Origin of the sequence: Rhizobium sp. BK312, from assembly GCF_014193605.1 — a bacterium.
Lineage (GTDB): Bacteria > Pseudomonadota > Alphaproteobacteria > Rhizobiales > Rhizobiaceae > Rhizobium.
Genome location: NZ_JACHZP010000001.1, coordinates 283,445 through 396,761, shown reverse-complemented (window position 1 = coordinate 396,761; position 113,317 = coordinate 283,445). Strand labels below are relative to the sequence as shown.

The 113,317-nt window shown below is 59.5% G+C and carries 109 protein-coding genes, 1 tRNA gene, 1 other RNA gene, 1 pseudogene and 1 riboswitch (2 of these 113 cut by a window edge); of the genes and pseudogenes, 69 read left to right on the top strand and 43 right to left on the bottom strand.

Annotated features, from left to right (window positions below; genetic code table 11):
• Positions 1-2,137: the 3' portion of an AsmA family protein gene (locus FHT85_RS01920; protein ID WP_112411713.1), read on the top strand. 1,571 nt of this gene lie to the left of the window's left edge; 2,137 of the gene's 3,708 nt are visible here — the last part of the coding sequence; its start codon lies beyond the left edge, outside the window; it ends in the stop codon at positions 2,135-2,137.
• A gap of 78 nt (positions 2,138-2,215) precedes the next feature.
• Here the strand turns inward: FHT85_RS01920 and FHT85_RS01915 are convergent, their stop codons facing one another.
• The 4 genes from FHT85_RS01915 to ssrA form a co-directional block, all read right to left on the bottom strand.
• Positions 2,216-2,428, bottom strand: a complete 213-nt coding sequence (locus FHT85_RS01915; protein WP_041677915.1) for a ribbon-helix-helix domain-containing protein — start codon at positions 2,426-2,428, stop codon at positions 2,216-2,218.
• Positions 2,429-2,532: 104 nt separating this feature from the next.
• A complete protein-coding gene (locus tag FHT85_RS01910; RefSeq protein ID WP_112398957.1) occupies positions 2,533-2,727 on the bottom strand; it encodes a DUF4169 family protein in 195 nt (64 codons plus the stop codon).
• Between the two features lie 55 nt (positions 2,728-2,782).
• Positions 2,783-3,295 (bottom strand): SspB family protein, encoded by a 513-nt coding sequence (locus FHT85_RS01905; RefSeq protein ID WP_041677914.1) that lies wholly within the window; start codon positions 3,293-3,295, stop codon positions 2,783-2,785.
• A gap of 118 nt (positions 3,296-3,413) precedes the next feature.
• Positions 3,414-3,784: a transfer-messenger RNA gene (gene ssrA / locus FHT85_RS01900) on the bottom strand.
• Between the two features lie 183 nt (positions 3,785-3,967).
• On the opposite strand from ssrA, the gene FHT85_RS01895 reads away from it, so the two are divergent.
• Positions 3,968-4,888, top strand: a complete 921-nt coding sequence (locus FHT85_RS01895) for a thymidylate synthase (RefSeq protein ID WP_112411714.1) — start codon at positions 3,968-3,970, stop codon at positions 4,886-4,888.
• Here the strand turns inward: FHT85_RS01895 and FHT85_RS01890 are convergent.
• Positions 4,885-5,412, bottom strand: coding sequence for a GNAT family N-acetyltransferase (locus FHT85_RS01890; RefSeq protein WP_112334535.1), 528 nt, complete (start codon positions 5,410-5,412; stop codon positions 4,885-4,887). The two genes, FHT85_RS01895 and FHT85_RS01890, sit on opposite strands and share 4 nt — an antisense overlap.
• Before the next feature lie 199 nt (positions 5,413-5,611).
• On the opposite strand from FHT85_RS01890, the gene FHT85_RS01885 reads away from it, so the two are divergent.
• The 6 genes from FHT85_RS01885 to FHT85_RS01860 all read left to right on the top strand — a co-directional run bounded on the left by FHT85_RS01885 (position 5,612) and on the right by FHT85_RS01860 (position 11,869).
• A complete protein-coding gene (locus FHT85_RS01885) occupies positions 5,612-6,178 on the top strand; it encodes a helix-turn-helix domain-containing protein (protein WP_112398956.1) in 567 nt (188 codons plus the stop codon).
• 102 nt (positions 6,179-6,280) lie between these two features.
• Positions 6,281-7,117 carry an NAD(P)-dependent oxidoreductase gene (locus FHT85_RS01880; RefSeq protein ID WP_112334537.1) on the top strand — a complete coding sequence of 279 codons (837 nt, stop codon included), beginning with the start codon at positions 6,281-6,283 and terminating at the stop codon, positions 7,115-7,117.
• 105 nt (positions 7,118-7,222) lie between these two features.
• Complete coding sequence (locus tag FHT85_RS01875) at positions 7,223-7,741, top strand: dihydrofolate reductase (protein ID WP_112334538.1); 519 nt, start codon at positions 7,223-7,225, stop codon at positions 7,739-7,741.
• A gap of 163 nt (positions 7,742-7,904) precedes the next feature.
• Entirely contained in the window at positions 7,905-9,029 is a 1,125-nt protein-coding gene (gene hflK / locus FHT85_RS01870; RefSeq protein WP_112411715.1) for an FtsH protease activity modulator HflK, read from the top strand.
• Entirely contained in the window at positions 9,029-9,967 is a 939-nt protein-coding gene (gene hflC / locus FHT85_RS01865) for a protease modulator HflC (RefSeq protein ID WP_112334540.1), read from the top strand. The genes hflK and hflC overlap by 1 nt, the downstream gene beginning before the upstream one ends.
• Before the next feature lie 192 nt (positions 9,968-10,159).
• Entirely contained in the window at positions 10,160-11,869 is a 1,710-nt protein-coding gene (locus tag FHT85_RS01860) for a Do family serine endopeptidase (protein WP_112334541.1), read from the top strand.
• Positions 11,870-11,872: 3 nt separating this feature from the next.
• Here FHT85_RS01860 and FHT85_RS01855 read toward each other — a convergent pair whose 3' ends face one another.
• On the bottom strand, positions 11,873-12,454 hold the full coding sequence (locus FHT85_RS01855) for a GNAT family N-acetyltransferase (RefSeq protein WP_112411716.1): 582 nt from the start codon (positions 12,452-12,454) through the stop codon (positions 11,873-11,875).
• Between the two features lie 33 nt (positions 12,455-12,487).
• Positions 12,488-13,378: a phosphoserine phosphatase SerB gene (gene serB / locus FHT85_RS01850; protein ID WP_112334543.1), complete on the bottom strand. Its 891-nt coding sequence runs from the start codon at positions 13,376-13,378 to the stop codon at positions 12,488-12,490.
• 13 nt (positions 13,379-13,391) lie between these two features.
• On the opposite strand from serB, the gene miaA reads away from it, so the two are divergent.
• Positions 13,392-14,273, top strand: a complete 882-nt coding sequence (gene miaA, locus FHT85_RS01845; RefSeq protein WP_409527314.1) for a tRNA (adenosine(37)-N6)-dimethylallyltransferase MiaA — start codon at positions 13,392-13,394, stop codon at positions 14,271-14,273.
• A gap of 7 nt (positions 14,274-14,280) precedes the next feature.
• On the opposite strand, the gene FHT85_RS01840 is transcribed toward miaA, so the two are convergent.
• A complete protein-coding gene (locus FHT85_RS01840) occupies positions 14,281-16,299 on the bottom strand; it encodes an ATP-binding protein (RefSeq protein ID WP_112411717.1) in 2,019 nt (672 codons plus the stop codon).
• Positions 16,300-16,626: 327 nt separating this feature from the next.
• On the opposite strand from FHT85_RS01840, the gene FHT85_RS01835 reads away from it, so the two are divergent.
• The 3 genes from FHT85_RS01835 to FHT85_RS01825 all read left to right on the top strand — a co-directional run bounded on the left by FHT85_RS01835 (position 16,627) and on the right by FHT85_RS01825 (position 20,199).
• The gene (locus FHT85_RS01835) at positions 16,627-18,420 is read left to right on the top strand and encodes an acetolactate synthase 3 large subunit (protein WP_112411718.1); all 1,794 of its coding nucleotides are present in this window, start codon (positions 16,627-16,629) and stop codon (positions 18,418-18,420) included.
• Between the two features lie 83 nt (positions 18,421-18,503).
• The gene (ilvN, locus tag FHT85_RS01830; protein WP_112334546.1) at positions 18,504-19,076 is read left to right on the top strand and encodes an acetolactate synthase small subunit; all 573 of its coding nucleotides are present in this window, start codon (positions 18,504-18,506) and stop codon (positions 19,074-19,076) included.
• A gap of 91 nt (positions 19,077-19,167) precedes the next feature.
• Positions 19,168-20,199 carry a capsular biosynthesis protein gene (locus tag FHT85_RS01825; protein ID WP_112411719.1) on the top strand — a complete coding sequence of 344 codons (1,032 nt, stop codon included), beginning with the start codon at positions 19,168-19,170 and terminating at the stop codon, positions 20,197-20,199.
• A 2-nt stretch (positions 20,200-20,201) separates the two neighbouring features.
• Here FHT85_RS01825 and FHT85_RS01820 read toward each other — a convergent pair whose 3' ends face one another.
• Positions 20,202-21,047, bottom strand: a complete 846-nt coding sequence (locus FHT85_RS01820; protein ID WP_112411720.1) for an aldo/keto reductase — start codon at positions 21,045-21,047, stop codon at positions 20,202-20,204.
• A gap of 205 nt (positions 21,048-21,252) precedes the next feature.
• Here FHT85_RS01820 and FHT85_RS01815 point away from each other — a divergent pair, with 205 nt between their 5' ends.
• The 6 genes from FHT85_RS01815 to FHT85_RS01790 all read left to right on the top strand — a co-directional run bounded on the left by FHT85_RS01815 (position 21,253) and on the right by FHT85_RS01790 (position 25,670).
• Positions 21,253-21,846: a LysE family translocator gene (locus tag FHT85_RS01815; RefSeq protein WP_112411721.1), complete on the top strand. Its 594-nt coding sequence runs from the start codon at positions 21,253-21,255 to the stop codon at positions 21,844-21,846.
• 23 nt (positions 21,847-21,869) lie between these two features.
• Positions 21,870-22,517 carry a nitrile hydratase subunit alpha gene (gene nthA / locus FHT85_RS01810; protein ID WP_112411722.1) on the top strand — a complete coding sequence of 216 codons (648 nt, stop codon included), beginning with the start codon at positions 21,870-21,872 and terminating at the stop codon, positions 22,515-22,517.
• On the top strand, positions 22,514-23,173 hold the full coding sequence (gene nthB, locus FHT85_RS01805; protein WP_112411723.1) for a nitrile hydratase subunit beta: 660 nt from the start codon (positions 22,514-22,516) through the stop codon (positions 23,171-23,173). The genes nthA and nthB overlap by 4 nt, the downstream gene beginning before the upstream one ends.
• The gene (locus FHT85_RS01800; protein WP_112411724.1) at positions 23,160-23,537 is read left to right on the top strand and encodes a nitrile hydratase accessory protein; all 378 of its coding nucleotides are present in this window, start codon (positions 23,160-23,162) and stop codon (positions 23,535-23,537) included. The genes nthB and FHT85_RS01800 overlap by 14 nt, the downstream gene beginning before the upstream one ends.
• 66 nt (positions 23,538-23,603) lie before the next feature.
• A complete protein-coding gene (locus FHT85_RS01795) occupies positions 23,604-24,731 on the top strand; it encodes an ATP-dependent RecD-like DNA helicase (protein ID WP_112398953.1) in 1,128 nt (375 codons plus the stop codon).
• 186 nt (positions 24,732-24,917) lie between these two features.
• Complete coding sequence (locus FHT85_RS01790) at positions 24,918-25,670, top strand: pyridoxine 5'-phosphate synthase (RefSeq protein WP_112411725.1); 753 nt, start codon at positions 24,918-24,920, stop codon at positions 25,668-25,670.
• Between the two features lie 158 nt (positions 25,671-25,828).
• Here the strand turns inward: FHT85_RS01790 and FHT85_RS01785 are convergent, their stop codons facing one another.
• Positions 25,829-26,716: an SDR family oxidoreductase gene (locus FHT85_RS01785; RefSeq protein ID WP_112411806.1), complete on the bottom strand. Its 888-nt coding sequence runs from the start codon at positions 26,714-26,716 to the stop codon at positions 25,829-25,831.
• 138 nt (positions 26,717-26,854) lie between these two features.
• On the opposite strand from FHT85_RS01785, the gene FHT85_RS01780 reads away from it, so the two are divergent.
• Positions 26,855-27,274 (top strand): winged helix-turn-helix transcriptional regulator, encoded by a 420-nt coding sequence (locus FHT85_RS01780; RefSeq protein WP_112334569.1) that lies wholly within the window; start codon positions 26,855-26,857, stop codon positions 27,272-27,274.
• Positions 27,275-27,283: 9 nt separating this feature from the next.
• Complete coding sequence (locus FHT85_RS01775; RefSeq protein WP_112411807.1) at positions 27,284-28,531, top strand: FAD-dependent oxidoreductase; 1,248 nt, start codon at positions 27,284-27,286, stop codon at positions 28,529-28,531.
• Here the strand turns inward: FHT85_RS01775 and FHT85_RS01770 are convergent, their stop codons facing one another.
• From FHT85_RS01770 to FHT85_RS01750, 5 genes are all read right to left on the bottom strand, one after another.
• Positions 28,532-29,746, bottom strand: a complete 1,215-nt coding sequence (locus FHT85_RS01770; protein ID WP_112411808.1) for an MFS transporter — start codon at positions 29,744-29,746, stop codon at positions 28,532-28,534. It lies immediately after the preceding gene.
• A gap of 52 nt (positions 29,747-29,798) precedes the next feature.
• A complete protein-coding gene (locus FHT85_RS01765; protein ID WP_112334572.1) occupies positions 29,799-30,416 on the bottom strand; it encodes a TetR/AcrR family transcriptional regulator in 618 nt (205 codons plus the stop codon).
• Between the two features lie 90 nt (positions 30,417-30,506).
• Positions 30,507-31,013 (bottom strand): GNAT family N-acetyltransferase, encoded by a 507-nt coding sequence (locus FHT85_RS01760; protein WP_112411809.1) that lies wholly within the window; start codon positions 31,011-31,013, stop codon positions 30,507-30,509.
• An 86-nt stretch (positions 31,014-31,099) separates the two neighbouring features.
• Positions 31,100-32,029, bottom strand: a complete 930-nt coding sequence (locus FHT85_RS01755; protein ID WP_112411810.1) for a helix-turn-helix domain-containing GNAT family N-acetyltransferase — start codon at positions 32,027-32,029, stop codon at positions 31,100-31,102.
• 70 nt (positions 32,030-32,099) lie between these two features.
• On the bottom strand, positions 32,100-32,819 hold the full coding sequence (locus FHT85_RS01750; protein WP_112411811.1) for an aspartate/glutamate racemase family protein: 720 nt from the start codon (positions 32,817-32,819) through the stop codon (positions 32,100-32,102).
• Between the two features lie 162 nt (positions 32,820-32,981).
• On the opposite strand from FHT85_RS01750, the gene FHT85_RS01745 reads away from it, so the two are divergent.
• The 3 genes from FHT85_RS01745 (at position 32,982) to FHT85_RS01735 (ending at position 35,494) form a co-directional block, all read left to right on the top strand.
• On the top strand, positions 32,982-33,446 hold the full coding sequence (locus FHT85_RS01745) for an Lrp/AsnC family transcriptional regulator (RefSeq protein WP_112334576.1): 465 nt from the start codon (positions 32,982-32,984) through the stop codon (positions 33,444-33,446).
• A gap of 114 nt (positions 33,447-33,560) precedes the next feature.
• Positions 33,561-34,124 (top strand): PH domain-containing protein, encoded by a 564-nt coding sequence (locus FHT85_RS01740; RefSeq protein WP_112411812.1) that lies wholly within the window; start codon positions 33,561-33,563, stop codon positions 34,122-34,124.
• Positions 34,125-34,231: 107 nt separating this feature from the next.
• A complete protein-coding gene (locus FHT85_RS01735) occupies positions 34,232-35,494 on the top strand; it encodes an NAD(P)/FAD-dependent oxidoreductase (RefSeq protein WP_112411813.1) in 1,263 nt (420 codons plus the stop codon).
• 54 nt (positions 35,495-35,548) lie between these two features.
• Here the strand turns inward: FHT85_RS01735 and FHT85_RS01730 are convergent, their stop codons facing one another.
• Complete coding sequence (locus FHT85_RS01730) at positions 35,549-36,592, bottom strand: NAD(P)-dependent alcohol dehydrogenase (protein WP_112411814.1); 1,044 nt, start codon at positions 36,590-36,592, stop codon at positions 35,549-35,551.
• 201 nt (positions 36,593-36,793) lie between these two features.
• Between FHT85_RS01730 and FHT85_RS01725 the strand changes: the two genes are divergently transcribed.
• A complete protein-coding gene (locus FHT85_RS01725; protein ID WP_112334580.1) occupies positions 36,794-37,702 on the top strand; it encodes an AraC family transcriptional regulator in 909 nt (302 codons plus the stop codon).
• A gap of 18 nt (positions 37,703-37,720) precedes the next feature.
• Here the strand turns inward: FHT85_RS01725 and FHT85_RS01720 are convergent, their stop codons facing one another.
• On the bottom strand, positions 37,721-38,155 hold the full coding sequence (locus FHT85_RS01720; protein WP_112411949.1) for a hypothetical protein: 435 nt from the start codon (positions 38,153-38,155) through the stop codon (positions 37,721-37,723).
• A gap of 234 nt (positions 38,156-38,389) precedes the next feature.
• Between FHT85_RS01720 and FHT85_RS01715 the strand changes: the two genes are divergently transcribed.
• Together FHT85_RS01715 and ilvC are read left to right on the top strand one after the other, a co-directional pair.
• Positions 38,390-39,040: a TetR/AcrR family transcriptional regulator C-terminal domain-containing protein gene (locus FHT85_RS01715; protein ID WP_112411815.1), complete on the top strand. Its 651-nt coding sequence runs from the start codon at positions 38,390-38,392 to the stop codon at positions 39,038-39,040.
• Between the two features lie 44 nt (positions 39,041-39,084).
• Positions 39,085-40,104: a ketol-acid reductoisomerase gene (gene ilvC, locus FHT85_RS01710; protein ID WP_112334582.1), complete on the top strand. Its 1,020-nt coding sequence runs from the start codon at positions 39,085-39,087 to the stop codon at positions 40,102-40,104.
• A 50-nt stretch (positions 40,105-40,154) separates the two neighbouring features.
• Here the strand turns inward: ilvC and FHT85_RS01705 are convergent, their stop codons facing one another.
• On the bottom strand, positions 40,155-40,742 hold the full coding sequence (locus tag FHT85_RS01705; protein ID WP_112411816.1) for a class I SAM-dependent methyltransferase: 588 nt from the start codon (positions 40,740-40,742) through the stop codon (positions 40,155-40,157).
• A 158-nt stretch (positions 40,743-40,900) separates the two neighbouring features.
• Between FHT85_RS01705 and FHT85_RS01700 the strand changes: the two genes are divergently transcribed.
• On the top strand, positions 40,901-42,130 hold the full coding sequence (locus tag FHT85_RS01700) for a PLP-dependent aminotransferase family protein (protein WP_112411817.1): 1,230 nt from the start codon (positions 40,901-40,903) through the stop codon (positions 42,128-42,130).
• A 34-nt stretch (positions 42,131-42,164) separates the two neighbouring features.
• Here FHT85_RS01700 and FHT85_RS01695 read toward each other — a convergent pair whose 3' ends face one another.
• Positions 42,165-43,223: an aldo/keto reductase gene (locus FHT85_RS01695; protein WP_112411818.1), complete on the bottom strand. Its 1,059-nt coding sequence runs from the start codon at positions 43,221-43,223 to the stop codon at positions 42,165-42,167.
• A gap of 172 nt (positions 43,224-43,395) precedes the next feature.
• Here FHT85_RS01695 and FHT85_RS01690 point away from each other — a divergent pair, with 172 nt between their 5' ends.
• The 8 genes from FHT85_RS01690 to FHT85_RS01655 all read left to right on the top strand — a co-directional run bounded on the left by FHT85_RS01690 (position 43,396) and on the right by FHT85_RS01655 (position 51,266).
• Complete coding sequence (locus FHT85_RS01690; RefSeq protein WP_112411819.1) at positions 43,396-44,376, top strand: ABC transporter substrate-binding protein; 981 nt, start codon at positions 43,396-43,398, stop codon at positions 44,374-44,376.
• Positions 44,377-44,393: 17 nt separating this feature from the next.
• On the top strand, positions 44,394-46,088 hold the full coding sequence (locus FHT85_RS01685; RefSeq protein ID WP_112411820.1) for an ABC transporter permease: 1,695 nt from the start codon (positions 44,394-44,396) through the stop codon (positions 46,086-46,088).
• The gene (locus FHT85_RS01680) at positions 46,076-47,107 is read left to right on the top strand and encodes an ABC transporter ATP-binding protein (RefSeq protein WP_112411821.1); all 1,032 of its coding nucleotides are present in this window, start codon (positions 46,076-46,078) and stop codon (positions 47,105-47,107) included. Before FHT85_RS01685 ends, FHT85_RS01680 begins: the two co-directional genes overlap by 13 nt.
• 76 nt (positions 47,108-47,183) lie before the next feature.
• Positions 47,184-48,179 (top strand): isopenicillin N synthase family dioxygenase, encoded by a 996-nt coding sequence (locus tag FHT85_RS01675; RefSeq protein WP_112411822.1) that lies wholly within the window; start codon positions 47,184-47,186, stop codon positions 48,177-48,179.
• Positions 48,180-48,227: 48 nt separating this feature from the next.
• Complete coding sequence (locus FHT85_RS01670; protein ID WP_112334590.1) at positions 48,228-49,343, top strand: endonuclease/exonuclease/phosphatase family protein; 1,116 nt, start codon at positions 48,228-48,230, stop codon at positions 49,341-49,343.
• Positions 49,340-50,080 carry an NUDIX hydrolase gene (locus FHT85_RS01665; RefSeq protein ID WP_112411823.1) on the top strand — a complete coding sequence of 247 codons (741 nt, stop codon included), beginning with the start codon at positions 49,340-49,342 and terminating at the stop codon, positions 50,078-50,080. Before FHT85_RS01670 ends, FHT85_RS01665 begins: the two co-directional genes overlap by 4 nt.
• Positions 50,081-50,148: 68 nt before the next feature.
• A complete protein-coding gene (locus FHT85_RS01660) occupies positions 50,149-51,066 on the top strand; it encodes a PhzF family phenazine biosynthesis protein (RefSeq protein WP_181476117.1) in 918 nt (305 codons plus the stop codon).
• A gap of 124 nt (positions 51,067-51,190) precedes the next feature.
• Positions 51,191-51,266: transfer RNA gene (locus FHT85_RS01655), tRNA-Lys, on the top strand.
• A gap of 274 nt (positions 51,267-51,540) precedes the next feature.
• On the opposite strand, the gene FHT85_RS01650 is transcribed toward FHT85_RS01655, so the two are convergent.
• Positions 51,541-51,837, bottom strand: a complete 297-nt coding sequence (locus FHT85_RS01650; RefSeq protein ID WP_112411824.1) for a hypothetical protein — start codon at positions 51,835-51,837, stop codon at positions 51,541-51,543.
• Positions 51,838-52,935: 1,098 nt separating this feature from the next.
• On the opposite strand from FHT85_RS01650, the gene FHT85_RS01645 reads away from it, so the two are divergent.
• Both FHT85_RS01645 and FHT85_RS01640 read left to right on the top strand, forming a co-directional pair.
• Positions 52,936-54,399: an FAD/NAD(P)-binding protein gene (locus FHT85_RS01645; protein ID WP_112411825.1), complete on the top strand. Its 1,464-nt coding sequence runs from the start codon at positions 52,936-52,938 to the stop codon at positions 54,397-54,399.
• Between the two features lie 208 nt (positions 54,400-54,607).
• Complete coding sequence (locus tag FHT85_RS01640; RefSeq protein ID WP_015340239.1) at positions 54,608-55,075, top strand: RrF2 family transcriptional regulator; 468 nt, start codon at positions 54,608-54,610, stop codon at positions 55,073-55,075.
• Between the two features lie 20 nt (positions 55,076-55,095).
• On the opposite strand, the gene FHT85_RS01635 is transcribed toward FHT85_RS01640, so the two are convergent.
• The gene (locus tag FHT85_RS01635) at positions 55,096-56,313 is read right to left on the bottom strand and encodes an SfnB family sulfur acquisition oxidoreductase (protein ID WP_112411826.1); all 1,218 of its coding nucleotides are present in this window, start codon (positions 56,311-56,313) and stop codon (positions 55,096-55,098) included.
• Between the two features lie 643 nt (positions 56,314-56,956).
• Between FHT85_RS01635 and FHT85_RS01630 the strand changes: the two genes are divergently transcribed.
• The 4 genes from FHT85_RS01630 (at position 56,957) to FHT85_RS01615 (ending at position 63,958) form a co-directional block, all read left to right on the top strand.
• A complete protein-coding gene (locus tag FHT85_RS01630; RefSeq protein WP_112411827.1) occupies positions 56,957-58,372 on the top strand; it encodes an FAD/NAD(P)-binding protein in 1,416 nt (471 codons plus the stop codon).
• Positions 58,373-58,768: 396 nt separating this feature from the next.
• Complete coding sequence (locus FHT85_RS01625; RefSeq protein WP_409527313.1) at positions 58,769-61,384, top strand: mechanosensitive ion channel family protein; 2,616 nt, start codon at positions 58,769-58,771, stop codon at positions 61,382-61,384.
• A gap of 227 nt (positions 61,385-61,611) precedes the next feature.
• Entirely contained in the window at positions 61,612-62,451 is an 840-nt protein-coding gene (locus FHT85_RS01620) for a response regulator (protein WP_112411828.1), read from the top strand.
• 175 nt (positions 62,452-62,626) lie between these two features.
• A complete protein-coding gene (locus FHT85_RS01615; protein ID WP_112411829.1) occupies positions 62,627-63,958 on the top strand; it encodes a diguanylate cyclase in 1,332 nt (443 codons plus the stop codon).
• Between the two features lie 40 nt (positions 63,959-63,998).
• On the opposite strand, the gene FHT85_RS01610 is transcribed toward FHT85_RS01615, so the two are convergent.
• The 3 genes from FHT85_RS01610 to FHT85_RS01605 form a co-directional block, all read right to left on the bottom strand.
• Positions 63,999-65,018: a GlxA family transcriptional regulator gene (locus FHT85_RS01610; RefSeq protein ID WP_348627044.1), complete on the bottom strand. Its 1,020-nt coding sequence runs from the start codon at positions 65,016-65,018 to the stop codon at positions 63,999-64,001.
• A gap of 303 nt (positions 65,019-65,321) precedes the next feature.
• Positions 65,322-65,462, bottom strand: coding sequence for a DUF1127 domain-containing protein (locus FHT85_RS30375; protein ID WP_233789767.1), 141 nt, complete (start codon positions 65,460-65,462; stop codon positions 65,322-65,324).
• A 129-nt stretch (positions 65,463-65,591) separates the two neighbouring features.
• Positions 65,592-65,837, bottom strand: a complete 246-nt coding sequence (locus FHT85_RS01605) for a hypothetical protein (protein WP_015340230.1) — start codon at positions 65,835-65,837, stop codon at positions 65,592-65,594.
• Positions 65,838-65,956: 119 nt separating this feature from the next.
• Here FHT85_RS01605 and FHT85_RS01600 point away from each other — a divergent pair, with 119 nt between their 5' ends.
• Positions 65,957-66,856 (top strand): LysR family transcriptional regulator, encoded by a 900-nt coding sequence (locus FHT85_RS01600; RefSeq protein ID WP_015340229.1) that lies wholly within the window; start codon positions 65,957-65,959, stop codon positions 66,854-66,856.
• A 34-nt stretch (positions 66,857-66,890) separates the two neighbouring features.
• On the opposite strand, the gene FHT85_RS01595 is transcribed toward FHT85_RS01600, so the two are convergent.
• The 7 genes from FHT85_RS01595 to FHT85_RS01565 form a co-directional block, all read right to left on the bottom strand.
• Complete coding sequence (locus tag FHT85_RS01595) at positions 66,891-68,891, bottom strand: ASKHA domain-containing protein (protein WP_112334820.1); 2,001 nt, start codon at positions 68,889-68,891, stop codon at positions 66,891-66,893.
• Between the two features lie 54 nt (positions 68,892-68,945).
• Positions 68,946-69,275, bottom strand: coding sequence for a hypothetical protein (locus FHT85_RS01590; RefSeq protein ID WP_112334602.1), 330 nt, complete (start codon positions 69,273-69,275; stop codon positions 68,946-68,948).
• Between the two features lies 1 nt (position 69,276).
• Positions 69,277-70,245, bottom strand: coding sequence for a methyltetrahydrofolate cobalamin methyltransferase (locus FHT85_RS01585; protein ID WP_015340226.1), 969 nt, complete (start codon positions 70,243-70,245; stop codon positions 69,277-69,279).
• 102 nt (positions 70,246-70,347) lie between these two features.
• Positions 70,348-71,454, bottom strand: a complete 1,107-nt coding sequence (locus FHT85_RS01580; protein ID WP_112334603.1) for a methylenetetrahydrofolate reductase — start codon at positions 71,452-71,454, stop codon at positions 70,348-70,350.
• A gap of 3 nt (positions 71,455-71,457) precedes the next feature.
• Complete coding sequence (locus FHT85_RS01575; RefSeq protein WP_112334604.1) at positions 71,458-72,036, bottom strand: methylenetetrahydrofolate reductase C-terminal domain-containing protein; 579 nt, start codon at positions 72,034-72,036, stop codon at positions 71,458-71,460.
• Positions 72,029-72,331, bottom strand: a complete 303-nt coding sequence (locus FHT85_RS01570; protein ID WP_112334605.1) for a virulence factor — start codon at positions 72,329-72,331, stop codon at positions 72,029-72,031. Before FHT85_RS01570 ends, FHT85_RS01575 begins: the two co-directional genes overlap by 8 nt.
• A gap of 236 nt (positions 72,332-72,567) precedes the next feature.
• Positions 72,568-73,206 carry a DUF1638 domain-containing protein gene (locus FHT85_RS01565; protein ID WP_162709708.1) on the bottom strand — a complete coding sequence of 213 codons (639 nt, stop codon included), beginning with the start codon at positions 73,204-73,206 and terminating at the stop codon, positions 72,568-72,570.
• 19 nt (positions 73,207-73,225) lie between these two features.
• Between FHT85_RS01565 and FHT85_RS30370 the strand changes: the two genes are divergently transcribed.
• Positions 73,226-73,384, top strand: a complete 159-nt coding sequence (locus tag FHT85_RS30370; protein WP_112334606.1) for an entericidin A/B family lipoprotein — start codon at positions 73,226-73,228, stop codon at positions 73,382-73,384.
• Between the two features lie 66 nt (positions 73,385-73,450).
• Here FHT85_RS30370 and FHT85_RS01560 read toward each other — a convergent pair whose 3' ends face one another.
• On the bottom strand, positions 73,451-74,152 hold the full coding sequence (locus FHT85_RS01560) for a corrinoid protein (protein ID WP_112411952.1): 702 nt from the start codon (positions 74,150-74,152) through the stop codon (positions 73,451-73,453).
• A gap of 259 nt (positions 74,153-74,411) precedes the next feature.
• Here FHT85_RS01560 and FHT85_RS01555 point away from each other — a divergent pair, with 259 nt between their 5' ends.
• The 6 genes from FHT85_RS01555 (at position 74,412) to glf (ending at position 80,933) form a co-directional block, all read left to right on the top strand.
• Positions 74,412-75,992 carry a trimethylamine methyltransferase family protein gene (locus tag FHT85_RS01555; RefSeq protein ID WP_112411831.1) on the top strand — a complete coding sequence of 527 codons (1,581 nt, stop codon included), beginning with the start codon at positions 74,412-74,414 and terminating at the stop codon, positions 75,990-75,992.
• 101 nt (positions 75,993-76,093) lie between these two features.
• Positions 76,094-76,786 carry a 4Fe-4S dicluster domain-containing protein gene (locus FHT85_RS01550; protein WP_112411832.1) on the top strand — a complete coding sequence of 231 codons (693 nt, stop codon included), beginning with the start codon at positions 76,094-76,096 and terminating at the stop codon, positions 76,784-76,786.
• 67 nt (positions 76,787-76,853) lie between these two features.
• Complete coding sequence (locus FHT85_RS01545; RefSeq protein ID WP_409527312.1) at positions 76,854-77,600, top strand: phosphodiester glycosidase family protein; 747 nt, start codon at positions 76,854-76,856, stop codon at positions 77,598-77,600.
• Between the two features lie 132 nt (positions 77,601-77,732).
• Positions 77,733-78,665: a hypothetical protein gene (locus tag FHT85_RS01540; RefSeq protein ID WP_112411833.1), complete on the top strand. Its 933-nt coding sequence runs from the start codon at positions 77,733-77,735 to the stop codon at positions 78,663-78,665.
• A gap of 255 nt (positions 78,666-78,920) precedes the next feature.
• Positions 78,921-79,721 (top strand): hypothetical protein, encoded by an 801-nt coding sequence (locus FHT85_RS01535; protein ID WP_162709710.1) that lies wholly within the window; start codon positions 78,921-78,923, stop codon positions 79,719-79,721.
• Positions 79,722-79,757: 36 nt separating this feature from the next.
• Positions 79,758-80,933: a UDP-galactopyranose mutase gene (glf, locus tag FHT85_RS01530; protein ID WP_183773942.1), complete on the top strand. Its 1,176-nt coding sequence runs from the start codon at positions 79,758-79,760 to the stop codon at positions 80,931-80,933.
• A 120-nt stretch (positions 80,934-81,053) separates the two neighbouring features.
• On the opposite strand, the gene bmt is transcribed toward glf, so the two are convergent.
• From bmt to FHT85_RS01505, 5 genes are all read right to left on the bottom strand, one after another.
• Positions 81,054-82,067, bottom strand: a complete 1,014-nt coding sequence (gene bmt, locus FHT85_RS01525; protein ID WP_112334611.1) for a betaine--homocysteine S-methyltransferase — start codon at positions 82,065-82,067, stop codon at positions 81,054-81,056.
• A 166-nt stretch (positions 82,068-82,233) separates the two neighbouring features.
• On the bottom strand, positions 82,234-83,286 hold the full coding sequence (locus tag FHT85_RS01520) for a glycine betaine/L-proline ABC transporter ATP-binding protein (RefSeq protein WP_112411835.1): 1,053 nt from the start codon (positions 83,284-83,286) through the stop codon (positions 82,234-82,236).
• Complete coding sequence (locus FHT85_RS01515; RefSeq protein WP_112334613.1) at positions 83,279-84,190, bottom strand: ABC transporter permease; 912 nt, start codon at positions 84,188-84,190, stop codon at positions 83,279-83,281. Before FHT85_RS01515 ends, FHT85_RS01520 begins: the two co-directional genes overlap by 8 nt.
• 247 nt (positions 84,191-84,437) lie before the next feature.
• Positions 84,438-85,436 (bottom strand): ABC transporter substrate-binding protein, encoded by a 999-nt coding sequence (locus tag FHT85_RS01510; protein WP_112334614.1) that lies wholly within the window; start codon positions 85,434-85,436, stop codon positions 84,438-84,440.
• Positions 85,437-86,248: 812 nt separating this feature from the next.
• A complete protein-coding gene (locus FHT85_RS01505; RefSeq protein ID WP_183773939.1) occupies positions 86,249-86,392 on the bottom strand; it encodes a hypothetical protein in 144 nt (47 codons plus the stop codon).
• Between the two features lie 235 nt (positions 86,393-86,627).
• Here FHT85_RS01505 and FHT85_RS01500 point away from each other — a divergent pair, with 235 nt between their 5' ends.
• Complete coding sequence (locus FHT85_RS01500; protein WP_112411836.1) at positions 86,628-88,082, top strand: cobyric acid synthase; 1,455 nt, start codon at positions 86,628-86,630, stop codon at positions 88,080-88,082.
• Here the strand turns inward: FHT85_RS01500 and FHT85_RS01495 are convergent.
• Entirely contained in the window at positions 88,079-89,875 is a 1,797-nt protein-coding gene (locus tag FHT85_RS01495; protein ID WP_112411837.1) for a chloride channel protein, read from the bottom strand. The two genes, FHT85_RS01500 and FHT85_RS01495, sit on opposite strands and share 4 nt — an antisense overlap.
• A gap of 180 nt (positions 89,876-90,055) precedes the next feature.
• Positions 90,056-90,455, top strand: a riboswitch (cobalamin riboswitch).
• 140 nt (positions 90,456-90,595) lie between these two features.
• Between FHT85_RS01495 and cobU the strand changes: the two genes are divergently transcribed.
• The 5 genes from cobU to cobO are packed head-to-tail and all read left to right on the top strand — an operon-like array spanning position 90,596 to position 97,387.
• Positions 90,596-91,120 (top strand): bifunctional adenosylcobinamide kinase/adenosylcobinamide-phosphate guanylyltransferase, encoded by a 525-nt coding sequence (cobU, locus tag FHT85_RS01490; RefSeq protein WP_112411838.1) that lies wholly within the window; start codon positions 90,596-90,598, stop codon positions 91,118-91,120.
• Between the two features lie 5 nt (positions 91,121-91,125).
• On the top strand, positions 91,126-92,175 hold the full coding sequence (gene cobW, locus FHT85_RS01485; RefSeq protein WP_112411955.1) for a cobalamin biosynthesis protein CobW: 1,050 nt from the start codon (positions 91,126-91,128) through the stop codon (positions 92,173-92,175).
• 9 nt (positions 92,176-92,184) lie between these two features.
• A complete protein-coding gene (gene cobN, locus FHT85_RS01480; RefSeq protein WP_112411839.1) occupies positions 92,185-96,150 on the top strand; it encodes a cobaltochelatase subunit CobN in 3,966 nt (1,321 codons plus the stop codon).
• Positions 96,147-96,746 carry a dimethylsulfonioproprionate lyase family protein gene (locus FHT85_RS01475; protein WP_112411840.1) on the top strand — a complete coding sequence of 200 codons (600 nt, stop codon included), beginning with the start codon at positions 96,147-96,149 and terminating at the stop codon, positions 96,744-96,746. Before cobN ends, FHT85_RS01475 begins: the two co-directional genes overlap by 4 nt.
• Positions 96,743-97,387, top strand: a complete 645-nt coding sequence (gene cobO, locus FHT85_RS01470) for a cob(I)yrinic acid a,c-diamide adenosyltransferase (RefSeq protein ID WP_112411841.1) — start codon at positions 96,743-96,745, stop codon at positions 97,385-97,387. The genes FHT85_RS01475 and cobO overlap by 4 nt, the downstream gene beginning before the upstream one ends.
• A 15-nt stretch (positions 97,388-97,402) precedes the next feature.
• On the opposite strand, the gene FHT85_RS01465 is transcribed toward cobO, so the two are convergent.
• The 3 genes from FHT85_RS01465 to FHT85_RS01455 all read right to left on the bottom strand — a co-directional run bounded on the left by FHT85_RS01465 (position 97,403) and on the right by FHT85_RS01455 (position 99,453).
• The gene (locus tag FHT85_RS01465; protein ID WP_183773935.1) at positions 97,403-98,206 is read right to left on the bottom strand and encodes a helix-turn-helix domain-containing protein; all 804 of its coding nucleotides are present in this window, start codon (positions 98,204-98,206) and stop codon (positions 97,403-97,405) included.
• Positions 98,203-98,568, bottom strand: coding sequence for a nuclear transport factor 2 family protein (locus tag FHT85_RS01460; RefSeq protein WP_112334622.1), 366 nt, complete (start codon positions 98,566-98,568; stop codon positions 98,203-98,205). The genes FHT85_RS01465 and FHT85_RS01460 overlap by 4 nt, the downstream gene beginning before the upstream one ends.
• Positions 98,569-98,667: 99 nt before the next feature.
• A complete protein-coding gene (locus FHT85_RS01455) occupies positions 98,668-99,453 on the bottom strand; it encodes a TSUP family transporter (RefSeq protein ID WP_041677500.1) in 786 nt (261 codons plus the stop codon).
• A gap of 147 nt (positions 99,454-99,600) precedes the next feature.
• Here FHT85_RS01455 and FHT85_RS01450 point away from each other — a divergent pair, with 147 nt between their 5' ends.
• From FHT85_RS01450 to FHT85_RS01385, 14 genes are all read left to right on the top strand, one after another.
• A complete protein-coding gene (locus tag FHT85_RS01450) occupies positions 99,601-100,005 on the top strand; it encodes a cobalamin biosynthesis protein (protein WP_112411843.1) in 405 nt (134 codons plus the stop codon).
• A gap of 162 nt (positions 100,006-100,167) precedes the next feature.
• On the top strand, positions 100,168-101,127 hold the full coding sequence (locus FHT85_RS01445; protein WP_112334623.1) for a nucleoside hydrolase: 960 nt from the start codon (positions 100,168-100,170) through the stop codon (positions 101,125-101,127).
• A gap of 286 nt (positions 101,128-101,413) precedes the next feature.
• Positions 101,414-102,262, top strand: coding sequence for a uroporphyrinogen-III C-methyltransferase (cobA, locus tag FHT85_RS01440; protein ID WP_112334624.1), 849 nt, complete (start codon positions 101,414-101,416; stop codon positions 102,260-102,262).
• The gene (locus tag FHT85_RS01435) at positions 102,259-103,566 is read left to right on the top strand and encodes a cobyrinate a,c-diamide synthase (RefSeq protein WP_112411844.1); all 1,308 of its coding nucleotides are present in this window, start codon (positions 102,259-102,261) and stop codon (positions 103,564-103,566) included. The genes cobA and FHT85_RS01435 overlap by 4 nt, the downstream gene beginning before the upstream one ends.
• Positions 103,563-104,561 (top strand): threonine-phosphate decarboxylase CobD, encoded by a 999-nt coding sequence (gene cobD / locus FHT85_RS01430; protein WP_112411845.1) that lies wholly within the window; start codon positions 103,563-103,565, stop codon positions 104,559-104,561. The genes FHT85_RS01435 and cobD overlap by 4 nt, the downstream gene beginning before the upstream one ends.
• Positions 104,558-105,538, top strand: a complete 981-nt coding sequence (gene cbiB / locus FHT85_RS01425) for an adenosylcobinamide-phosphate synthase CbiB (protein WP_015340193.1) — start codon at positions 104,558-104,560, stop codon at positions 105,536-105,538. The genes cobD and cbiB overlap by 4 nt, the downstream gene beginning before the upstream one ends.
• A 118-nt stretch (positions 105,539-105,656) precedes the next feature.
• Complete coding sequence (locus FHT85_RS01420) at positions 105,657-106,085, top strand: L,D-transpeptidase (RefSeq protein ID WP_112334627.1); 429 nt, start codon at positions 105,657-105,659, stop codon at positions 106,083-106,085.
• 222 nt (positions 106,086-106,307) lie between these two features.
• A complete protein-coding gene (locus tag FHT85_RS01415) occupies positions 106,308-106,586 on the top strand; it encodes an acyl carrier protein (protein WP_041677496.1) in 279 nt (92 codons plus the stop codon).
• A gap of 123 nt (positions 106,587-106,709) precedes the next feature.
• Positions 106,710-107,183: a 3-hydroxyacyl-ACP dehydratase FabZ family protein gene (locus FHT85_RS01410; protein ID WP_015340190.1), complete on the top strand. Its 474-nt coding sequence runs from the start codon at positions 106,710-106,712 to the stop codon at positions 107,181-107,183.
• Between the two features lie 43 nt (positions 107,184-107,226).
• Entirely contained in the window at positions 107,227-108,432 is a 1,206-nt protein-coding gene (locus FHT85_RS01405; protein ID WP_112334628.1) for a beta-ketoacyl-ACP synthase, read from the top strand.
• A 10-nt stretch (positions 108,433-108,442) separates the two neighbouring features.
• Positions 108,443-109,723, top strand: a complete 1,281-nt coding sequence (locus FHT85_RS01400) for a beta-ketoacyl-ACP synthase (protein ID WP_112334629.1) — start codon at positions 108,443-108,445, stop codon at positions 109,721-109,723.
• Positions 109,724-109,777: 54 nt separating this feature from the next.
• On the top strand, positions 109,778-110,806 hold the full coding sequence (locus FHT85_RS01395; protein ID WP_112334630.1) for a zinc-binding dehydrogenase: 1,029 nt from the start codon (positions 109,778-109,780) through the stop codon (positions 110,804-110,806).
• A 5-nt stretch (positions 110,807-110,811) separates the two neighbouring features.
• Positions 110,812-111,744, top strand: a complete 933-nt coding sequence (locus tag FHT85_RS01390; protein WP_112411846.1) for a lipid A biosynthesis lauroyl acyltransferase — start codon at positions 110,812-110,814, stop codon at positions 111,742-111,744.
• A gap of 259 nt (positions 111,745-112,003) precedes the next feature.
• A complete protein-coding gene (locus tag FHT85_RS01385; RefSeq protein ID WP_112411847.1) occupies positions 112,004-112,726 on the top strand; it encodes a PAS domain-containing protein in 723 nt (240 codons plus the stop codon).
• Between the two features lie 9 nt (positions 112,727-112,735).
• Here FHT85_RS01385 and FHT85_RS01380 read toward each other — a convergent pair whose 3' ends face one another.
• Complete coding sequence (locus tag FHT85_RS01380) at positions 112,736-112,918, bottom strand: hypothetical protein (RefSeq protein WP_112334633.1); 183 nt, start codon at positions 112,916-112,918, stop codon at positions 112,736-112,738.
• Positions 112,915-113,317 (bottom strand): annotated as a pseudogene (locus FHT85_RS01375) (GTP-binding protein) (it continues 804 nt past the right edge of the window). Before FHT85_RS01375 ends, FHT85_RS01380 begins: the two are co-directional and overlap by 4 nt.

Below are 113,317 nucleotides of genomic sequence, written 5' to 3'. Positions count from 1 at the left end.
TCATCGGATCACGGCGCATCTGCAGGCCGGCAAATTCATGGCCTTCGGTGTGCCGGCCGATAATCTCGATACGTCCTTCTCTGTTGCCGACGGCGCTCTGACGATCGACAAGCTTTCGGTACACAATGTCGCCGGCGCCGAAATCACTGCAACTGGCCGCGCCGACGGCACGCCATCCGACTACAAGGGATCGGGCGAGATCACCTTCAAGGCCGCCGATCCCGGGCCGTTTTTCGAAATGTTGCGCCAGCATTTACCGCACCATCCCGTCATGGACCGTTTGGTGCGCAATGCAGCCTGGTATGGAAACACGGCTCTTCGCGGGGCGGTGACGCTTGGCGGCGATCAGGACAACGCGCTGACGGTGACGCTTGCCGGTGTTTCCAACGGCAGCCGCGTCAATTTCGATTATCGCATGTCCGATCTTTCGGCGTTCAAGGGCAAGGGCACCACGACGCTCGAGGGAACGCTGGAAAATTCGGTGACGTCGATCCTGTTCGGCCAGGCGGGTCTCGATCCGTTGCCTGTTGAAGCCGATGCCAATGGTCGTCTGACGCTGAAAGTGTCGGCAAGCGGCACCGATCCGGCGGATGCCGCGCTCACTTTTGCGACCGACAAGACATCGTTTACCGCAAACGGCAAGGTGGATGTCCGTCCAGCTACCTTCCTCAACGGCAACATAGCGCTATCGTTCGAAAGCGCTGACATCGATCCTTATTTCGTGATGAACGGCATCGGTATTCCGCAGATGGGCGCCGGTTTGCCGGTGAAGTTCCAGACTAATGCCGCATTGAACCCGGACAAGATCGTATTTTCCGATATGAAGGGGCTGTTTGCCGACAACAACATGTCCGGCATGCTGACCGTCGATCGGAAGGCGCCGAATCTAAAGGCCTCGGGTGAATTGTTGCTCGACAAGATGGATCTCGACTGGCTGGCGGAAGCCATCTACGGGCCGATGAGCGATCCGAAAACAGGCGCGCTCAACAAGGATAAGCTCGGCCTTCCAGCCTTCAGCGGCATGGACATCGGCGTCAAACTCTCCGCAAAGCAGGTATGGCCTGGTCTGTTCGGTCCTATTTCGAATTTCACCGCCAATGCAGCTTACAGGGGCGAGGAGTTGCGGCTGAATGATCTGACGGGTGGCTGGAATGGCGGTACGCTGACCGGGAGCGCGATGTTCGCCAATTCGGATGGCACCGGCCTGCTGCAGACGAAGCTCAGCCTCGCCAATGGCGATCTTACGGCTGTTGCCTGGCAGCGCGATGGAGCGCCGCTTGCGACCGGCCGCTTCGGCCTTGCGATGAATGCCGAAGCGAGCGGCAAGAGCATTGCCGACCTTGCCGCGAATGCAAGCGGTTCGGGTGAAATGAAGCTCGGCGAGACGCATGTGCGTGGCCTCAATCTCTCCGTCATGCCGCCGCTCCTCTCGGCGACGGATCAGATTCAGGGCGATATCACTGCCGCCAAGGTGCTGCCGATCGTGCAGACGCTGCTGAACAATGGCGAAGCGGTCCTGCCGGCGACCAGCATCCCTTTCAACATTTCCGCCGGTGTAGTGCGAGCGACCAATATTGTCGCCAGCAATGATCTGGCAAAGCTTTTGGGCAACGCCGAAATCAGCCTGCCGGACGAGCGCATGCGCGGCTCACTCGGTATCGCCTTCAAGGCGGGTGCCGAAGCGCAGAGCGGGGCGGAGCCGGCCCTACGCCTCGATTTCGCCGGACCGCTCTCCGCACCTGGCCGAACGATGGATATCACGGACGTCACCAGCTTCCTGTCGGTCCGGGCATTCGAGCGCGAGCGCCGTCGGGTGGAGCGCTTGCAGGCCAATGTGCTTGAAAAGCAGCGGCTGCGGCGTGAGGTGGCGCTGTACAAGTATGTTGCAGGCGTGCGCGAGGCTCAGCGCCAGCGCGATGCCGCCATCGAGCAGCAGCGCCGCGCGGAAGAGGAACGGTTACGCAATCTGGCTCAGCAGGCGGCCGCTCAGAAGCAGGCGGAGGAAGAGGCGCGCGCCAAGCAGGCAGCGGAGGAGGCGGCCAAGGCCAAGGCAGCGGCCGACGCGCGAGCCAAGGCCGAAACTCAGCATCCGACGGCACCTTTGAATTTCAATGAGCTGCCGGGAGTTGCCCAGTAAACCGGAAGGTCGTGGATTGATCCACATCTGGTAGGTAAAGCGCGCTCACGGCATCGTCGTGAACTCCTCTGCAACCACTCAGTTGCGATCTTTCAGCCATTTAAGGACATAGAGGCGGAGCGCCGAAGAGAGATTGCTGCCGGCTTCGCGGCCGTCGTCGATCTCAGAGATCAATGCTGCGAGCGACGTGCCGCGCGCGTTGGCGATCGCCTTCAGTTCTGTCCAGAAGGCATCCTCGAGGGAAAAGCTCGTGCGATGGCCATGCAGCGTCGCGGAATGTTTACGGATCATCGGCGGATCGATCAAAAATCGGAAATGGCGGGATATTTCTGAAAGTGATTCAAAATGCGGAAGTAAGCAACTGATTTCTGAAGTTTTTTGTCTCAGGGCCTAAATTAGTCTTCGGTCTTCTTGGTTTCGATTCGGCCGGCCTCGTGCGCCTTTGCGGCCTTTTCGTTAAGCGTTGTCGTCAGCTTCTTCTCAGCCTTGGTCCTTCCGAAGGCGATGCGGTTGTGCTCAGCCTGCGTTTCCTTATCCGAGCGGGCCTGCTTCTTGCGAAACTGGCGCAGATTGACGATTTCGGCGCTCATTAATTTCTTCCGTTACCGACATGAAAAAGGGAAGCGGATGCTTCCCCTGCAATGGCTACTGCTTCTTGCGGAACGCGTCGAGAGAGACAACCGATCCCGGCTTCTTTTCCTCACCTTCCTTGGCTGCAGCCGCAGGCGCTTCCTCGCCTTCGACCGGCACCGGATAGGCCGTGATTTCGCCGGAGGAGGTCTCTTCTTCTTCGTCGGCCAGCGGCACGTCGAATTCCAGTTCGAAATTGACGGAGGGGTCGTAGAAGCCGCGGATTGCATTGAAGGGGACGACCAGCTTTTCCGGAACGTCGGAGAAGGAGAGGCCGATCTCGAATTGGCTTTCCGTGATCTTCAGATCCCAGAACTGGTGCTGGATGACGATGGTCATCTGTTCGGGATATTTCGCCTTCAGGTGCTGTGAAATGCGCACGCCCGGGGCGCCGGTCAGAAAGGTGATGAAGAAATGGTGGTCACCGGGCAGGCGGCCTGTAGCGCCGACCTCGGTCAGCACCTTGCGGATTACTCCCCGCAGGGCGTCCTGTGCCAAAATGTCGTAGCGGATATGATCCTGCCCCATGCTTTCCTGTCTTTCGTTGGCCATGCTTTTTATAGGCTTATGCCACGCTGAGCGCCGCCGGAAAAGCCCTATGCGCGAGTCACCGCGTGTCGATCCATAATATAGCACTGGAGAAGAAGGTGAAGGCTTCTGTTGCCAGGTGCCTTCGAACCCCGCCTAAGAGTGCGACCCCTTAGGACTTTATTTGAAGTGTCACACCGCGATTAAGCAGCGAGACGAGCTTCCGCATAGTTGTCGTTTGCAACTACAATTTTAGCCCGATAACGGCGGTACAATGCCGAGCGAAAAGTCGATCTTTACACCCTTGTCGATCCTGTTTCGCCCCCATCAAAAGCCGGTCTGTCGCAAGTTCTGCTGGCCGGTTTTTGGTGGAGGCGCCGGGTACCGCCCCCGGGTCCAATAGGTTTATTACACCGCTCATTTATCGCCATAGCCGGCCCGAAGACCGGCAAGGGTGATATAGTGTTTTCCGCGAGCGAAGGGAAGGGCAATTGTCACAAATGCTTCGTGGAAACATCGGTTTGCCTGCAAGGTCGCGAGATTTACCTGAATTACGCTTCGCCGCGGTTGGTTTCGCGTGGGCTTGTCATTAAAATTGCGAAAAAGGAATCGGCAGGCGGCTGTTCAGGCAGGCCTTACGGCCGGAAATTTCAAGCGATTTCGGAGCAGAAGATGGCTCGTCACCCAGAGTACCAATATCTCGACCTGATGGCGCATCTGCTCGAGCACGGCGATCGCCGTATCGATCGCACCGGCGTCGGCACCTTGAGTGGTCTCGGCGCGATGATGCGCTTCGATCTCTCAAGGGGACAGATCCCGATCTTCACGACGAAGCGGGTTTATTGGAAACTCGCCGTCAAGGAGATGCTCTGGTTCCTGACGGGCGACACCAACATCCGCAATCTCCTGAGGGAAAATGTGCGGATCTGGACCGACTGGCCGCTGGCGAAATATCGCAAGGCGACGGGCGAAGAGATCGATCAGGTCGCTTTTGAAAAGCGCATTCTGGAGGACGAGGCCTTTGCTCTGCAATGGGGTGATCTCGGCCCGGTTTATGGTAAGCAGTGGCGGCAATGGCGCGATGCCGAAGGCCGCGTGCATGACCAGCTCGCCGCGGTCATCAAGGATCTCAAGACCAATCCCAGCAGCCGCCGGATGATCTTCCACGCCTGGAATGTCGGCGAGCTTGCCGATATGGCGCTGCATCCCTGCCACATGGTCTATCAGTTTCATGTATCGAACATCTCGGCCGAAGGCGGCAAGCGCCCGCGTCTCAGCCTGATGGTTTTCCAGCGCTCATGCGACTTGTTCCTTGGCAATCCATTCAACATCTGCCAGCAGGCGGTTTTGCTGGCTATGGTCGCGCAGCAGGTCGATATGGATATGGGCGAACTGGTCTGGTCGGGTGGTGACGTCCACCTCTATCTCAACCATCTGGATGCCATCCGCGAGCAGCTCAGCCGGGAGCCGAAGCCGTTCCCGACCTTGCGTCTGCTACGCCGACCCGACAGCATCGACAATTATCGTATCGAGGATATCGAGGTTCTCGGATATGAGCCGCACGCGGCGATCGCGGCCGAAGTCGCGGTTTAGGTCGTCGGCTTGGCGTCGGGATCGGTGCGCTGATCGAGGAGTAGTTGCAGGAAGGCGAGATCGAGCCAACGTCCGAACTTCGTGCCGACCTGTGGAAGAAGTCCGACCTGCTGGAAGCCGAGCTTTTCATGCAGCCGGATCGAAGCCTCGTTGCCTGCCTCGATGCCTGCGACCATCGCATGCTTGCCGATCGCTCGGGCGCGCTCGATGAGCTCGATCATCAGCGCCTTACCGATGCCGCCGCGATACTGATCGTTGCGGACATAGACGGAGTGCTCGACTGTGTGCCGATAGCCGTCGAAGGCGCGCCAGTCACCGAACGAGGCGTAGCCGACCACGTCACCGTGATCGTCGGTCGCGACGAGGACCGGATAGCCGAGCTTGTGCCGATCCTGCAGCCATTGCTTGCGATTGGCGATATCGACCTGCGCCTCGTTCCAGATCGCGGCGGTATTGGCGACGGCGTCGTTATAGATCGCGGTTATTCCCGCGAGATCCTCGTCTCTCGCATCGCGAATTTGCATCGGTCGCTCCGTAGACACTATCCATCAGATTGGATGATCGTATCGTTTGTTCTTCATGCTGTCATACACTGATTTCGACGCCTGTCTACTATGTTATTACATGGCTGCATCAGAGATCAAACTCAGCTGCGTAAGAGTTAAGCTTTTTCAGTGATTCGCCTCGATTGTCACTCCCGTGAAAGTCCACTATAGTAAACGCATGTATCAGCTTGATGATATCGACAAGCGCATCGGCGCACGCATTCGCATCGAACGGGAAAGTCGCGGCTGGTCGCTGACGGAGTTGGCCGAACGCTCGGCCGTTTCCCGGGCCATGATCCACAAGATCGAGCGTGGCGAAAGCAGCCCGACGGCGACGCTGCTCGGTAAGCTTTCCGGTGCTTTCAGCCTAAGCATGTCGGCCTTGATGGCACGTGCGGAGATGCAGCAGGGCCGGCTTCTCCGGAAGGAAGAGCAGCCCGTCTGGGTCGATCCGCAGACGGGCTATGAGCGCCGGCACGTTTCCCCGAAGTCGGACCTGCCGCTCGATCTCGTCCGCATCGAATTGCCTGCCGGGGCGGAGGTTCCGATGCCCGCATCGGCTTATGCCTTCGTGCGGCAGCTTATCTGGGTGCTCGAGGGACAGCTGACCTTTATCGAGGGAGATACGAAGCACTCGATGTCGGCGGGCGATTGCCTCGAGCTCGGTCCGCCGACGGATTGCGTTTTCAAGAATGAAAGCGGAGAGCCCTGTATCTATGCCGTCCTCGTGCTTCGCGACGCTTGACGGCCCCCGTTAAACTTAGTGTTACCGCAAGGCATTGCGCTCGTCCGGCCGGACGATAGGCGATATGCTGCCGTCTTCCTCGATCGGAAAAGGAGACTGGCCGTGGAGATCGCAGTCATCGGAGCCGGTGCCATGGGAAGCGCCATTGGCCGGCGTTTGATCGAAAATGGGGCGAGGGTGCTCACTTATCTCGACGGACGCTCGGCTTCGACCATCGAACGAGCGAAAGCAGCCGGCATGGAGCCGGTTGGATTGGACGCTATCGCCACGTCGCGTCTCATTCTTTCCATCGTTCCGCCGGCGGAGGCTGTTGCCGTCGCTGAGCAGATTGCCGCTGAACTGCGTCGGATGGGCGCGAAAACGACCTTCATGGACTGCAATGCGATTTCGCCGAGGACCATGACCGAGGTTGCGGCGATTTTCGGCCGCGACTGCGGCGTGGTTCTCGACGGCTCCATTATCGGCGGTCCGCCAAAGCCCGGCCAGAAGGGGCCGAAACTCTATGTGAGCGCCGATGCCGCGAACGACAGCGGCGTGCTGGTCGAATACGGACTGCAGGTTCGCCACATCGATGGGGCAATCGGCGCGGCCTCGGCATTGAAGATGTGCTATGCCGGCATCAACAAGGGCGTGACCGGCCTCGGCGCCGCCATGCTGCTTGCGGCGATCCGTTCAGGTGCCGATGCCGCCCTGAAGCGCGAACTTCAGGAAAGCCTGCCGGGTCTCGATGCGAAATTCGTCCACGGCATTCCGGACATGTATCCGAAAGCCTACCGATGGGTCGCGGAGATGGAGGAGATTTCCGAGTTCCTCGGTGAGGATGATCCGGCCGCCTTGATCTTCAAAGGCATGGCCGGGTTCTATCGGAAGATGGCTAGGGATCGGGAAGAGCGAGGTCTATTGGCCGGCCAGCTCGATAAATTGAATAGCGGTGGCTGATATTAGGCCGAGATAGTTGCGTTCCATCTGCCGCCGCCGCCTTGATGATGTAAAGTCGCCTCGCCGACTCGTATTGGCGTCGGCGAGGCAGATTGAGGGAGACGTATGACCCAGCCGATCAAGACCATCGTCGTTGCCGTATCGCGCAACGGCATCATCGGACGCGAAGGCGACATGCCCTGGCGATTGTCATCCGACCTCAAGCGTTTCAAGGCGATGACGCTCGGCAAGCCGGTGATCATGGGACGTAAGACGTTCCAGGCGATCGGCAGGCCACTGCCGGGCCGGCCGAATGTCGTCATTACCCGCGACACCGATTTTACCGCCGAGGGGATAACGGTCGTGCACTCGCTCGACGAAGCGATTTCGGTTGCATCCCGTCTGGCCAAGGAGAGCAATGTCGACGAAATCTGCATCCTCGGCGGTGGCGAAATCTATCGGCAGGCGATTGATCTCTCAGACCGGCTACTGATCACCCACGTCGAGGCGGACGTGGACGGCGACACGTCCTTTCCAAAGATCGATCCCGGCATCTGGCAGGCAGATAGCGAGCTTGCCGTGCCGGCTGGAGAAAAGGACACGTATCCGACGCGTTTCGTTCGCTATTTCAGGCGAAAGGCATAAGAGCTGGCCCTAAAAAGCAAATATTTTCCAATGAATCCGACGAACTTCCTGAAGTCGCGTTGAAAGCAGGTGCTTCGATACCTATAACGGGAAACAATCGCTGCCACCCACGGATTTCGTGGGCTTGGCGCGATATCGGGAGTCAACAAACAAAGAGGTTTTGATGCCTTGGAGCAATCAGAATGGCGGCGGCGGTGGCCCATGGGGCGGCGGTGGCGGCGGAAATAATCAGGGACCTTGGGGACAGGGACCGAACCGGCCGCGGGGCAGCGGCAATGGTGGGCCTCCGGACCTGGAGGATATCATTCGCCGCGGTCAGGACCGATTGAAAGGTTTCGTGCCCGGTGGCTTCAATGCAGGCGTCGTTCTCATCATCATTGCAGTGATTGCCGTTTTCTGGCTGATCCAGTGCATCTATACGGTGCAGCCGGACGAGCGCGGCGTTGAGCTGCGCTTCGGCAAGCCACGTGAAGAAGTCTCCATGCCTGGCCTGCATTTCCATATCTGGCCGATGGACCGCATCGAATTCGTGAAGGTCACAGAGCAGCAGCGCAATATCGGCGGCCGCTCCTCGGCCGGTTCGAATGCTGGCCTGATGCTGACGGGCGATCAGAACATCGTCAACGTGCAGTTCTCTATCCTCTATACCGTGACCAACCCGCAATCCTATCTGTTCAATCTCGAGACCCCCGACGAGACTTTGCAGCAGGTTGCGGAGAGCGCCATGCGTGAAGTGGTCGGTCGCCGTCCGGCTCAGGACATCTATCGCGACAAGCGTCAGGAAATCGCAACCGAAGTCAGAAGCATCATCCAGGATACGATGGATCGCTACGGCTCCGGTATCTCCATCAATGCCGTCCCGATCGAGGATGTCTCGCCGCCGCGCGAAGTGGCCGACGCATTCGAAGAAGTACAGCGTGCGGAGCAGAACGAAGACCAGCAGGTGGAAGAGGCCAATCAATACGCCAACCAGAAGCTCGGTCAGGCCCGCGGCCGCGCGGCTCAGATCCGCGAAGAAGCGGCTGCCTACAAGGATCGTATCGTGAAAGAAGCTCAGGGTGAGGCGCAGCGCTTCATCTCGATCTACGACGAATACATCAAGGCGCCCGAGGTCACGCGCAAGCGCCTGTTCCTGGAAACCATGGAGTCCGTCATCGGCAATTCCAACAGCATCATCATCGACGACAAGCAGGGCGTCGTGCCTTATCTGCCGCTGAATGAAGTCGGCAAGCAGTCCACGACCCAGGCGGGCAAGCCCGCTGCTGCAACTCAGCCGGAGGCCAAATAATGACATCCAGCCGTTTGCCAGCCATTCTTATCGCGCTCGCGGTAGTACTGCTGCTTATTTATTCGTCGGTTTTCGTGGTCAACGCCCGTGAACAGGCGATTGTCCTGCGCTTCGGCCAGATTCGCGCCGTGAAGACGGAGCCGGGCATCTACTTCAAGCTGCCTTTTGCGTTCATGGATGCCGATCGCGTCCAGTATGTGCAGCTGCAGGAACTTCGCTTCGATCTGGACAATATCCGTGTCCAGGTCTCGGGCGGCAAGTTCTACGAAGTCGATGCCTTCGTCGTCTACAAGATCATGGATGCGCGCAAGTTCCGCGAGACCGTCTCCGGCGATCGCGATGCGGCTGAATCGCGTCTCAGGACGCGCCTCGACGCTGCTCTGCGTCGCGTCTATGGTCTACGCGGCTTCGAGGCGGCGCTTTCCAACGAGCGTGCCGCGATGATGACGGACGTGCGCAACGATCTCCATCGCGATGCGGAAACACTCGGCCTCAACATTGAGGACGTCCGCATCCGCCGCACGGACCTGTCTCAGGAAGTGTCGCAGAACACTTACGACCGCATGAAGGCCGAGCGTCTGGCGGAAGCCGAGCTGATCCGCGCGCGCGGTAACGAAGAAGGTCAGCGCCGCCGGGCGGTCGCGGACCGTCAGGTCGTCGAGATCGTTGCCGATGCGCAGAAGGATTCGGAAGTGCTGCGTGGTGAAGGCGAAGCCGAACGCAACGGCATCTTCGCGGATGCCTCGAAGCGCGACCCGAACTTCTATGAGTTCTATCGTTCGATGGCTGCCTATAACAAGGCGCTTGGCTCGGGTGGCAAGACGCTTGTCCTGCCGCCAAACCAGTCGGACTTTTTCAAGTTCTTCGACAGTCCGGCAGGTGCTGCGCCCAATTCCGGGGCGCCGGCGCTTGCCAATCCGACGGCGCCCGCGAACTAAGCTGGCGGCGCAAGAAATGAAAGGGCTGCCTTTGGGCAGCCCTTTTCTTTACGGCAGATTGCATCACCTTCGCCATCTCCACATCGGCGGGACGGAGGTCCGAGGATTTCGCAAAAAGGTGATTTCACGCTTCATCATTCCGCCTTATGTTGATGCTTATACAAGTTTTCCCTTTCTTTATGAGGATGCCTGATGGCTTCGACCAATCGCCTGCCTTTCAGCCGTTCGTTTGCCTTGCTCGCAAGCATTGCACTGATTGCCGGTCCCGTCGCGGGCGTTACCGAACAGGCTTATGCGCAGACGCAGAACAGCGGTGCGGCCGCGGGCGCCCAGCCGCCAGCAACGCCGAACAATCAGCCGCCGGCCGCATCTCCCACGATCACTACGAATCCAGTGATGAATGCAGGGCCGGCCTCGGTTGCGGATCTCGCTTCCGGCCTACTCGACGCGGTCGTCAATATTTCCACATCGCAGAAGGTCAAGGATGAGGGGAATGGGCCGGCGACCCCGAAGGTGCCGGACAATTCGCCCTACCAGGATGAATTCAAGGATTTCTTCAACAACAAGAAAGACGACGACAGCAACCGCAAGGTGAGCTCGCTCGGCTCCGGATTCGTCATCGATCCAGCAGGCTATATCGTCACCAACAATCACGTCATTGAAGGAGCCGACGATATCGAGGCGATCTTCCCGAACGGCACGAAGCTGAAGGCCAAGCTGATCGGAACGGATACGAAGACCGATCTTTCGGTTCTCAAGGTCGAGCCCAAGCATCCGCTGACCTCAGTCAAATTCGGCGATTCCTCGAAGATGCGAATCGGCGACTGGGTGATGGCGATCGGCAACCCATTCGGCCTCGGCGGCTCGGTGACCATCGGCATCGTCTCGGCGCGCGGCCGTAACATCAATGCCGGCCCCTACGACAATTTCATCCAGACCGATGCGGCGATCAACAAGGGTAATTCCGGCGGTCCGCTCTTCAACATGAAGGGTGAGGTGATCGGCATCAACACGGCCATCATCTCCCCGAGCGGCGGCTCGATCGGCATCGGCTTTGCAGTGCCGTCCGAACTAGCGGAAGGCGTCGTCAATCAGCTCCGTGACTTCGGCGAGACACGTCGCGGCTGGCTCGGTGTGCGCATTCAGCCGGTCACGGACGATGTCGCTAATAGCCTCGGCCTATCCGAAGCCAAGGGCGCGCTCGTGGCCGGTGTCATCAAGGGCGGCCCTGTCGATAACGGCTCGATCAAGGCGGGCGATGTCATCCTCAAATTTGACGGCAAGGATGTGGAAGAGATGCGCGACTTGCCGCGCGTCGTTGCCGAAAGCACTGTCGGCAAGGAAGTCGACGTGGTCATCTACCGCGATGGCAAGCAGCAGACCGTCAAGGTGACACTCGGTCGTCTGGAGGACAGCGATCAGGCGGCAGCCGCAAGCGCCGACAAGAACAAGAAGCCGCAGCTCGCGCCCGACGATAAGGGCAATGGCGATGGTGTCATCAATCCCGACCAGGGAGACGAGGGTGACGACGACGGCATGGATGGGCAGGATCAGGGAGGCGATCCGCAGCAATCGCCGCAGGCCCAGCCGCCGGTCCAGGCAACCTCGAGCATTCTCGGAATGAAGCTCTCGACGCTGACCGCCGAAAACCGCAAGAGCTTCGGCATTGCGGACAGTGTCGATGGCGTTGTCATCACCGAAGTGGCACCAGGCTCGGCGGCGGCGGAAAAGGGGCTGAAGCCCGGCGATGTCGTCGTTGAGGTTGCGCAGGAATTCGTCCAGACTCCGAGTGCTGCCTCGGAGAAAGTGGCTTCGCTGAAGCGGGAAGGCCGCCGCAATGCGCAGATGATGATCGCGTCTCCGAACGGTGACTTGCGTTTCATCGCCGTCGCGCTTGAGTAGAAGTCAGCTCCCGGCTTGCTCCGTCTGTTGCGCCTGCCACTCGGCGACGCCCAGACGATAGAGGACGTGGCGCTTTAGGTGCGGATGAGTGTCGGGAACATTGGGGTGACGGAAATCGCCGTCTTCGACGCGATGCATGCCGATCCGCTCCATCACGGTGGTCGATCTGACATTGTTGTGCACGGCGAAGGAAACAATTTGATTGAGGCCGAGCTTTCCGAAGCCATAGGCTAGCAATGCCCGCGCCGCTTCGGTGACCAGTCCCTTGCCCCATTGTCGTGCTACGAGCCGCCAGCCGATCTCGATCGTTCCGACTGGGACGAATGGCTCAAGGTGATTCGTCCGCATCAGCCCGCAATAGCCGATTGCCTCGCCGCTTTCCTTCAGCTCCAGTACATAGAGGCCAAGCCCGGTTTCCGCGACCATGGACTGGACGCGATCGAAGAAGGCGTCCGCTTCCGCGCGATTGCGGCGAAACGGAAAGAACTCCATGACGGCCTCGTCGGAATTGATCTCGTAGGCCAGATCGCGATCCGTCTCGCGCCAATTGCGGATGATGAGGCGTTCGGTTTCGGTGATGATCATCTGCGGCCCCTGACTTCAGCGATTTGGACTGCTCTATGGTTTGACAAAGTCCGTCTTGCGGTAGCCCTGGATATAGAGCAGGGCAGTCAGGTCACCGTGGTCGATGCGCATTCTGGCCTGTGCCGAAACGGTTGGCTTGGCATGGAGCGCGACGCCGGAACCGGCAAGCTGCAACATTCCAAGGTCGTTGGCGCCGTCGCCGACAGCCAGCGCGTCATCGGTGGAAATGCCGAGCCTCTCGGCGATTTCATTCAGCGCATCCACCTTGGCCTGCTTGCCGAGGATGGGTTCCTCGACGAGGCCCGTCAGGATGCCATTTTCTTCCAGCAGGACATTTGCCCGGTTCTCGTCGAAGCCGAGCGTGGCGCCGATGCGGCTGGTGAAGACAGTGAAGCCGCCGGAAACGAGGGCGGTGTAATAGCCCTTCGCTTTCATGGTGGCGATGAGCTCGAGGCCGCCTGACGTGAGCGTGATGCGCTTGGCAATGACCTCATCGACCACGGAAAGCGGCAATCCTTTGAGGAGAGCGACGCGCTCGCGCAGGGCTGGTTCGAAAGCGATCTCACCATTCATGGCGCGTGCCGTGATATCGGCAACCTTCTCCTTGAGGCCGACTTCGGCCGCAAGCTCGTCGATGCATTCCTGGCCGATCATCGTGGAATCCATATCGGCGATCAGCAATTTCTTGCGACGGGTTTCGGCTTCCTGGATCACCAGATCGATCGGCGCGCTGCCGATCACCGCCAGGATATTGGCTTCCGCTGCCTCGATATCGGTGTCGTCGCGCAGCGCGATATCGCAGGCAATACCGTCGGCAAGCCAATAGAGCCCGGACGCTTTGACAGCATCAGCCGCCTGTTCTGCGATGGCCGGAACAAGAACGGGGTTTGACGGATTGGCAATAAGCGTGGCAACGAAGGCCATGAGCAGAAACCCTATGAGCAATATCGACGCGATCCTGATAACCGGGCCGACCGCCAGCGGCAAGTCCGCACTGGCGGTGGAATTGGCACGTTCGCATAATGGCGTCGTCATCAATGCCGACAGCATGCAGGTCTATGACACCCTGCGCGTGCTGACCGCGCGGCCGGATGAAGCAGATATGGAAGGCATTCCGCACCATCTTTATGGCCACGTCCCGGCGAGCCAGGCCTATTCGACCGGCGCCTGGCTGCGCGAGGCCGGCACCTTGGTCGAACGCTTGCGCGGGGAGGGCAGAATGCCTGTCTTTGTCGGGGGGACGGGTCTTTATTTCAAGGCGCTGACGGGCGGGCTTTCCGATATGCCCGAGATTCCGTCCGATATCCGCGATCGGCTCCGCGGCCGGCTGCTGGCGGAAGGGGCGGAAACTCTGCATCGCGAGCTTGTGGAGAGCGATCGTAGCGTTGCGGAAGCGCTGAATCCGCAGGACGGGCAGCGTATCGTTCGCGCCCTGGAAGTGATTGAAGCGACGGGCCGGTCCATCGCCGCTTTTCAGGGTAAGAACGGACCAATGATCATTAATCCCGACCGTGCGCGAAAAATCGTGGTTCTGCCTGAGCGCGCTATCCTGCATGAACGCATCAACAGCCGTTTCGAGAAAATGCTGGCGATGGGAGCGGAAGACGAGGTGCGGGCTCTGCTGGCACTGGATCTTCCCTCGGAAATGCCCATCATGAAGGCGATCGGGGTCGCGCAGATCGCCGCGATGCTGAAGGGGGAGATGACGCGTGCCGAGGTCATCGAAACCGGATCCGCGGCGACACGGCAATATGCCAAGCGGCAGATGACCTGGTTCCGTAATCAGATGGACGAGAGTTGGGAGCGCTTGAGCCCGTAGTCCGGTATCAGTCCTTGTCGTAAAGACTGCTGAGCGGCTTTCTCAAAATGCTGTCCCGCAAGGACAAGCCGGGCTCGCGCCGCAGGGATGGAGCGGGCTCTCTCGGCGGTACCGAGCGCGTGCCTCCTTCGTCGCTGCGGAATTCGCGGCGCAATTCCGCAAGCTTGCTGTCAATCGACGTTTGTGAAGCCGCTGCCGGTGCGGCGGTACGAGGCAGCATGTCTGGACGATAGGGTTCGATCGGCGGCGGGTTCGGTTCCACGTGGGGCCGGATTGGCTGCTCGACTGGCACTTCGTCGAAATCATCCTTGATATCCGTCACGGGCATAGCATTGTAGCTTTGCTGCAGAGGACTGATATCGGGGCCTGAAATCGAGCGCATGCGGCCGACAATCGTACGCAAATCGACAGTGTCCGGCGAGTCCTCGCTGGTTTTCGCGACGCTGCCGCTCGCTTTCGGCAGCAAATGTCGATCGACCTGGGAAAAGCGCATGCGCATCGGCACTGCGATAGCCTCGCCGAAGGCGATAGCTTCGCCGTTGCCGATCGATGACAGGAAGCTGGTTGTCGATATCGAGGAGTTCGGGATGGCTGAGCGGATGATTTCCTGGTCGCGATCATTGGCAAGGCGCATGGCAAACAGTGTCGAACACTGCGACAGGATCGTCTGGTCCAGTTCGCCCGGCCGCTGCGTGATGATGCCGAGCGATACGCCGTATTTGCGTCCCTCCTTGGCAATGCGGGCGATCGCCTGGCGCGTGGGGAAGAAGCCAAGGTTCGGATCGGCGGGAATGTAGCGGTGCGCTTCCTCGCAGACGACGAGCATATGGATTGCGCCGTCGCTCCAGAGCGCCAGTTCGAAGGCCATGCGGCAAAGTACTGACGCGACAGAATTGATGACTTCCGAGGGGATGCCGGCGAGCTGGAACGTGCAGATCGGCTTGCCGTCGCCTGGAATGCGGAAGATCTTGGCAATGGTCTCCATGATCGTGTCGGTGATCGTATTGTTGGAGAACATGAAATGATAGCGGGGATCGTTGATCGCCGAGATGATGCGCATCTTCAGGGAGCGCAGGTGCGGCTTTTCCTGACGGCCTTCAAGGCGACCGATGCGTTCGTCTATCAATGCCAGCAGATCGGCCATGCGATAGGGGACTGGCGTGTCCGCCGTTACCGAAGACTTTTCCGTCTGGCGGCGCATCAGAGCTGAATCGCTGCCTCGGAAGGCACGGCGCGCTTCGGGAATGAGATCGCGCAGAGCATCGAGTTCCTCAGGCACCGCCGGCCGGCCACGGAAGATGACTTCGCTAAATTCGTCCAGACGCATCAGCCAGAAGGGCAGATCAAGCGTGTCAGTGTCGATGACGACAGCGTGCCTGGGGAAGGCGGCAGCGAATTCATTATGCGGATCGAGGATCAGCACGCGCAATTTCGGATCGGCTGTGATTGCCTTGTGCAACAGCAGCGATACGGCGGTGGATTTGCCGACACCGGTCGATCCCACGACCGCGAAATGTTTCGCCAGCATCGTGGGAATGTGGATGGCGGCGTCTATGCTTTCGTCTTGCGTCAGCTTGCCGATGACGCAGCTACTGCCCTTGCCGGCATCGAAGATGCGCATGAGATCGGCGGCACGGATGCGATGCGCGATGGCCCCGAGATAGGGATAGGCGGTAATGCCGCTCGAAAACTCCTCGCGCCCATCCGGTCCGACGCGGACTTCCCCAAGCAATTCCACCTCGATGCGAAAGAGATTGTCCTGCCCTTCGCCCCAACCGACGCTCTGCGTATTCATCGAATAGACGAGGGCTGCGACGCGGTTCTTCCCGACGCTGATGGAAATCAGTCGGCCGACCGACCAGAGTTCGGTCAAGTCCGTGCCGCCGGCCTCGGCCACAGCGGCGATCGTCGCTCTGGAACCGTTGCACGCGACGACGCGACCGAGAAAGCGATTTCCCGGTTTCAACTTGTCGCGGCGATCAAGATCTCCCGCGCTGCCTGATGTCTGCAGATCGTTATTCAGCAAACAATTACCCCAATTTTAGATGTCGGAGCATAGAGACGTGGGCTTAATAAAACCCTGTCTGCCATCCGCTCTTTTTATGGGGTTATGATGCAGCCGCGATTTTTTATTGCTTCACGCGTTGACGCTTCGAAATTTTCTGTCTATCACTTCGGCCCATGAAAAACTCGATCGTTCTTATCGTGGTGGGAAGGCGCATGGGCAGGATGGTGTAACCATCCGGCGATAGCCACCCATGCGCTAGATGACAGGCTCCCGAAGGGGCCTTTTTTTATGCCCGAAATCGAGATTTCATCTTTCCAAACCTCCAGCAGACAGCGGAACAAACGTATGACCGGCACAGATAATCAGGCGAGCGGCAATCGAATGACAGGCGCGGAGATCGTGTTGCAGGCGCTCAAGGACAACGGCGTCGAACACATCTTCGGTTATCCGGGCGGCGCTGTGCTTCCGATCTATGACGAGATCTTCCAGCAGGGCGACATCAAGCACATTCTCGTCCGCCATGAGCAGGGCGCCGGCCATGCGGCCGAAGGCTATGCCCGCTCCACCGGCAAGGTCGGCGTCATGCTGGTCACCTCCGGTCCCGGCGCGACCAATGCGGTCACGCCGCTGCAGGACGCCTTGATGGATTCGATTCCGCTCGTCTGCCTCAGTGGTCAGGTTCCGACCACGTTGATCGGCTCCGATGCGTTCCAGGAATGCGATACGGTCGGGATCACGCGTCCCTGCACCAAGCACAACTGGCTGGTCAAGGATGTCAACGAACTGGCCGCCGTCATCCACGAAGCCTTCCGCATCGCGCAGTCAGGCCGTCCGGGCCCCGTTGTTGTCGACATTCCGAAGGACATCCAGTTTGCGACCGGCACCTATACGCCGCCGGAAGCCCATGATGTCCAGAAGAGTTATCAGCCGAAAACCCAGGGTGATCTCAACAAGATTCACCAGGCGATCGAGCTGATGAAGAATGCCCGTCGTCCGGTCATCTATTCCGGCGGCGGCGTCGTCAACTCCGGTCCAGAAGCTTCCAAGCTGCTGCGCGAGCTGATCGAGCTGACAAATTTCCCGATCACATCGACGCTGATGGGCCTCGGCGCCTACCCGGCATCGGGCAAGAGCTGGCTCGGCATGCTTGGCATGCACGGTTCCTACGAAGCCAATATGGCGATGCATGATTGCGACGTCATGGTCTGCATCGGCGCGCGCTTCGACGACCGCATTACCGGCCGCCTGAACGCCTTCTCGCCGAATTCGAAGAAGATCCATATCGATATCGATCCATCCTCGATCAACAAGAACGTACACGTCGATATCGGCATTCTCGGTGATGTCGGCAATGTTCTGGAAGACATGGTTCGCCTGTGGCGCGCCCTGCCGCAAAAGCCTGCAGCGGACCGCCTCGGCGACTGGTGGGCCGATGTTGCGCGCTGGCGTGCGCGCAACTCGTTCGCCTACAAGCCGAGTGACGACGTCATCATGCCGCAATATGCGATCCAGCGCCTTTATGAGCTGACCAAGCATCGCGATACCTACATCACGACCGAAGTCGGTCAACACCAGATGTGGGCGGCGCAGTTCTACGGCTTCGAACAGCCGAACCGCTGGATGACCTCGGGCGGTCTCGGAACCATGGGCTACGGCCTGCCGGCTGCGCTCGGCGTTCAGATCGCTCATCCGGAGAGCCTGGTTATCGACATTGCCGGCGATGCCTCGATCCAAATGTGCATTCAGGAAATGTCGGCCGCGATCCAGCACAATGCGCCGATCAAGATCTTCATCCTCAACAACCAGTACATGGGCATGGTTCGCCAGTGGCAGCAGTTGCTGCACGGCAATCGCTTGTCGAACTCCTACACGGAAGCGATGCCCGATTTTGTCAAGCTTGCGGAAGCCTATGGCGCCGTCGGCCTGCGCTGCGAAAAGCCGGGTGACCTCGATGCGGCCATCCAGGAAATGATCGACGTCAATAAGCCGGTCATCTTCGATTGCCGTGTTGCCAATCTCGCCAACTGCTTCCCGATGATCCCCTCGGGTAAGGCACATAATGAGATGCTGCTCCCGGACGAGGCGACCGATGAGGCTGTCGCCAACGCGATCGATGCCAAGGGTCGCCAGCTGGTTTGATCGATAGCCGGGCGCGGCACAAGCTGCGCCCGGCCGATCTCGCTGGCATACCGAACAAGAACCGAGGAAACGGAACAAGGATCATGAACGCACACCTTCAACCCACGGGCTCCGCCTACTTCATTTCGCCCGAAACCGCGGCGGCCGAGAGCCACACGCTTTCGGTGCTTGTCGACAACGAGCCCGGCGTTCTTGCCCGCGTCATCGGCCTGTTCTCCGGCCGCGGTTACAACATCGAAAGCCTCACGGTTTCGGAGACGGAGCATCAGGCGCATCTGTCGCGCATCACCGTCGTCACGCGCGGCACGCCGCAGGTGCTGGAGCAGATCAAGGCGCAGCTCGAGCGCATCGTTCCCGTACACCGCGTCGTCGATCTGACGGTACGCGCCCGCGAACTCGGCCAGGAACGGCCGATCGAGCGCGAAGTGGCGCTGCTGAAGGTGACCGGAAGCGGCGAAATGCGCGCCGAAACGCTGCGGCTCGCCGACGCATTCCACGCCAAGGTGGTGGATGCGACCATCGAGCACTTCATTCTCGAGATCACCGGCAAGTCCTCGAAGATCGACCAGTTCATCGCCATCATCAAGCCACTCGGCCTCATCGAAGTCTGCCGCACCGGCATCGCCGCGATGAATCGCGGCTCGCAGGGAATGTAAGAGCCTGTATCGTTGACCGGTTCGCGGGCGTCGCTTAATTTCTGCGATGCCCGGTCCGGATTGTCGGCTCTATTTGCAGCGGGGGTAGAAGGTGGCAGTCGTTACCGGCGAGACTTTGCCTGATATCGGCGAAAAGCCGTGGCATCCGCCGGCGGATATGCCTCTCGGCGCCGCGTTTTTCGTGCGCGTCGACTTTCCCTGGCTCGGACATTATTTCGGTTCGCGTAGGCTTGCCTCGGCGTTGTCGCCCGGTATAGGCGGCATCGTTTCTTGGGGCGGTCGCGCGCCGGCAAAAGCGGGGGCTCGAATTGCGCGGTTCCGCGGATTGCGGCACTGGAATCTGGAAGACGGCTTCCTGCGGTCCATGGCGCTTGGCAAATCTGGCGCCGTTCCGCTCTCCATCGTCATCGACGACCTCGGCTTGCCAGTCGATGCCGGGCGACCGTCAAGGCTTGAGCGCCTTATTGAAGGTGCTGGAGAGGCAGGAGAGCTTGGTCGTGCTATCCGCGATCAGATTGTCCTCAACAAGCTATCCAAGTACAACCATCTTCCTCATCGACCGCCCAACATCGAGCGGACGAACAAGCGCCGCATTCTCCTGGTTGACCAAGTCGTTGGTGATGTTTCCGTTGGCAGAGCACTCGGGTCAAAGGCCTCATTCGAAAAAATGCTTGCCGACGGATTGGCGAGTGGCGCGCAATGCCTGATCCGCACCCATCCGGATGTCATGGCCGGCCTTCGCAAGGGGTATCTCACGCGTGACGCCTCGAAAGGTGATGCAATCCTAGTCGATGACGAGGTATCCGTGGCGTCGATCCTTGACGTCGTGGACGAGGTCTGGACGGTTTCCAGCCAGTTTGGCTTCGATGCGCTTCTGCGCGGCATTCCGGTTCGCTGCTATGCCGCGCCCTTCTATGCCGGCTGGGGCGTGACCGAGGATCATTTCGGCGTTTACACCAAGGCAGCGCTCGCCGGACGCCGGACGAAGCGGCGGACGGTCGATCAGATCGCCGCCGCCGCCTTTTCGCTCTATCCGACCTATCGCGATCCAGCTGACTGGCGCGAAATCGACGTCTTCCGGGCGATCGAGCTGATCGTCGCGCAGCAGAAGGCGGCCGCCTGAACCTACAGCATGTCCAGGGACTTCTTTCGCGACGGCGGCGGGAAGGCGGCATCGAGCACGGCCCAATCCTCATCTGTAATATCGATATCGACAGAGTCACGATTTTCCTCGATGCGCTGTGCGTTCGAGGATTTCGGGATCGATATGACGCCGTCGCGCTCCAGCAGAAAGGCAAGCGCGATCTGGGCCGGGGTCGCCTGATAGGTCTTGGCGACGCGAATCAGCTCGGGATGATGGAGCAGGCGGCCTTGCTCGATCGGTGAATAAGCCATGATCGGAATGCTGCGTTCCTGGCACCAGGGCAAAAGGTCGTATTCGATGCCGCGCCGGGAGAGATTGTAGAGCACCTGATTGGCCGCGACATTGCCGCCGTTCGGCACGGAAAGCAGCTCATCCATATCGTCGACATCGAAATTCGAAACGCCCCAGGCCTCGATCTTGCCCGCAGCCTTCAGGCCTTCGAAAGCTTCCACTGTCTCTTCAAGCGGGTAGTTGCCGCGCCAATGCAGTAGATAGAGATCAAGGCGATCGGTATTCAGGCGCTTCAGGCTGCGTTCGCAGGCTTCGACCGCGCCTTTGCGGCTGGCATTGGCGGGATAGACCTTGCTGACAAGAAAGACCTCGTCGCGACGGCCTTCGATCGCCTTGCCGACGATTTCCTCCGAGCCGCCGTCTGCGTACATCTCAGCCGTATCGATCAGTGTCATGCCGAGATCGAGGCCGGTCTTGAGGCTGGCGATCTCATCCCTGGCGCTTGCGCTATTCTCGCCCATATTCCACGTTCCTTGGCCAAGCGCCGGAACCTGGATGCCGGAAGGAAGGGTGACGGTTGGGATGGGCTCGCGCATGGTCATTCCTCACTGCAGAAAACCGAAGGATAGGAGCATTCAACCGGATTTCAATCGACATCCGTCATGTCACCGTGACAATCACCCTATGGCTTTCGTATGGCTGGCAAACTAATGTCGGATTAAGATGCGCTGTCATATTCCACGCGCATGAAGACGAATTTCGGATGCCGCCTTGTCGCGATACGGTGTCCCGGGAGGCATCATGGCGCTGGATACATTTCTGGCTCTTCTACTTTTCGCATTTACAACCTCAATCACGCCCGGACCGAACAACATGATGTTGTTTACCTCAGGTGTGAACTTCGGTTTCCGTCGCACCATTCCACACATGCTCGGCATCGGCGTCGGCTTTTTTGTGCTGCTGATTGCCGTGGGGTTGGGGTTGGGCGCGCTGCTGCACACGGTGCCGGCGCTCTATACCGCGCTTAAATTCGCCGGCGGAGCTTACCTTGTCTGGATTGCCTGGAAGATCGGCACTTCGCGCAGCCTGAGCGAGGCGGAAAGCGATGCAAAGCCGATGAGTTTCATCAGCGCTGCTGCGTTTCAATGGGTCAACCCCAAGGCGTGGGTGATGGCCGTCACCGCCATGGCCACTTACACAAATGAGCAGCTCTATCTCTTCACTGTCCTTCTCGTCGGGTTCGCGTTTGCCGCTGTGAACGTCCCCAGCGTATCGACCTGGGCCGGCTTTGGCTCCGTCTTGCGCGATTGGCTCTCCGATCCCGTCCGGCTGAAATGGTTCAATATAACCATGGCCGTTCTGCTGGTGCTCAGTCTCTGGCCGATGCTAAAGTAGGCGCGAAGAGACAGGAGACGGCCATGTCCCACGACCACTCGCATGATGACGACGATCATCACCATCACCATCACCATGACAACCACTATTCGGATATGCAGGCGCGCGTGAAGGCGCTCGAGACGCTGCTGACGGAAAAGGGGTTGATCGATCCGGTCGCGATCGACCGCATCGTCGAGACATATGAGACAAAGGTCGGGCCGCGCAATGGCGCGCATGTGGTGGCGAAAGCCTGGAGCGATCCTGATTTCACCGACTGGCTACGGCGCGACGCGACAGCGGCGATCGCAAGTCTCGGTTTTACAGGTCGTCAAGGCGAGCATATGCGTGCGGTGTTCAATACGCCGGAAACGCATAACCTGATCGTCTGCACACTCTGCTCCTGCTATCCCTGGGCCGTGCTCGGGCTGCCGCCGGTCTGGTATAAGGCGCCAGCCTATCGTTCGCGTGCGGTGATCGACCCGCGCGGCGTGCTCGCCGAATTCGGCCTGACGTTGCCGCAGGAAACGAAAATCCGGGTATGGGATTCGACGGCGGAACTTCGCTATCTGGTGATCCCTGAGCGACCGGCCGGTTCCGAAGGCATGGACGAGGCTGCGCTGGCGGATCTCGTCAGCCGCGACGCGATGATCGGCACGGCGGTCGTCAGAATGCCGGAGGCAGGGCTGTGAACGGGCCGCACGATCTTGGCGGCCAGATGGGCTTCGGCCCGGTCGCGCCGGAGCCAAACGAGCCCTATTTCCATGCGGAATGGGAAAAGCGCGCGCTCGGCATCACGCTCTCCTGCGGTGCGTTTGGGGCCTGGACGATCGACGAGAGCCGGCATGCGCGCGAAAACATTCCGCCGGCCGACTATCTGGGTGCCAGCTACTACGAGATCTGGACCCGCGCAGTCGATATGCTGTTGGAGCGGCATGGTTTTGCCACGGCGGAGGAGTTGCGCACCGGTCATTCCCTCGAACAGGGCAGAGTGCCGAAGCGGATTTTGAAGGCGGATATGGTCGACGGTGTGCTGGCCAAGGGCGGCCCTTGCGACCGGCCGGTCGATACTGCACCGCTCTTTGCCGTCGGCGATCACGTCCGCACCAAGAATTTCAATCCGACTGGCCACACCAGATTGCCGCGCTACGCCCGCGCCAAAATCGGTGTCGTGGAGGCCGTGCAGGGTTCTTTCGTCTTTCCCGACGACAATGCCCATGGCCGGGGCGAAAATCCGCAATGGGTGTATACGGTGGTCTTCGACGGTGCGGAGATCTGGGGTGAGGGCGCTGATCCCTCGTTGACCGTCTCGATCGATGCCTGGGAGAGCTATCTTGAGCGCGTGTGAGGTTCCATCGCCTCTGGCGCAATCGCCTGGATTGCCAAAGTCTGCCGATGGTGAGCCGGTCTTTCCAGAACCCTGGGCGGCAGAGGTTTTCGCCATGACCGTGCATCTGCACGAGACAGGTCTGTTTTCCTGGAGCGAATGGGCGGAGCGCCTGTCTGGCGAGTTGCACAAGCCGGGCCGCGCGGTCGACGGCAGCGACTATTTCGATTGCTGGGTGGCAGCGCTGTCTGGCTTGCTCGTGTCGAAGGGTATCGCGGATGCCGATGCGATCCTGGCTTTGCAGCAAAGCTGGCAACGTGCGGCGGAGGCAACGCCGCATGGAAAGCCGATCGTGTTGGAAAGCGATCCTCAATATACGACATGAGCGCCTCGTAGCGGCGACGGCTTTTTACCGCTTGCTTCCATCAACCGAATCCTGCCAAGTCGAACCATGCAATTCGCGCCGCAACAAGATGAAGCGCTCAAGGCCGTCGCAAACTGGCTGAAAGAGGGGCGCTCGCCGTTGTTCCGTCTGTTCGGTTATGCCGGCACGGGCAAGACGACGCTTGCGCGGCATTTCGCCGAGCATGTGGATGGCGACGTGCTGTTTGCGGCCTTTACTGGCAAGGCGGCGCAGGTGCTGCGCTCGCGCGGCGCCTCCAATGCCAAGACCATCCATTCCTTGATCTACCGGCCGCGCGGTGAAGAGGCCGTAGAGGACGAGGAGACGGGTAAGACATCGATCGCCCCGATGTTCACCATCAACCGCCAGAGCCCGGTCGCCAAGGCTGCGCTGATCATTGTCGACGAATGCTCGATGGTGGACGAAGCGCTCGGCAAGGATCTGATGAGTTTCGGCACGCCCATTCTCGTGCTTGGCGATCCCGGACAGCTGCCGCCCGTTTCCGGCGGCGGGTTCTTCACGAACGAAGAACCGGATTATCTGCTAACGGATATTCATCGTCAGGCGCGCGACAATCCGATCATCCAGCTCGCCATGCAGGTGCGTGAGGGCAAGGAAATCATGCATGGCGACTATGGCACCGCGCAGGTGATCTCGAAGAACGAGGTCACGCAGCCGCTGGTGCTGGAGGCCGATCAGGTGCTAGTCGGCACCAACAGGACGCGTCGGCGTTACAATCAGCGCCTGCGCGAGCTGAAAGGATTTACGGCCGACTACCCGCAATCCGGCGACAAGCTGGTCTGCCTGCGCAACGATCCCGCCAAGGGGCTACTCAACGGCTCGCTCTGGCAGGTCATGACGTCCTCCCGGGAAACGACGAAGCCGGGCATCAATCTTCTGGTGCGTCCGGAAGACGACGACATGGATCGCGGTGCGGCGAAGATCAAGCTGCTGAAACAGGCCTTCGAGGATGTCGAGGGCGAGATTCCGTGGTCGACCCGCAAGCGCTACGACGAATTCGATTACGGCTATGCGCTGACGGTGCATAAGGCCCAGGGTTCGCAGTGGAACAATGTGGTGCTCTTCGACGAGAGCTGGGCGTTTCGCGATACACGCGAGCGCTGGCTCTATACGGCCATCACCCGCGCTGCGGAGACGCTGACGATCGTCCGATAGGGCAGCGTTTGCGGTAACAAATATCTGCAGGAGGACGTTGCTGCCGATGCGTCACTGCATGGTGATGCTGCTTTGTCGTGCTCATCAAAGTTTTGCATGGAACGATGTCGGAATCTCGTTGGTTTTGTTGACCATAATGGCATAAAACGACACTACCATCCGCTTTGAAAATCAGGGATTTCGATCATGCCCGCCAAGCTTTCCGTGAACCTCAACGCCATCGCGATGCTGCGCAACCGGCGTGATCTTCCCTGGCCGAGCGTCACGGGCTTGGGACGTATCGCGCTGGCGGCCGGCGCCAGCGGGTTGACGGTTCATCCACGTCCCGATCAGCGGCATGTCCGCTTTTCCGATCTGCCAGACATCCGCGCGCTGATCGATGACGAGTTTCCGGAGGCGGAGTTCAATATCGAGGGTTATCCGAGTGACGAATTCTTCGATCTCTGTGCTTCGGCCGAGCCCGAGCAGGTGACGCTGGTGCCTGACGATCCCTCGCAGGCGACATCGGATCACGGCTGGGATTTCCGCAAGAATCGCGATCTGCTGGTCGATGTCGTCGCCAAGTACAAGACGATCGGCTGCCGCGTCTCTCTGTTTGCCGATGGTGATGGCGATGCTGAGGCGGTGAAGATTGCCAAGGAGGTCGGTGCTGACCGCATCGAACTTTACACCGGCCCCTATGGCGGCTGCTACGATGATCCGCAGAAGGCCGCTGTCATCCTCGAAGCGCTCGGCAAGACCGCCGACGCCGCTTTCGCCAATGGTCTCGATGTCAATGCGGGTCACGACCTGACGGTCGCCAACCTGCCGGCGCTGCTGAAGCGTATCCCGAAGCTCGCGGAGACCTCGATTGGCCATGGGTTGACCGCGGATGCGCTGGAGTACGGCATGGCCGAAACGGTGCGGCGTTTCCGCCGGGCTTGCGGACAGGTGGCTTGAGGGACTGGTTTGGAGTTGGTCAGGCGAGGGCGTCTTTGATGCGCCATAGTGCCTAGCCCCTCATCCTAGCCTTCTCCCCGCTTGCGGGGAGAGGGTCGGGGTAAGGGGCCTGGTACAAGGGTGCGGCAAACGAAGCCTCACCTGACCCCTTCCAAAACTCAGCCAGCCAATGCGGCCTTGTGTTCCTCGAAGAAGCTGCGCAGCGTTTGCGGCTCCTTGCCGGTCAGCTTGTTGAAGTCGTTCGTCAGGATGTCGAATTTGCCGGCGCGGGTGTTGGCGTCGGCGGAGACGAGCATGTCGACCACGAAGGGCGGCAGGCCGGCGCCTGCGAGGCCAGCGGCGAACTGTTCGTCGTTGACCTGAACGACCTCAAGCGGACGGCCGGTGATCCTGCTGACGACGCTGGCCACATCTTCGATCGTCAGGGCGGTGGAGCCCGTCAGCGTATAGATGGCGCTTTCCGTCGCGTCGGAAGCCAGGGCGGCGGCGATGGCGAGTGCGCAATCGTTGCGGCTGATATTGCTGACGCGGCCGTTGCCGGTGGCGGTGTACCATTTGCCGACTTCGAGGCTGTGTGGCAGGCCCATGAGGTAGTTATCGAAATACCAGGCGTCGCGCAGGATCGTATAGCCGATGCCGCTGGCCTTGATGGCGTTTTCCGTGCCGAGGTGGTCGGGCGCGAAGCTGACGAGCGAATCTTCCGGAGCGGGCATGGAGGTGTAGAGAATGTGCTTCACACCAGCCTTCTTCGCGGCTTCGACCGCAGCCGTCTGCTGCTTCAGGCGCAGGCCGGGTACGGCGAGCGCATCGGTGCTAATGATCAGCAGCCGGTCGACGCCGGCGAAAGCGGCCGGCAGGGCGTCGGAGTCGTCGAAATCGGCCTTGCGGGTGACGACGCCCTTGGCGGTGAGGTCGGCAAGCTTCTCCGGGCTGCGCGTGGCCGCAATGATGCGGCCGGGTGCGACCTTGTATGTCTCCAGAAGGTGATGGATGACGCGCTGGCCAAGCTTGCCGGCGGCGCCGGTGACGAGAAGAGTGCTGCTCATGTGTTTTCCCTTGTTGGACCGCCGCACATTCGCAGAGGCCTTGTTGCTCTCAAAAAGAGACTAGCACTAGAATAGGAATTGACTTCGCAGTGTAAAGGAGGCAGTTTTTCGGCTCCAAGTTACCAAAAGGGAACCGGCATGGCAGCTAGCGCCGTCGTCAATCTGCGTGACAGCATAAATCCGCCGTTACGCGACGTCGATCTCAGCAATCTCGATTTTAGTAACTGTCCGGTGCGGGATCTGATCTCGCAGATCGGCGGAAAATGGTCCGTGCTGTTGCTGGAAACACTGGCCAAACGGCCATACCGTTTCGGCGAGTTGCGCCGTCTTGTGCCCGATATCTCCCAACGCATGCTAACACAAACGCTGCGCGACCTCCAGCGCGACGGCTATGTCGATCGCGAGGTCTTTCCCACCAAGCCGCCAAGCGTCGAATATCGCATGACGGCTCTCGGCCATTCGCTTTACGAGCCACTGGCGCTGCTTCTGAATTGGGCGGAGGCCAATCATGAGGCCGTCAAGGCCGCAAGAGCCCGTTTCGATCAATCGCCGGACTGAGCCGTCACAGTGAAGCCCTTGAAGATCGCTATCGTCGGCGCCGGGCCTGCCGGTCTTGCCGCCTCTCTCTTTCTCACTCGCGCCGGCCATACGACCGATATCATCGAACGGTTCGATAGCCCGGCTCCCGTCGGCTCGGCGCTGATGCTGCAGCCGACTGGATTGACCGTGCTGGAATCGCTCGGGCTTGGTCCCGCCACCCACGCCGCCGGCAACCGCATCGATCGATTGTTCGGCACGGAAACCACCCGCGGCCGCATCGTCCTCGATGTGCGCTACAATGCGTTGGCGGGCGGGCGCTATGGGCTTGGCGTTCATCGTGCGGCCCTGTTCGATACGCTTTACGACGAAGTCTCCGCGCGGCAACATCCGATCCATACCGGCCAGCGTGCTATCGGTGTGGCGGAGGAGGGCGGTGAAAGCTATCTCTCTGTCGAAGGTGGCGAGCGCCTCGGACCTTATGATCTCGTCATCGACGCCAGCGGCGCGCGCTCGGAACTGGTGACGGCATCGCCCGTTGCGCCGCGCGCACGAAATCTCGTCTACGGCGCCTTTTGGGCGACGCTCGATTGTCCGGATGGGCTGGTGGATCAGGCAGCGCTGACGCAACGCTATGACAAGGCGAGCGTGATGATCGGTGTATTGCCGATCGGCAGCAGAAGGCCGGATTTGCCGAAGCAGGCCGCTTTGTTTTGGAGCTTGAAGGTGGCGGACGCCGACGAGGTGCGCAGGCGTGGGCTTGAGCGCTGGAAGCAGGCAATCCGCGGCTACTGGCCTGAATGCGAGCCTTTGCTGGAGCAGATTACAGACTGGGACCAGTTGACGCTGGCGCGTTATGCCCATCGCACGGTGATGACGCCCTATAGTGGGCGGACTGTTTTCGTCGGCGATGCCGCCCATTCCACCAGTCCGCAGCTCGGGCAGGGCGCCAACATGGCGTTGCTCGATGTGGCCGCGCTCGCGCACGCTTTGGCGGGACATGAAACGATCGATGCCGCTCTTGCTGCCTATGCCAAGGCACGGCGAATGCATGTGCGGTTGTTTCAGCTGCTCTCAGCGGCCTTCACGCCCTTCTACCAATCGGACTCTGCGGCACTGGCCTGGATCCGCGACCGACTGGTCGCAACCATCGCCAAAGTACCGCCGGCACCGCAGATCCTGGCCGGCATTGTCTCCGGCACCCTGGTCGATCCGTTTCATGGCGCAGGCTTGCGGGAATGTGACTGGCTGCGGCTGGCGGTGCCGCAGCCGTCTTGATCAGTTCTTGCGCTCGGTCAGATAGGCAAGCAGCGCGATAACCGGGAAGGCGACGCCGATCCAGGAGGCCATATTCCAGCCGCCGGTGGCATAGGCCCAGCCGCCAAGCGCCGAGCCAAGGGCGCCGCCGGCGAAGAAGGTCGCCATATAGAGGCCGTTGAGACGGCTGCGATGCTCGGCGCTGAGCGCAAAGATGGCGCGTTGACCGAGTACCAGATTCGTCTGAACGCCGAAGTCGAGCATGATGCCTGACAGTGTGAGCGTGATCAGCGCCAGCAATGAACCGCTGCCGGAAAAATGGCCGATCAGGAAGGCGATAATGGCGAGCACCAGGGCGAAGGCTGTCGCAAGCTTCGTCCAGCCGCGATCAGCGACGCGTCCGGCAATCGGTGAGGCGATGGCGCCCGCGGCTCCGGCAAGTGCGAAGAGGGCGATGCCATTTTGCGTCAGGCCGAAGGCAGGGCTTGCCAGCAGCAGCGGCGTCGTCGTCCAGAAGAGGCTGAAGGCGCCGAACATGCAGGCCTGATAGAGCGCACGTCGCTGCAGGACCGGCGTGCGGAGCGCGAGGTGGCCCATGGAGGACAGCAGCTGCCCATAATGCAGTTTCGTATGGGGCACGCGAGTCGGTAGAACGAGGCGCAGGATGACGATCAGCCCGATCATGACGCCGGCTGAGATGATGTAGACCGCGTGCCAGGAGAGAAGCTCGGACAGGAAGCTCGCAGCCGGGCGAGCGAGCATGATGCCGACGAGCAGGCCGCTCATGACGTTGCCGACGACAGCGCCGCGGCTGGCGTCCGGCGCCATATGGGCGGCGAAGGGGACAAGGACCTGCACAGCAACGGATGCAAGGCCAATGCAGAGCGAGGCGAGCAGGAACAGTGACGGCGACCATGCGAAGGCTGCGCCGACAAGCGCGACGGCGGCAAGCGCCACCAGCGTCAGGACCAGTTTCCGGTTCTCGAGAAGATCGCCGAGTGGGACGATCAGCAGGAGGCCGAGGCCGTAGCCGATCTGCGTCAGCGTGACGATGAGGCCGGTCGCCGCCGGGCTGAAGCCGAGTGACTGGCTGATGGGGCCGGCAAGCGGCTGGCCATAGTAGAGATTGGCGGCCACCAGCCCGCAGGCGGCGGCGGACATGAATGTGAGAAGCGGCGAAATGGTCTTTTCCGGGAGCGGCGTGCTCTCCCGTCTGGCGGCGGCAGTTGCGGGCATGTCTCGTCCTCAATAGGAGCGGGGGTTACGTTCCCCGAAATTTCAGTGAAAATCAGTTCAGCAGTTTCATGGCCGTCTCGGCGACGGCGAGCATATGTTCGGTCTTGCGGCCAGTCTTGCCGATCACGCGCATGCCCTTCGTCAGGGCTAGCAGCGTGCAGGCGGTGCTTTCCGGATCGACATGCTTCGATATGGAGCCATCCTCCTGTCCGAGATGGATCAAATTGAGGATACGCCTTTCGTCGAAATCGAAGGCGACGCCGACGCGACCGGCGACTTCTTCGTCGAAAAGCGCAAGTTCGGTTGCGCTTCCGACGACAAGGCAGCCGCGGCGGCCGATCTCCCCGCATGAGGCTTCCGCGAAGAACGTCACCAAGGCACGAAGTTTTTCATGAGCATTCGGAGCTTCCGCAAGCGTCTCGTCGATGAGTTGCTGGCGGACCTGGCGATACCGGCTGAACGCGGCGAGGAAGATCCCGCGCTTGTCGCCGAAAGCCTTGTAGACGCTTCCTGCGGTCAGACCCATGGCCTCGGTCAATTCGCTGATCGAGGCGGCATAATAGCCGCGCTCGGAAAAAACGCGCAGCGCTTCGTCCAGCGCGGAATCCATGTCGAATTCACGCGGACGTCCACGAAGCTTCGGTGCGATGTCGAGAGTGTCTGTCGTCATGTCATTCTTTTAGGAAATGATCGTTTCCAAATCAAGTGAATTTTTGCATCGCAGCAAGAATCGGAAGAATATTGATTGCGACCGGCCCCGCTACTCGTGGAAAAACGCCATGTGGATCGCGTCCTTATAGCGGCCGTCGATGCGTACGGAATTGCGAGCGAGGCCCTCGCGGACGAAGCCGACTTTTTCGTAGAGCGCGATGGCTCTGTCATTGTCGGCATGCACACTGAGTTCGACGCGTTCTATTCCTGCATCCCGCGCGGCATGCAGCGTCGTCTCTATCAATCGACGTCCCAATCCCCGGCCGCGATAGGCGGAGACGATGCCCATGCCGAGCTTGCCGGCGTGGGCATGGGAAGGAAAGCCATGACGGCTGATGTCGCACCAGCCGATAACTTTCCCATCGTCTAGGGCGACGAACTGCGGATTGCCTTTTTCGATCATGCCGAGCACGAAAATGCGTGTTTCTTCCAGCGGAAAGGCTTCGAGCAGCGACAGATATTCTCGCTCACGCGCGACCGTGTCGAGCGCCCTGTGAAAACCTTCGATATGCTCGGTTGATATGGGTTCTATCCGGATTTCGCCACTTTCGGCCATCGTTGGTATCTCATTGCAAATCAGGGAAGCATTGAGGATATGGGCAAAACCAGAGGGTGTCCATTCACGCAGTCAGCCGCCTGCGTTCAGAGATCGAGTTCCCATGTCTGACCGTTCAGTTCCGGGCCGAACATGCGGTGCTTCTCCTCTGCGGCGAGCTTGAAGCCCGCCTTGATGTAGATGGCGCGTGCAGTGTCGAGAATGTCATTGGTCCAGAGCGAGAGTGTTCCGTAGCCGGCATCGCGCGAAAAACGGATGCATTCGTCGACCAGCATCTTACCGAGGCCGAGGCCGCGCGCCGTCTTATCCACATAGAGCAGCCGAAGCTTCGCGACGCCGTCGCCGCCATCGGCGATCATGGCGGAGCCGACATTGAGGCCGCCTCGCTCGGCAATCCAGCACCGATCTTTTTGCGGGTTGAAATTAGACAGGAATTTGCCGGCGACTTCGGCTACCAATCCTTCGAAGCGATCGTCCCAGCCGAATTCTTCGGTGTAAAAGCGCGCCTGGCTTTGTACGATCCAGCCGATGTCACCGGGTCGATGATTGCGAATGAGCGCGGGGGGCGCTTCGGTTCGATCGGGGCCGAGTACCTCCTGTATCGTCTGCATCGCTGCAACGACACGCTCGGGTTCGCCGGGCGCGAGTTTTTCGAAATATCCGGCGATCTGCGCGCGTGAGCGGCGGACGAACTCCTCGAACTGCGCCTGTCCCTTGTCGGTGACTTTTATGACCTGGCTGCGCGCATCGTTCGCATCCGGTGTCGTTTCGACCAGCCCGTCCTCGCGAAAGCGCTTGACGATACGGCTGAGATAGGCGGGGTCGAGATGCAGCTCGCGTGTCAGCGCGGAAGCTGCGACGCCACCGCGGAAGCCGACTTCGAACAGCACGCGCACATCCGTGAGCGTATAGGGGCTGTCGAGATAGGCCTTGTTCAGGACGCCGAGGAAATTCGTATAGAAGCGATTGAAGTTACGGACGGCATCGATGGTCGTGAAATCGGCAGCGGCGGGCATGACATCGTCTCCTCAGGTATGGAGACGATGTTGGTTATTTATTGGACTCAGTCAAGTAAATTGATCGAGGTCAGGCAGCGCAGCTTTTGCTGCTCTTTTCATTCGCAAGCGCGAAGTCGACGGCCGCCTCGGCATGGATCGTCGTCGTGTCGAAGCCTGGCAGGATCAGTGCCTTCGGATCGAGGATGAGGCAGATCTCGGTGCAGCCGAGAATGACGCTGTCGGCACCTTCCGCCTTGGCGCGCTCGATGATGCCGTTCAGCTTCCGGCGCGACTCGTCCTTGATGATGCCGGCGCAGAGTTCGTTGAAGATGATATCATGCGTAACGGTGCGATCCTCGGAACCGGGCACCATGATGGAGACGCCGTTTTCAGCCATACGCTCGGCATAGAATCCGTGTTCCATCGTGTAGCGTGTGGCGAGCAGCAGTGGCTTGACCCTGCCGGCGGCCTTCAAGGCCGCAGCGGTCTCATCGATGATATGGATGAGCGGAGCTGAAACGCGTGTGGCAACCTGAGGTGCGATCAGGTGCATGGTGTTAGTGCAGATGAGCACGCATTCGGCCCCGGCCTTTTGCAGGCCTTCCGCCGCATCGCCGAGGCGCTCGGCGGCATCGTTCCAGCGCCCGGCCTTCTGTAGCGCGACGATTTCCTCGAAGTTGACGGAGTACATGACCAGCTCCGCAGAGGAGAGGCCGTCGAGGCGCTCGCGGACCATTTCGTTGATCAGGCGATAGTAGACTGCCGAACTCTCGAAACTCATGCCGCCGATCAGGCCAATGGTGCGCATAATGCTGTTCTCCGCTCGTGGATTTTGAATGGAGGAATAGTGCGGCGTTTCACCCGCCGCATGTTTGCGTTTTTTGAAGCTTATCAGGATCTATCTGCAAATGTTTGCGCATTTTTCGATTTATGTGCAAAATATTGGCGTATATATGAGGAGTTGCCGTACATGCTTGATGAACGTGACCGAAAGATTCTTGAATTTCTGCAGGCGGATGCCGGCATCTCCGTCACCGAACTTGCCGATCGCGTTGCCCTGTCGGTGTCGGCCTGCTCGCGCCGCATACAGCGGCTTGAGGAAAGCGGGCATATCGCCCGGCGTATCGTCGTGCTCGATCGCGAGAAGATGGGAGTGCCGACCACGGTCTATGCGATGATCAAGACGGCGCATCATGCCGACGAGTGGATCGAATCCTTCCGCAAAGTCATCGGAGATATCCCTGAGATCGTTGAGGCGCATCGGCTTACCGGGAATTATGATTATATCCTCAAGATCGTGTTGCCGCGTGTCGAGCATTACGACGTCATCTACAAGCAGCTCGTGCGCAAGATCGAGCTCTTCGACGTCTCGGCGTCGATCTCGATGGAGGAACTTAAAAGCGGCGCCTCCGTTCCTGTCGGGTATGCACACTGAACCGGGGCGGTCGCGTGTTATTTCTGCATATCACCTCGGCAAGCTCCTATGGCGAAGTCCGGCCTTTAAGTTGTAAAATGCGTGCTGTGATTATCGCCACAAGGGCAATCTGCCATGCGCAACACCGATATTCAAACCTACTTCCTACCCGGTGAAAAACTGTTATGGCAGGGCAGACCGAAGCAAGGCTTCATGGCCAGCAAAAAAGATCTGCTGCTTGTCCCCTTTTCACTGATGTGGGGTGGCTTTACGGCCCTCTGGGAAGTCACGGTCATACGCCAAGGCAACGCGCCAATCTTTTTTAAGCTATGGGGTGTGCCTTTCGTGTTGATTGGCCTCTATCTCATCGTCGGTCGTTTTGTGGTCGATGCATTCGTTCGCGCGAGGACCCAATATGCAGTCACCGACCAACGCATCATCATTTTGCGCGAAGGCTGGTTTGCGAAGGTTCTGACCGTGTCACTGGATCGCTTGCCGGCGCTGGATCTTGATCAGAATGGTAACGGGACCGGTACGATCAATTTCGGAACCGATACCGAAATCGGCTTCGGTCGCCGTGGCGGCGGTATGGGCATCTGGACGCCTGCGCTTTCGAACGTGCCGCGGTTTCTTGGCGTCGCGGATGTGCGCGACGTATTCAATCTCATCGTGCGTGCCCAATCCACGAGAGTATCGTAGCTCTCAGCGTGAGGAGGGGGACGCAGAGGTGCCATGCATAAAAGATGGTTGCTGCATATCCTTCTCAACCCTACGTTTTTGAGCAGAGTTAGTCGCGAGGTGTTGCCATGCAGGATCATCATGTCGTCGTGGTCGGAGGCGGCTTTGGCGGGGTACAGCTCGCCAACGATCTGAAGGGTGCTCCCGTCCGCATCACGATGATCGATCGGCGCAATCATCACCTCTTTCAGCCACTTCTTTATCAGGTCGCAACCACTCTGCTTGCGACCTCCGAGATTGCCTGGCCGATCCGCAATTTCTTCCGCGATCGACCTGACGTGACGACCTTGCTCTGCGAGGTTGTCGGCGTCGATAGCGCGGCGCATGAGGTGCTCCTGAAGAACGGTCAGAAGATCCATTACGACACGCTGGTGCTGGCAACCGGCGCTACCCATGCCTATTTCGGCCATGACGAGTGGGAGCCGGTGGCGCCGGGATTGAAGACGTTGGAGGATGCAACCACCATCCGCCGGCGCCTCTTGCTGGCCTTTGAGCAGGCGGAAATGGAAACCGACCCGGCTGTCCGCGAGGCGCTGTTGACTTTCGTCATCGTTGGCGCGGGTCCCACGGGTGTCGAGCTCGCCGGTATCATCTCCGAGCTGGCAAGGACAACACTGCCGAAGGAGTTCCGCAATATCGATACCCGCAAGGCGAAGATCATCCTCGTCGAGGCCGGCCCAAGGGTGTTGCCCGCTTTTGCGCAAGAGCTCTCCGACTATGCGCACAAGGAGCTGGAACTGCTTGGTGTCGACGTCCGCTTTGGTAGACCGGTCACCTCATGCACGGCTGAAGGCGTGACGATCGGCGACACCTTCGTGCCATGCCGTACCATCGTCTGGGCGGCGGGTGTCGAGGCGTCGCCGGCGGCGAAATGGCTTGGCATTCCAGCCGATCGTGCCGGCCGCGCCATTGTCGACAAGGATCTGAGGGCGCCGGGCAAGGAGGATATCTTCATCATCGGCGATACCGCAGCCGTCATGCGTGACGATGGCAGCCCCGTGCCGGGGATCGCTCCGGCTGCCAAGCAGCAGGGCGCTTATGTCGCCAAGGTCATCAAGGCAAAGCTTGCGGGCAGACCGTCGCCCGGACCGTTCCACTATCGCCATCAGGGCAGCCTTGCGACGATCGGCAAAAGTGCTGCGATCATCGATTTCGGCTGGATTAAGCTGAAGGGATGGCTCGCATGGTGGGTCTGGGGGCTTGCCCACATCTATTTCCTGATCGGCGTGCGTTGGCGCATCGCCGTCGCCTGGAGCTGGCTTTGGATCTATATCAGTCGGCAGCACAGCGCCCGGCTGATCACGCAGAAGGAAACCATGCGCGAGGAATGAAAAAGGGCAGCCGTAACGGCTGCCCTTTTCGTATGAGTTGCTGCGCAACAGTGCTTATGCCAGCGAAGCGATGTCGATGACGAAGCGGTAGCGCACGTCGCTCTTCAGAACACGCTCATAGGCTTCGTTGATTTCCTGGATGTTGATCTTCTCGATCTCGGCTACGATGTTGTGCTCGCCGCAGAAGTCGAGCATTTCCTGGGTTTCCTTGATCGAGCCGATCATGGAACCGGAAAGGCTGCGACGGCCGGGGATCAGTGAGAAGGCATGCACCGGAACCGCATGTTCGGGAACGCCGACCAGTACCATGCTGCCGTCATATTTCAGCAGGTTGAGATAGGCGTTCCAGTCGATCGCCGTGCCGACCGTGTTGATGATCAGATCGAAGGTGCCGGCGAGTTTCGTGAAGGTCTCGGCATCGGTGGTGGCGTAGTAGTCCTTCGCGCCCAGCTTGAACCCGTCTTCCTTCTTCGACAGCGTCTGGCTCAGAACCGTGACATCGGCGCCCATGGCATGGGCCAGCTTCACGCCCATGTGGCCGAGGCCACCCATGCCCACGATCGCGACCTTCTTGCCCGGGCCGGCTTTCCAGTGGCGCAGCGGCGAAAAGAGCGTAATGCCGGCGCAGAGCAGCGGTGCGCCCGAATCGAGCGGGATATTGTCGGGAAAGGAGAGGACATAGCCTTCCTTGACGACGATCGAGTCGGAATAACCGCCGAAGGTCGGCGTCTTGCCGTCGGCTTCGACGTCGTTGTAGGTCTGGACGAGACCGGGCATGTAATGTTCGTAATCCAGGTCACGTGTGGCGCAGGTCGTGCAGGAATCGACGAAGCAGCCGACGCCGACGCGGTCGCCGACCTTGAACTTCGTGACCTCGGAACCGACGGCGGTCACGATGCCGGCGACTTCATGGCCGGGCACCATCGGATACTTCGAGCCGCCCCATTCGTTGCGGGCCTGGTGAATGTCGGAATGGCAGACGCCGCAATATTTGACGGAGATGACGACGTCGTCCGCGTTCGGGTCGCGACGGTCGAAAGTGAATGGTGTGAGCGGCTTGGACGCGTCGGTTGCTGCATAACCCTTTGCGATAGGCATGGGAGATTTCCTTATCTTTTCGGATGGGTTGGGAGTAGAATTTCGATGCCCCACCATGCATCAGGTCTGGGCCATAGTGTTAGAGCGATCCTGCAAGCTTTATGTACGATCCTGCGAATCTAAATGCGCGGCAGGTCTTTCGCGATCGAACGGTGTTACCTAGATAGACATCGATATCTGCTCGAAAACAGTTGGTTGCGCATGACACTGCCTTTCAATCCCAATCAGGAACTCGCGTCGATCATTGCACGTTTCGCCACGTGCGACGGCGAACATCGCACGCCGATAGACAATCTCAATCTCTATCGGCAGTCGGCCGCGACCGTGTGGCAGCATGGGGCCTATCGGCCCTGTTTTGCAATCGTGGTTCAGGGGCGCAAGAACCTGACAATCGGCGCCGAGACCTACAATTACGGTGTCGGCGAGTATATTTTGACCGCGCTCGACCTTCCGGTATCGACGCAGGTCACCAATGTCGGTAGCGATACGCCTTATCTTTGTTTCGGTATGGCGCTCGACAGCGAACTGTTGAAGGAGCTCCTGTCGCGCGTCAGCATTCCGCGTCAGGCGTTGACCGAGCCTGTGCGCGGAATTGCGGTCAATGCCGCTTCGCCGGAACTGCTTGATGCCTCGCTACGGCTGCTCCGATTGCTTGATCGGCCCGAAGATATTCCAGCCATGGCGCCTTTGATCGAGCAGGAAATCCTCTATCGCCTGCTGACCGGTCCGAATGGCCCTCGGCTGCTGCAGATCGCGATGGCGGAGAGCCAGAGCAACCGGGTGGCGCGGGCCGTCGCCTGGCTCCGCGGCAACTATACGCAACCGCTGCGCATCGAAGAACTCGCCGAACGCGTCGGCATGAGCGTTTCGTCGCTGCATCACCATTTCAAGACTGTTACGGCACTATCGCCGATGCAGTATCAGAAGCAGCTTCGGCTTCATGAGGCGCGCCGGCTGATGATCGTGGAGCAGCTAGATGTCGGATCGGCAGGCCATCGCGTCGGATATCAAAGTCCTTCGCAATTCAGCCGGGAATACAGCCGCCTTTATGGCCTGCCGCCACTGAAGGATGTCGAGGCGATGCGCAATAGCGTGGTTGCCGCCGAGTAGGTCTCGGGCCGAAGGCAGTTAGCTGATCGGCGCGTTGCAGCTGCCGCCATTCCATGTGTAGCTCGGCGTGACGTCCTGCGGCCCCCACAGACCTTCGAAACGATGATAGCCGGCATCGAAGCGGATCGTCAGCGAGCCCATTCCATATTTGTCGAACCATCGCAGTGTTCGCGCTCTGCCGGGTGTCGTTCCGATTTCCGAGAGTGTGCCGACCGTTGTCTCGCCATCGTCGTTGAAACGATAGGTCCCCGCTATGTGGCCCTTCGCGTCGACCTGGAGCGACGTTTCAACATCGACCAACCGATCGCTCGAGAGAAGCTTGCCGCAATAGTGCCCGGCGGGACGCGCCAGGGATTTTGACGCTGCATCCGCCGGCACGGGTAGATGAAATAGTCCGCTCGCAAAGCAGATTCCGGTAATCCAGGTGATTGCCCAGCGTTTACCGCTTTCCATGCATCCGACGCGCCAGGCTGGCGCCGTTTTATAAGATTGATTGACCACGGGTTTCACCGAGCGATCTCGCAGCAATAGAGACCGACATGATCTATCTATTGTGCGCATGCCATGACAAGTGTCCTCCGTCTTTTTAACGCGGTGCAGCAACGAATTCCGCTTGACGGCTGCGTCGGTGTCCTGCATAAAGCGCCACGAACCGTACCGTACGGTACGCATTTGGGAGTAACCATCGTGCTGAGCGAAGCAGGACAGTCGAGCGAGTTTTCGCCGCGCCAGAACGCCGTTCTGGAACAGGCGTTGCGTCTGCTCGTCGATGGCGGCGAGAAGGCGCTGACGACCTCGGGCGTTGCACGCGCCGCCAATTGCTCCAAGGAAAGTCTTTACAAATGGTTCGGCGACCGCGATGGCCTGCTGTCGGCGATGATCACCTATCAGGCCAGCAAGGTTCGCACCTTCGAGCGCAATGGCGAGCGGCTGAATACGATAAGTCTGCACGATCATCTCGTGATTTTCGCGCGTGATCTGCTGGAGGTTTTGGCCGGCGACGTTTCACTTGCGTTGAACCGTCTGGCAATCGGTCAGTCGAACCGTGACGGCTCCAAGCTCGGCAAGCTCCTGCTGGAGCGCGGCCGCCGGCAGATCGACCGCCGCGCCATCGGTCTCATCGATGCCGGCAAGCGGGCAGGGCTGCTGCGCTTTACCGATGCCGACGAGGCATATCACACGCTTTATGGGCTTATCGTCTCCGATCTGCATGTGCGCATGCTGCTCGGCGAGCCCGGTTTGAAGGATACGAGCCGTCAGGCTGAGAGGGCGGTCAGCGCCTTCCTCAAGCTTTACGGCACGGAAAAGGTATTGGCGGAAGCAGCAGCGACCGTCTGACAATTTAAAATCTGCACCCAGACAAGCAAAGGGAAGGACAAACAATGCGCGTCTATTACGATCGTGATGCCGATCTCAACCTCATCAAGTCGAAGAAAGTCGCCGTCATCGGCTACGGTTCGCAGGGCCGCGCTCACGCGCTGAACCTGAAGGACAGCGGCGCACAGAACCTTGTGATCGCACTGAAGGCCGGTTCCCCCACGGTCAAGAAGGCCGAGGCCGACGGCTTCAAGGTCATGACCGTTGCCGAAGCTGCTGCCTGGGCCGACCTGATGATGATGGCGACCCCGGACGAACTGCAGGCCGACATCTACAAGGCCGACATCGCTCCCAACATCCGTGACGGTGCTGCGATCGCTTTCGCCCACGGCCTCAACGTTCACTTCGGCCTCATCGAGCCGAAGGCTTCGGTCGACGTCGTCATGATTGCTCCGAAGGGTCCGGGCCACACGGTTCGCGGCGAATACCAGAAGGGCGGCGGCGTTCCCTGCCTCGTTGCCGTTCACCAGAACGCTTCCGGCAACGCGCTTGAACTCGCTCTCTCCTATGCTTGCGGCGTCGGCGGCGGCCGTTCGGGCATCATCGAAACCAACTTCCGCGAAGAGTGCGAAACCGACCTCTTCGGCGAACAGGTCGTTCTCTGCGGCGGTCTCGTCGAGCTCATCCGCGCCGGCTTTGAAACGCTTGTCGAGGCCGGCTACGCTCCGGAAATGGCCTATTTCGAGTGCCTGCACGAAGTGAAGCTGATCGTCGACCTGATCTATGAAGGCGGCATCGCCAACATGAACTACTCGATCTCGAACACGGCAGAATGGGGCGAATACGTCACCGGTCCGCGCATCATCACCGAAGAAACCAAGGCTGAGATGAAGCGCGTCCTGAAGGACATCCAGACCGGCAAGTTCACCTCCGAGTGGATGCAGGAATACCGTTCGGGTGCTGCCCGCTTCAAGGGTATCCGCCGCAACAACGACAGCCACCAGATCGAAGAAGTCGGCGCCAAGCTGCGCGGCATGATGCCCTGGATCGGCAAGAACAAGCTGGTCGACAAGGCCGTCAACTAAGCTTTCGGCGAGAGCCGGATTGGAGGGCCGGGGCGAAAGCTCCGGCCTTTCTATTTATGGGCCGCGACGTAGAGCCATCTTGTCGGCTCGCCATCGAAGCCGCCACCATCGGCTTCGGTCATGGCAATGTTCTTCCATCCTCCGGCGCTCAGCATAGCCTTAAGCCATACGGCGGAAGGATAGTTGTAATAGCGTCCGAACTTGTCGTGTCCCTCTGCTTCACCCGCCTTGAAGCTGGCGTGGAAGATGCCGCCCGTTTTCAGGGCGCGCAAAATGCGATCGAAGATATCTGGCAGAGCGGATCGCGGAACATGCAGGAGGCTGGCCTCCGCCCATATGCCGTCGAAGATTTCGGTAGCGTCCAAGGCTTCGAAACGCATCACTCGAACGGGCCTGCCAAGACGCTTTTCCGCTTCCCTCGCAAGCTCGGCCGAACCGTCCGTCGGCGTAACGTCAAAGCCGCGCGATAGCATGTAGGCGGCATCCTGGCCGCTGCCGCAACCCAATTCGAGGATGGTTGCGCGGGCGGGCAGGGCGGCCAGAAAGGCATCCAGCCTCTGGCGCGGTAGCCGGCGTTCACGCGCTGCGTAGATGGCGGCGTTGTCGGTATAGAAGGACGCTGTCGGGTCGGTGCTCATGCTGGCTGGCGTTCATTTCTTTGTAAGAGCATCGTCGATGTTAGCAGGAAAGGCAGACAATATCTGCCACCATGACAAACAAAATAGGTCAGTATTGTTGACTTATCTTTTGTTGCGTGATTTTGTGTTGGAAAGACCAAAAATTACGAGGAAGCCCCATGTTGAATTGGGAAAATATCTTTGCGACGCGCTCGAGCCGTATGCGCGCCTCCGAAATCCGCGAGCTGCTGAAACTTTTGGAGCGCCCGGATATCATCTCTTTTGCCGGCGGCATTCCCGATCCCGCGTTGTTCCCGGATGCGGAGTTCAAGCAGGCCTATGCCGACATCTTTTCCGGTCCGACTGTCAATGCAGCGCTGCAATATTCGGTCAGCGAAGGCTACAAGCCGCTGCGCGAATGGCTCGTGGGCCAGATGGGCGCGCTCGGCATTCCCTGTGAGCTCGAAAATGTCTTCATCGTTTCCGGTTCGCAGCAGGGGCTCGATTATCTTGGCAAGCTTTTCCTGTCGCCGAAGGACACGGCGCTGGTGACGGCGCCGACCTATCTCGGCGCGCTGCAGGCCTTCAACGCTTATGAGCCGACCTACGATCAGTTGACGCCGAACGGCAACCGCACGCCGGATTCTTATCGCGCCGCGGCTTCGCAGGCGGGGGGCAGGGTGAAGTTCGCCTATCTCTCGGCCGAATTCGCCAACCCGACGGGCGAGACTGTCGATCTGGCCGGCCGCAAGAAACTGCTCGACCTTGCCGAAGAGCTAGATATCGCCGTCATCGAAGACGCTGCCTATCAGTCTCTGCGCTATGACGGTGAGCCGGTTGCGCCGATCCTGGCTCTGGAAATCGCTCGCAAGGGCAGCATCAACGACTCGCGCACGATCTATTGCGGCAGCTTCTCCAAGACGCTGGCGCCCGGCCTTCGCGTCGGCTTCATCGTCGCCAATGCGCCTGTCATCCGCAAGCTGGTGCTGATGAAGCAGGCGGCTGACCTGCATTCCTCGACCATCAACCAGATCGCGATCCATCAGGTCGCCGAGCGCGGGTTTGATGCGCAGGTTGCCAAGGTCCGCAAGACCTATAGCCACCGCCGCGACTGCATGCTGGCGGCGCTTGCGAAATACATGCCTGACGGTACGAGCTGGACGAAGCCGCAAGGCGGCATGTTTGTCTGGATCACCCTGCCGAAGGGAATGGATGGCGCTAAGTTGCTGGCACGGTCGCTGGAAACGGCGAAGGTCGCCTTCGTGCCGGGTCAGGCCTTCTTCGCCGATGGCAGCGGTGCGAACACTTTCCGCGTCAGCTTCTCCTGCGCCAATGACGAGATGATCGAAGAGGGCATCTCGCGGCTCGGCAAGTTGATTGCTGATGAGATCGGGGCGATGGCGGCCTAGTTTTTACCTTCTCCCCGAGGGGAGAAGGGGTTTATCACTTTGCCAGATGCGGGCCGATCAGCGCCAGATCGGCCTCGCTCAGCCTGTCGCTGGCCGTATTGCGCTGGTGCCAGTAGGGATACATCAGCGGCTGCAGGCTGACGTCGTCTAGCCGCTTGCGTTCCTCGTCCGTCAGCTTTAGCTCGGCGCTGGCGAGATTGTCCTTGAACTGGGCCTTCGTGCGGCCGCCGATAATGACTGAGGTCACGCCCTTGCGGCCGATGAGCCAGGCAAGCGCCACCTGAGCGGCCGAAACGCCGCGACCATCGGCGATTTCCACCAGCGTATCGACGATATTCCACAGGCGGTTCTCATCGCGGATCGGCGGTTCGGTCCAGCCGGCGAACTGGCGTGTACCCTTGGGCGTCGCCTGATTGCGGCGATGCTTGCCTGAGAGCAGACCGCCGGCAATCGGGCTCCAGACGAGAATGCCGAGGCCCTGGTCGATGCTGATCGGCACCAGTTCGTTCTCCGCGTCGCGCGCTTCGAGCGTGTAATGGATCTGCTGGCTGACGAAGCGTTCGCGCTTGTCGCGCTCGCTGACGCCGAGTGCCTTCATGATGTGCCAGCCGGAAAAATTCGAGCAGCCGATATAGCGGACCTTGCCCTGGCGAACCAGCGTGTCGAGCGCTTCCATCGTTTCTTCCAGCGGCGTCTGCCCGTCCCATTCATGCAGCTGGTAGAGATCGATGACGTCGGTCTTCATGCGCTTCAGGCTTGCCTCGCAGGCCTGGATAAGATGCTGGCGGGATGAGCCGACATCGTTGACGCCGGGTCCCATCGGGAAGCGTGCCTTGGTGGCGATGAGCACGCCGTTCTTGCGCGGGCCGCCGATGATCTCACCGAGAATCTCCTCCGATGCGCCTTGCGAATAGACGTCGGCCGTATCGAGCAGGTTGACGCCTGAGTCGATGCACATGTCGACAAGCTTCTTGGCATCCTTGATGCCGAGATCGCCAACGGTTTTTGCCCAGCCGACTCCGCCGAAGGTCATGGTGCCCATGGTGATGGTGGAAACTTTGAGGCCGGAGCGGCCAAGCAGGCGATATTCCATAGATCTATCCTCCTCGATCACGTCTGAAATACGTGCCTCAGAAAATAGTGCCGGACGCCGATGGTCAAGATTCAATCATCATACGAACGGCAGTCTATTCAAATTCAACTGTCACAATCATGTTAAGCCCTGCGTCTAGACAACCTCCTACAATCTAGCCGAGGACGTTTTCATGAAGACCTTTGTTTCCGCCTTTGCCGGCCTGTTGGCCATCGCTCTTTTCTCCGGCAGCGCAAACGCTGCCGATCTCGTCCTCTATACCAGCCAGCCGAATGCCGATGCGCAGGCAACCGTCGATGGCTTCATGGCCGCCAATCCCGGCATCAAGGTCGATTGGGTTCGTGACGGCACGCCGCAGATCATCGCGAAGCTTCAGGCCGAAATGCAGGCCGGCGCTCCGGTTGCCGATGTCCTGTTGATCGCCGATACGGTAACGCTCGAGCGGCTGAAGGAAGCTGGCAAGCTGCTCGCCTACAAGTCGCCGGAAGCCGCGAATTACGATGCGTCGCTCTATGACGCCGGCGGCTATTACTATTCCACCAAGCTGATCACGACCGGCATCGTCTACAACACGGCCGCCGCCATGAAGCCGGCAAGCTGGCAGGATCTGGTCAAGCCGGAAGCCAAGGGCCTCGTCGCCATGCCGAGCCCGCTTGCTTCGGGCGCCGCTCTCATCCACGCACAGACGCTCGCCGGCGTCGGCAGCCTAGGCTGGGACTACTACAAGCACCTCGCCGACAACGGCGCGATCGCTTCCGGCGGCAATGGCGCCGTGCTGAAGTCGGTTGCTTCCGGCGAGAAGGCCTATGGCATGATTGTCGATTACATGCCGATCCGTGAAAAGGCCAAGGGCGCTCCGCTGGAATTCGTCTTCCCGAAGGAAGGCGTTTCGGCCGTCACCGAGCCGGTCGGCATTCTCGCCGGCACGCAGCACGCCGATGCCGCCAAGAAGTTCGTCGATTACGTCCTTTCCGAAAAGGGCCAGGAAGGCTTCCTGAAGCTTGGCTACATCCCGGCTCGCAACGGCACGCTGCTGCCGGAAGGTTTTCCGTCACGTGACAGTATCAAGATTTTGCCGTTGAATGCAGCCGATGCTCTCAAGAACGCGGATCAGGACCTGAAGACCTTCTCCACCTACTTCAAGTCGAAGTAATCCGACCCGGATCTGGAATGTACTCATATGTGCGTCGGGGAAACAGCCAGCCGGCCTGGCTGTTTCCTTTTGTTGTTGCCGTCGTACTCTTGCTTAGCGTTTTGCCGCTGGCACGGCTGGCGTTTGCCGGCATCGAGGCGCTGCTTGGAGGCGGCACCTATGAACTCATCACCGATCCCTCGCTCTGGCGCTCGGCCTGGTACACGATAGAGACTGCCGTGCTCGGCACTATCGTTTCCGTGGTCCTTGGTTGCCTCTTCGCATTCCTGCTGACATTGACCGATCTGCCGGGCAGGGGGCTGCTCGGGTTTCTCTTCGTATTGCCGATGATGATTCCGCCGCAAGTGACGGCACTCGCCTGGGTGCAGATGTCCGGTCCATCGAGCCCCTTGCTGAAAGCGCTGCATATCGCGCCGCCGCTCGGCTCGCCGCAGCCGCTTTATTCGGTCGGCGGCATCGCGCTGCTCTATGGCGTCCAGCATGCGCCTCTCGTTTATCTCGCTCTGCGCGCGGGCTTGATGGCATTGCCGCGCGATGGCGTCGAGGCCGCAAGGCTTTCCGGCGCGTCCGGCCTGCGTGTCTTCCGCGATATCATCCTGCCCTTGTCTCTGCCCGGTGTCATTGCGGGCGCTGCGATTGCCTTCGTCTCGTCCATCGGCAATTTCGGCATTCCGGCGATCCTTGGCATTCCCGCCTCGATCTATACGCTCTCGACCTTGATCTTCACGAAGTTCTCCAATTTCGGGCCGAGGACATTCGGCGATATCGCCGTGCTGTCGACGATGATCGCCGTCATTGCCGTTGCCGGTCTTGCCGTGCAGGGCAGGGCCTTGAAAGGGCGTGACTACCGCGTCATCGGCATTTCCGGCGCGACGGCTGCCTTTTCGCTCGGCCGTTGGCGCTATCTGGCGCTGCCGGTGCTATATGCCATCCTCTTCGTCATGCTCGTTGCTCCCTTTCTGGCGCTGGTCGCAGGTGCGCTTGTGCCGGCCTATGGCGTGCCGCTCACCGTCAAGACGGCGTCGCTCAACGCATTTACGGAAATCCTGTTTCGGCAGAGCATAACGCGCACCGCCTTTTCCAACTCACTGTTCCTCGCCGGCATGACGGCGCTCGGTCTCCTCCTGGTGACAGTGCTCGCGGCTTATGCGCTGACGCGGCGCAAGGATATGCTGAGCCGCATAGTCAGCGGCATGATCGAGATCCCCTATGCGCTTCCGGGCATCATCATCGCCGTCTGCTTCATTCTGGTGTTCGCAGCACCGCTGCCGATCCTCAATGTCACGCTCTACGGGACGATCTGGATCATCCTGCTTGCCTATTTTTCCGCCTACTTCGCCGTCAGCCTGAAGCCGGTCATGAGCGCCTTCCTGCAGCTTGATCCGGCATTGGAAGAGGCGGCGAGGCTTTCGGGGGCAGGCTTCTTCCGTCGTCTTGCAGACATCATCGTGCCTCTGATCGCGCCGGCGGCCGGTGCTTCCGTAATCCTCGTCTTCCTGATCGCTTGCAACGAGCTGACCGTTTCAGCGCTTCTCTGGTCGGCCGGTACGCAGACGCTCGGCGTCGTCATCTACAATCTCGATGACGGCGGCAGTGCCGATCTTGCCTCGGCCATGTCGGTCATCGTCGTCGCCATGGTCGTTATCATGATGGTGCTTCTGGAAATCATGGCCAAGCGCCTGCCGAAGGGAGTGCTGCCTTGGCGAAACTGATCCTCAATCATGTCAGCAAGGATTTCGGCGCGGGCGGCCGCGCTGCGGTCAATGCCTTGTCGCTCGATGTTCGGGAAGGCGGCTTCCTGGCGCTGCTCGGCCCCTCCGGCTGCGGCAAGACGACTGTGCTTCGAATGATCGCCGGTTTTGAGCAGCCGACCGATGGCTCCATCCATCTCGGCGAACGGCTGCTGGCGGATGCGGCGAACATGCTGCCGCCGGAGCGGCGCAATATGGCGATGGTGTTTCAATCCTACGCGCTCTGGCCGCACATGAACGTCGCTGACAATGTCGGCTATCCGCTCAAGGTGCGCGGTATCTCCGGCGAGCGCTACCGCGAGAAAGTGCGCGAGGCACTGGCGACGGTGCGTCTTGGCGATTACGCCGAACGCCGGCCCGCCGATCTCTCCGGCGGCCAACGGCAGCGCGTGGCGCTTGCTCGCTGCCTGGTGACATCGCCCGATGTCGTGCTGTTGGACGAGCCACTCGCCAATCTCGACCGCCATCTGAAGAAGGAGATGGAGGAGACCTTTCGCGAATTTCACCAGCGCTCCGGTGCCACCATGATTTATGTCACCCATGACCAGAGCGAAGCGATGGCGCTCGCGACCGACGTTGCCGTCATGTCCGAAGGGCGGCTCCTGCAGGTGGCGCCGCCGGCGGAGATCTATGCGCGCCCCGAAGGCAAAATGGTCGGCGGATTGGTCGGGCAGGGTGCCATCCTATCGATGGCTTTTCCCGATGGCGGTCCACGCCGTATCGATTGGCCGTTCTTCCGAGACTTGTGGGAGAATGGGGCAGGCGGCTCGGCCAGAGCGGATATTCTCGTGCGGCCGGAGGACGTGGTTGCCGATGGGGAGGGCATTTCATGCCGTGTCGATTCCATTCTTTATGAGGGCGAGCGCTATGCGCTGAGGCTGTCGATGCCGGATGGACAGGTGCTGCGCGCCTATAGCCGCGAGGCTGTTGCCGTGGGCGATGATTATCGGGTCGCGATCCGCTCCGCCTGGCGGCTTTGATCGGTAGGGGACAAGATGGTTGTTCCCCGTCGCCTCCTATGCTTGATTTGCTCGACGTCACGAAGGGGAGTCGCGCATGTCCGATCATAGCTTTCCGATTTTCGATCTCGGCGCTTTCGAAGCAGCCGATCATGACGAGAAGAAGCGGCTTGGTGTGGAGGTGGATCGGATATGCCGCTCGACCGGCTTTCTGGCGATTGCCAACCACGGTGTCGCGGATGCCGTGATCGCCGAGGTGTGGAAGAAGACGCAGGTCTTCTTCGATCTGCCGCCCGAGGTGAAGCAGCGCGCCAAGACCCTCTATCCCGGCTATCCCTACGGCTATCTCGGACCGGGCACGGAGGCGCTGGCAAAATCCCGTAACGTGGACACGCCGCCGGACCTGAAGGAGAGCTTCAATGGCGGCCCTCTTTCCATTCCCGCAGGCATGAACGATCCGGAAGCGCTCGGCTTCTGCTATGCTGCCACCATCTGGCCGGAAGAGCCTGATGGATTCGTGGAGGCATGGAAGGCCTATTATGGGGCGATGGAAGATCTCGCGGCGCGTATCATGCGTGTCTTCGCAACGGCGCTCGGCCTCGATGAACATTTCTTCGATTGCTATGTCGATGCTCCGATCAGTGCGCTGAGGGCATTGAATTATCCCGAACAGCACGTGCCACCACAGCCGGGCCAGCTTCGCGCCGGCGCGCATACCGATTACGGCAGCCTGACGATCCTCCTGCCGCAACCCGGCTCGAAAGGGCTAGAGATCATCGCCCCTGATGGCAACTGGACATCGGTGCCGCCGGTCGAAGGTGCTTTCGTCATCAACATCGGCGACCTGATGGCGCTCTGGACCAACGATCGCTGGGTGTCCACGGTGCATCGTGTCGTCAACCCGCCGCCGGAAGAGGGCGGCATGCAGCGCCGCCAGTCTCTGGCCTTCTTCCACCAGCCGAACTGGTTTGCCGAAATCGCCTGCCTGCCGTCGTGCCTGAAGGAAGGCGGGGAGCCGAAATATGCTCCCGTTCTTTCCGGCCCATATCTGATGGGCAAGTTCAAATCGACTGTTACCGCCAAGGCCGGATGATGCGAGTATAATAAGCCGGCTCATATTCTTCTTAAACTGGAATGCTTCATGTCCCTGCGCCTTGCGACTTTCAATGTCGAAAATCTTCTGACCCGTTTCGATTACACTGGTTTTCGCAATCAGCTGCGCCAGGATCGCGTATTGCAGCTCTTCGATGTCCGTAATGAAGAGATCTATCAGCAGCTGGAAGCAGCGCGTGTGATTGCGGCGACTGACGACACCAGGCAGATGACCGCGCTTGCGATCGCAGATGCGGATGCCGACATCATCTGCCTGCAGGAGGTCGACAACATGGCGGCGCTGCAGGCTTTCGAATATGGCTATCTCTACCGCATGGTCGGCAATGGCTACCGGCAGAAATTCCTGATCGAAGGCAATGACAGCCGCGGCATCGATGTCGCCGTGATGATGCGCGAGGAAACGCGCGACGGCCAGCCGATCGTGCTTAACGACATCAAGAGTCACGCCATGGTGACCTACGGCAATTTCGGCCTTTTCAACGACGAGCTTGCGGAGCTCGGCCTTCATTCGGAGGACAAGATCTTCAAGCGCGATTGCCTGGAGCTGCACCTCCATATTGGTGGCGTTCCGTTTTCGCTCTATGTCATCCATCTGAAATCGATGGGACCTGCACGCGAAGGCGTGGATGGACGTCATGCGACCATGCCGATCCGCCGAGCCGAGACCATGGCGGTTCGCCGTATCATCGAAGATCGCTTCGGGGCTGGCCACACGGCGACGAAGAATTTCGCCATCTGCGGCGACATGAACGACTATCAGGAATGGATCGACGTCATCGGCACACGCCGCACCGGCTATCGTTTTGAGCCGCGCGGCGAGGAGAAGGGCAGCGCCCTCGATGTTTTCAGCCATGATGGTTTTGCGGAGAACGTCGTGCGGCGGCGAGAGGAGCTTGACCGCTGGACGCTTTACCACGCCCGAGGGCCGCAGGAGCAGCGGCTTTGCCAGCTTGACTACATCTGGCTCTCTCCGGCGCTGGCACGCGCCAATGCAACGCGCATGCCCGATATCATCCGCTCGGGCCAGCCTTTCCGCACTATTTTCCCACCGGGGCAGGAGGTGGAGCGCTATCCGCGCGTCGGCTGGGACAGGCCGAAAGCCTCAGACCATTGCCCCGTCGTCATGACATTGGATTTGATATGAGCATCTCAGAACGGAACGACATGGCCGGCTGGCCGCCGGAAGGCACCGTATTTCCCGTTTCCGGGATCGATCTTGCTGTGCTGCCAGGCGAGCATCCTTTCCACGTTCAGGAGTCTGCGGCGGCGCAGGAGAACTGGGCAAGGGAAATCGCCGCCAATCCAGCCCTCTTTGATGGGCGCATGATCTTCCAGCGTCGTCTTTCGCTTGCCGACGGCCTCGTCAGGGGTGAAGCCTATGTGACGCCTTTCTCGACCTTCCTTTGGTGGCGCAAGCAAAGCGAGCGGCACGGTGGCTTTCACCTTTTCGCATTTCCGGTGGCGGTATCGTCCGATGGTGCGATCATCGCGATCCGCATGGCGCCGCACACTGCCAATCCCGGCCAAATTTATTGCGCGGCTGGATCGATGGACGAAAATGATATTGTCAACGACCACGCCGACGTCGCTGGCAATATGCGACGCGAGGTGCTGGAGGAAACCGGTCTGGATTTGAACAACGCGATCGCCGACCCTGGATACTACGCAACCCACATGAATCGTTCCGTCACGCTCTTTCGGATTTTCCGCTTTCCGTGGACGGCCGAGGATATGCTTCGGCGCATCGAGGCGCATATACTGGTTTCCGAAGAGGACGAGGTCGATGGCGTGGTCGCAATCCGGTCAGCCGATCCCGTAGCGCACCGCTATAATGTCGCAATGCTGCCGATCCTCGCCTGGTTCTTTGGCAGCGACAAATAGCTTGGGCTTGCGCTGGAGTCGCTTGCAGTTATGAATAATTAGGTCTGGAAGTATGGATGGAGGCCAGATTGGCGCGCAGCTACAGTGTCTATGATGTGTTCACCGACAACAAGCTGGCGGGCAATCCGCTCGCAATTATCTTCGATGCGGGGGACCTGAGCGATGAGGCAATGCAGGCGATCGCCAGGGAGATGAACCTTTCCGAGACGGTCTTCGTGCTGCCGCCGCAAAATCCCGCCCACACGGCGAGCCTGCGCATATTCACGCCCGGTCGCGAACTGCCTTTTGCCGGGCATCCGACAGTCGGCACGGCGATCGCGTTGGCAGAGAAGGTCCATGCCAATCACGGCGGTGACCTCGATCTCGTTTCCGTTCTCGACGAGCGCGTCGGGCCAGTGCGCTGCGCTATCAAGCTACGCCAGAACAAGGCGAGTTTTGCCGAGTTCGATCTACCGAAGAAGTCGCAGGAGATCCCGCTGCCGCTCGACAGGGCCGATATCGCCAATGCACTCAGCCTGAAGATCACCGAGATTGGCTTCGAGAACCATGTACCCTCCATATGGAGTGCCGGAGTGCCGTTTCTTCTGGTGCCGGTGCACGATGTCGGCGCGGCTGAAAGGCTGGAGTTCGATCTGCAGCTTTGGGAAAAGACGGTGCCCTTTGTCGACGGCGCGCTTGCGTCGGCTTTCATTTATTGCCGCGGCGGCGTCAATCACGTTGCCAAATTCCACGCGCGCATGTTCCCCGTGGGAATGGGTATCGTCGAGGACCCGGCGACGGGTGCTGCAGTGGCGGCGCTGTCCGGTGCGATCAATCAGTTCGATGCTTTGCCGGATGGGCATCATCCTGTCGTCATAGAGCAGGGCATCGAGATGGGGCGGCCATCGCTGATTCATCTTCACCTCGATATCAATGGCGGCATGATCGCCAATGCCCGCATCGGCGGCCAGGCGGTGCGTGTTGCATCAGGAATTCTTGAGCTTTGATTTCATTGATTTTTCTGCCGCGCCTGAAATTTTTTTGACAAAAAAACAAAGAAAATTCGTCTGGCCGCTGGACAATCAAACCGATCCTATTTATATGCCCGGTCACGCCGCCAGCAAGCGGTACGGGTGATTAGCTCAGTTGGTAGAGCAGCTGACTCTTAATCAGCGGGTCGTAGGTTCGAGCCCTACATCACCCACCAAAAACTCCTTGAAATCGTTAGTTAATTCGAAACGTCTCGAGGGTTTTCGGCTGCGCGGATTCCAGCAGATTGGAAACGGTTTCCAATTCAAGTTCCGTGCTATTCCGGAATGCAGCGGGCTTGATCTCGCTCCAGCGGCTTTCCATGAGCTTCATCGCATCCGCGCTAAACTCCGTAGCGCGACGTCCCTCCCGTACTTCAGCATAAGAGAGGTGTTCGTCCGCGGTTCTTCTCCCGATCGGACAGCGATCGACGTTGCGGTAGGGTCGTCGCTCTAGTCGGAAAGCCTGCCCAGTAGAAGGCCGGTAAATAAGCCGAGGAGCGCCGTCACGATCAGGACGGAGCTTGTGGCTGTCGGATTTTCCTTTGCGGCCTGCACTACGTTCCGGCCCTCGGCGCGGGCATGATCCGCGATGTTTGCCACTTTTCCCTTTGCTGAAGAAAGGGCCTCGTCGGCGCGGTCCGAGGCGCTATCGATCCGCTTTGCCAAATCGGTGGAGAGCCTATCGATCTGGCTGCGGAGTTCATCGATCTGCGCATTGATGTCCTTGTCCAGCGAGATGTTGGCCATGATGCCCTCCTTGATTGCGGGTAAGTTCCTCCAGGAACGAATGGAGGCTTGCTTTGGTTCCCATCAGGTTGAACGACGTCTTTCGCAGTTGGAGAAGTTTTGAAACGGCCACGAAGCGACCGATATGCCAATGGCTTCAGCGTAGATGCAGGAGAAACGCGGTTGGCGCTGATATCGCCATCATGAAAAGAAATAGGGAAAGCCCATATTTCAGTCTTCGCATTCGGCGCGTCTTGATGCCGTCCCAGTCATATCCCATAAGTATATCCTGTTTGCTTCGTGCTTTATTGATGCTGGAAATATCCCATGAATTGTTTGCGCGAAGCTTGTGAATTGTTTTATCAAAGCGATGAATAAATACGTCGAATTATACAATCCTGTGCTGCAATTTTTTCTTTGGTTTTTGCAAGTATAACCGAGAAGGCTCATTATTAAACTAGAAGTAGTGAGCTCGGATCCTATCGTAGACTTTGCGCGAGCTACAATCTTTGATTTGACTGAACATCCAGCCGGGCACTGATCGCGCATCAACCAATCTACATCACCAGATTATGCTGTTGCTGTAAGCGACGCCCACGCTTGCGCTCGGATAGGCCGGGCCGACGGAGCTTCCGGTGATCGCCCCGCGTTCAAATGATGTCAGAGATGTCCGGCCGATGGCAATGGCCATCGCTTTCGGCCATGTGCGTTCAAGGCTTCCTATATCCACCTTCCATGACGCTGAATACAAAAATAGCGGCCAGAATCACGATCAGCGTATAATCGAAGGCGGAGAGCAGGCGAAGCAGTTCCATGATGTTTCTCCTCCCACAGAGAACACGAACCAGAACAACCGCTAGTATGTTCCTCCCGCGGGCGTATGCCAAGTTTTTTGCATCCTGCGGTGCAAAAACAATGTTGTGCGAGGCACAATAACCAGTTGTTTCCAAAGACATATCAGCACTCTATTAACTGCTACTGGTTGCGGCGAGGGAGCGCGCGCGCTGCAATCGTATTGTCAACAAATTTTATAGAGTATAGCATCGACACAGTGATAAGTCCGATTGCCCAACTCTTGCAGAAATCACCTGGTGCGATCGATTTGGAGGGAGTTGGCTATTGACCCTTGGCTCTGACCATCAGCCGCGTGACCTGCCTGTTGTCGTTATCGTTGGCGGTGGCGTTTCCGGAACCGGGGTTGCCTTTCATCTGCTGCAGCGACAGTTGCTGCGGGCTGGGCAGGTTTTCATATTCGAGCCGCGGGAGCGTTTGGGGGCAGGGCTCGCCTACGACACGCAGGATGTCGCCCATCGCATCAATGTGCCCGCGGCGAGGATGAGCCTGCTGCCCGATGACATCGAACATTTTCAGCGCTGGTTGCTGGAAAATAATGCGCTTGCCGATGATGATGCGGCGATTGCCGTCGATGGCAGTCTTTTTCCGCGACGCTCCGTTTTCGGGAGCTATATCAACAGCATGATCCGTCCCTTCGCCGAGAACGGGCGGCTGCGCCACGTCAGGCAAAGCGTCGAGCGGATCCAAAGGACGGGCGGCCGCTGGGCGGTGACCGGTGCTGGCGGGGAGCGCGTTGATGCCGATATTCTCGTCATCGCGACAAGCCATCCGTCGCCTTTGCCGCCGCAGGTGTTGCGGGATGCGCTTGCCGATCACCCACGCTTTGTTGCCGACCCAACGCGTCCTGATGCGCTTTCGGTCGTCGGCGCCGGAGATCGCGTCCTTGTGGTCGGCAACGGTCTGACCTCGGCCGACGTCATCGCCTCGCTCGAACTTAGGGGACATAAGGGGCCGGTCACCGCGATATCCCGACGCGGTCTGCGCTCGCGTGGCCATGCCGCGGTCAAGCAGGAGCTATTCGGCGATTTTGCTGATCAGCCCTCGAAAACCGCAGTTGATCTGCTGAAAAGCGTGCGAGCGGCTATCCGCAGGGCGGAAGGTGAAGGACGTAGCTGGCATGCGGTCATCGATCAGGTAAGGACGCAGGGGCGGCAAATCTGGGAGGCGCTTCCGATCGAGGAGCGGCGTCGGCTGGTTCGGCATTTGCGGCCGTTTTGGGATGTCCATCGTTTCCGTGTTGCGCCGCAGGTGGAAGCTGTCAGCGAACGGGCGCTTGCAAGCGGCAGGCTTGAGGTGCTGGCGGCTTCGGTTGCAGAGGTTGGCGTTGCCGATGATGTCATCGATTGCCGGTTGCGATTGAGCCGTTCCGACCGCTTCGTGAGAAGGCAATTCGATGCGGTCGTCGTCACCACGGGTCCCGGACACCGAGGCATTCTGCAATCCCAAGTCTGGATCGATGAGTTGTCGAAAGCCGGATATCTCACATTGGATCCCGCCCGCTTGGGATTTTCCTGCGATACGCAATCACGCGCCTTGGCGGCCGACGGTACGGTGACACCATCTCTGTTTATCTCCGGACCGCTTGCACGCGGAACCTTCGGCGAATTGATGGGATTGCCCGAGGTGGTCGAGCACGCCGTTCTCGTGGCCGACCAGGTGGCAGGCGCGATCGCCGATTACACGACGCGTGGGCAAGGGAAGGCATATTTGGACAGTAGTGCCGCCTAAAATCTAAGAAAAGCCGCAAATTCGTTGCTCAGACGATACATTTGCCTAAATTTACTCATATAAACTATACAATTTGTGAGTTACTATCTTGTTCCCACGAGATTGCGGGGTTACTTCCGCAGTCCCATGCTGACAGGATAGGCCCGTTGAGTCTCTTTCGAGCCATGCCGGGTTTTCAACAACTGACTTTGCAGTAAAGCGGACGGCGATGCTTACGAAAAAAGGAAAGTACGGATTGAAGGCGCTGGTGGATCTCGCACGCCTCGGCCCGGGTGAAACCGCGTTCATCAACGATATCGCGTTACGCAACAATATTCCGAAGAAGTTTCTCGATACCATCCTGCTCGAATTGCGAAACGCCGGCGTGTTGCGTTCGAAGAAGGGGCCAGGCGGCGGTTATTCGCTGTCGCGTCCCGCCTCGGAAATCCGCATCGGCCACGTCATCCGTACCCTGGACGGTCCGCTGGCTCCTATCCGCTGCGCCAGCCGCACGGCCTATGAAGCCTGCGACGACTGTTCCGATCCGGAGCGTTGTCAGGTACGGCGCTCGATGACGGAGGTGCGTGACGCGATTGCCGAGATTCTCGACAACATGTCGCTGGAACAATTCGTCGCCGGCGGCGCGGATTTCGACGTTCCGGAACGGGAAGATCGACGCGCTTCTCATACCGCCTGATTTTCGACGTAACTTGGCTTTCAAGGCAACCAACTCTTCAATGGCTTCACGCCGTTAAGATGGTAGTTGCCGACGATGTGGTATTTCTGGCGGGCCGGTTCATGCAGCGTATGGATGCGGGCGTTGCGCCAATGGCGGTCGAGGTTCAGGCCGATGCCCGCCGACGCCGTGCCGGCAAGCTCGAACAGCGTGTCGGCTGCCTCCATCGCAATATCAGCCGTCATCGTCTGGGCTGCCGCAACGGAGAGCGCCGCATCGATGACGTGGTCTTCCGTGAGATTGATCTGCGCCGCGTCGATCTTGCCGCCGGCTCGTTCCATCGTTGCCGTTGCCGCTTCGATTCGGACGGCAATTTCTCCGATTCTCGTTACGATCAGCGGATCGTTGACGGCTTGCTCATCGCCATCGCTTTCCCTCGGGTGAGAACGCGCCCGCACGAACTCCATAGTCGCTGCCAGTGCGGATCTGGCGATACCGAGATTGATTCCAGCGTGCGTGAGTTGGTTCACGCAATCGATCACCGTCGGCTCCGCCAACTTTTCTCGGTCTACGAGCAGGGTGTCGGCATCGAGATAGACATTATGCAATATGACCGTGCCGTTTCCGGAGGTGCGTTGACCAAAGCCGTCCCAATCGTCAATGATTTGGATGCCTTCCGCATTTCTGGGCACGACAGCGGCTATCGATCCCTGGCGTTTATCCGTCGCGAACAGGGCGATCCAATCTGAAAAGAGAATGCTGGCGGACGGCCGGCTCCGTCCGTTGAGGCGGAGGCCAGGCCCATCTGATGTCAGATGCCAGGAATGCTCGTCGGCGCCGCTTGCACCCGCCTCGGAAAAGATGCTCGCGAAACGATCGCCGGTAATGGCGCGATCGAAAAGGAGTGCCCTTTGGTCCTCACCGCCGCCAATTCTGACCGCTTCCAGCACGTGAAAATGCGTCTGCAATATCTGCGCGATGGAAGGATCGGCCTCCGCAAGGATGGCGATGACTTCGGCGAGAACGCTGTTCGAAATGTCGATGCCGCCATTTTCGGAAGGAACGGAAATTCCAAGCAGCCCCGATTGGGATAGAGCCTCGGCCTCGTCATAGGGTAGGATGCGGTTGATATCGCGGTCGCTCGCCTGCTGTGCAAAGGCATCCGCAAACGAGCGCGCAATATCGAGCGCCTCTTCTTCACTTTGAACGCGATGGGCGGGCGGCCTGACGCGTTCATACAATTGGGAAACAGTCCCCATTTGTCACTCCTCGACCAGCGCCGGCTCGGCTCCTCAGGGCGTGGCAAATCAGCGAGATGCTGGTTTCGCACCCTTCCGTATAATACGCGCCGACTGAAAAATTGTAAGCGCTCGACCCGATGTCAGTCAGGTCGAATAGCGAACTCGGTGCCTTCCAATGCCATTCCCTCCACAGCGAAAGCGGTTTCGAAATCTGATCTCAGCGCCCGGAATTGCTTTCCTTTTCCCAGTTCAATCGAAGGCGCGGCACGAAGAAAGCAACCGACCGCTGGATGTTTTTCAAGCCGCATTATCGCCGATCCGATTCCGCCCGCAGAAGAAAGCGCTTGCTAGAGGCGCATTTTCGCGCTTTCATATACGACTAAATAAGTAGACAATGACAATAATCATGCCGCCTCATCGCTTCAAGAAGCAATGGCGGACGATTGCAGGCATCGGATATTGCACCGAGTTGGACCTGCCTGTCGCACCCTTCTTTCGTTGGAGAAGAATGGTGGAATTTTGAGACCCGAAGCGGCTCTTATGCGTTTTGTCAGCCGCCGTTCTTCGGTTGTCGAGCGTCAGATCAGAGTTTGAATTTCGGGCAGTTAAGTGACAAGCCCAAGAAAGGCATGATCGACCACCTCTCGCCCCAGGAGTTGATATGACGGTTCAGGGATTCTTTTCCGCCAGGACAAATGCGGCGGCGTCGGCTTATGTGATGCCGCGGATTGCCGTGATCGGACGTGGTTTTTCCGGCATGATGATGGCAATCGCCTTGCTGAAGACAGTGCGCTTTCCCTTCCATCTGCAGCTCTTCGATCCCAATTCCAGCGTCAGCGGTGGTCAGGCGCTCGCCTCGGGACACAGCGGCGAAATCCTCAACAGCCGCGTGCGCGATCTTTCGGTCTCTGCCGGCGATCCCGACGATTTCAATCAATGGCTCTCCAGCAATGCGCCTTTCCGCAGCGCCGTTCCCGCCGCCATACCGGGTTTCCTGCAGATCTTCGTGCCGAAGAGCATCTTTAGCGACTACGTCTACCAGCGCTTTTCGGAAGCCTTCTCATCGCGGCGCGATGTGGCGGTGCAGGTCCGTAGCGAGACGGTCTTCGGTCTCAGGCGTGTTCGCGGCGGCCGTTTCGTGGTGGAGAGCGACGGGGCCGGCAATGCGCCATTTGATATGGTGGTGCTGGCAACGGGCTACGGCATTGCCGATCGGGAGGCGCAGGCCGGCGATCTCGTGACGGTCCCGACCACCGTTCGTGCGCGACGCCTTGTGTCGCGACCGCACACGATCCTGCTGGGAAGCGGCCTGCGCGTGGTCGATCGGCTGCTGCAGATGCGCGAAAACGGCTATACGGGGCAGATCACCATCGTTTCGCGGCGGGGCTTCCTGCCGCAGAGCCATACGCGCAACAACGCCGACCCGGTTTTCCCTGCAGATGAGATGCCAGATAAACTCAGCGAAATTGTTCGCTTCATTCGCCGCGCTTGCGAGGAGGCGGAGGCGAACGGGCAGAGCTGGCAGTCCGTCATGAATGGATTGCGCAAGCACGCCCGATCGCTATGGCGATCCCTGCCGGCCGGTCAGAAGCAGCAGTTCAACCGTCATCTGCGGGCGCTCTATGACAGCCATCGCAATCGGTTGCCCGAAGCCCTGCATGTTCGCCTCAATCAGGAGATGGCTGAGGGTAACACGCTGTTGCGGCGCGGTCACTTCATCCGGCGGACGCCAACAGGGCTGATTTTGAGGCCCGCGGGACGGCAGGAGACCGAGCAGCTCTATGCCGATGACGTGATCGATTGTCGATGCCAGGCGCCCGATCTGAATGCGCCGTTGCTGCGCAGCCTTATCGACGCCGGCCTTGCGGTGCCGGACGAGCTCGGCCTTGGTCTCGCGGTCGATGCAGCGGGTGCATTCGAGGTCAATGGGCGTTCGACGGAGGGGCTCTTTGCCATCGGCCCCCTGGGGCTTGGAAGTCTCCCGGACATCGATCTCGTGCCTGAGATCGTGACGCAGGCCTATGCGGCTGCCGAAAGCGTGGCGGAACGTTTTCATCCGCAATGCAAGGCGGTTTGACCACTCAGCAGCGTCTCCATTTGCAAGCAAGGTGGCGATCGTTTGGTTCGTTAAGCGTACCGCGTCGCGGCAGAATAGCGGCTTGCTGCGGGCGCCGATCATGGCGCCGCCTTTATCCTGATTGCCCAGCGCGTATAATCTATCATTGCCAAGGTGGTTCTCTGGCCTACTTCTGGACGGGCGCTGGTCCGTGCGATAGGTCATGCCCAATATGAGGCGGCGTTACCAGGTTTTGAGCGAGGTTCTGGACAGGATAAGGGCGTGAAATGCCTTCGTGTCGCCTTTCTTTGTCTTACAAGGCGTACGCGTAAAGACTATGGAATTCGCAATCTTATTATAGGACGAGTCGGGTCTCTGTTTTTGCGGCGATTTCGGTCATCCACTGGCTGCGACTTCATGTGCAACGAGGAGCTCTGCTTGCGCCCGCTGAAATCTCGTCTTTTTCTATTGCCTTTTTTGCTGCTGGGATTGGCTATGTTTGCCATCGTCGGTCCGCTGGTGGGCGAGAATGCCTTTGCGCAGGATCAGCAGCCGGCCCAGACATCGCAGCAAACGGATCAACCGCCCGGGCAGCTCGCCAATGGGCTGCTGGATACGGCCGTCACCGAACTCGGCAAAGCAAAGAAGACCTATGCATCGCTACAGGAGGCGGCGAAGCAGGCAACAGCTGATGATGAGACGCTCGTAGCGCTCTCCGGCCAGGTTGACGAACTCAATCGCACCACTGCTGCTATTTCCGCGCGCCTGAAACCCCGTACCGCCGAGATCGATGCACGCCTGACGCAACTCGGTGCTGCCCCGAAGGAAGGCCAGCCGCCTGAGGCTCCGATCGTGACACAGGAGCGCGACCGGCTCAATGCCGAACGCTCGCAGATCAGTGCCGTGATCCTGGATGCAGACAATCTGACCGCAGAAAGCAATCGGCTTTCGATGCAATTCATGGAGATGCGCCGAAAGTTGTTTGCCGAGACGCTATTCAAGCGGACGGAGGTTTCCACCACGACATTCGACGATGCAGGCGCGGCTTTGGTCGAGGAGGGCGTCAAGTTTAGTGCCGCGGTGACGAGCTGGATCGCCTTCGTGCTCAAGGCAAAGCTTGCCTCGCTTCTGGCTGCCGTCTGCCTGTCGATCGGCGCTGCGCTGATATTTCTTTTTGGGGGTTATCGGTTGTTCCGCCGCTACTACGTGCAGGACGAGGCTATCGAGAATCCGCCCTATATCAGCCGACTCTCCGTCGCCTTCTGGTCGACGCTGATCCGCACGCTGTCGTTGGCAGCCTTTCTCGTCACGTCCTTCTTCTTCCTCTCGAATTTTAATGTGCTGCGGCCCGACATCGCGCCGATACTGGCTGCGGTCTTCGGCTTTATCGGCCTCGTCTATTTTGTCGGTCGCCTCAGCAATGCCGTCTTCGCGCCATTCCGGCCGCATTGGCGCTTGGTCAAGCTGTCGAACAAGGGAGCGCATTCGCTCACCTGGTGCCTTCAGGCGATGGCCGTTGTCAACGGGCTGGATTATGTCTTCGACCGCATCAGCGAGTCCATGGGATCACCGGTCGTCGTTACCGTGGCGAAAAGCTTCCTGGCGGCACTTTTGATCGGCCTCATCCTGATTGCGGCATCCTTCGGCTCGCCGATGTTGGCCAAGAATGGCGATCCGGATGCGCCTGGCCGCCATTGGCCGCATGGCATGGCCATCATTCTTCGCGCTCTCGGCATATTGGTGATCTTCACCTCGTTCATCGGCTATGTGGGGCTTGCCCGCTTCATGGCAACGCAGATGATCGTGACGAGTGCTGTCATTGCAACCATGTATCTCGGTTTTCAGCTCGGCAAGGCCGTATCCAAGCAGGGCGTTTTTGCCGAAACCATTATCGGCCGCTTTCTGGAAAACCGCCTGAAGCTGCGTGAGGTGGCGCTCGATCAGGCAGGTCTCGCAGCCGGACTTGCGACTTACGCAGTCGCGCTGCTGACGGGCATTCCCCTGATTCTGCTCTCCTGGGGTTTCCACATTCAGGATCTGGAAGCCTTCGCCTACAGGCTCTTTACCGAGATCAAGATCGGTAACATGTCGATCTCGCTGCTCGGCATCTTTGTCGGTATTCTATTGTTTGCGGGCGGCTATCTGGTGACGCGCTGGTTCCAGCGGTGGCTCGACAGCAATGTCATGGCGCGCGGGCAGGTGGATCTGGGCGTCCGCAATTCGGTGAGAACCGGCATCGGCTATCTGGGCATAGCATTGGCGGCGATCTTTGCCATTTCCGCTGCCGGCATCGATTTGTCCAGCCTGGCGCTCGTCGCCAGTGCCCTCTCGGTCGGTATCGGTTTCGGTCTGCAGAATATCGTGTCGAACTTCGTGTCGGGCCTGATCCTGCTGGTCGAGCGACCGTTCAAGGTTGGCGACTGGATCGTTTCGGGTACATCGGAAGGCATCGTCAAGCGCATCTCGGTGCGTGCCACCGAGATCGAGACCTTCCGCAAGCAGTCGATCATCGTGCCAAACTCCGAGCTCATCAATGCGTCCCTCGGCAACTGGACGCATCGCAACAGGCTCGGCCGCTCCGAAATCCCCGTATCCGTCAGCTATGATGCCGATCCGCGCAAGGTGATGGATATCCTGCTGGAGCTGGTACGCTCGATCCCGAAGGTGCTCAGGAATCCGGAGCCACATGTGGAGTTCTTGCGTTTCGGGCCGTCATCGCTCGATTTCGAGATGCGCTTCTATCTGTCCGATCTCTCCGACGGCATGGAGATCCGCAACAATCTGCGCATCGAAATCCTGAAGCGCTTCAACGAGGAGGGGATTTCAATTCCCTATCCACATCAGGAACTGCATATCGTCCGCGACGGTAGGAGAGGCAGGCAGCTGGATGCTACAGCCGAAGCGCTGACGGATTCTGCCGACGGGCCCGAGGCCGGAGATGCCATTCAGGAAGGGTCTGCTTCGCCCCGCGAAGATAAAGTGCCGGAGGCAAAGGGGGCGAGCCGGCGTCGTGGCCGGACCGCAGCGGAGTAAGTTGCACGCAGGTAAACCGCCGCCTGTGTGCTCCGTCTGGAAGCTTTAAGCCCGACTTTCTCGACATGGACAACGCGCTGCCAGAAAGGCCCGCGCCTCGAAAGGCGCCGGCCGGCCGACCGGCATAATTTTCTTCACTTCCGGGAAACCAATCGACTTAACAAATACGCAAAAGCTTTGTCTTAAAACAATACAGAGGGGATCATTTTCAAAAACAGGTTTTCATTATGCCATTTCTGGGTGTTTCGGGGATGCAATATTCCGGCGCGTCTCTTGCCGGCTCGCGCATTCTTCTTGTCGAGGATTCCAATCTCTTTACATCGATGGTCAGGACGAAGCTGAAGGAGCTTCTGGACATCGACGTCGAGATTTGCCGCAATTTCGAAGAACTGCAGCTTGCCTACGACAAGTCGTCGGAGCCGATCAAGCTGGCGATCTCGAATATGAACCTGCCGGGTGCCGAGAAGGGAGAGGCCTTGGCTTATCTTCTCGATCTCAGCATTCCAACGATCGCCTTCACGGGCACTTTTCTCGAAGGCACGCGCGACGAGCTGATCGCCAAGGATGTGGTGGATTACATTCTCAAGGACAATATCTTTGCGGTGGATATGCTGGCGGAATCGATCTGCCGCTTTCTGACCAACCACCGTCACCACGTTCTCATCGTCGACGACAGCGCAACGGCCCGCGCTTTGCTGTCCAGCCGCCTGAAACGCTACAATTTCCGCGTCAGCGTTGCCGAGAATGGTGCAAAAGCGCTCGAAATCCTGAAGGCCAGCTCGGATATCGGTCTTATGGTCACGGACTACAATATGCCTGACATGGACGGATTCGAGCTGACGCGGCGCATTCGTGCGACCACGGGGTCCCATGAGCTGCGCATCATCGGCGTCTCGTCATCCAGCAACCGGCTGCTTTCTGCCCGTTTCCTCAAAGCGGGCGGCAATGATTTCATCCTGCGGCCGTTCATCGACGAGGAATTCTACTGCCGCGTGAATCAGAATCTCGACACGCTGTTGCAGATTCAGTCGGCTCAGCCGCCCGCTAGGGAGGTACAGGCCCGATAAAATCGGCTTGAGCAATCCAGGAAAAGTGAGGAAAAATCACTTTTATGTAAATCTCCGCAATCGGCGGTTCCAATTTTTTCACGAATCCTGTTCAGGATACGGGCAAGACAGTTTAGCAGACCTGCAACTGACTGAATATTCATACACCTGATGGTGCGGGAGGAATTGAAGGGAAATGGTACTGCATGCGGGAAACCTCAGCGGTGGCATCGGTCACCGCGACGGCAGCCAGAAAATACTTCTGGTTGAGGATTCGCGCATGTTTTCGGCGGTGCTATCGCATCGGTTCGAAACCGAACTCGGTCTTGCGGTAACCCATTGCTCTTCATTGAAAGTGCTGAACGAGGTGCTGGCAGGGGCGGATCGCAGCTTCACGATGGCGGTGATCGACCTGAACCTCCCCGACGCTGCTCATGGAGAAGCCCTGGATGTTGCCGTCGCCCATGACATTCCCACCATCGTTTTTACGGCATCTTTCGACTTAGCGACGCGCAATCGCATCATGGAGCGCAATGTCGTCGACTATGTGCTCAAGGATGGCGAGTTCGCCCTCGACAATCTCGTCTCCTCCGTTCGGCGCGCCATTGCCAATCGGTCTGTTCGCGTGATGGTCGTCGATGATGTGCCTTCGGCGCGGAAAATGCTGACGGACTTGCTGCACGCCCAGCAATTCAAGGTCGCTGAAGCCGGCACGGGTGTCGAGGCCCTGGCAATGCTCGAAACATTCGACGACATCGAAATCGTCGTTACCGACTATAATATGCCTGACATGAACGGGCATGAACTGACCCGCCGCATCCGCCACCGCTATGGCTCGGATCGGATGCGGATCATCGGCATTTCGTCTTCGAACGATCGTTTGCTGTCTGCGACATTCCTGAAGGCGGGTGCCAGCGATTTCATCTATCGGCCCTTCGTTCAGGAGGAGCTGCAATGCCGCATCGCATTGAATGTGGAGACGCTGTCGCAGCTGAAGCAATTGCGGGCGGCCGCGGCGAGCGACTATCTGACTGGGCTTTATAACAGGCGCTATTTCTATGATCATGGCCCGCGTCTGGTGAATGAATGCCTGCGTCGTCAGCGTCCGAGCTCCGTTGCCATTCTCGACATCGATCACTTCAAGCATCTGAACGATACTTATGGGCACGAGATCGGAGACCAAGTGCTGAAGGCCGTTGCCGGCAGGCTTCACACGCTTCTGGAAGGCACGGATAATCTGCTCTCCCGCCTTGGGGGCGAAGAGTTTGCCATTCTTTTTGCGGAAATGAATTCGCGTGCGGCAACCGAGCTGTGCGACGAAGTCCGACTCAGCCTTGCGAGCCTGAAGGTTCATGCCGACGACGAAGAGCTTTCGGTGACGGTCTCCATCGGGGTTGCGGAAGTTGCCGGCTACGAGTCCTTCGACAACTATCTCAATGCTGCCGACCAGTTTCTCTACATGGCGAAGCACAATGGCCGAAACCAGGTCTATTCCGATTTCAAGATGGGCCAACAGGCGGCCCAGTAAGCCGCCTGCAATAATCCGATTGCCTTGATTTCCGTCGGTCTCAGACGACGATGCCGGTGCGGTTGGTCGACATGGTCAGCTTGCGCTCTGCGCGCTCCTGCTGCGGCGAGCGATTATAGAGTTCGCGATAACACTTGGAGAAGTGCGAGGCCGATACGAAGCCGCATGCGACCGCCACTTCAACGACCGGCATGGAGGACTGCACCAGTAGATGCCGGGCGCGATCCAGACGAATTTCAAGATAGTAGCGTGCCGGCGAGCGGCCCATTTCCTGCCGGAACAGGCGCTCGATCTGCCGACGCGACAGGCCGGCATCGTCAGCGATTTCCAGCAGCGACAGCGGCTCGGCGAGGTTGCTTTCCATCAGCTCGATAATCGATAGCACCTTGGAGTTCTGCACGCCGAGACGCGCGCGCAGCGGTAGGCGCTGGCGGTCATGCGGGCTGCGGACACGATCGGTCAGCTGCTGTTCGCAGACGCGGTTGACGAGGTTTTCGCCAAAGTCCTGACCGATGAGATTGAGCATCATGTCGAGCGAGGCGGTGCCGCCGGCGCATGTATAGAGGTTGCTGTCGACCTCGTAGAGATCGGCATAGACTTCCGCCTGCGGGAAGGTTTCCGAAAAGCCCGGCAGGTTCTCCCAGTGGATCGCACAGCGCTTGCCGTTCAGCAATCCTGCTTGGGCAAGCACATGCGCGCCCGTACAGAGGCTGCCGACGGCGACGCCGCGATTGTATGTCTCACGCAGCCAGGCATTGACCGACTTGTTGTGGAATTCTTCGACATAGATGCCGGAACAGACCAGCACCATGTTCGGGCGGTTCTCACCGCCCAGATAGCGGCGCTCGTCGGTAAGGGAAGAATTGACCTCCAGCCCGATGCCGCTGGAGGAATAGACTTTCTGACCGTCCGTCGAGGCGAGCCGCCACGTGTAGGCGGGGTAGCCCAGCATGCGATTGGCAATCCGCAGCGTCTCGATCGCGGCGGAAAACGGCAGCATGGTGAAATGCGGAACAAGGAAGAAAACCAGGGAGCGCGTCTTGATCGGGGTCTTGCTCATGTCGTGAAAATCCATGTTCCAGGGCCGTTACGTATTCCTTGCGTCAAATACGCCGGCCCGATGGTCTATACGCGACATTGGCATGGATAATCGCGGCCGCAAAGGGATATTTGCGTCTACTTTGAAAAATACGGCTATGAAGGAGAGAAGCAAAGGGGAAGCGAGCAATATGCTCAAGCGACGAAATATATTTGTGGGTAATTCTCAGGATTAAAATGCGATTCGCATCTTGATGCGTAAATGTTCAAAAGGCGACGCTCGCTTGGGTTGAGCGCCGCCTTCAGCCGTTGTGCTTGCTGATTATCATCGGGTAGCTTTCGGCTTCTTGATTTCGTTTGCGGCCGGCCAGCCCAAGTCCTTGCGCATGTCATCGGACAGAGATTCAAGCTCGCGAAGGGAGCGCCACTGCTGCCAGCGATTAGCGAGGCGAGAAAAGAAGGGCATGTAACTTCCGCCTGACGGAAACGGGTTCCGCGTGCCGGTCTGTCTATAGCTGATGGTCGTCATTTTCAGGGTCCTTTCAGTGTCAACCGCTCAAAATGTCACGGATTTAATATGGGCCTGCCAGATCTATCAATCAAACGAATAGATCTTATAGCTGCCATTAGTATTATTGAACGAACGCAATTTGCCGGGTTTCCGCTCCAGCGCCGACAATGTGCGATCCGGCGGGAGGCCGCGTGCATTGACGTCATCGATCAGATGAGCGGGAAAGCGGGTGGCAATCTCGTCGAGCGTATGCTGCGCCATCCGCTGAATTTTGCGGAGGCGTAAAAGAGAGAAAAGCCGTGAGGCTTCGTCCGATACCATGCCAGCCATGATTTTACTCCTTTGAGGCTGCGATGAATTTCCATTACGTCTAATATGGTGCTTCGTTGACATTCAGACAAATGAAATGATATGGTGCTTAGGATCAGAAAAATTGAAAGGTAATCGATATGACCGTACCGTTCCGCCGGCCCATACCGTTGCTTGACAATGAAGTTCTGCGTACCTTTGTGGCGATTGCCGAAACGGGGAATTTCTCAACCGCGGCCGATGCGGTCTTTCGTACGCCGTCAGCTGTTTCCATGCAGATCAAAAAGCTGGAAGAGCAGCTCGGCGTTACGCTATTCCTGCGCGATGCGCGCTCGGTGAGCCTGACGCAGCACGGGGAGATGCTGCTTTCCTATGCGCGCAATATTCTGGCGCTCTCCAATGAGGCGGTGTCGCGCTTCATCATGCCTGAACTCAGCGGCGTCGTGCGGCTTGGCGCGCCTGACGATATCGGCGAACGCCTGCTGCCGACCATCCTCAAGAGCTTTTCTGAGACATATCCCGGCATCATGGTCGATGTCGTCGTCGATATGAGCATCCAGCTCAAGAAGCGCATCGAGGAACAGCGGCTGGACCTCGCGCTGATCAATTGCGCGACGCGTCCTTTCCCGACCGAGGGTGAGGTCATCTACACGGAGCGTCTCGTCTGGGCCGGTGCCAAGTGCGGCACCGCCTATCGCCGCGATCCGCTGCCGATCTCGATCTGGGAAGAGGGCTGCATCTGGCGGTCTGAAGCCATGGCGCAGCTGGAGCGGCAGAAGCGCGCCTATCGCGTTTCCTATCTCAGCGCCCATACGATGGCGCAGCGCGCCGCGATCGTCTCAGATCTTGCCGTCGCGCCATTCCCGCGCTCCTACATCACCGATGATATGGAAATCCTCGGGCCGAACGAGGGGCTGCCGGAACTGACGTCCTTCGACATTCGTCTGCTGACGGCATCGCAGATGACCGGACCGATGAAAGCGGTGGCAGACAGCATTCGCCAGGCCTTCGTCGAGATCGGGCGCAAAATGGCCGCGTGAACGCGGCCAACCATCTCTTGGACAAATTGCTTTCTTACTCGCGGCTGCGGCGACGCCTGCGGCCGCTGCCTTCTCCGCCATCGTCGGAGATCTGCTTGCGCTCGGGCAAAGTCACTACCTTAGAGAGCTCCGGGAAGGCGTCCACTTTGTTCGGCAGCGCCATGGCGTAGACGAAATGCTCCTGAAACTTTGATTCAAGAGCCGTTTCTATCTTCTCGATTTTCCTGACGGTTTCCTCGATCTCGCGACGATGCCCGCGGTTGAGCAGCGCCATGCGCGCACCGGTGCCGGCGGCATTGCCGACGGCCTTAACCTTGTCGAGTTCGCAGTCGGGAATGAGCCCCAGCACCATCGCATATTTGGGATCGATGAAGGTGCCGAAGGCGCCGGCGAGGCCGATGCGGTCGACATGATCGATGCTCTGCTTGTCCATCAACAGCTTGACGCCGGCATAGAGTGCTGCCTTCGCAAGCTGGATGGCGCGGATATCGTTCTGGGTGACCGTGATGCGCGGTTCGCCATCTCGCAGCAGATAGGAATAGGTTCGGCCATTCTGCAGGATGCGCGGCGAGCGTGCAGCCATCGAGCCATCGACGACGCCATCTTCCGAGATGATGCCGGTCAGGAACATTTCGGCGACGACCTCGATGATGGCCGAACCGCAGATGCCTGTCACACCGACCTTGGCGGCAGCCTCTTCGAAGCCCGGCTCATCCGACCACTGTTCGATGCCGATGACTCGGTAGCGCGGCTCCAGGGTGGCGGGATCGATGCGCACGCGTTCGATCGCGCCGGGAGCGGCGCGCTGACCGCTGGAAATCTCCGCGCCTTCGAAGGCGGGCCCGGTCGGCGAGGAAGCGGCGACGACGCGATGGCGGTTGCCGAGCACGATTTCCGCATTGGTGCCGATATCGACCAGCAGCATCATTTCATCCTGACGATGCGGCCCTTCGGCAAGTGTCGCGGCAGCCGCATCGGCGCCGACATGGCCGGCGATGCAGGGCAGCATGTAGACGCGTGTGCCGGCATTCATCGGCAGGCCGATCTCGGCCGATTTCAGATGCACTGCCCCGGATACGGCAAGCGCGAAGGGCGCACCGCCGAGTTCCGTCGGGTCGATACCGAGGAAAAGATGGTGCATGATCGGGTTGCCGACGAAGACGGCGTTCAAAATATCCTCGCGCGACACATCACCATCAGCGCAGACTTTGTCAATCAAGCCGTTCAAGGCTTCGCGGACGGCGTTGGTCATCGCCTCGCGGCCGTCCGGATTCATCATCACATAGGAGACGCGGCTCATCAGATCCTCGCCGAAGCGGATCTGCGGATTGGAGGCGCCAGCCGAGGCGACGGTTCGGCCCGAGAGCAGCGACGACAGATGCATGGCGATCGTTGTCGAACCGATATCGCAGGCAATGCCATAGGCCTCGTTCTTCAAGCCCGGATAGAGCGCGATGAGGCGAGGGCGTTCGCTCTCCTGATCGCGATGGATGGCGGCCGTCACCTTCCATTCGCCCTTGCGCAGGATCGACTGCACCTGCGGGATGAGGTGGAAATCCACCTCGAGATTGTCGTATTTCCAGTCGGCCGCGATTGCCGCCTTCAGGCGATCGAGATCGCCAAGCGGCTTGTGCATATCGGGCTCCTCGACCTCGACGTAGCACATGTGCACGGCCGGATCGCGGGCTATGACGCGCTCGTCGGCCGCCTTTCGCACCACCTGTGCGTTGATGACGGTATCCTGCGGTACGTCGATGACAAGATCGCCTTGGATGAGGGCGGAGCAGGAGAGCCGGCGGCCTTCGGGCAGGTCGCGCACCTCGGCATAGCGCTTTTCCTTCGGCCCGATCGGCGAAAGATGGTCATTGGCCGAGACGATCTTGTGCTTGGCGAAATTGCCTTCCTGCACGGATACCTGGCAACGCCCGCAGGTCGCGCGGCCGCCGCAGACGCTTTCGACATAGACACCGAGCTGGCGAGCGGCCTCCAGCACAGGTGTTCCCACGGGGAAGTGGCCGCGCTTGCCGGACGGCATGAAAAGGACGAGAGGTTTGGCGCTGTCGCTGGCTTCGGCCACGGATCAGCCTTTCTATTTGCTAAGACGGCGTGCGTTCGAGCGAACGCGCTTGCTATAGGGTTTTATCGCAGCGTGGGTGACCGCATCGACGATGCTGCGCTGGCTTGTCGTGCCCGCGGACGTCAGAGCCGCGAAACCCTGTTGCATCATTGCTGCATTTACGGCAACGGCGCTTTCCGCCGCGGCCATCATCTTTTCGGAAACCATCCGGTTCATTTCGGCGGCATTCACATTGCCGGTCAGCGCGTCCATCCACATCTGCTGCAGCCTGATCGCGATCACGACAGGTGTCTGTAGCCAGAGCGTGGCAAGATCATTGGAAAGGCCGCGACCGGATGACATCTTATTCCCTCGCTGCTCCTGCACCGGCGCGCGCTGCACGACCGCCGCGGCGTCCGCCGCCGGCGGCAGGTGCCGCCGTTGCTGCGGCGGCTGCGACGCCGCCTTCGGCAGGCTTATAATCACGATAGGTCATGATCCAGTTGGTGCAATTGGCGTCCGTACCGTTCAGCACGTTGGCGGCGCGCACGGCCTCCATTTCCTGCGGACGGCAAGGGTTCATGATCGCCGAGGTCATGCCCGCACCAATGACCATCGGGATGAAACCGGCATTGATGCCGTGACGATGCGGCAGGCCGAACGAAATGTTGGAAAGCCCGCAGGTGGTGTTGACCTTCAGTTCGTTGCGCAGGCGATGCAGCAGCGCAAAGACCTGACGGCCCGCATCGCCGAGCGCCCCGATCGGCATGACGAGCGGATCGACGACGATGTCATGCGGCTTGATGCCGTGATCCATGGCGCGCTCGACGATCTTCTTGGCGACCGCGAAACGCACGTCCGGATCCATGGAAATCCCGGTCTCGTCGTTAGAGATGGCGACGACGGGCACGTCGTATTTCTTGACCAGCGGCAGGATGGCTTCGAGCTTTTCCTCTTCGCCCGTGACCGAATTGACCAGCGGGCGGCCCTTGGCAACCTTGAGTGCGGCTTCGATCGCTGCCGTGACCGAGCTGTCGATCGAGAGCGGTACGTCGACCAGACCCTGCACGATCTCCAGCGTCTGCACCAGAAGACCCGGTTCGGTCTCGTTCGGATTGACCGACGTGACGCCCGCATTGACGTCGAGCATGGTTGCACCGGCGGCCACCTGCTCCAGAGCGTCCTTGATGACGGTGTCGAAATTGCCTTCGATCATCTCGGCAGCGAGCTTCTTGCGCCCCGTCGGGTTGATGCGCTCGCCGATCACGCAGAAAGGCTGGTCGAAGCCTATGATGATTTCGCGGGTGGCGGAGGCAACGATGGTACGCGTCATGTCTGATCCTCTGGTCAATTGGCCCGATAGCTGGTCTATCGCGCAGTGATCTGGGTTACAAGCCGGCCGGTTCCTCTCCTGGCCTGCCTCAATCTATCGAATTCAATGCGTCTGCGGCGGCGTATGGTGGGCTGCAATTTCCGCCATCGCCTGCTGGTTCTCTTCCCGGCCTTCGCTGATCTGATGCAGGCGCTCGGCAACCAGGGCATCGGTGCGGCCGGCTTCACGCTTCCAAGGCTGGCGGCCCTTGAGCACGCCGGAATCATGCACCATTTCGGCGACATATTCCTCCTGGCGGTAGGCCATGACGTGAATGCCGGAAACGCCCTCGATCTCCTTCACCTCGTTGATGATGTCGATGCAGAGCTGCTTGCCTTCCTTCTTCTGATCCTGCGCACCTTCAATGCGTTTGATGATTTCATCGGGAATGTGGACACCCGGTACGTTGGAGCGCATCCAGCGGGCCGTCTTTGCCGATGCGAGCGGGCCGACGCCGACGAGAATGAAGCATTTTTCGGTGAGGCCGAGGTCGCGAACCTTCTTCATGTATTCGCGGAACATCGGCACGTCGTAGCAATACTGGCTCTGGACGAACTGCGCCCCGGCCTCGATCTTCTTGGCCAGCCGGTAGGGCCGGAAATCATAAGGCGGTGCGAAGGGATTGATGGCGGCGCCAAGAAAGACCTTCGGCGGCGAGGTCAGCTTGCGGCCGGAGAGGAATTTCGCGTTGTCGCGCATGATGCGCACGGTTTCCAGCAGCGACATGCAATCGAGATCGAAGACCGGCTTGGCGCCCGGTTGATCGCCGGCTTGTACGCCATCACCGGTCAGGCACATGATGTTGCAAACGCCCATGGCGGCTGCGCCCAGCACGTCGCCCTGGATGGCGATGCGATTCTTGTCGCGGCAGGCGATCTGCATGATGGGCGCATAGCCCATGCGTGTCAGCAGGGCGCAAATCCCGACCGAGGACATATGGCAGTTGGCACCCGAAGCGTCGACGGCGTTGATGCCATCGACCCAACCCTCGAAGATAGCCGCGCGCTCGTAGACGTCTTCGGCATTGGCGCTGTCGGGCGGGTTCAATTCGGCTGTCACGGCGAACTCGCCGCGGCGAAGCACGCGTTCCAGCCGCCCGAGCGAAGAGTGGCCGGGCAGGGGATCGAGCGGCAGATGGACGCCAAGCGGGTTTTCATCGATATGCGACATCGCTCAGGCTTCCTTTTTCGCCGTTTCGCGGGCTGCCGCGGCCTCCGCCGTGACGCGAAGCCACGAAGATGTTTCGCGCAGCGACTGGTTCACGGGCTTCTGCACGTTGAGGATCGCGTCCCCGTGGGTCATGTTCCGCGAGCCATTCCAGGCCTGCACCCAGACGCAGGGCATATCGGGCTCCACCTCGCAATTGCCGTTGGCGCGCACGCCGCCGCAGGGGCCATTGCGCAGCTGCTTCGGACAGTTCATCGGACAGGACATGCCCGTCGATGATAGCGCGCACTGGCCGCACATGCGGCAATCGAACAGGAAGCCCTTCACATTGCGTTCGATGAAGGTGATCGGGCGCTCTACGCGGTCATAGCCGAACGCCTTCCACAGCGGATGAAGCAGGAGGAAGGCGTCGGCGAAGCGACGATAGAACCATTCCAAGAAACGTGAGTGACGCACGGCCCAGAGACGGACTGTGTATTTGCGCCGGGCGCGGCGATTGGGCGAAACTCCCGCAGGCGTATAGGCACCGCTGGCCGCTTTTGCGCCCGCGGCGGCATTGCCGGGCTTCTGAACGGCATCAGCCATTATCGCGGCCTCCGGATTTCACCAGAGTCACCAGCCGCTCGCGATCATAAGCTGCCTCGAGCTCGCTCGCCGCCTTGTCTGCTTCGGCTTCGAGATCGTCCGATACCGGCACCGGGTCCGCCTTGCGCCATTCGGCGAGATAATCGTCAGTTTCAGCGGCACCGGTGCGCATGGCGCACATGTCTATTGCTTCGGTAAAGCGCAAAGAAAGCTCGCGTTTTGCCGTCTGCCTACCCTTTTTGATGATCACCTGGGCCGGAATGTCCCGCCAGTAGACGACAATGCGATCCGCCATGCACAAATCTCCTCTTCACGCCAGAATGCACGCCGGCCGACCTCGGGACTGCACTCGCCACGACGCGCCACATGCCGAAAAGCGACGCGAGATGAAAACCTTGTCTGGAAGTATCGCCAAGGCGCCTTATCCTTTGAAACGGCCGGGTTCGAACTGTGATTGAATGTTCTTCCGTCGTCCAGCATGTCGGCCCAGGCAAAGAGGAGGAAGACAGAAAAGCGACGTAGGTGTCGTAATCAGACGGTCAGCAACTCGCGGGCAAGATCGCCGTACCCGGTGTAGCGATATTCGTAGTCCAGTCCGAGATAGGCGGCGGCTTCCTTCGCCTTTGCCTGCAGCGCCGGATCTTCCTCTTGCGAGAGATAGACCACCTTGCGGTAGTTGCCGAAATACATTTCGCGCAACTCGGGATGACGGTCCAAACCTAGCGGGACGATGACGAAGGCTTCGAACTGGCGGGCCAGGAAGTCGGTGAGGAAGAACGAGGTGATATCATCGTCACGCGCCGCGAAGGCCTCGTTGCCGGTAAAGAAGGAATAACAATGCGGTCCGGAAAGCCGCTCTATTCCCTCGCGCTCGCAAATCCTGTCGATATCGCCACCGGTGCCGCAATCGGCATAGCCAATGAAGATCTTTTCGAAGCCGCGCGCGCGGGCATCGGCAATCGCTTCTTCTAGGGCTGGTGCGATCTTCTGCGGATAGGAGTGATAGATTGCGGGAAGACAGTGGAGATCGATGTGATCGAGCCCGTTTATTCGGGTAAGCGCCAGTATTTCGCGCGCGATTGCGCCGCACGCGATCACATGAACCTTTTGCTTTGTTATACGTTTATCGCCCGGAGGGTTCTTCTCCGCATTTTTTTGATCAATATCCACTCAGAGGGGGTTCCCAATCATGACTGCATCGACACTCACGAAAATTGCAGCGGCCTGCGCCGTTCTCATGGTACTTGCTTCCTGCGCCAATACCATACGCGGCGTGGGCAGAGATACTGCAAACGCGGTCCACGCGACGGAGGACGCTGGTCATACCGTCAAGAAGGCGGCTCAATAGTCAATTTGGGATGCCGATGCGCCGGCGGCAACCCATTGGTTATCGCCGGCCATCAGTTTCTTGAAATCAGGCGCCGGCAGCCAGGCTGTTGTGCTTGCGCTTCATGAATTCCTTGGCGGTTTCGACCGCCACGGCGGCGTCGCGGCAATAGGCATCGGCGCCTACGGCCTTGCCGAATTCCTCGTTCAGCGGCGCGCCACCGACCATAACGACGTAGTCATCGCGCAGGCCCTTTTCCTTCAGAGTATCGATGACAACCTTCATGTAGGGCATCGTCGTCGTCAGCAGGGCCGACATGCCGAGAATGTCCGGCTGTTCGCGCTCGATGGCGTCGAGATAGTTTTCGACCGGGTTGTTGATGCCGAGGTCGATGACGTCGAAGCCTGCGCCTTCCATCATCATGCCGACAAGGTTCTTGCCGATGTCATGAATGTCGCCCTTGACGGTGCCGATCACCATTTTGCCGAGCTTCGGCGCGCCGGTCTGCGCCAGAAGCGGACGCAGAATAAACATGCCGGCCTTCATCGCATTGGCGGACAGCAGAACTTCCGGAACGAAGAGAATGCCGTCGCGGAAGTCGATGCCAACGATGCGCATGCCTTCGACCAGCGCTTGGGTCAGAATATCATAGGGCGCCCAGCCACGCTCCAGGAGGATATTGGTGGCTTCCTCGATTTCTTCCTTCAAGCCGTCATACAGGTCGTCATGCATCTGCTGCACGAGCTCTTCGTCAGAAAGTTCCGAGAGAATGATTTCGTCGTCAGACATGCGCTCCATCCCGTTTTCGTGCAATGCATCAGAGACTTGTATAAAACACTGCCGCCATTACGGATAGACCGGAAGGCCGCCAAAACTCTTTTTGAATGCGACGTCGCACGGAACAATCGCGACGGACGAAGAACAGTTGATATTAGCAGCCCATGTCTGTCCTATGCTAATTGCTGGCGCATTAAGGAACGTCCGCTTGGCGGAATCGGGTAGCATGGGGCTTGATAGACGCATCCATGCGCAGGAGTGAGGAAACATCATGGACGATATGATTGAGCAACCGGCTGCAGGCAATGATGGCGGTGGACGGCGTTCGCGCAGCGAGGGCAGGGGTGCGGCAGCGCGGCGTGCTTCGCGCAGTGGCGGTGGGCCGGGTCCTTCGCTCCCCTATATCACCCGCAAGATCGGCGTCTACGAAGTGCTCGACGAAGAGGGCCTGCAGCTCATCGAACGTAACGCCGACACGGTTCTCGAAGAAATCGGCATCGAATTTCGCGACGATGCGGAAGCTCTGGCGCTCTGGAAGGAAGCCGGCGCTGACGTGCGCGGACAACGCGTGCATTTTCCGAGGGGTCTTTGCCGCGAGCTTCTGAAGACGGCTCCGAAGGAATTCACCTGGCACGCCCGCAACAGCGCCCGCAACGCCCATGTCGGCGGCAAGGCGACGATTTTCGCGCCGGTCTATGGCCCGCCCTTCGTCCGCGATCTCGAGGGCAACCGCCGCTATGCGACGATCGAGGATTTCCGCAATTTCGTGAAGCTCGCCTATATGGCGCCGTCGATGCATTCGTCCGGCGGCACGGTGTGCGAGCCTGTCGATATCCCGGTCAACAAGCGCCATCTGGATATGGTCTACAGCCATATCAAATATTCCGACAAGCCGTTCATGGGATCGGTAACCGCACCGGAGCGTGCTGAAGACACGATCGCAATGGCGAAGATCGTCTTTGGCGACGATTTTGTTGAAAACAACTGCGTGACGCTGAACCTTATCAACGCCAATTCGCCTATGGTCTTCGACGAGACAATGGTCGGCGCCTTGAAGGTCTATGCGCGTCACAATCAGGCCTCGGTCATTTCGCCCTTCATTCTCTCGGGCGCAATGAGCCCGGTGACGGTCGCAGGCACGCTGACGCAGATCCTCGCCGAAGTGCTGGCGGGTGCTTCCTTTACGCAGCTGATCCGCATGGGCTCGCCGGTGCTGTTCGGCACTTTCGCAGCATCGATCTCGATGCAGTCGGGGGCGCCGACCTTTGGTACGCCGGAGCCCTCGCTCGTGTCCTACGGCGCGGCACAGCTCGCCCGCCGCCTCGGTCTGCCGTTCCGTACCGGCGGTTCGCTCTGCGGATCGAAGGTGCCAGATGCACAGGCGGCGCATGAATCCGCCAATACGCTGAACATGACGCTGCTGGCCGGCACGAATTTCGTGCTGCATGCGGCGGGATGGCTCGAAGGGGGGCTCGTTTCCTCCTACGAAAAGTTCATGATCGACCAGGATCAGCTCGGCATGATGCAGAAGATGGCCGAAGGGGTGGATCTCTCGGAGAACGGTCAGGCGCTCGATGCTATCCGCGAAGTCGGCCCGGGTAGCCATTATCTCGGCTGCGGCCACACTCAGGCCAACTTCCAATCCGCCTTCTATCGCTCGGCGCTCGCGGACAACAATTCCTTCGAGCAGTGGGAGATCGAAGGCCAGAAGCGCATCGAACAGCGCGCCAACGCGCTTTGCCGTTCCTGGCTCGATCACTACGAAGCGCCGCCGCTCGATCCGGCGATCGACGAGGCTCTTTTGGCCTATATCCAGACGCGCAAGGACTCCATGCCGGACGCTTTCACCTGAAGAGAGCCCGAGGCCGCCAGGGAGCAAGGCGGTGCGACGCGCGTTGCCGACCTCATCCAGAAGGAAGTCTGGCGGCCGCACTATGAATATAAGGGGCCACGGTGAGCCGCGGCCCTCTCATACTCGAACAGCTCCGTGCGGCGCTCGGCGTCGACGGAGTTTTCGTTCGAGGTATAGTGTCCTTCGGCGACGGCGAGGGGCCGCTATTGGCCGATGGCACGGCGGCGCAAAGCGTGGTCCTGCTTGGCAATATCGGCGGCTCGATCTGGATTCCGTTTTCGCGCTGGTGGCAATTGCCCGAGAATGCCGGCCGGCCCGACCCGCTCGACGACTGGTCGAAGACAGTCATCCGACCAGTCGCAAGCAGCTTGGGGGCTACGGCCTATTTTCCTTCGGATCCCCCATGGCTGCCGTTCCAGCGATGGGCCATGCAGGCCGAAGGCTTGAAGGCATCGCCGCTCGGTATCCTCATCCATCCTGTTTATGGCGTGTGGCACGGCTATCGCGGCGCGTTGGGATTTGCAGATGCCATTGAAAATGACTTCGCACCGGCATTTCCTCAGCATCCATGCGATGTATGCGTCGACAAGCCCTGTGTCACTGCCTGCCCGGTAGCGGCCGTAACGACAGCGGGCTTTGATGTTCCAAGCTGTCGCTCGCATTTGCGCACGCGGGAAGGGCAGGCCGACTGCGTGGTCGGTGGTTGTCTCGCACGCAATGCCTGCCCGATCGGGGCCGGCTATCGTTATCCCGCCGAACAACTTGCATTCCATATGGCGGCACTCCAGCTTTAGTTCCCGCGTACTCCTTGTTTCGCCGCATTGCGATGCGTTCTAGCGCTTGTGCTATTGATGCGGAGCTATGCGCTTGATTCGATTGATGCTCATCCTTGCCGTTCTTGCCTTTGCCGCCACCGCCTCGGCCGGCGAGGCCTGCCGCAAGGTTCAGCATCTCGGTGACGGCTACACGGTTTGCACCTTCGATCCCGCCCATTACGACGTCCAGATTTTCCAGAATGACCGCAACGGTAAGCCTTATGGCTCGTTCCGGGCGCTGGAAATGGATCTGCGCCAAGAACGCGTATATGTGCGCTTTGCGATGAACGGCGGCATGTATCTCGACGATCAATCTCCTGTCGGTCTCTTCATCGAAAACGGACGCGAGATAAAGGCGATCAACACCAACAAGGGCTGGGGCAATTTTCATCTCCTGCCGAACGGGGTTTTCTATGTCGACAAAGGCAAGGCCGGGATCATGGAAAGCAAGGCCTTCGCCGCTTCCGGCACCAAACCTTTTTACGCGACGCAGTCCGGCCCGATGCTGGTCATCAGCGGCAGGCTCCATCCGTCATTTCTGGCCGACAGCCCGAGCTTGAAGACGCGAAACGGCGTTGGCGTTACCTCTGACGGCAAGGTCATCTTCGCCATTTCCGATGGACCGGTGCGCTTCCACGATTTTGCGACGCTGTTTCGCGACGATCTGAACTGCCCGAACGCGCTGTTTCTCGACGGCAGCATTTCCAGCGTCGATATCCCGGAATGGCGAAGGCGCGACAGCCTGTTTCCGCTCGGACCGATCATCGCGGTGACGCAAATGCTGCCGGGCTAGGGCAGCTCCAATATATAGACAAGAACGCCTTCACGAAGCTCTCCACCGGCTCTCGGTCTCGCAAGGTTTGAGCAAGGCCCATCACGCAGTTTTCAAGCGAGGGGTTCCAGCGAGTCTTCGAGAAGGATCAACATGCACGCGCAAGCGGAGAAACAGACTGTCGCATCGCATGGCGCGGAACACGCCCTGCCAGCCTTTCCTTTCGGTTGGGAACATCACAAGGATCGGCACTGCATTTGGATCGTCAGCCCAGAGGGCTACGTTCACAGCCGCGCTTTCGAGGATGTTGCCCTCGGCCTTCACTACGCCTTTGCCGAACTCGGTGGCAGTGCGCCTCTGGTTACCAATCCGCGAGATTGGAACGGACGCGTACCGATCGTTTACGGCGCAAATTTGCTGCCCTCGGTCGCGGCGCAATGGCTGCCACCCGAGAGCATCATCGTGAATATGGAGCAGGTCTCGGCTGAAAGCAGTTGGATCAATCATCGATATCTCGGACTGCTCAAGAAATTCGCCGTGCTCGATTACAGCGAGCGCAATCGCCAGGGACTGGCCAGGTTCGGCGTTCCCGCCGAAATTCTCGATGTGGGATACAACGGGCACCTGACGCGTGTGCCCCAAGCGCCGGTGAAGGATATCGACGTTCTCTTTTACGGCTCGGTCAACGAACGCCGCAAGAATGTGCTGGTGGCGCTGCAAGCAAGCGGGCTGAACCTCGTTCACCTGTTCGGTGTCTACGGCACCGAGCGCGACGCTTTCATCGGGCGCTCCAAAATCGTCCTCAACGTGCATCATTTCGACGCCGCGATCTTCGAGATTTGCCGCGTTTCCTTCCTGCTTGCCAATGGCGCCTGCGTCGTCAGCGAGGGCAATATCCACGACCCGGAAGTGGCTGCTTTTGCCGAGGGAATGGCGTTTTGCAATTATGATCGGCTTGTCGAAACCTGCGTCGAACTCGTTCGCGATGACGAGAGACGGTCGGCAATTGCGAGCCGCGGCTTCGGACTCATGTGCGAGCGCCAGCAGGCGACTATTCTTTCCGCTTTGATGGCGAGGGGCGGCTAGGTTTTTTAGAGCATTTTGGCGGCGAACCGGGCGCCTGTGGCGGGTGGATCGGCAAACGACATGTGAAGGCGGACTGCGACTATGACTGGAAATGAAACGATCTACATCCTCTGCCCACCGAATCATATGACGGGCGGCCCGGAAGCCCTTCACCAACTTTGCGCAAGGCTGACCAAAATCGGGCGCAGCGCCAGGATGGTCTATACCAACGGTTCCGATCACTCCCTGATGCCGTCCCCCGATGGGGAAACCACAATGGTATTTCGGGAATACGAGAATGCCGTTCATCCGCAATATCGGGCCTACGCGACCGAAAGCTCGGACTATATCATCGACAACGAAAACGCGATCGTGGTGTTTCCGGAGATATGGCCGCATCTGATTCCACTCTTCAAGAAGGCGACTAAAGCCTATTGGTGGCTGAGTTTCGATTACGGCATGCGGCATCTGATGCCGCTGGGCGGTGTACCGTTCCTTCTGGAGAACGACTGCAAGATGCTGTCGCAATCCTCCTATGCCACGGCACAGCTCGGTATTTTGGGCTTCAGCGATGTCTTGCGGATCTCGGATTTTACGACACTGGCAAACAACGTGGCGCCACAGCCGATTCAGCAGCGGCGCGATCTGGTTCTGTTCAACAACAAGGCCGAGGCTTTCGGGCGCCAACTGGCGACCATGTCTCCGCAATATGAATTCAAGATCCTCAGCAATATGTCGCCGACGGAAGTCCATCAAAACATGGCGCAAGCCAAGCTTTACGTCGACTTTGGTCCACATGCCGGCAAGGATCGCATGCCGCGCGAAGCGGCGCTGCTCGGATGCTGCGTGATCACCGGTCGGAACGGCTCGGCCAGCAATTTCGAGGATTTGCCCATTCCGGCTAAATACAAGTTTGGCAATCATCCCCAACGAACGCACGAGATTTCAAGAGCGATCGATGACGTGATCCAGAATTTCCCGGAGAGATTCGAGGATTTCGGTGTCTATCGGCGCTCTATTGCCGTCGAAGAGACAAAGTTCGAATTGGAGGTCTTCAGTGTATTCGGGCAGGTCTGATCGAAAGTTGGCGGCAAGAAGGTTGGTCTCGCGATCATGATCAATTTCGCCGATGTTGACTTGCTTGTGGTTGGCGCCGGTTTTTATGGCGCGACCCTCGCGGAGCGGGTGGCCAACGAGCTGCAGAAGAACGTGCTTCTGATCGACCGCCGGAAACATGTCGGCGGCAATGCCTATAGCGAGTTCGACAGCGAGACCGGTATCGAGGTTCACCGCTACGGCGCGCATCTCTTTCATACGCCGAACGAACTCGTCTGGACCTATCTCAACAGGTTCACCGCATTCACCGACTATAAGCATCGTGTCTATTCGACCTATCGCGATCAAGTCTATTCGATGCCGATCAACCTCGGCACGATCTCGCAATTCTTCAATCGACGCCTTTCGCCCGACCAGGCGAGGGCACTGATTGCGGACCAGGCGGCGGAAATGGCCGGCCGCCATCCGGCCAATCTGGAAGAGAAGGCGATTTCTCTGATCGGCCGGTCCTTGTATGAGGCGTTCATTCGTGGCTATACGGCCAAGCAGTGGCAAACGGATCCGCGTGACCTGCCCGAACACATCATTACGCGCCTGCCGGTCCGCTACACCTTCGACAATCGCTATTTCAACGACAAGTATGAGGGCCTGCCGGTCGACGGGTATACGGCGATTTTCGAGAGGATGCTGAAGCATCCGAAGATCCGAATTGCCCTGGGCGTCGATTTCTTCTCGCTGAAATCAACGCTGCCAGCCGGGCTTCCGATCGTCTATACCGGCCCGATCGACCGCTATTTCGATTATTCCGAAGGCGAGTTGGGCTGGCGCACCATCGACTTTGAGAAGGAGACGCTGAACACCGGCGACTTCCAAGGGATGGCGGTCATGAATTATGCCGATGAAACAATCCCCTACACGCGTATCCTAGAGTTTCGGCATTTCAATCCCGAGCGAAGCTACCAGACCGAAAAGACGGTCGTTGTGCGGGAATATTCACGATCGGCGAAGCGCGTCGATGAACCCTATTATCCAATCGACACGCGTCAGGACAAGGAGATCTTCCTGCGCTATCGCGAGCGGGCCGAGGCGGAGGCGAATGTCCATTTCGGCGGCCGGCTCGGCACCTACCGATATCTCGATATGCACCAAGCCATCGGCGCTGCCTTGAAGGCCTTCGACAGCCGGATTGTTCCGCATTTCACCGAGGGCCGCGCTATCGGCGGTGAAAGATAGGGGATCGCCCGTTACGCGCCGATATTCGGCGCGTAACTGTCGGCAGTGCCGAACAAAGCTCAAGGCGAAAATACCCGATTCGCAGGGGGAAGCTCGGTTGTCGGGCTTTCCTGAGATTGCTTAGGAGCGCCGGCGACGCTCACGCGCCGGAGCGGCGCCGCCTTCGTTGGCCGTCTTGTTGCGCATGGGGCCAATCCGCTCGATGATCGTCTCCAGCGTCGGGCGAGCGCCGGGCACGTAGCTGTCCAGCGCTTCCCGCATGGCGGCCAAATGGCCGCAGGAGGTGCCGCAGCATCCGCCGATGATCTTGGCCCCGGCATCGCGGGCAAGGCGTGCATAGTCGGCCATCAGCGGCGGTGTGCCGGAATAATGGATCTCTGCGCCACGATATTCGGGAATGCCGCAATTACCCTTGACGATAACGATGGCGGCCGGGTCTGCCTCCGTCATGTCGAGGAGGCTGGACAGGATATCCGATGCGCCCACGCCGCAATTGGCGCCGACCGCGAGCGGCCCTGCACCAATATCGGTGGCGACGGCATGAATATCCTTCGGGTGTAGGCCCATCATCGTCTTGCCGGCCGTGTCGAACGAGCCGGTATACGTATAGGGCAAGCCGACCTTCGCAGCGGCTTCGGCAGCAGCGCGGATCTCGTCCGGCGAAGACATGGTTTCGATCCAGGCAACATCGGCACCGCCGGCCTGAAGGCCTTCCATCTGCTCGACGAAGGCTGCGACGGCGTCTTCATAGGTCAAGGCGCCGAGCGGCATCAGCAACTCGCCCGTTGGCCCCACCGAGCCGCCGACGATGACCTTGCGGCTGGCCTTGTCGGCAACGGCACGGGCGATCTCGGCCGCCGTCTTATTGAGACTGTGCACGCGATCCTGAGCATGATGAAGCTTGAGGCGATGGCGCGTGCCGCCGAAGGTATTGGTGAGGATGATGTCGGCGCCGGCATCGACGAAATCCTGATGCAGCTTCCTGATCCGGTCGGGATGCTGTTCGTTCCAGAGCTCGGGCGCTTCGCCGGCCTCCAGGCCCATGGCAAAGAGGTTCGTGCCGGTTGCGCCGTCGGCAAGCAGTACGCCTTTTTCGGCAAGCAGATCGGTCAAGGGATTGGTGGCGACGGTCATAGTGTGTCCTCGGATGCGGCGGCTCTAAAGAGTGTCAAATGCAGATATAAACATTTCTTTATGTGAACACAACGACAAGATGGCTGCCCCATATGTCGACGCGGCAACAAGACAGAAAAAGCGCCCCCGTAAGGGCGCTTTGTCACTTGAGATGAAAATCGCGCCGTCAGGCTGCTGCCATTTCTGCCGTGTCGTGTGTCGTGGGCGTGACCATGGCGGCGATGATGCTTTGCAGATCGATCGTACCGATAGGCTTGCCGCTCGCATCCGTGACGACGGCTCCTGTCTGGCCCGCCTCGGTGATCTGCTTGGCGGCGACTTCCAGCGTCATGTCGCCAGGCACGCGCACGCCGCCAGGCTCGCCGGCAAGCGGCTTCATGATCGTCTGGGCCTGGATGACGCGGCCGCGGTTCACTTCTTTCACGAAGGCCGTGATATAGTCGTCGGCAGGCTGCAGCACGATCTCCTGACCGGAGCCTTGCTGCACGACCTTGCCGTCGCGCAGGATTGCGATCTTATCGCCAAGGCGCAGGGCTTCGTCGAGATCGTGAGTGATGAAGACGACAGTCTTCTTCAACTCCTTCTGCAGATCGAGCAGCACCGTCTGCATATCCACGCGGATCAGCGGATCGAGCGCCGAATAGGCTTCGTCCATCAGCAGAATGTCGGCATCGTTCGTCAGCGCCCGGGCAAGGCCGACGCGTTGCTGCATGCCGCCGGAAAGCTGGTTCGGATAGTGCCTTTCGAACCCTCTCAGTCCGACGCGTTCGATCCAATACTGACCCTTCTTTTCGCTTTCGGAGCGCGGCACGCCCTGGATATCCAGGCCGTAGATCGTATTCTCGATCACCGTGCGGTGCGGCAGCAGTGCAAATTTCTGGAATACCATCGCCGTCCTGTGGCGGCGGAATTCGCGCAGGTCGTTTTCGTTCATCTTGCAAACGTCGACGCCGTCATAGAGCACTTCGCCGGCGGTCGGCTCGATCAGGCGGTTGATGTGACGGATCAGCGTCGATTTGCCCGAGCCGGAAAGGCCCATGACGACGGTGATGGCACCGGCCGGCATGTCGATGTTGATATCCTGCAGGCCGAGCACATGACCATGCGTCTCGTTGAGTTCGGCTTTACCCAAGCCGTTCTTGACCTGGTCGACATAGTCGCGTCCGCGAGGGCCGAAAATCTTGTAGAGGTTTTTTATCTGGATCGCGTGACTAGCCATGGATGACCTCCGAGTGCTTCTGGAGCCGTCTGCCATAGGCCTGGCTCGTTCGGTCGAAAATGATGGCGATGGCGACCAGTGCGAAACCGTTGAGGAAACCGACGGTGAAGAACTGATTGTTGATCGCCTGCAGCGTATTTCGGCCGAGCCCGCCGACGCCGACCATGGAGGCGACGACGACCATAGCGAGCGACATCATGATGGTCTGGTTGATGCCGGCCATGATGGTGGGCAGTGCGAGCGGGATCTGCACGTTGAACAGCTTCTGGCGATGCGACGACCCGAAAGCGTCGGCGGCTTCCAGCACTTCCTTGTCCACGAGGCGGATGCCGAGATTGGTCAGGCGGATCATCGGTGGGACGGCATAGATGACGACGGCGATAAGACCGGGCACCTTGCCGATGCCGAAGATGACGACGACCGGGATCAGATAAACGAAGCTCGGCATGGTCTGCATGACATCGAGGATCGGATTGACGATCGATTGCAGCCGGTCTGAGCGCGCCATCAATATGCCGATCGGCAGGCCAATGACGATGGCGATCAGCGTACAGACCGTTACCATCGCGAGCGTGATCATCGTGTCGGTCCAGAGGCCGCAGACGCCGATGAGGATCATGGAGATCGCGGTGCCGGCAACAATTTTCAGGTTGCGGCTTGCTGCATAGACGACGAGCATCATCACGATGAGTACGATGAACCAAGGCGTATTGGTAAATGCCCATTCGAGATAGTTCAGAAACCATTGCAGCGGCTGCACGATGGCATCGATGAGAGTGCCGTAGGCGCGTACGGACGCCCTGAAGCCGTCGTCGATATTCTTGCGCGCGAGGCGTATGAGCGATTCATCTATTGCCGGAAAGTTGCAGAGCACATTCGGCAGGATCGTACACTGGATAGCCATGTATTTCCCCTTCTTGGTCCGGTTTTGTCCCGCTCCGCCCGTGTGGCCTTCACGTGTGGATGGCTTGCAGCGCTGCGACCGGTTCTTCAGGCTGCCCTTGCATTCTTACTATATTCGCCACCATCAATCTGCACTCGTTGCGACCTTGTGCCGAGCCGCACTGTCGGTATGAGCGTCGTTTGGGTTGTTCTGCGCGAATATGAAATCGGCGGCAGGCACGAGGCCACCGCCGATTCAGCAACATGGATCAGAGCGAAGCCTTGATCTTGGTGGCGACGTCCGGAGCGACCCACTTGGTCCACATATCGGGGTAGGTCTTGAGGAAGTACTTGGCGCCGTCCTCGTTCGTGCCCTGATTATCGGTCATCCAGGCGAGAACCTTGCCGACGGTGGCGTTATCCCACTTGCGGGTCTTCATGTAGTCCATGGCGATGCCGGCCTTTGCGGCAAAGTCCTTGGTCACGACGGTATAGACGTCCGAAACCGGATAGGAGTTCACCTTCGGATTGGCGCAATCCTGCTGCGACGTGCAGGCATCCCAATCCTTCTTGTCATGCGGCACGTTGAAGCTCAGGCGAACCATCTCGTACTTGCCGAGGATGGCTGTCGGAGCCCAATAGTAGCCGAGCCAGCCGGTCTTCTTTTCGAAGGCATTGGCGATCGAACCGTCGAGACCTGCGGCGGAGCCGGTATCGACAAGGGTGAAGCCGAGTTTGTCGGCGCCAAGAGCCTTGTAGAGGTTGGTCGTGGAGATCTGGCAGTTCCAACCTGCCGGGCAGTCATAGACGGCACCCTTGGACGGATCTTCGGGGGCAGGGAAAAGTTCGGGATGCTTGAGGGCGTCCTGAACGGTCTTGATGTCCGGATGGGCGTCGGCGAGGAACTTCGGAATCCACCAGCCTTCGACGCCGCCGTCGCTCAGAAGCGGTGCGGCCACGATCAGGCGGCCCTCGGATACGGCCTTGTCGAGCGCGGTGCGCACAGCGTTGACCCAAAGCTCTGGTGCGACGTCAGGCTGACCTTTTTCGTTCATGGAGGCAAAGGTCGGCTGTGTATCGCCGGTTACCAGAGTGACATTGCAGCCGTAACCGTTCTGCAGGATGATCTTGTCGACCTGCGCGGCAACGCCTGCGGATGCCCAGTTCATTTCAGCAATGGATACACTGCCGCAATCCGCAGCGTGCGCCGAGCCAGCCAAAGCATAGGCGCCGAATGCGAATATGGCTGAAGCGAGAAGCTTCTTCATTGATATCGTCTCCCAATTTTTCGTTACGTTGCGGAAATCGACCCTAATGCGTTCGATTTCTATCGATCCCCTGTCAGCGCGGTCCAATTGCAACCGTTCATACGCCGCTGACGACGCCCGTACGGTCCCCTTTGCTGCCGTCGTGCATTTGGTCTTTTTGCGACCGCTGAACTTTATCGCGGCCGGGCATTCTTTGCATCGACATCAGGCAGCGTAAGGATTTGGATGAAGAAATCAACAGCCGGTCGGCCGATGGACGTTATCGTGTCTCTTGGAGAAGCTTAATTAAGCGCCTGAATTAGCCTATTTTCTGCCATTCGTGGCTGTAAAACGTCCATCACATGGCTTCCTCAAAGCTTTGCCACCCAGGCGGATTTGAATGGTGCTCAAATATCGTGTCCCTGGAAGACGTTTTATATCTCATTTGCGTCGTTTGCGATTTCTCAACGCAAAGCGGAAAATTTTCAAAAAATTTTCAGATTCACTCTAATTTAAGCACTTAATAACCCTCCAGTAACGATGTCGGTATATCAATCGATGCGTGGCGGGGGACAACCGCTGCTTCCCTGGATCAGGTATAGCGTACCGGGGAATGCGAACCTTGCGGTGTATGTGCAGGGAAGCCGGCGTTTTTGGCAAACCGCGTCGATCTCCGGATCGCGCGGTTTTCGCGCTTTAAAGAGTGCCGTTACAGGACAGTTTTCTGTGTGAGAGCGGCAATCCGCTCCGATCCCGACATTGAGCAAAAATATAGCCGCCGATGCTATCGCATGGCGGCTTCTCGTGTGTTGGACTGGCGGCTTGACGCGCTATCAGCCGACATTATACGTGCGGATGAAGCCCACCGTGCCGAAGCGCGTATCGAGCTGCTGCAGCCGGCTCTCGGGGCGGTGGGCCGGAAGCCTGCCGTTCCAGGCGATCTGGATGGAATTCTGTCTGTTGAAGATGAAAAGCATTGGGGTATCCTCCGACCCGGACCGGCCGGTTTCGTTGTTTGTTTTCACGATGCAGATAGTCCTCTTCCGCGCAACTCACAATGGATGAAATCGTCATCCAATGTCGCAAACAGAGCATGTCGGACGATGATGCATTTTTGTATCGTGTCGGTGGGCTCCGAGGGGCGGAGATCGCGGCAAAATCAAGGCAGAATCCGGCGTTTTCAGTGGCTGTAGCATATCAAGGTGGTGAGGAATGACGAGAGCGATAATGCTGCAGGGAACCGGATCCGATGTCGGAAAAACGGTATTGGTCGCGGGCTTGTGCCGGCTGTTCGCAAACCGGGGCGTGAGAGTGCGCCCGTTCAAGCCACAGAACATGTCGAACAATGCCGCCGTTGCCGAAGATGGCGGCGAAATCGGACGCGCCCAATGGCTGCAGTCGCTGGCGTCACGCGTTCCCTCATCGGTACATATGAATCCGGTGCTGTTGAAGCCGCAATCGGAAACCGGCAGCCAGATCATCGTGCAGGGCAAGGTTTGGGGGCAGGCCAAGGGCAGGGACTATCAGGCGCTCAAGCCGCAATTGCTCGGTGCGGTGCTTGAGAGCTTCGCCACGATGCGGGCGGGGACCGATCTCGTCATCGTCGAGGGGGCAGGCTCGCCCGCCGAGATCAATTTGCGGCGCGGCGACATCGCCAATATGGGCTTTGCGACACGCGCTAATGTCCCCGTCGTGCTGGTCGGCGACATAGACCGCGGCGGCGTGATCGCGTCGCTGGTCGGCACGTACCATATCTTGCCGGAGGAAGATCGGCGGATGATCCGCGGCTATCTGATCAACAAGTTCCGTGGCGATGTCTCCCTCTTCGCTGAGGGTATCGAGGCAATTGGTAGCTTTACGGGGTGGCACTGCCATGGTGTCGTCCCCTGGCTGAAGGCGGCGGCGCGCCTGCCGGCGGAGGATTCGGTCGTATTGGAGCGACTTGCTCGAGGTCCTTCCGGCGCGCTCAAAGTCGCCGTACCCGTGCTGTCGCGCATCGCCAATTTCGACGACCTCGATCCGCTGCGGGCCGAACCGGATGTCGATTTGGTGTTCGTCCGCGCTGGAGAGCGCTTGCCTGCCGATGCAGCGCTCGTGGTGCTGCCGGGTTCGAAGTCTACGATCGGTGATCTCCTTGATCTGCGCGAGCAGGGATGGGACCGCGATATAGCCGCGCATGTTCGCCGCGGCGGCCGCGTCATCGGCATTTGCGGCGGCTATCAGATGCTCGGCCACATGGTCCATGATCCACTTGGCATCGAAGGATCGGTGACCGAGACGCCCGGATTGGGCCTATTGGATATCGAGACGGAGATGGCGCCGGAAAAGACCCTGCGCAACAGCACTGCCGTCTCCAAAGAGTATGATGTGCCGTTATCGGGCTATGAAATCCATCTCGGCGTGACGCGGGGCCGGGACTGCGAGCGGCCATCGGCCATGATCGACGGGCGGCCTGATGGAGCCGTATCGCCGGATGGTCGCATCATGGGCACATATCTGCATGGCCTTTTCAGCAGTGACAGCTATAGGGCAAAGCTGCTGGCAAGCTTCGGCCTCTCCGGCGAGCGCATGAACTATCGCGCCAACGTCGACGCGGCTCTGGACGAAGTTGCGGCAGAGCTGGAAAGCGTACTCGATCCCGCCTGGCTCGACGGTCTGGTCGCCTAGAGTTCCCCGGAGACTTCCCGGCGGCGGCGGTCGAGTTCTTCGCTGTAGCGACGCAGCGTATAGCTCTCCGTCAGCAGGCCGATGACCTTGCGTTCGATGAGGTCGTTGACGACGACGAGCGCTTCGCTCTTCGTCTGCTCGAACATGGCTGCTGCCTGCTTGGCGTTCATTTGCGGCTGCAAAAATTCATTGCGCAGCTGGATGAAATCGGAAAGACCGTGTTCCTCGTCATCCTTTTCGACGGGGCTCGCATAGACGTCGGGTACGAGAACCAATCCGGAATATTTTTCGTTCTTGTCGATCAGGATGACCCGCTGCGCCGAGCCGATCGGGAAATTCCTGCGAAATTCCTCGATGCTCATGTCGATGCTGGCCGTATGCACATCGGGGCGCATCATGCGGGCGACGGTCAGGTTGCGGATCCAGCCGACATCGTGAGCGCTGCGGATGCTCTCGCCGCGCAAATGGAAGCGCCATGTGGCGAAGGAGTAGCCGAAGGTCGTGCGCACCACCAGCGAGGAGGTGATGACCGCCGCTAGAACCAGGGCGGTGATCGGAAAATCTCCGGTGATTTCGAGCGCCAGGAAGGTCATGGTAAGCGGCCCGCCAATGATCGCGACGGCAAGCGAGCTCATGCCGACGACTGCGTAGACGGCCGGCGTCAGTGTGGCGTGATCGAAATAGGGTGCGCAATAGGCGAAGATCTTGCCGAGCAGCGCGCCCATGAACAGCGACGCAAAGAAGAGACCGCCTCTGAAGCCGGAGCCGATCGAGACCGCTGATGCCAGGGACTTCAGGATGAAGACGCCGACAAGTGCGCTCAGCGTCACATCGGTCGAAAGATTGAGATGCAGGGCGCCATGGCCGGCAGATAGAACCTGCGGCGAGATCAACGCCAGTGTTCCCACCACCAAGCCGCCAAGTGCAGGGCGGAAAGGCGGCGCGATCGAGCTTTTGCGCGCCAGTTCCTCGACCCATGCGACGCCCTGCATGATCAGGATGCCGATACCGGCGCAGAAGGCACCGAGCAGAATGGCCGGAAGATAATCCGCCGGAACGATCGCCCCGAAATGATCGATATCGATGGCGAAGTCGTCGCCGGCAAGCAGTCTTGCGATCATGGTCGAGATCAGCGCCGAAACGACGACAGGTGTCAGGGTCACGATCGAATAGCTGCCGATGATCAGCTCGAAGGCGTAGAAGGCGCCGGTGAGCGGCGCATTGAATGCTGCGGCGATGGCGCCGGCCGCGCCGCAGCCGACGAGCATGCGCAGATCCGCGCGGCGCATCTGCATCTTGTAGCCGAATTTGGAGGCAATGCCGGCGGCAATCTGTGTGTAACCTGCTTCAAGCCCGACAGACGCGCCGAATCCATTCGAGATCAGGTTCTGCACGGCAACGATGATACTGTCGGTGAGCGACATGCGACCGCCGTGCAGCGCATTGGCTTCGATCGGGTCGACCATCGGCTTTTTGCGCGTGCGGGACAATATGTAGAGCAGGATGCCGAGAATGATGCCGCCTGCGATCGGTGCGATGAACACTACCGATTTGTCCCGAATTGCCATCGCCGCCGAACTCAAGCGTTCGTAGTCGGTTATGCCATAGATGACGCTGTGAAGTTTGCGCGAGATATAGCTCATCGCCGTCACCGCACAGCCGGATACAATGCCTACCAGCGCCCCGGCGAAGACAAGTCCCAATTCGCCACGGCGCAGCAATGCCCTGAAGCGACCGAGATCGAATAGGGCCGAGAAGACGCCGAGGCGTCGCGGTTGGAATTTCTGCAGCATGGGAAACGGACGATACGTTTTACTCGAATGTGAGAGCTTACCCTCTATAAACTCCTAACATCAAAGAAATACGGCAAAAAAGCCGCTGGTTTCATGGGAATTTTCAGCCGATTTCGCAATCGGGACGGCGCAGGTCGCATCCATGCCCTTGATTGACTTGACGTAAGTGAAAGCCTAATCATTGCCGGCATAACGAATGGTTCCCGAGCGGCGATCTGCCGCATGGGATGAAAAGGGAATGTGGAGGGACGGACCCAATCCGGGCGTTCTCATCACAGCCGACCCCGCGACTGTAGAGCGGTCAGGGTCTTTCGTTCGGTTTGAAACCTATTCCATCGATGGTTCGCATGGGGCGAACGGGGCGGGACAGGCTCAAGTCGAAAAAGCCACTGGCGTGGCATCATGATCAACCGGGGCTGGACGCCTCCAATTCTACGAATCGTCCGCCTTTTCATGATGGACTGCCGGGAAGGCGAGAAAGATCCGCTTGTGCACGATTGGGGGCGACCGGTTTCGGTCCGCCCCCGTCGCGGCGCCTTATCCGCGAGCCAGGAGACCTGCCATGCGTGCCAGGCACAAAGCCTATTATGGAACGTCAGTTCCGCTGCCAGCACGGAGGTTGTCATGGCGCAAGACGAGTTTTCGGCGTGTCGGCGCCCGTTTTCCGGTTCCAGCGATGTGCTGCCGACCCTCGCTTCCGCGTGGGAGCGGGCATAGCGTATGTCGTCTTCGACTTCCCGAGCAGTCTTCGTCCTTGGGGGCGCGCGTTCCGGCAAATCCAGGTTTGCCGAATCCCTGGTTTCGGACACGGGTCTTGAACGTCACTATGTGGCGACAGGGCAGGCATGGGACGACGAGATGCGCGAGCGCATCGCGAAGCATCGTGCCGACCGCGGCGACCTTTGGCAAACGCATGAGGAGCCGATCGATCTTGTCGGGCAGCTTGCCGCCATTGACGCCGAGGGGCGGGCAGTGCTTGTCGACTGCCTGACGCTATGGGTCACCAATCTGATGATGGCCGAGCGTGACATGGCGGCGGAGTTTGCCGCCCTGACCGCATTTCTGCCGACTGCGCGATCAAGGCTTGTTCTCGTCTCCAACGAAGTGGGCTTGGGAATCGTGCCAGAAAATCGCATGGCGCGCGAATTTCGCGATCATGCCGGCCGTCTGCACCAAATGGTCGCAGCGGCAAGTGCCGAAGTCTATTTTATCGCAGCGGGCCTGCCGCTGAAAATGAAGGGTTGATGCATATGAACCAGGAAAAGATTCCCGCCACCGTCATCACCGGCTTCCTCGGAGCCGGCAAGACGACGATGATCCGCAACCTCCTGCAGAATGCCGGCGGTAAGAAGATCGCGCTGATCATCAACGAATTCGGCGATCTCGGCGTCGACGGCGACGTGCTGAAGGGCTGCGGCGCGGAGAACTGCACTGAGGATGATATCATCGAGCTGACCAACGGCTGCATCTGCTGCACCGTGGCCGACGACTTTATTCCAACCATGACGAAGCTTCTGGAGCGAGATGCGCGCCCCGACCACATCGTCATCGAAACGTCAGGCCTTGCTCTGCCGCAGCCGCTGGTCGCTGCCTTCAACTGGCCCGACATCCGCACCCACGTCACCGTCGACGGCGTCATCACCGTCGTCGATAGCGCCGCCGTCGCCGCCGGCCGTTTCGCCGACGACCACGACGCCGTCGAGGCTGCCCGCGTCGAGGATGATTCGCTCGACCACGAAAGCCCCATCGAGGAGCTTTTTGAGGACCAACTGACCTGCGCAGATCTGATCGTGCTCAACAAGACCGACCTGATCGATATCGACGGTCTCGGCCGTGTCCGCGCCGAAGTTGCCTCACGCACCAGCCGCAAGCCGACGATCATCGAAGCGAAGAACGGCGATGTGCCGGCCGCCATCCTGCTTGGCCTCGGAATCGGCACGGAAGACGATATCGTCAACCGCAAATCCCATCACGAGCTGGAGCATGAGGACGGCACGCCGCACGACCACGACGAATTCGACAGCTTCGTCGTCGAACTTGGCCCGATCGCCGATCCGGCAGCCTTCGTCGATGCGCTGAAGGGCGTGATTGCCGAGCATGACGTGCTGCGTCTCAAGGGCTTCGTCGATGTTCCCGGCAAACCCATGCGCCTGCAGGTGCAGGCCGTCGGCAGCCGCGTCGACACCTATTTCGATCGCGCCTGGACACCGGGCGAAGCCCGCGCGACCCGGCTCGTGGTGATCGGTCTGCACGAGATGGACGAGACGATCGTGCGCAAGGCGATTGAGGCGCTGGCCTAAGGGAAATCCATGCATCTCCTCCTGGCACAGAAGGGAACGATCAGCGACGGCGAAGAGGCGATCGACCTTGGGCAGTCGCCCGGCGATATCCTCTTTCTGTCGGCTGCCGATACCGAGCTTGCGGCGATTGCCGCGGCGCATGGTGAGGGCGACCGTTCCCTTCGGCTTGCAAGCCTGATGAGCCTCAAGCATCCGATGTCCGTCGATACCTATGTCGACAGGACAGCGCGGCATGCGAAGCTCATCATCGTGCGGGCGCTGGGAGGGGCGAGTTACTTCCATTATGCTCTGGAAGCGCTGCATGCCTGCGCGGCGCGCCAGGGCGCCTTGATTGCGGTGTTGCCGGGGGATTCGAAGCCGGATCCCGGGCTGACGCCATTCTCCAACGTTGCGCTCGATGATCTCAACGCGCTCTGGTCCTATCTGATCGAGGGTGGGGAGGCGAATTCCCGGGCGTTTCTCGCTTACGCCGAGGCGATGCTTTCGGGCACGGAAAAACCGATACCCGCCGTGCCCTTGATGAAGGCCGGCATTTGGTGGCCGGGCAGGGGCGTGATCGGCGTCGAGGAGTGGAGGGGGCTCGAAATCGAATGGAGAGCTTGGCCCTCACCCCAGCCCTCTCCCCGTATTGACGGGGAGAGGGGGCATATCGAGGCCACGGCTCCCCCTTCGCCCCGCTTGCGGGGAGAAGGTGCCCGGAGGGCGGATGAGGGGCAAGACTCTCCTTTGAAGCAGTCGTCGGACGCCGACATCGCTTTCGAACAGGTGGTGACCCCTGCAGGATTCGACCCCCCGACGGTTGCCGTTTCTTTCTACCGCGCGCTGGTTCAGAGCGGTGAAACCAGACCCGTCGAGGCCATGATAGAGGCCCTCATTGCCGAGGGCATGCGGCCGTTGCCGGTCTTTGCCTATAGCCTGAAGGACGCCGTGTCCGTCGGCATTCTCGAAAGCGTCTTTACCGAGCTGAAACCGGGCGTGGTCATCAACGCCACCGGCTTTGCCGTTTCGGCGCCGGGCGCGGATCGTCAGGCGACGGTACTGGAAACGGGCGACGCCGTGGTTCTGCAGGCCATCTTCTCGGCTTCATCGAAGGAGGCGTGGGAGGCATCCTCGCAGGGGCTTTCGGCGCGCGATCTCGGCATGAATGTCGCATTGCCCGAAGTGGATGGGCGCGTTCTCGCCCGAGCCGTGTCCTTCAAGGCGGCCGCCCGCTATGACGAGAGGGTCGAGGCCAATATCGTCGCCAGCGAACCGCTCGAGGATCGCATGCGCTATACGGCGCGGCTCGCGGCCAATTGGGCGCGGTTGCGCAACACGCCGCCCGGTGATCGCCGTGTTGCGCTTGTTATGGCGAACTATCCCAATCGCGATGGACGGCTCGGCAATGGAGTCGGGCTCGACACACCCGCCGGCACGATCGAGGTGCTGAAGGCGATGCAGATGGCGGGCTATAATGTTGCCGATCTGCCTGCCGACGGCGATGCGCTGATGCGGCACTTAGCGGAAGGCCCGACAAATTCGGGGCGTGATGGCCGCGTGGTTCGCGAGAGGCTTTCCTTTAGCGACTACAAGGATTTCTTCTCGTCGCTTCCCAAACAGATTCAGGATGAAATTACGGTGCGTTGGGGAAAGCCTGAGGCCGATCCTTACGCGCTCGATAACGGTTTTGCCTTGCCGTTCGCCCGCTTTGGAGACGTGCTTGTGGGCATCCAGCCGGCGCGCGGCTACAACATCGATCCGAAGGAGAGTTACCACTCTCCCGATCTCGTGCCGCCACACGGCTATCTCGCCTTCTATGCCTTCCTACGTCGCTCCTTCGATGCCCATGCCGTCATCCACATGGGCAAGCACGGCAATCTCGAATGGCTGCCGGGCAAGGCGCTGGCACTGTCGGAAAGCTGCTATCCGGAAGCGATCCTCGGACCGCTGCCGAACCTCTATCCTTTCATCGTCAACGATCCCGGCGAGGGCACACAGGCCAAGCGCCGCACGAGCGCAGTCATCATCGACCATCTGACGCCGCCGCTGACACGCGCCGAAAGCTACGGTCCGCTGAAGGATCTCGAGGCGCTGGTCGACGAATATTACGAGGCTTCGGGCGGCGACCCGCGTCGCATCCGACTGCTGCGCAAGCAGATCCTCGATCTCGTCGCCGATATCGGACTGGATCACGATGCCGGCATCGCCAAAAGCGAGGGCGAAGACGAGGCCTTGCGCAAGCTTGATGCCTACCTCTGCGACCTCAAGGAGATGCAGATCCGCGATGGTCTGCACATCTTCGGCGTTTCGCCTTCCGGGCGGCTGTTAACGGATCTGACGGTGGCGCTCGCGAGAGTGCCGCGCGGACTGGGCGAGGGGGGCGATCAGAGCTTGCAGCGGGCGATTGCAAGAGATGCTTTTGTGATCGGGGATGTGCTTGAAAGCATCCCCGCGCAGAAATCATTCGACCCGCTTGACTGCGACATGGCCGCTGATTGGACCGGCCCGCGCCCATCAATTCTCCAAGATATGTCCGATACCCCCTGGCGCACCCAGGGCGACACCGTCGAGCGTATCGAACTGCTGGCCGCAAAACTCGTGAATGGCGACATAGCCTGCCCCGAGAACTGGCCAAACACCAGCATGGTCCTGGACGAGATCGCTTCAAAGCTCCAGCCTTCCATCCTCGCTTGCGGCGATGCTGAAATCGCAGCCTTGCTCAAGGGCCTGGACGGCCGCTTCGTTCCGCCCGGCCCCTCCGGTGCGCCCACCCGTGGCCGGCCGGATGTTTTGCCCACGGGGCGGAATTTCTATTCGGTCGACAGCCGTGCCGTGCCGACGCCGGCGGCCTACGAGCTCGGCAGCAAATCGGCTGAACTGCTCATCCGCCGTTACGTTCAGGACCATGGCGAATGGCCTGTTTCCTTCGGCCTGACGGCCTGGGGCACATCGAACATGCGCACGGGTGGCGACGATATCGCGCAGGCGCTGGCGCTGATCGGCGTCAAGCCCGTCTGGGACATGACCTCGCGCCGCGTCACCGGCTACGAGATCATTCCGCCGGCCATGCTCCGGCGGCCACGTGTCGATGTCACGTTACGCATCTCCGGCTTCTTCCGTGATGCGTTTCCCGAACAGATCGCCTTATTCGACAAGGCAATCCGTGCCGTCGGCATGCTCGATGAAGATGCGGCTGACAATCCCATTGCGGCACGCATGCGCGGCGAGATCGCGCGGCTCGAAGCTGCCGGCCTCGACGCTGCCTCTGCCAGCCGCAGGGCCGGCTATCGCGTCTTCGGTTCCAAACCTGGGGCTTATGGTGCAGGTCTGCAGGCACTCATCGATGAGAAGGGATGGGAACGGCGCGCGGATCTGGCCGAAGCCTATCTCGTCTGGGGCAGTTATGCCTATGGTGCCGGCGAGGAAGGAAGAGCCGAGCGCGGCGTTTTCGAGGAACGATTGCGCTCGATCCAGGCGGTCGTGCAGAACCAAGACAATCGCGAGCACGATTTGCTCGACAGCGACGATTATTATCAGTTCGAGGGCGGCATGGCGGCCGCGGCCGAGCAGCTTGGCGGTGCGCGTCCCTCGATCTATCACAACGACCATTCGAGGCCGGAAAAGCCTGTGATACGCTCGCTGGAAGAGGAGATCGGCCGTGTGGTGCGCGGTCGCGTCGTTAATCCCAAGTGGATCGAGGGCATCATGCGCCACGGCTATAAGGGCGCCTTCGAGATCGCAGCAACGGTCGATTATCTCTTTGCCTTTGCCGCGACGACGGGTGCTGTGCGCAATCATCATTTCGAGGCCGTCTATCAGGCCTTCGTCGTCGATCAAGGCGTGCGTGATTTCATGGCGGAGAAGAACCCGGCAGCACTTCGGGAGATGCGGGAGCGTCTGCTTGAGGCGATTGATCGCCAGCTCTGGACGCCGAGAAGCAATTCGGCGCGGTTCGATCTGGAAAGCCTTGATAAGGGCAGGGACGCTGCGGAATGAGTGTGATCGACGAGCTTCTGGTTGGTTTTCGAGATTACCTGCTGTCGCGCAGCGATCGGATGCTGCAGCATTTCACGGAAGGTTTTGACTGGCCGGCGCAACAGCGCTCGCTTGCGACGCACGACTTGCCCGTCGTCCAATATCTTCGAAAGCATGCTCAGTTGGGCGAGGGTGCAGAAGGCGTGCTGTTCGACAGGCTCTTTCAAGCCGCGAACGAACTGCATTGGGCCCAGACCTATAGCATTGCCGATTTCGGCAGCGATTTCCTGCAGCGATATGGCTGGGTCGAGCTGTTCGGCACGCGCGGCCATTTCGCGAGCGAGGAGATGGCCGGCGGCTTCCTGCTGCTTGGTCCCGGCGTGCATTATCCGGATCATCACCACGAGGCTGAGGAGATCTATATCCCGCTGACCGACGGCTCGCTGTGGAGCAAGGATGCCCAGCCATTCCTGCCGCGCGGGTCGGGCGAGATCATCCATCACCCCTCGAATATCCGCCACGCCATGCGCACGGAAGACCAGCCACTCGTCGCGCTCTATCTTTGGCGCGGTGGCCCGCTGGCACAGAAATCGATCATATCAGGGAGAATGCAATGAGCGACGAATTGGCCGAAACCGGCGCGGACGCCCCGAAGAGCGACGACGCCCGTCACGCCGACAAGATGGCCAAAAAGAAGGCCGCGCGCGACAAGATCATGGCGACCAAAAACGATGAGAAGGGTCTGATCATTGTCCATACCGGCAAGGGCAAGGGAAAGTCTTCCTCCGCTTTTGGCATGATCTTCCGCCACATCGCTCATGGGAAGCCCAGTGCGGTAGTGCAGTTCATCAAGGGCGCCATGTGGACCGGCGAGCGCGATCTGATCGAGAAGCATTTCTCCGATCTATGCCAGTTCCATACGATGGGTGAGGGCTTCACATGGGAGACTCAGGACCGAGCCCGAGACGTGGCAGCGGCCTCTGCTGCATGGGAAAAGGCCAAGGAGCTGATCCGCGACGAGCGTAATTCCATGGTGCTGCTTGATGAAATCAACATTGCGCTTCGTTACGACTATCTCGACATCAACGACGTGATCGAATTCCTCAAGAACGAGAAGCCCTACATGACGCATGTGGTCTTGACGGGCCGTAACGCCAAGGAAGAGCTGATCGAGATTGCCGACCTCGTCACCGAGATGGAATTGATCAAGCATCCGTTCCGCTCGGGCATCAAGGGACAGCCGGGCGTCGAGTTCTGATCACCTGGCGAGCGTTTAGCTGCCCGGCAGCATCGCCTTCAGCGCTTCCGCCGTCTGCGGGTTCGCGGGAAAGAAGGATTCGATGGCGAGTTCCGACAGCGTGACATCGACGGGCGTTCCGAAGACGGTCGTAGTGGACCGAAACGAGAGATGTCCCGCTTCGGTGACAAGCTCCAGAGGTACGGCGATGCCGGCGAAATCCCGTTCCGGAGCCGCCGACTTCGGCGCAAGCGGTGCGGGATAGGCCGACAATTCCTCAAGCAGTTTTTTCAAAACAGGATCGCCTGTCGCCGATATCTGCTGGCGTAGGCGTTCCAACAGATGTGCCCGCCATTCATGGAGATTGGCGATCCGAGGCGCCAAGCCGTGGGGGTGCAGGCTGAGCCGCAGGACGTTAATTGGTCCTTCGGTCAGCGAGGCGTCGGTCACTCCCGCGAGCAGCGGAGCGACGGCGGCATTGGCGGCGATGAGCGTCCAATGCCGGTCGACGGCCAGGGCCGGGAAGGGTTCGTGTCCTTCCAGCAGCATATCGATCGCGCGCCGTGCCGGAGCAAGTGCCGGATCATCCAGTTTGCGCACTGGAAAGATCGGGGCAAAGCCGGCCGCCAGAAGCATCGGGTTGCGTTCGCGCAACGGCACATCGAGCCGTTCGGCGAGATGCATCAGCATCTCACGGCTTGGAAGTGCCCGCCCGCTCTCGATGAAGCTCAGATGCCGTTGCGATATATCGGCTTCAAGGGCGAATTCGAGCTGGCTCAGGCGGCGGCGTTGCCGCCATTCGCGCAGATGGTCGCCGAGAGAGCGGGCCGGGTTCATCATGCGGCAGCCGGCAGCTGATCGATGAAGCCGTGAACGGACTTCAGGCGTTCACCTTCGAGGATGGCGAAATCCGTGCCCTTGACGAGAGGCTCGGCGTCAGCCGGACCGAAGCCCCAGGAGAAGCGGAGATTGTCGCCGTGGCGCTCGCCCTCGGTAATGAGCGTGAAACGGAAGCCGGGGAAGCGCTCATGGGCGGCCGTGACCAGCGCGTGGATCTGCTCGCGATTATCCGCGCGCATCATGGGATCGACGTAGCTGCAGTCTTCCGTCCAGGCGTCGGCAATGAGCGCACGGCGACGTTCGGTGTCGGCCTCGTTCCAGATGGCGATATAGCGGTCAGCAATGATGTTTGCGTCGGTCATCGGTCAACTCCTTTGGATCGCCTGAACCGTTCAGGCAGGGCGATCATCGGCGCGGACCGAAGTACTATCAATTACGTCGGAGGTAATCAAAGGCCCGTTCTAGAGGCCGAGCCAGATCCTGACGGGATGGGTGGGGTCTGCCAACAGCTTGATCGCGAAGGCGATGCAGACGATGACGAGCAGCGGTTTGATCAGCTTGGCGCCGATGCGCATGGCAAGTCGCGAACCGAGCTGCGCGCCCAGGAATTGGCCAAGCCCCATCGTCAGCCCGACTTTCCAAAGGATGGCGCCGGAGAAGATGAAGACGATCAGGCCGCCGAGATTCGATCCGAAATTGAGCAGCTTCGTATGCGCCGTCGCCTTCAAGAGGCCGAAGCCGGCGAGCGTCACGAAGGCGAGCATCAGGAACGAGCCGGTTCCGGGGCCGAACGCGCCGTCATAGAAGCCGATCAATGGCACCAGCGTCACACCGAAAAGCCCGGCGCTCATGCGCCGATGCTTCTCGACATCGCCGAGATTGGGTTTCAGGGCGAAATAGAGCGCGATTGCGATCAGCAGGAAGGGCAGGATGATGCGCAGCACCTGGCTTGGCATGATGGTCGCCAGCATCGCACCAAGCATGCCTCCGATCACAGCCATCGCCGCCATCGGAAGCTGCTCGCGAAGCTTGACATGTCCTTGTCGGGCATAGGCGATGGTTGCCGAAGCTGCACCGCAGATCGACTGCACCTTGTTCGTGCCGAGGGTCTGTAGCGGCGGAATGCCTGCCAGCAGCATGGCAGGGACGGTAATCAGCCCACCGCCGCCGGCGATCGAATCGACGAAACCGGCGAAGAACGCAGCGGCAAAGAGCAAAAGCAGGAGTTGAAATGTAATATCTGGCAAGATGGGAACTCGGAGGCGGGAAATCAGCGGCCTTCTGGCACTTCGCCCGCCGCAAGGCAATTGCTATCGGGACACACCAGGCAAAATTGACGTGTCGAAAGCTGCCCGCTACAGCTGCTATATCGGTCGATGTTGCTGGGAGCGAATATGACGATATATGCCAATTCCACCCGCCGCTATCTTCTGGGTCTTGGCTGCGAGCGCGGCACGGACTGGAATGAAGTGCGGATGCTTGCGGAAAGAGCATTCCAGGAGGTCGGTATCGGGAGTGACCAGGTTCTGGCCATTGTATCGATCGACACGCGCATGGATGAACCGGCCATCCTCGAGACCGCCACGCATTTTCGTCTCCCGGCACGCTTCTTCAAGGCGGCTGCACTGGAGCGGGAGACACCCAGACTAAAGAATCCCTCAGAGATTGTTTTCGCGCATGTCGGTTGTCACGGCGTCGCGGAAGCGGCGGCGCTGGCGGCCGCCGGCCCGGACTCCGAGCTCGTGCTTCCCAAGATCAAGTCCGGCTTTGCTACGGCGGCAATCGCCAGGATTGCCTGAGCAGCGAATTCGCAACGCAAGTCTCGCAAATGACCAGCGGAGGATCCCGACGGCATTTCACCGCCGCCTGTTCTCGTGTATGCCGATAGGTCAAGCACTGATCCTAAGCGAAGTAAATTTCCGAAAGATCAAGCTTATTCAGTATGTTGGTAAGGAAAAATCATGCATAAGGTCATTTATGATACCGATCCGGGCGTTGATGACGCCATGGCGCTTCTCTTTTTGCATCGTCACCCGGGTATCGACCTTCTCGGCGTGACGACGGTTTTCGGCAATGCCTCCGTGGACACGACGACGCGTAACGCGCTGTTCCTGAAGCGCGAGTGGAATATTCCGTGCCCGGTCGCGCGGGGTGCCAGCGTTACCTTCGATCCGTCGCGGCACGAGCGCCCCTGGCCGACGATGGTTCACGGCCATAACGGTCTCGGCGATATCGACGTGCCCGAGACGATCGACCTGCCGACCGATCCGCGACCGGCCTATCAGTTCATCATCGACACGGTTCGCGCCCATCCCGGCGAGGTGACCCTGGTCGCCGTTGGCCGCATGACCAATCTGGCGTTGGCGCTGAAGCACGATCCGGAAATCGCCAAGCTCGTGAAGGATGTCGTCATCATGGGCGGCAATTTCTACGTACCGGGCAATGTTTCTCCGGTCGCGGAAGCCAATATTCACGGCGATCCGGAAGCCGCCGACTTCGTCATGACGGCAGCCTGGAAGGTGGTCGTGGTCGGTCTCGACGTGACGTCGGTGACGACCATGGACCGCAGCTATCTCGCCGATATGGCGAAAGCGGGCGGTCCCTCGGTGCAGCTCCTGGCCGACCTGTCACAGTCCTATATCGATTTCTACAAGCATGCGGTCGAAGACGGCATGATGGTCCACGACAGCTGCGCCTGCGTCTATGTCGTGGCGCCCGAGCTGTTCGACACGATCGAGGGATCGATCCGCGTCGTCTGCGGCGGCATTGCCGATGGTCAGACGGTTATCAAGCCGGCCGGCCGCCACTTTCCGCCGGGCGACTGGGACAATCTGCCGAGCCAGATCGCTTGCATCGGCATCCACTCGCAGCTGGTTCTCGATCTGATCCGCGATGTGATTTTGGGCAAGGTGAAGCACTAAGTTCGGTGAAGGGGGCGACAGTGCCCCCTTCACAATTCGCTGAAGACCATTTTCCAGCTCTATCAGAGCCTATTTGAGTTTCCGGAAATATCGAGTCCGGAACGTCATGCGATCGACAAACCCGTTTTTCGTTTCCTGTCGTGGTTGGAAAAGCCCATAGCGTGCTGCCGCTCATGCCGATCGGGTATGTGACGTAATGTTTGCAGTGGGAGCGATGTCGAATCGAGATCGCCTTATCCCGTTCTCAACATTGCAATTTCGCCCGTCCGGGCATAGGACACATGGGATGAACGATACCGCTTTTTCCACTCTGCCGGCCCTGGAGCCGGGGTCGGTCTGGCTCGTCGGCGCCGGGCCGGGCGATCCGGGGCTTTTGACCCTGCTGGCCGCCAAGGGGTTGGCCGAGGCAGATGTCATCGTGCATGATGCGCTCGTCAACGAAGATTGCCTGAAGCTCGCCTGCCCGGGCGCTATGCTGGAATATGCCGGCAAGCGCGGCGGCAAGCCATCGGCCAAGCAGCGGGACATTTCCCTGCGGCTGGTGGAACTGGCGCGGACCGGCAAGCGCGTTCTGCGCCTCAAGGGCGGTGACCCTTTCGTCTTCGGGCGTGGTGGTGAGGAGGCGCTGATGCTCGTTCAGCACGGCATTCCCTTCCGCATCGTGCCCGGCATTACGGCCGGGATCGGCGGCTTGGCCTATGCCGGCATTCCGGTTACCCATCGCGACGTCAATCACGCCGTCACCTTCCTGACCGGCCATGATTCGTCCGGCGTCGTACCGGACGCCATCGATTGGGAGGCGATCGGCAAGGGATCGCCCGTCATCGTCATGTATATGGCGATGAAGCACATCGCGCAGATCAGTGCAAATCTCATTGCTGCCGGTCGGTCGGCGGACGAACCTGTTGCCTTCGTCTGCAATGCGGCGACGCCCTCCCAGCAGGTACTGGAGACAACGCTCGGGCGTGCGCCTGCAGATATCGAAGCGTCCGGTATCGAGCCGCCCGCCATCGTGGTCGTCGGCGAGGTGGTGAAGTTGCGTCCATCGCTGGATTGGCTGGGCGCGCTTTCCGGCCGCACGCTGGTGACACCGATCGAAAGGTCGGGCGAGGGCGGACACAAGGTGCCGGCATGAGCGGACTTCTGATCGCAGCACCCTCATCAGGCTCCGGCAAGACCACCTTCACGCTTGGTTTGCTGCGGGCATTGAGAAACAGGGGTGTTGCGATCGCACCTGGCAAGGCGGGGCCTGATTATATCGATCCTGCATTTCACGCAGCAGCGGTCGGATCGCCCTGCCTCAATTTCGATCCCTGGGCCATGCGCGCCGAGCTGATTTCAGCGAATGCCGCGCTTCACCGGGCCGGAGGACGGATGCTCGTGATCGAGGGGATGATGGGCCTGTTCGACGGTGCTGCTGACGGCACGGGCGCGCCGGCCGATCTCGCCGCCTTGCTCGGCCTTTCCGTCGTGCTCGTCATCGATTGCTCTCGCATGTCGCAGTCGGTTGCGGCCGTCGTCAGCGGTTTTGCCAATTTTCGCGCCGATATCCGCGTTGCCGGTGTCGTGCTCAATCGCGTCGCCAGCGACAGGCATGAGAGAATGCTGCGTCAGGCGCTGAGTGCGGTGCGCATGCCCGTCGTTGCCGTTATTCGCAGTGATACAAGCCTGGCATTGCCGGAGCGGCATCTTGGTCTGGTGCAGGCTGGAGAGCATGCGGCGCTCGAGCAGTTTATCGAGGCGGCTGCAGAGGTCGTCGCGAAGGCCTGCGATTTCGATCTGCTCTTGCGGGCGGCACAGCAGCATCTCATTCGCACCTCCGCAGCCAATATCGCGCGGCTCATGCCGTTCGGCCAGCGCATTGCGGTGGCAAGGGATATCGCATTCGCCTTCTGCTATGAGCATATGCTGCTCGGCTGGAGGCGGCGCGGTGCGGAAATATCCTTCTTTTCTCCGCTCGCGGATGAAGCTCCTTCGGCCGATGCGGATGCGATCTATCTGCCGGGCGGCTATCCGGAATTGCACGCTGGAAAGCTCGCCGCCGCCCAGCATTTCCGGGATGGCGTGAAGGCGGCGGCCTCGCGTGGGGTGCGCATCTATGGCGAATGCGGCGGGTACATGGTGCTCGGCGAGGGTCTTGTGGATGCGGCGGGCGTGCACCACGAAATGCTGGGCCTCTTGCCCGTCGTTACCAGTTACGAGAAACGACAGCGGCATCTCGGCTATCGACGCGTGGTGCCGCTTGCCAACTCCTTCTTCGAAAAGCCGATGACGGCGCATGAGTTTCATTATTCGACCATCGTATCGGAGGGCGAGGCGGACCGTCTGTTTGCCGTCAGGGATGCGCTCGATATCGATCTCGGTACAGCCGGTCTGCAACGCGGCAACATCGCCGGCTCCTACATGCATCTGATCGATCTAGCCGGTGAAGCCGCATGACCACCAGGATCGTCCATGGCGGCGGGATTACCGCGGCGGCGCGCCAATATGGCGGGCGTCCGGAAGAATGGCTGGATCTGTCGACCGGCATCAATCCGAATCCGATGACACTGCCGGAAATCCCCGTCGCGGCTTGGCACAGGTTGCCTGACCAGCATTTGCAGGAGCGGGCGCGGGAAGCGGCGAGGAGCTATTACCGCAGCGGCGATATTCTGCCGCTGCCGGTTCCAGGCACGCAGTCCGTCATTCAATTGCTTCCAAAGCTCGTGACGGGCGGCAGGGTTGCGATCTTCTCGCCGACCTATGGCGAATATGCGCGCGCTTTTACGCTCGCCGGCTTGCAGGTTCGCCAGGTTTCGACGATTGCCGAACTCACGGTCGACGACAGGCTGGTCGTTGCCGTCAATCCCAACAATCCTGATGGGCGGGTGCTGCCCATCGAGCAGTTGCGGGAACTGCATGCCAGGCAGCGCGAGCGGGGCGGCATTCTTCTGGTGGACGAGGCCTTCGGCGATATGGAGCCGGTGGCGAGCGTGGCGCCTTTTGTCGCCTCGATGCCAAATCTCATCATCTTCCGTTCGTTCGGAAAGTTTTTCGGCCTAGCCGGACTTCGGCTCGGCTTCGTGATTGCCGAAGCTTCGATTATGACAAGATTCGAGGATTGGCTCGGGCCATGGGCGGTTTCGGGGCCGGCCCTTTCGATTGCCGCCTCCCTGATGGAAAGCGATACAAGCGCCATCCGAAACCGCATTCTCCAGCGGCGTTCGGCGCTGGAAGCGGTTCTGCGACGTTCGAAGCTACATGTAGCGGGAGGCACTCCTCTCTTTGCATTGGTTGCAGACGACCGCGCCGAAGGCATATATACGCATCTCTGCCGTCATCATATTCTCGTCCGCAAGTTCGACTACGCCCGCAATTGGCTGCGCTTCGGACTCGCTCCTGATGAGGCGGCAGATGAAAGACTCGCCGGGGTATTAGAGGATTATTCGACATGACCGCCGACGAACATTTGCTCATTCTGGTCCTTGCCTTGCTGCTTGACCGCTTCGTCGGCGATCCCGACTGGCTTTGGCAGCGCTTTCCACATCCTGTCGTACTGTTCGGCAAGGCGATTTCGGCTTTCGATCAACGGTTCAATGCAAAGCATCTGCCGGGCGTTCTTCGCCGTCGTAATGGGCTGATGTCGATCGTCGCGCTGCTGATGGGCGCTGCCATCGCGGGCTGGGCTATTCATGGATTTCTCGCCTTTTTCGGCTGGCTCGGCATATTGGTAGAGGCGGGATTGGTGGCGGTTTTCATGGCGCAAAAGAGCCTTGCCGATCACGTCGGTGAGGTGTCGCGGGCATTGCGCTCCGATGGTTTGGAAGGCGGCCGTCTTGCCGTGTCGCGCATCGTCGGCCGCGATCCCGAGACACTGGACGAGCCTGGGATTTGCCGTGCGGCCATCGAAAGTCTCGCCGAGAACTTTTCCGACGGCGTTGTCGCGCCGGCCCTGTGGTACGGCGTTTTCGGTCTGCCGGGCCTGTTTTTCTACAAGATGCTCAACACCGCCGATTCGATGATCGGCCACAAGTCCGAGACCTATGTCGATTTCGGCCGCGCCGCTGCGCGGCTGGACGATATCGCCAACTGGCCGGCTGCACGGCTCTCCATTCTGCTGATTGCCGCCGGAGCCTTGGCCAAGCGGGGAATCTCCGCGCTTGGAAATGCGATCCGCATCGCCGTCCGCGACGGCGGGCTGCATCGCTCGCCCAACTCAGGCAGGCCAGAGGCGGCAATGGCCGGTGCCCTCGACATCCAGCTTGCCGGCCCGCGAATCTATGGCGGCGAGCTCGTGCGCGAGCCAATGATCAACGGTGCCGGCCGGGATACGGCGACCGTGAGTGACGTCGAAGCGGGTATTTCCATCTTTTATTCCGCGTGTTCGATGCTGACGCTTCTCGCTTTCCTTGGCTTCCTGCTGCTCTTGTGAGCGTCTCTAAATTACGCAATCGCTCACTATATGTATTAATTCGGTATAATTGGCATAGCGATAGACTCTCCCATCGTCTGAATTGCTTCGAGAGGAAGCAAACGGTCGGAGGGGCAAGATGAAGCGTATCGCGTTAGCAGTAACGGCATGTCTATGTATGCAATTCAGCAGCGTTTCGGCTCGTGCCGGAACTGTTGTCGCGGTGGTCGATCTTCGATCGCAAACAATGACCGTTTCCGAGGATGGAGCTCTGAAGTATCGCTGGCGAGTGTCGACGGCCCGCAAAGGTTATGTGACGCCGATCGGTTCCTACACGGCCAAATGGCTGTCCAGGGATCATCGCTCGAAGAAATATGACGATGCCCCGATGCCCTACGCAGTATTTTTTAACGGCGGCTATGCCATTCACGGCACCTATGAGGTGCGGCGGCTCGGCCGGCCGGCATCGCATGGCTGCGTTCGGCTCGATACCCGCAATGCTGCCACCTTCTTTGCCATGGCGGCTGACGCGGGGCTTCACAATACACGCATCGTGATCAGCGAATGATCTCTGGCGAATAGACTCGCTTTGCCGTTGCGGTTCGGCCGCAATGCTGCCATATCCCGCGTCCACGTCGCACGCGATTTCACAGGTATGACGCGACGGTCATTTTGCTGTTTGCGCAACAGTGGCTTGCCAAATTGCCGGGGTTTCTGGTGGAAACCATTGGCTTTTGGAATGGATTTCCCTATGAGGGGGATTGAATTATTATTTCAAGAGGTATGGGCAGTGACTGCTACATTTGACAAAGTTGCCGACATTATCGCTGAAACCAGCGAAATCGACCGTGACACCATCACCCCGGATAGCCACACGATCGACGACCTCGGCATCGACAGCCTGGACTTCCTGGATATCGTTTTTGCGATCGACAAGGAATTCGGCATCAAGATCCCGCTCGAGAAGTGGACGCAGGAAGTCAACGAAGGCAAGGTCTCGACCGAAGAGTACTTCGTGCTGAAGAATCTCTGCGCCAAGATCGATGAGCTGCGCGCCGCCAAGGGCTGAGCGACATCCTTGCATTTTTTTGACGCCCAGCCGCCCATGAATATGGCGGCCGGGCGGTTTTATTCTTAAATAGCGTATCCCGCCCGGCACGTTCCTTGTTGCCGAGTTGGATCGGAGGCGTTGATGCTGCTGGAATATTTCCAGATGATCGACAGGGTCGAATCTGTCGATCTGTCCAAGGGCCGGTTGAAGGCTCATTCCGTCGTTCCGGCCAAAAGCCCTGTTTTCGAAGGCCATTTCCCGGGCATGCCGCTGGTTCCCGGCGTTCTCCTTATCGAAACGATGGCGCAGGCTTCGGGCATGCTCGTGCTTGCGGCGACAAAATTTGCCTATATGCCATTCCTGATGTCGGTCGATGGCGCCAAGATGCGGACCTTCGTGGAGCCCGAAGCCGAACTCGATATCGAAGCCGATCTGGAGCACGAGGGCTCGGGCTTTGCTGTCACCAAGGCGCGCATTACCATCGGTGGAAAGAAGGTCTGCGATGCGCAGTTGAAGCTGCGGACCATGCCGTTTAATGAGGTGCCGCTCGGCGATATCGTGCGCAAGCGGGCAGGCGAGGTCGGACTTCTCGACGCCATCGCCGCCAACGGTTGATGCTGCCGGCTTGTTCGGCGCCGCATTCGAAGAGGATTGATGAATGAGCAAGGCTCAGAATGACGTGGTCATAACGGGTATCGGCATCGTTACCTGCCAGGGCGTTGGCAAGGACGCGCATGTTGCCCTGCTGAAGGCGGACAAAGCGCCGGCGACCATCGTCGAAACCGAGAAGTTCAAGCCCTATCCCGTGCATCCGCTGCCTGAGATCGATTGGTCGCAGCAGATTCCAAAGCGTGGCGATCAGCGGCAGATGGAAAACTGGCAGCGCATCGGCGTCTTCACCGCCGGTCTGGCGCTCGACGATGCCGGTTTCAAGGACGATCTGGAAGCCTGCGGCACCATGGACATGATCGTCGCGGCCGGGGGTGGCGAGCGCGATACCAATGTCGATACGCTGATCGTCAACGAAGGCTTGAAGCGCAACGACCGTGAATTGTTGCTGAATGAGAAGCTGACGACCGAATTGCGGCCGACGCTGTTCCTTGCGCAGCTTTCGAACCTGCTCGCCGGCAATATCTCGATCGTGCACAAGGTCACGGGGTCGTCGCGCACCTTCATGGGTGAAGAGGCCTCCGGTATCTCGGCCGTCGAGACCGCGTTCCACCGCATCAAGTCCGGTGAATCGAGCCATGCTCTCGTTGGCGGCGCATTTTCCGCCGAGCGCCTCGACATGATCCTGCTGATCGAATCCATCAATGCGCATGCTATCGGTGATTGGCATCCCGTCTGGTCGCGCAAGCCGGAAGATGGCGGTGGCATGATCATGGGCTCGCTGAGCGCCTTCCTCGTTCTTGAATCGCGTGCGCACGCCGAAGCTCGCGGCGCGCATATCTATGCGACGATCGATGCGGTCGAGGGCGATCGCGGCCGGCGTGACGAAGGCAAGCTCGAAGCACGGCTGGAGCGCATGCTCGCACCCGCGAAGCAGGCGCCCGGCGATGCGACGGTCGTCTTCTCCGGTACGACAGCAATTCCCGATCTCGCCAAGCGCGAAAAAGCCGTGATCGAAGCACAGCTTCCGGAGGCGGCCATCCGTGGCTATTCCGGCGTTTCCGGGCATGGGCTGGAAGGCCAGTTTCCGCTCGGGCTCGCCTTTGCGGCACTGGCCGTCGCCAATAAAGCCAAGGTGCCGCCCTTCGATGCCGCGAATGAAAAGCCGATGGCGACGGGCGCACGCAATGCCGTGGTAACAACCGTCGGTCATGCGCGCGGCGAAGGTATCGCCGTACTGTCAGCCGAAGCGTGAGGAACAGGACATGACCGCTTACAAGGATCATCTCGGACGTCCGATCGTCGCCGTCACCGGCATGGGGATCATCACGTCGCTGGGGCAGGGGCTACAGGATAACTGGAATGCTCTTTCTTCGGGCACGTCGGGCATTCACGGCATCACGCGCTTCCCGACGGACGGGCTTTCGACGCGGATCGCCGGCACGGTGGATTTCATCGATATCCCCGTTCCGAACGCTGTCGAGCGCTCCTATGCTTTTGCCCGTGAAACGACTATCGAAGCTTTGGCCCAGGCGGGGATTTCCGGCGATTTCGACGCGCCGCTCTTCCTGGCTGCGCCGCCGATCGAACCCGAATGGAGCGCCCGCTTCGAGCTGGCCGACCGTTCTCCTCCGGCAGATCACGAGGGCGATGCATATGAGCGCTTCCTTGCCGCCATGCGCCAGCGCCCCGATCCCGCCTTCCATGAAGCCGCTCTTTTCGGCGCCATTTCCGAGCGCCTTGCCGACCGTTTTGGCACGCGCGGCCTGCCGGTAACCCTGTCGACGGCGTGTGCGTCGGGCGTAACGGCCATTCAGCTGGGCATTGAGTCGATCCGTCAGGGTCGCACCACGCGCGCACTGACGGTTGCGACCGACGGCTCGCTGAGCGCCGAAGCGCTGATCCGCTTCTCGCTGTTGTCGGCGCTGTCGACGCAGAACGATCCGCCGACCAAGGCATCCAAGCCGTTTAGCAAGGATCGTGACGGCTTCGTCATTGCCGAAGGAGCGGCGACGCTGGTGCTGGAATCTCTGGAGGCGGCTGTTGCACGCGGCGCGAAGATCCTCGGCATCATGAAGGGCGCCGGCGACAAGGCCGATTCCTTCCATCGTACGCGCTCCTCGCCAGACGGCGGTCCGGCGATCGCGACGATCCGCGCAGCACTTGCCGACGCCGGCATGGCCGAGACCGATATCGGCTACATCAATGCTCACGGCACCTCGACGCCCGAGAACGACAAGATGGAATATGGATCTATGTCCGCCGTCTTCGGCGAACGGCTTCCGACCATTCCCGTTTCGTCGAACAAATCGATGATCGGCCATACTCTGACGGCCGCTGGCGCTGTGGAGGCCGTGTTCTCGCTGCAGACGATGCTGACCGGCACGTTGCCACCGACCATCAACTACAACAATCCGGACCCGTCGATCATCCTCGACGTGGTGCCGAACAAGAAGCGTGAAAAGCAGGTGAATGCTGTCCTTTCGAACTCTTTCGGGTTCGGCGGGCAGAACGCCAGCCTTGTCATGGCGCTTGAACCGGCTTAAGCGGACATCTGAAAAACAGGATACAACTGCGCCCGAGGGGCGAGGGACTTTGCCATGCGTGCTTTGCAACTGATCGACGACCGCAAACTTGAGATCACCGATCTGCCGGAGCCGGAGGCGCCGGGCGCGGGTGAGGTGACCCTGCGCGTCAAGGCCGTCGCCCTCAATCACATTGACGTGTGGGGCTGGCGCGGCATGGCCTTTGCCAAGCGCAAGATGCCGTTGGTCATCGGTGCGGAGGCTGCCGGCGTGGTCGAGGCGATCGGACCTGGCGTCGCCAATGTGCTGCCGGGTCAGCTCGTGTCGATCTACGGCGCGCGCACCTGCGGCCTTTGCCGCCACTGCCGCGAAGGACGCGACAATCTGTGCGAACATGTCGGCGGCGTGCATGGTTTCCATCTCGATGGTTTCGCGCAGGAGAAGGTCAATCTCCCGGCTCGCCTGCTTGTTCCGGCGCCTCCCGGCGTCGATGCTATCGGTGCTGCTCTTGCGCCCGTTACCTTTGGCACGGTCGAGCACATGCTGTTCGACAATGCTAAGCTGGAGCCCGGTGAAACCATCCTGGTGCATGCCGGCGGCTCGGGCATCGGCACGGCCGCCATCCAGCTTGCCAAGAAGATCGGCTGCACGGTCATTACCACGGTCGGCTCCGACGACAAGATCGAGAAGGCGAAGGCGCTTGGCGCTGATCACGTCATCAACTACCGCACCGACCGCTTCGAGGGCGTCGTGCGCAAGCTGACGAAGAAGAAGGGCGTCGACGTGGTTTTCGAGCATGTCGGCAAGGATACCTGGGCTGGCTCCATGCTCTGCATGAAGCGCGGCGGTCGTCTCGTCACCTGCGGTTCGACATCGGGCGTTTCGACCGAAATGAACCTGATGATGCTGTTCCAGCAGCAGCTGAAGCTTCTCGGATCTTTCGGCTGCCGCATGGAGAACATGGCCAACGCGATGCAGAAGATGGCGCGGGGCCTCGTTCACCCAGTGATCGATACCGAAGTCAGCTTCAATGACATCGACCGAGCGCTGGAGCGGATGGAATCGCGCCAGATCTTCGGCAAGATCATCCTGAAGATGGACTGAGCCGCGTGAAGCTTTTCATCACCCGGATTGTCCTTGCGCTCAGAAATTTCCAGCAGTGGCTGGTGGCGCAGGTCATCTTCGGCTTCCTGAATTTCCTGAAACTGTTTCCGGCGGATGCGGGTATCAACTTTGCCGATCGCCTGACCCGCAAGATCGGTCCGCGTATGCGCCGGCATCAGCTGATGCTGACCAATCTGCGCAATGCCTTTCCGGAAAAGACCGAGACGGAGATTGAAGAGATCGCACGTGCGAGCTGGGGCAATATGGGGCGCCTGGCAGCGGAATACGTCTTTCTCGACCGGCTTTTCGACTTCGATCCTTTTAGCGACAAGCCTGGCCGCATCGAAGTTTCCGGCATTCCGATCTTTCTCGATCTCCGGGACAATCCGCGCCCGTTCATCGTCTTTACCGGGCATACCGGCAATTTCGAGCTGTTGCCGGTCGCCGGCGCCGCCTTTGGTCTGAAGGTGACTGTGCTCTTTCGCCCGCCGAACAATCCCTATGTCGCTCAGAAGGTTTTCGACTTTCGTGCCAAGCGTATGGGCAATCTCGTGCCATCACACGCTGGCTCGTCGTTCGCGCTTGCCAGAGAGCTCGAGGCCGGTCGTGGCGTCGGCGTGCTGGTCGACCAGAAATTCCGTAAAGGTTTGAAGACGTTGTTCTTCGGTCGCGACGTGAAGACCAACCCGCTGCTGCCGAAGCTCGTGCGCCAGTTCAATTGCGAAGTCTATCCGGCCCGTTGCATCCGCCTGCCTGACAATCGCTACCGGCTGGAGATCGAGCCGAAGCTTGAGATGCCGCGCAATGAAGCCGGCGCTCTCGATTTGACCGCAACGGCACAGCTGCTGAACGACAAGGTAGAGAGCTGGGTACGAGAAAACCCGGAGCAATGGCTCTGGTATCATGATCGCTGGAATATCAAGAAGAGCGTCTTCTAGGTTCGTTTCCCCCTGGTTGGCCGCAGCTCCATGTGCGTGCCCGCATCCAGTCATTGTGCTTATAAGCCTTGTTTTTCATAAAGTTCTCCTTTGGCGAGAACTTCTGCTCATCCCGATTGAAAGTGGGGATAAGTCATGTTAATTCACAGTATAGAAAGTTTGGTGAGAATGCGGACACCAAGCTGAATATCCTTGGGCATGGCAGCGCCGGGAATCGAGGCCCCTGCGTCCTGTTGTGGTCAGGGACAGGAGGGCAATTTTGCTGGCACTCTTTCATGCCTTCTCCATGAAATGTAGTCAGATTCAGCGTGCGATAAAACTTGGCGACGACGAGCTTGTGGCATCGCTCGATCGTGAATTGGAGCCCCTTATCGCAGCTATCCTGGCCTATAAGGCCGTGAGTCTGCTTGAAATTTACATGCAGCTCCAGTTCATGAACAATCTCATCCGCGAAGAAGCGGATGATCGCTCGCGGGTCCTGCGCAATTCTGCGTCGCTTTCGGCACTGATCGATCGTTATTTCGGCGGTGCGAGCGAAGCAGCGGGCGAAGTTTTCCGGGTCTTTTCGAGCGAGAAAATCGACCGGGACGATACGCTCGGCTTTGAGGAAGGCAGCGTTCTGAATGATGTCATTCTGGACAGCCTGCCCAATCGTGTCGCGGTCGTTACACGAGATTATCGCTATCTTTACAGCAACGCCGCCAATTCGGAATTTCTGAAATCGAAGTCGATGGAGCTTGTGGGGCGTCACATCTCGGAATTCATCGGCTCGGAAGATTTCGAAATCAGTTTGAAGGCGAAGCTCGATGCCTGCTTTGCCGGGGAAAAGGTGGAGTGTCTTTATCCCTCCTATCGGCAGATCGAACCCGGCAAGGTGTTTCGCTGCACCATCACCCCGTTGCGTGCCAAAGAAGAAGTGATCGGCGCATTGCTGGTCATGCATGAGATCATCGCCGTTCCTGCGGGCATGTTGGTGGCCTGAACCTGCCGTTCAGGCACCAAACAGCAATTTTCCAATCACGTCCGTGATCAGGCGATGCTCTTCTTCGCCTGATTTTATGCAGGCCTGATCCGTTTCGTTCGTACCGGAGCTCGATCTATCATCGGTCTGCTCGTCATCGGTGCTGCATTCGAAACAATGGCATTGGAATCTGATTGGTTTCGTCTTCTTCATGCTGCGGTCATGTTCCAACTGGCAAAGGGATCGGGCAGGTTCCGCCAGCGTTCGGGCGTGAAGCCGTCCGCCTCAATCAGACAGGCGTTCAGTTCGGCCGTGAGATGCTTTTCGTTCATCGGATCGGCACCGATGAACACCAGCTCTTGGCGGCGATCCCCCCCATATCGGATCGAGATAGGGCGCCAGCGCACGCTTGAAGCTCGGATCATGCGGCCACTGGTCTTGCGGCACGGCTGCCCACCAGAGGCCCATCTTGCTCGTCCGGACGAGCGCGCCGGCCTGGCTCAGCTCGCCGACATAATAGGGCCTGGTCGCGAGCCAGAAGAAGCCCTTGGCGCGAATAACACCCGGCCATGACCGATTGAGAAAGGCCTGGAATTTAGGAGGATCGAACGG

Excerpts from the sequence above, each read along its gene's own strand:
- miaA (WP_409527314.1), top strand. The coding sequence starts at position 13,392 with ATGAGCAATATCGACGCGATCCTGATAACCGGGCCGACCGCCAGCGGC.
- FHT85_RS01760 (WP_112411809.1), bottom strand. The coding sequence starts at position 31,013 with ATGGCCGAAAGTGGCGAAATCCGGATAGAACCCATATCAACCGAGCAT.
- FHT85_RS01405 (WP_112334628.1), top strand. The coding sequence starts at position 107,227 with ATGAGCAAGGCTCAGAATGACGTGGTCATAACGGGTATCGGCATCGTT.
- FHT85_RS01670 (WP_112334590.1), top strand. The coding sequence starts at position 48,228 with ATGTCCCTGCGCCTTGCGACTTTCAATGTCGAAAATCTTCTGACCCGT.
- FHT85_RS01740 (WP_112411812.1), top strand. The coding sequence starts at position 33,561 with ATGCGCAACACCGATATTCAAACCTACTTCCTACCCGGTGAAAAACTG.
- hflC (WP_112334540.1), top strand. The coding sequence starts at position 9,029 with ATGACATCCAGCCGTTTGCCAGCCATTCTTATCGCGCTCGCGGTAGTA.
- FHT85_RS01625 (WP_409527313.1), top strand. The coding sequence starts at position 58,769 with ATGTGCAACGAGGAGCTCTGCTTGCGCCCGCTGAAATCTCGTCTTTTT.
- FHT85_RS01500 (WP_112411836.1), top strand. The coding sequence starts at position 86,628 with ATGACGAGAGCGATAATGCTGCAGGGAACCGGATCCGATGTCGGAAAA.
- cobA (WP_112334624.1), top strand. The coding sequence starts at position 101,414 with ATGAACGATACCGCTTTTTCCACTCTGCCGGCCCTGGAGCCGGGGTCG.
- FHT85_RS01620 (WP_112411828.1), top strand. The coding sequence starts at position 61,612 with ATGCCATTTCTGGGTGTTTCGGGGATGCAATATTCCGGCGCGTCTCTT.
- FHT85_RS01820 (WP_112411720.1), bottom strand. The coding sequence starts at position 21,047 with ATGCGCGAGCCCATCCCAACCGTCACCCTTCCTTCCGGCATCCAGGTT.
- FHT85_RS01910 (WP_112398957.1), bottom strand. The coding sequence starts at position 2,727 with ATGAGCGCCGAAATCGTCAATCTGCGCCAGTTTCGCAAGAAGCAGGCC.
- nthA (WP_112411722.1), top strand. The coding sequence starts at position 21,870 with ATGTCCCACGACCACTCGCATGATGACGACGATCATCACCATCACCAT.
- cobW (WP_112411955.1), top strand. The coding sequence starts at position 91,126 with ATGAACCAGGAAAAGATTCCCGCCACCGTCATCACCGGCTTCCTCGGA.
- FHT85_RS01545 (WP_409527312.1), top strand. The coding sequence starts at position 76,854 with ATGCGCTTGATTCGATTGATGCTCATCCTTGCCGTTCTTGCCTTTGCC.
- FHT85_RS30375 (WP_233789767.1), bottom strand. The coding sequence starts at position 65,462 with ATGCCCTTCTTTTCTCGCCTCGCTAATCGCTGGCAGCAGTGGCGCTCC.
- cobD (WP_112411845.1), top strand. The coding sequence starts at position 103,563 with ATGACCACCAGGATCGTCCATGGCGGCGGGATTACCGCGGCGGCGCGC.
- FHT85_RS01520 (WP_112411835.1), bottom strand. The coding sequence starts at position 83,286 with ATGGCTAGTCACGCGATCCAGATAAAAAACCTCTACAAGATTTTCGGC.
- cobU (WP_112411838.1), top strand. The coding sequence starts at position 90,596 with ATGTCGTCTTCGACTTCCCGAGCAGTCTTCGTCCTTGGGGGCGCGCGT.
- hflK (WP_112411715.1), top strand. The coding sequence starts at position 7,905 with ATGCCTTGGAGCAATCAGAATGGCGGCGGCGGTGGCCCATGGGGCGGC.
- FHT85_RS01610 (WP_348627044.1), bottom strand. The coding sequence starts at position 65,018 with ATGAGCAAGACCCCGATCAAGACGCGCTCCCTGGTTTTCTTCCTTGTT.
- FHT85_RS01785 (WP_112411806.1), bottom strand. The coding sequence starts at position 26,716 with ATGAGCAGCACTCTTCTCGTCACCGGCGCCGCCGGCAAGCTTGGCCAG.
- FHT85_RS01460 (WP_112334622.1), bottom strand. The coding sequence starts at position 98,568 with ATGACCGACGCAAACATCATTGCTGACCGCTATATCGCCATCTGGAAC.
- bmt (WP_112334611.1), bottom strand. The coding sequence starts at position 82,067 with ATGACCGTCGCCACCAATCCCTTGACCGATCTGCTTGCCGAAAAAGGC.
- FHT85_RS01515 (WP_112334613.1), bottom strand. The coding sequence starts at position 84,190 with ATGGCTATCCAGTGTACGATCCTGCCGAATGTGCTCTGCAACTTTCCG.
- FHT85_RS01875 (WP_112334538.1), top strand. The coding sequence starts at position 7,223 with ATGACCCAGCCGATCAAGACCATCGTCGTTGCCGTATCGCGCAACGGC.
- FHT85_RS01730 (WP_112411814.1), bottom strand. The coding sequence starts at position 36,592 with ATGCCTATCGCAAAGGGTTATGCAGCAACCGACGCGTCCAAGCCGCTC.
- FHT85_RS01445 (WP_112334623.1), top strand. The coding sequence starts at position 100,168 with ATGCATAAGGTCATTTATGATACCGATCCGGGCGTTGATGACGCCATG.
- FHT85_RS01465 (WP_183773935.1), bottom strand. The coding sequence starts at position 98,206 with ATGATGAACCCGGCCCGCTCTCTCGGCGACCATCTGCGCGAATGGCGG.
- FHT85_RS01755 (WP_112411810.1), bottom strand. The coding sequence starts at position 32,029 with ATGCCCGCCGCTGCCGATTTCACGACCATCGATGCCGTCCGTAACTTC.
- ilvN (WP_112334546.1), top strand. The coding sequence starts at position 18,504 with ATGAACGCACACCTTCAACCCACGGGCTCCGCCTACTTCATTTCGCCC.
- FHT85_RS01885 (WP_112398956.1), top strand. The coding sequence starts at position 5,612 with ATGTATCAGCTTGATGATATCGACAAGCGCATCGGCGCACGCATTCGC.
- FHT85_RS01495 (WP_112411837.1), bottom strand. The coding sequence starts at position 89,875 with ATGCTGCAGAAATTCCAACCGCGACGCCTCGGCGTCTTCTCGGCCCTA.
- FHT85_RS01510 (WP_112334614.1), bottom strand. The coding sequence starts at position 85,436 with ATGAAGAAGCTTCTCGCTTCAGCCATATTCGCATTCGGCGCCTATGCT.
- FHT85_RS01400 (WP_112334629.1), top strand. The coding sequence starts at position 108,443 with ATGACCGCTTACAAGGATCATCTCGGACGTCCGATCGTCGCCGTCACC.
- FHT85_RS01640 (WP_015340239.1), top strand. The coding sequence starts at position 54,608 with ATGCTTACGAAAAAAGGAAAGTACGGATTGAAGGCGCTGGTGGATCTC.
- FHT85_RS01835 (WP_112411718.1), top strand. The coding sequence starts at position 16,627 with ATGACCGGCACAGATAATCAGGCGAGCGGCAATCGAATGACAGGCGCG.
- FHT85_RS01650 (WP_112411824.1), bottom strand. The coding sequence starts at position 51,837 with ATGGCCAACATCTCGCTGGACAAGGACATCAATGCGCAGATCGATGAA.
- FHT85_RS01815 (WP_112411721.1), top strand. The coding sequence starts at position 21,253 with ATGGCGCTGGATACATTTCTGGCTCTTCTACTTTTCGCATTTACAACC.
- FHT85_RS01895 (WP_112411714.1), top strand. The coding sequence starts at position 3,968 with ATGGCTCGTCACCCAGAGTACCAATATCTCGACCTGATGGCGCATCTG.
- FHT85_RS01410 (WP_015340190.1), top strand. The coding sequence starts at position 106,710 with ATGCTGCTGGAATATTTCCAGATGATCGACAGGGTCGAATCTGTCGAT.
- FHT85_RS01585 (WP_015340226.1), bottom strand. The coding sequence starts at position 70,245 with ATGACGCGTACCATCGTTGCCTCCGCCACCCGCGAAATCATCATAGGC.
- FHT85_RS01705 (WP_112411816.1), bottom strand. The coding sequence starts at position 40,742 with ATGAGCACCGACCCGACAGCGTCCTTCTATACCGACAACGCCGCCATC.
- FHT85_RS01380 (WP_112334633.1), bottom strand. The coding sequence starts at position 112,918 with ATGAAGAAGACGAAACCAATCAGATTCCAATGCCATTGTTTCGAATGC.
- cobO (WP_112411841.1), top strand. The coding sequence starts at position 96,743 with ATGAGCGACGAATTGGCCGAAACCGGCGCGGACGCCCCGAAGAGCGAC.
- FHT85_RS01395 (WP_112334630.1), top strand. The coding sequence starts at position 109,778 with ATGCGTGCTTTGCAACTGATCGACGACCGCAAACTTGAGATCACCGAT.
- FHT85_RS01540 (WP_112411833.1), top strand. The coding sequence starts at position 77,733 with ATGCACGCGCAAGCGGAGAAACAGACTGTCGCATCGCATGGCGCGGAA.
- FHT85_RS01665 (WP_112411823.1), top strand. The coding sequence starts at position 49,340 with ATGAGCATCTCAGAACGGAACGACATGGCCGGCTGGCCGCCGGAAGGC.
- FHT85_RS01720 (WP_112411949.1), bottom strand. The coding sequence starts at position 38,155 with ATGGAAAGCGGTAAACGCTGGGCAATCACCTGGATTACCGGAATCTGC.
- FHT85_RS01450 (WP_112411843.1), top strand. The coding sequence starts at position 99,601 with ATGACGATATATGCCAATTCCACCCGCCGCTATCTTCTGGGTCTTGGC.
- FHT85_RS01905 (WP_041677914.1), bottom strand. The coding sequence starts at position 3,295 with ATGGGGCAGGATCATATCCGCTACGACATTTTGGCACAGGACGCCCTG.
- FHT85_RS01855 (WP_112411716.1), bottom strand. The coding sequence starts at position 12,454 with ATGATCATCACCGAAACCGAACGCCTCATCATCCGCAATTGGCGCGAG.
- FHT85_RS01915 (WP_041677915.1), bottom strand. The coding sequence starts at position 2,428 with ATGATCCGTAAACATTCCGCGACGCTGCATGGCCATCGCACGAGCTTT.
- FHT85_RS01765 (WP_112334572.1), bottom strand. The coding sequence starts at position 30,416 with ATGACGACAGACACTCTCGACATCGCACCGAAGCTTCGTGGACGTCCG.
- FHT85_RS01560 (WP_112411952.1), bottom strand. The coding sequence starts at position 74,152 with ATGTCTGACGACGAAATCATTCTCTCGGAACTTTCTGACGAAGAGCTC.
- ilvC (WP_112334582.1), top strand. The coding sequence starts at position 39,085 with ATGCGCGTCTATTACGATCGTGATGCCGATCTCAACCTCATCAAGTCG.
- FHT85_RS01635 (WP_112411826.1), bottom strand. The coding sequence starts at position 56,313 with ATGGGGACTGTTTCCCAATTGTATGAACGCGTCAGGCCGCCCGCCCAT.
- FHT85_RS01750 (WP_112411811.1), bottom strand. The coding sequence starts at position 32,819 with ATGCGCACCATTGGCCTGATCGGCGGCATGAGTTTCGAGAGTTCGGCA.
- FHT85_RS01595 (WP_112334820.1), bottom strand. The coding sequence starts at position 68,891 with ATGCCGTCCGGCAAGCGCGGCCACTTCCCCGTGGGAACACCTGTGCTG.
- cbiB (WP_015340193.1), top strand. The coding sequence starts at position 104,558 with ATGACCGCCGACGAACATTTGCTCATTCTGGTCCTTGCCTTGCTGCTT.
- FHT85_RS01605 (WP_015340230.1), bottom strand. The coding sequence starts at position 65,837 with ATGGCTGGCATGGTATCGGACGAAGCCTCACGGCTTTTCTCTCTTTTA.
- FHT85_RS01575 (WP_112334604.1), bottom strand. The coding sequence starts at position 72,036 with ATGGCTGATGCCGTTCAGAAGCCCGGCAATGCCGCCGCGGGCGCAAAA.
- FHT85_RS30370 (WP_112334606.1), top strand. The coding sequence starts at position 73,226 with ATGACTGCATCGACACTCACGAAAATTGCAGCGGCCTGCGCCGTTCTC.
- FHT85_RS01535 (WP_162709710.1), top strand. The coding sequence starts at position 78,921 with ATGGTATTTCGGGAATACGAGAATGCCGTTCATCCGCAATATCGGGCC.
- FHT85_RS01770 (WP_112411808.1), bottom strand. The coding sequence starts at position 29,746 with ATGCCCGCAACTGCCGCCGCCAGACGGGAGAGCACGCCGCTCCCGGAA.
- FHT85_RS01890 (WP_112334535.1), bottom strand. The coding sequence starts at position 5,412 with ATGCAAATTCGCGATGCGAGAGACGAGGATCTCGCGGGAATAACCGCG.
- FHT85_RS01420 (WP_112334627.1), top strand. The coding sequence starts at position 105,657 with ATGAAGCGTATCGCGTTAGCAGTAACGGCATGTCTATGTATGCAATTC.
- FHT85_RS01615 (WP_112411829.1), top strand. The coding sequence starts at position 62,627 with ATGGTACTGCATGCGGGAAACCTCAGCGGTGGCATCGGTCACCGCGAC.
- FHT85_RS01700 (WP_112411817.1), top strand. The coding sequence starts at position 40,901 with ATGTTGAATTGGGAAAATATCTTTGCGACGCGCTCGAGCCGTATGCGC.
- FHT85_RS01795 (WP_112398953.1), top strand. The coding sequence starts at position 23,604 with ATGCAATTCGCGCCGCAACAAGATGAAGCGCTCAAGGCCGTCGCAAAC.
- FHT85_RS01600 (WP_015340229.1), top strand. The coding sequence starts at position 65,957 with ATGACCGTACCGTTCCGCCGGCCCATACCGTTGCTTGACAATGAAGTT.
- FHT85_RS01735 (WP_112411813.1), top strand. The coding sequence starts at position 34,232 with ATGCAGGATCATCATGTCGTCGTGGTCGGAGGCGGCTTTGGCGGGGTA.
- FHT85_RS01860 (WP_112334541.1), top strand. The coding sequence starts at position 10,160 with ATGGCTTCGACCAATCGCCTGCCTTTCAGCCGTTCGTTTGCCTTGCTC.
- FHT85_RS01590 (WP_112334602.1), bottom strand. The coding sequence starts at position 69,275 with ATGTCATCCGGTCGCGGCCTTTCCAATGATCTTGCCACGCTCTGGCTA.
- glf (WP_183773942.1), top strand. The coding sequence starts at position 79,758 with ATGATCAATTTCGCCGATGTTGACTTGCTTGTGGTTGGCGCCGGTTTT.
- FHT85_RS01780 (WP_112334569.1), top strand. The coding sequence starts at position 26,855 with ATGGCAGCTAGCGCCGTCGTCAATCTGCGTGACAGCATAAATCCGCCG.
- serB (WP_112334543.1), bottom strand. The coding sequence starts at position 13,378 with ATGGCCTTCGTTGCCACGCTTATTGCCAATCCGTCAAACCCCGTTCTT.
- FHT85_RS01745 (WP_112334576.1), top strand. The coding sequence starts at position 32,982 with ATGCTTGATGAACGTGACCGAAAGATTCTTGAATTTCTGCAGGCGGAT.
- FHT85_RS01580 (WP_112334603.1), bottom strand. The coding sequence starts at position 71,454 with ATGTCGCATATCGATGAAAACCCGCTTGGCGTCCATCTGCCGCTCGAT.
- FHT85_RS01475 (WP_112411840.1), top strand. The coding sequence starts at position 96,147 with ATGAGTGTGATCGACGAGCTTCTGGTTGGTTTTCGAGATTACCTGCTG.
- cobN (WP_112411839.1), top strand. The coding sequence starts at position 92,185 with ATGCATCTCCTCCTGGCACAGAAGGGAACGATCAGCGACGGCGAAGAG.
- FHT85_RS01435 (WP_112411844.1), top strand. The coding sequence starts at position 102,259 with ATGAGCGGACTTCTGATCGCAGCACCCTCATCAGGCTCCGGCAAGACC.
- FHT85_RS01790 (WP_112411725.1), top strand. The coding sequence starts at position 24,918 with ATGCCCGCCAAGCTTTCCGTGAACCTCAACGCCATCGCGATGCTGCGC.
- FHT85_RS01505 (WP_183773939.1), bottom strand. The coding sequence starts at position 86,392 with ATGCTTTTCATCTTCAACAGACAGAATTCCATCCAGATCGCCTGGAAC.
- FHT85_RS01675 (WP_112411822.1), top strand. The coding sequence starts at position 47,184 with ATGTCCGATCATAGCTTTCCGATTTTCGATCTCGGCGCTTTCGAAGCA.
- FHT85_RS01630 (WP_112411827.1), top strand. The coding sequence starts at position 56,957 with ATGACGGTTCAGGGATTCTTTTCCGCCAGGACAAATGCGGCGGCGTCG.
- FHT85_RS01690 (WP_112411819.1), top strand. The coding sequence starts at position 43,396 with ATGAAGACCTTTGTTTCCGCCTTTGCCGGCCTGTTGGCCATCGCTCTT.
- FHT85_RS01695 (WP_112411818.1), bottom strand. The coding sequence starts at position 43,223 with ATGGAATATCGCCTGCTTGGCCGCTCCGGCCTCAAAGTTTCCACCATC.
- FHT85_RS01725 (WP_112334580.1), top strand. The coding sequence starts at position 36,794 with ATGACACTGCCTTTCAATCCCAATCAGGAACTCGCGTCGATCATTGCA.
- FHT85_RS01570 (WP_112334605.1), bottom strand. The coding sequence starts at position 72,331 with ATGGCGGATCGCATTGTCGTCTACTGGCGGGACATTCCGGCCCAGGTG.
- FHT85_RS01555 (WP_112411831.1), top strand. The coding sequence starts at position 74,412 with ATGGACGATATGATTGAGCAACCGGCTGCAGGCAATGATGGCGGTGGA.
- FHT85_RS01685 (WP_112411820.1), top strand. The coding sequence starts at position 44,394 with ATGTACTCATATGTGCGTCGGGGAAACAGCCAGCCGGCCTGGCTGTTT.